Source organism: Comamonas sp. JNW (assembly GCF_003105075.1).
GTDB classification, from domain to species: domain Bacteria; phylum Pseudomonadota; class Gammaproteobacteria; order Burkholderiales; family Burkholderiaceae_C; genus Comamonas; species Comamonas squillarum.
This window is the reverse complement of sequence record NZ_QETI01000017.1, coordinates 1-95,420: the sequence shown is the minus strand read 5'-3', so window position 1 is coordinate 95,420 and position 95,420 is coordinate 1. Positions and strand designations below refer to the sequence as shown.

General features: G+C 65.8%; 81 protein-coding genes, 2 pseudogenes and 1 riboswitch. Of the genes and pseudogenes, 37 read left to right on the top strand and 46 right to left on the bottom strand.

The window, feature by feature from the left end; all coding sequences use genetic code 11:
* The 10 genes and pseudogenes from DCO45_RS23280 to DCO45_RS20165 form a co-directional block, all read right to left on the bottom strand.
* A pseudogene (locus tag DCO45_RS23280) lies at positions 1-253 on the bottom strand (peptidylprolyl isomerase); the annotation flags it as partial.
* Complete coding sequence (gene narI, locus DCO45_RS20205) at positions 250-972, bottom strand: respiratory nitrate reductase subunit gamma (protein ID WP_116927489.1); 723 nt, start codon at positions 970-972, stop codon at positions 250-252. The gene narI and the pseudogene DCO45_RS23280, both read right to left, overlap by 4 nt.
* A 17-nt stretch (positions 973-989) precedes the next feature.
* Positions 990-1,676 carry a nitrate reductase molybdenum cofactor assembly chaperone gene (gene narJ / locus DCO45_RS20200; RefSeq protein WP_182344187.1) on the bottom strand — a complete coding sequence of 229 codons (687 nt, stop codon included), beginning with the start codon at positions 1,674-1,676 and terminating at the stop codon, positions 990-992.
* A gap of 11 nt (positions 1,677-1,687) precedes the next feature.
* The gene (gene narH / locus DCO45_RS20195) at positions 1,688-3,211 is read right to left on the bottom strand and encodes a nitrate reductase subunit beta (RefSeq protein WP_116927488.1); all 1,524 of its coding nucleotides are present in this window, start codon (positions 3,209-3,211) and stop codon (positions 1,688-1,690) included.
* A complete protein-coding gene (locus DCO45_RS20190) occupies positions 3,208-3,567 on the bottom strand; it encodes a cupin domain-containing protein (protein WP_165841242.1) in 360 nt (119 codons plus the stop codon). The genes narH and DCO45_RS20190 overlap by 4 nt, the downstream gene beginning before the upstream one ends.
* A 25-nt stretch (positions 3,568-3,592) precedes the next feature.
* On the bottom strand, positions 3,593-7,399 hold the full coding sequence (locus DCO45_RS20185) for a nitrate reductase subunit alpha (protein ID WP_116927486.1): 3,807 nt from the start codon (positions 7,397-7,399) through the stop codon (positions 3,593-3,595).
* Positions 7,400-7,438: 39 nt separating this feature from the next.
* On the bottom strand, positions 7,439-8,875 hold the full coding sequence (locus tag DCO45_RS20180; RefSeq protein WP_116927485.1) for an MFS transporter: 1,437 nt from the start codon (positions 8,873-8,875) through the stop codon (positions 7,439-7,441).
* A gap of 34 nt (positions 8,876-8,909) precedes the next feature.
* Positions 8,910-10,178 (bottom strand): nitrate/nitrite transporter, encoded by a 1,269-nt coding sequence (locus DCO45_RS20175; protein ID WP_116927484.1) that lies wholly within the window; start codon positions 10,176-10,178, stop codon positions 8,910-8,912.
* 206 nt (positions 10,179-10,384) lie between these two features.
* Complete coding sequence (locus DCO45_RS20170) at positions 10,385-11,584, bottom strand: threonine ammonia-lyase (protein ID WP_116927483.1); 1,200 nt, start codon at positions 11,582-11,584, stop codon at positions 10,385-10,387.
* 78 nt (positions 11,585-11,662) lie between these two features.
* Positions 11,663-12,328 carry a TenA family protein gene (locus DCO45_RS20165; protein WP_116927501.1) on the bottom strand — a complete coding sequence of 222 codons (666 nt, stop codon included), beginning with the start codon at positions 12,326-12,328 and terminating at the stop codon, positions 11,663-11,665.
* Between the two features lie 132 nt (positions 12,329-12,460).
* Between DCO45_RS20165 and DCO45_RS20160 the strand changes: the two genes are divergently transcribed.
* From DCO45_RS20160 to DCO45_RS20145, 4 genes are all read left to right on the top strand, one after another.
* Positions 12,461-12,826, top strand: a complete 366-nt coding sequence (locus DCO45_RS20160; RefSeq protein WP_116927482.1) for a RidA family protein — start codon at positions 12,461-12,463, stop codon at positions 12,824-12,826.
* A 234-nt stretch (positions 12,827-13,060) separates the two neighbouring features.
* Positions 13,061-14,368 (top strand): C4-dicarboxylate transporter DctA, encoded by a 1,308-nt coding sequence (locus tag DCO45_RS20155; protein WP_116927481.1) that lies wholly within the window; start codon positions 13,061-13,063, stop codon positions 14,366-14,368.
* A 4-nt stretch (positions 14,369-14,372) separates the two neighbouring features.
* Entirely contained in the window at positions 14,373-15,059 is a 687-nt protein-coding gene (locus DCO45_RS20150; protein ID WP_021025306.1) for a GntR family transcriptional regulator, read from the top strand.
* Positions 15,059-15,685: a pseudouridine synthase gene (locus DCO45_RS20145; RefSeq protein ID WP_116927480.1), complete on the top strand. Its 627-nt coding sequence runs from the start codon at positions 15,059-15,061 to the stop codon at positions 15,683-15,685. Before DCO45_RS20150 ends, DCO45_RS20145 begins: the two co-directional genes overlap by 1 nt.
* Before the next feature lie 19 nt (positions 15,686-15,704).
* On the opposite strand, the gene DCO45_RS20140 is transcribed toward DCO45_RS20145, so the two are convergent.
* Positions 15,705-16,871, bottom strand: coding sequence for a hypothetical protein (locus tag DCO45_RS20140; RefSeq protein ID WP_116927479.1), 1,167 nt, complete (start codon positions 16,869-16,871; stop codon positions 15,705-15,707).
* 249 nt (positions 16,872-17,120) lie between these two features.
* Here DCO45_RS20140 and DCO45_RS20135 point away from each other — a divergent pair, with 249 nt between their 5' ends.
* The 3 genes from DCO45_RS20135 to DCO45_RS20125 all read left to right on the top strand — a co-directional run bounded on the left by DCO45_RS20135 (position 17,121) and on the right by DCO45_RS20125 (position 18,645).
* Positions 17,121-17,720, top strand: a complete 600-nt coding sequence (locus DCO45_RS20135) for an ankyrin repeat domain-containing protein (RefSeq protein ID WP_232539483.1) — start codon at positions 17,121-17,123, stop codon at positions 17,718-17,720.
* Between the two features lie 263 nt (positions 17,721-17,983).
* Positions 17,984-18,193 (top strand): hypothetical protein, encoded by a 210-nt coding sequence (locus tag DCO45_RS23275; protein WP_116927500.1) that lies wholly within the window; start codon positions 17,984-17,986, stop codon positions 18,191-18,193.
* 113 nt (positions 18,194-18,306) lie between these two features.
* Complete coding sequence (locus DCO45_RS20125; RefSeq protein WP_116927477.1) at positions 18,307-18,645, top strand: RNA-binding protein; 339 nt, start codon at positions 18,307-18,309, stop codon at positions 18,643-18,645.
* 93 nt (positions 18,646-18,738) lie between these two features.
* On the opposite strand, the gene DCO45_RS20120 is transcribed toward DCO45_RS20125, so the two are convergent.
* Entirely contained in the window at positions 18,739-19,674 is a 936-nt protein-coding gene (locus DCO45_RS20120; RefSeq protein WP_116927476.1) for a LysR family transcriptional regulator, read from the bottom strand.
* 123 nt (positions 19,675-19,797) lie between these two features.
* On the opposite strand from DCO45_RS20120, the gene DCO45_RS20115 reads away from it, so the two are divergent.
* From DCO45_RS20115 to DCO45_RS20105, 3 genes are all read left to right on the top strand, one after another.
* Complete coding sequence (locus DCO45_RS20115; protein WP_116927475.1) at positions 19,798-20,577, top strand: SDR family oxidoreductase; 780 nt, start codon at positions 19,798-19,800, stop codon at positions 20,575-20,577.
* Between the two features lie 43 nt (positions 20,578-20,620).
* Positions 20,621-20,890, top strand: a complete 270-nt coding sequence (locus DCO45_RS20110) for a hypothetical protein (protein WP_116927474.1) — start codon at positions 20,621-20,623, stop codon at positions 20,888-20,890.
* A 272-nt stretch (positions 20,891-21,162) separates the two neighbouring features.
* Positions 21,163-22,524: a glycerophosphodiester phosphodiesterase family protein gene (locus DCO45_RS20105; RefSeq protein ID WP_116927473.1), complete on the top strand. Its 1,362-nt coding sequence runs from the start codon at positions 21,163-21,165 to the stop codon at positions 22,522-22,524.
* A gap of 48 nt (positions 22,525-22,572) precedes the next feature.
* Here the strand turns inward: DCO45_RS20105 and DCO45_RS20100 are convergent, their stop codons facing one another.
* The 3 genes from DCO45_RS20100 to DCO45_RS20090 all read right to left on the bottom strand — a co-directional run bounded on the left by DCO45_RS20100 (position 22,573) and on the right by DCO45_RS20090 (position 24,922).
* On the bottom strand, positions 22,573-23,286 hold the full coding sequence (locus tag DCO45_RS20100) for an amino acid ABC transporter permease (protein WP_116927472.1): 714 nt from the start codon (positions 23,284-23,286) through the stop codon (positions 22,573-22,575).
* Positions 23,283-24,050 carry an amino acid ABC transporter permease gene (locus DCO45_RS20095; protein WP_116927499.1) on the bottom strand — a complete coding sequence of 256 codons (768 nt, stop codon included), beginning with the start codon at positions 24,048-24,050 and terminating at the stop codon, positions 23,283-23,285. The genes DCO45_RS20100 and DCO45_RS20095 overlap by 4 nt, the downstream gene beginning before the upstream one ends.
* A 68-nt stretch (positions 24,051-24,118) precedes the next feature.
* On the bottom strand, positions 24,119-24,922 hold the full coding sequence (locus DCO45_RS20090; protein WP_232539627.1) for an ABC transporter substrate-binding protein: 804 nt from the start codon (positions 24,920-24,922) through the stop codon (positions 24,119-24,121).
* A 271-nt stretch (positions 24,923-25,193) separates the two neighbouring features.
* On the opposite strand from DCO45_RS20090, the gene DCO45_RS20085 reads away from it, so the two are divergent.
* Positions 25,194-25,799, top strand: a complete 606-nt coding sequence (locus DCO45_RS20085; RefSeq protein ID WP_133248225.1) for a hypothetical protein — start codon at positions 25,194-25,196, stop codon at positions 25,797-25,799.
* 46 nt (positions 25,800-25,845) lie between these two features.
* On the opposite strand, the gene DCO45_RS20080 is transcribed toward DCO45_RS20085, so the two are convergent.
* The 3 genes from DCO45_RS20080 to metH all read right to left on the bottom strand — a co-directional run bounded on the left by DCO45_RS20080 (position 25,846) and on the right by metH (position 30,322).
* Positions 25,846-27,156: a type II toxin-antitoxin system HipA family toxin gene (locus DCO45_RS20080; protein ID WP_116927498.1), complete on the bottom strand. Its 1,311-nt coding sequence runs from the start codon at positions 27,154-27,156 to the stop codon at positions 25,846-25,848.
* A gap of 42 nt (positions 27,157-27,198) precedes the next feature.
* Positions 27,199-27,468 (bottom strand): helix-turn-helix transcriptional regulator, encoded by a 270-nt coding sequence (locus DCO45_RS20075; protein ID WP_116927469.1) that lies wholly within the window; start codon positions 27,466-27,468, stop codon positions 27,199-27,201.
* A 100-nt stretch (positions 27,469-27,568) separates the two neighbouring features.
* Positions 27,569-30,322 (bottom strand): methionine synthase, encoded by a 2,754-nt coding sequence (metH, locus tag DCO45_RS20070; RefSeq protein WP_116927468.1) that lies wholly within the window; start codon positions 30,320-30,322, stop codon positions 27,569-27,571.
* Between the two features lie 35 nt (positions 30,323-30,357).
* Positions 30,358-30,470: riboswitch (S-adenosyl-L-homocysteine riboswitch) on the bottom strand.
* Positions 30,471-30,695: 225 nt separating this feature from the next.
* Between metH and gltS the strand changes: the two genes are divergently transcribed.
* Positions 30,696-31,934 (top strand): sodium/glutamate symporter, encoded by a 1,239-nt coding sequence (gltS, locus tag DCO45_RS20065; RefSeq protein ID WP_116927467.1) that lies wholly within the window; start codon positions 30,696-30,698, stop codon positions 31,932-31,934.
* 64 nt (positions 31,935-31,998) lie between these two features.
* Here the strand turns inward: gltS and DCO45_RS20060 are convergent, their stop codons facing one another.
* Positions 31,999-32,454, bottom strand: coding sequence for a PACE efflux transporter (locus DCO45_RS20060; RefSeq protein ID WP_021025337.1), 456 nt, complete (start codon positions 32,452-32,454; stop codon positions 31,999-32,001).
* Positions 32,455-32,522: 68 nt separating this feature from the next.
* Between DCO45_RS20060 and DCO45_RS20055 the strand changes: the two genes are divergently transcribed.
* Positions 32,523-33,461 carry a LysR family transcriptional regulator gene (locus tag DCO45_RS20055; RefSeq protein WP_116927466.1) on the top strand — a complete coding sequence of 313 codons (939 nt, stop codon included), beginning with the start codon at positions 32,523-32,525 and terminating at the stop codon, positions 33,459-33,461.
* Here the strand turns inward: DCO45_RS20055 and DCO45_RS20050 are convergent.
* The 6 genes from DCO45_RS20050 to DCO45_RS20025 all read right to left on the bottom strand — a co-directional run bounded on the left by DCO45_RS20050 (position 33,458) and on the right by DCO45_RS20025 (position 46,736).
* On the bottom strand, positions 33,458-36,826 hold the full coding sequence (locus DCO45_RS20050) for a mechanosensitive ion channel domain-containing protein (RefSeq protein ID WP_116927497.1): 3,369 nt from the start codon (positions 36,824-36,826) through the stop codon (positions 33,458-33,460). The two genes, DCO45_RS20055 and DCO45_RS20050, sit on opposite strands and share 4 nt — an antisense overlap.
* A 135-nt stretch (positions 36,827-36,961) precedes the next feature.
* The gene (locus tag DCO45_RS20045) at positions 36,962-42,463 is read right to left on the bottom strand and encodes a DNA repair ATPase (protein ID WP_116927465.1); all 5,502 of its coding nucleotides are present in this window, start codon (positions 42,461-42,463) and stop codon (positions 36,962-36,964) included.
* Between the two features lie 129 nt (positions 42,464-42,592).
* Positions 42,593-44,683: a flotillin family protein gene (locus DCO45_RS20040; RefSeq protein ID WP_116927464.1), complete on the bottom strand. Its 2,091-nt coding sequence runs from the start codon at positions 44,681-44,683 to the stop codon at positions 42,593-42,595.
* Positions 44,684-44,761: 78 nt separating this feature from the next.
* On the bottom strand, positions 44,762-45,445 hold the full coding sequence (locus DCO45_RS20035; protein WP_116927463.1) for a ubiquinone biosynthesis protein UbiH: 684 nt from the start codon (positions 45,443-45,445) through the stop codon (positions 44,762-44,764).
* A 93-nt stretch (positions 45,446-45,538) separates the two neighbouring features.
* Entirely contained in the window at positions 45,539-46,243 is a 705-nt protein-coding gene (locus DCO45_RS20030) for a PspA/IM30 family protein (protein WP_116927462.1), read from the bottom strand.
* Positions 46,244-46,283: 40 nt separating this feature from the next.
* Positions 46,284-46,736, bottom strand: coding sequence for a YjfI family protein (locus tag DCO45_RS20025; RefSeq protein ID WP_232539485.1), 453 nt, complete (start codon positions 46,734-46,736; stop codon positions 46,284-46,286).
* Positions 46,737-47,085: 349 nt separating this feature from the next.
* On the opposite strand from DCO45_RS20025, the gene DCO45_RS20020 reads away from it, so the two are divergent.
* The 10 genes from DCO45_RS20020 to catC all read left to right on the top strand — a co-directional run bounded on the left by DCO45_RS20020 (position 47,086) and on the right by catC (position 57,067).
* Positions 47,086-47,853: an enoyl-CoA hydratase gene (locus DCO45_RS20020; protein WP_116927460.1), complete on the top strand. Its 768-nt coding sequence runs from the start codon at positions 47,086-47,088 to the stop codon at positions 47,851-47,853.
* Positions 47,854-47,974: 121 nt separating this feature from the next.
* On the top strand, positions 47,975-48,346 hold the full coding sequence (locus DCO45_RS22810) for a hypothetical protein (RefSeq protein ID WP_133248224.1): 372 nt from the start codon (positions 47,975-47,977) through the stop codon (positions 48,344-48,346).
* A 40-nt stretch (positions 48,347-48,386) separates the two neighbouring features.
* The gene (locus DCO45_RS20015; protein WP_116927459.1) at positions 48,387-49,835 is read left to right on the top strand and encodes a glycosyltransferase family 2 protein; all 1,449 of its coding nucleotides are present in this window, start codon (positions 48,387-48,389) and stop codon (positions 49,833-49,835) included.
* Positions 49,832-50,785, top strand: a complete 954-nt coding sequence (locus tag DCO45_RS20010) for a polymer-forming cytoskeletal protein (RefSeq protein ID WP_116927458.1) — start codon at positions 49,832-49,834, stop codon at positions 50,783-50,785. The genes DCO45_RS20015 and DCO45_RS20010 overlap by 4 nt, the downstream gene beginning before the upstream one ends.
* Entirely contained in the window at positions 50,782-51,801 is a 1,020-nt protein-coding gene (locus DCO45_RS20005) for a hypothetical protein (RefSeq protein WP_116927457.1), read from the top strand. Before DCO45_RS20010 ends, DCO45_RS20005 begins: the two co-directional genes overlap by 4 nt.
* Before the next feature lie 10 nt (positions 51,802-51,811).
* Complete coding sequence (locus DCO45_RS20000) at positions 51,812-53,701, top strand: hypothetical protein (protein WP_116927456.1); 1,890 nt, start codon at positions 51,812-51,814, stop codon at positions 53,699-53,701.
* A complete protein-coding gene (gene wecB / locus DCO45_RS19995) occupies positions 53,698-54,882 on the top strand; it encodes a UDP-N-acetylglucosamine 2-epimerase (non-hydrolyzing) (protein ID WP_116927455.1) in 1,185 nt (394 codons plus the stop codon). The genes DCO45_RS20000 and wecB overlap by 4 nt, the downstream gene beginning before the upstream one ends.
* A 20-nt stretch (positions 54,883-54,902) precedes the next feature.
* The gene (locus DCO45_RS19990; RefSeq protein WP_116927454.1) at positions 54,903-55,775 is read left to right on the top strand and encodes a YaiO family outer membrane beta-barrel protein; all 873 of its coding nucleotides are present in this window, start codon (positions 54,903-54,905) and stop codon (positions 55,773-55,775) included.
* A 9-nt stretch (positions 55,776-55,784) separates the two neighbouring features.
* Positions 55,785-56,549, top strand: a complete 765-nt coding sequence (locus DCO45_RS19985; protein ID WP_116927453.1) for a hypothetical protein — start codon at positions 55,785-55,787, stop codon at positions 56,547-56,549.
* A gap of 233 nt (positions 56,550-56,782) precedes the next feature.
* Positions 56,783-57,067, top strand: a complete 285-nt coding sequence (gene catC / locus DCO45_RS19980) for a muconolactone Delta-isomerase (RefSeq protein WP_116927452.1) — start codon at positions 56,783-56,785, stop codon at positions 57,065-57,067.
* Between the two features lie 97 nt (positions 57,068-57,164).
* Here catC and DCO45_RS19975 read toward each other — a convergent pair whose 3' ends face one another.
* A complete protein-coding gene (locus DCO45_RS19975; protein ID WP_116927451.1) occupies positions 57,165-57,947 on the bottom strand; it encodes a fumarylacetoacetate hydrolase family protein in 783 nt (260 codons plus the stop codon).
* Between the two features lie 208 nt (positions 57,948-58,155).
* Here DCO45_RS19975 and DCO45_RS19970 point away from each other — a divergent pair, with 208 nt between their 5' ends.
* The 4 genes from DCO45_RS19970 (at position 58,156) to DCO45_RS19955 (ending at position 63,255) form a co-directional block, all read left to right on the top strand.
* Positions 58,156-59,463: a Glu/Leu/Phe/Val dehydrogenase gene (locus DCO45_RS19970; protein ID WP_116927450.1), complete on the top strand. Its 1,308-nt coding sequence runs from the start codon at positions 58,156-58,158 to the stop codon at positions 59,461-59,463.
* 188 nt (positions 59,464-59,651) lie between these two features.
* Entirely contained in the window at positions 59,652-60,605 is a 954-nt protein-coding gene (locus tag DCO45_RS19965) for a tripartite tricarboxylate transporter substrate binding protein (protein WP_116927449.1), read from the top strand.
* Positions 60,606-60,628: 23 nt separating this feature from the next.
* A complete protein-coding gene (locus DCO45_RS19960; RefSeq protein WP_116927496.1) occupies positions 60,629-62,206 on the top strand; it encodes a class I adenylate-forming enzyme family protein in 1,578 nt (525 codons plus the stop codon).
* Positions 62,207-62,328: 122 nt separating this feature from the next.
* The gene (locus DCO45_RS19955) at positions 62,329-63,255 is read left to right on the top strand and encodes a tripartite tricarboxylate transporter substrate binding protein (RefSeq protein WP_116927495.1); all 927 of its coding nucleotides are present in this window, start codon (positions 62,329-62,331) and stop codon (positions 63,253-63,255) included.
* Between the two features lie 67 nt (positions 63,256-63,322).
* Here the strand turns inward: DCO45_RS19955 and DCO45_RS19950 are convergent, their stop codons facing one another.
* From DCO45_RS19950 to DCO45_RS19920, 7 genes are all read right to left on the bottom strand, one after another.
* Entirely contained in the window at positions 63,323-64,192 is an 870-nt protein-coding gene (locus tag DCO45_RS19950; RefSeq protein ID WP_021024706.1) for a hypothetical protein, read from the bottom strand.
* Between the two features lie 131 nt (positions 64,193-64,323).
* Positions 64,324-65,205: a CoA ester lyase gene (locus tag DCO45_RS19945; protein WP_116927494.1), complete on the bottom strand. Its 882-nt coding sequence runs from the start codon at positions 65,203-65,205 to the stop codon at positions 64,324-64,326.
* Positions 65,206-65,426: 221 nt separating this feature from the next.
* The gene (locus DCO45_RS19940) at positions 65,427-66,380 is read right to left on the bottom strand and encodes a tripartite tricarboxylate transporter substrate-binding protein (RefSeq protein WP_232539630.1); all 954 of its coding nucleotides are present in this window, start codon (positions 66,378-66,380) and stop codon (positions 65,427-65,429) included.
* A gap of 148 nt (positions 66,381-66,528) precedes the next feature.
* A complete protein-coding gene (locus DCO45_RS19935) occupies positions 66,529-67,908 on the bottom strand; it encodes an MmgE/PrpD family protein (RefSeq protein ID WP_116927447.1) in 1,380 nt (459 codons plus the stop codon).
* A 25-nt stretch (positions 67,909-67,933) separates the two neighbouring features.
* Entirely contained in the window at positions 67,934-69,115 is a 1,182-nt protein-coding gene (locus DCO45_RS19930) for a CaiB/BaiF CoA-transferase family protein (protein ID WP_116927446.1), read from the bottom strand.
* 40 nt (positions 69,116-69,155) lie between these two features.
* Positions 69,156-70,322, bottom strand: a complete 1,167-nt coding sequence (locus tag DCO45_RS19925) for an acyl-CoA dehydrogenase family protein (protein WP_116927445.1) — start codon at positions 70,320-70,322, stop codon at positions 69,156-69,158.
* 87 nt (positions 70,323-70,409) lie between these two features.
* On the bottom strand, positions 70,410-71,306 hold the full coding sequence (locus DCO45_RS19920; RefSeq protein WP_116927444.1) for a MaoC family dehydratase N-terminal domain-containing protein: 897 nt from the start codon (positions 71,304-71,306) through the stop codon (positions 70,410-70,412).
* A 223-nt stretch (positions 71,307-71,529) separates the two neighbouring features.
* On the opposite strand from DCO45_RS19920, the gene DCO45_RS19915 reads away from it, so the two are divergent.
* The 6 genes from DCO45_RS19915 to DCO45_RS19890 all read left to right on the top strand — a co-directional run bounded on the left by DCO45_RS19915 (position 71,530) and on the right by DCO45_RS19890 (position 78,669).
* Positions 71,530-72,435: an SDR family NAD(P)-dependent oxidoreductase gene (locus DCO45_RS19915; protein ID WP_116927493.1), complete on the top strand. Its 906-nt coding sequence runs from the start codon at positions 71,530-71,532 to the stop codon at positions 72,433-72,435.
* 293 nt (positions 72,436-72,728) lie between these two features.
* The gene (locus tag DCO45_RS19910) at positions 72,729-73,622 is read left to right on the top strand and encodes a MaoC/PaaZ C-terminal domain-containing protein (protein ID WP_116927443.1); all 894 of its coding nucleotides are present in this window, start codon (positions 72,729-72,731) and stop codon (positions 73,620-73,622) included.
* 2 nt (positions 73,623-73,624) lie between these two features.
* A complete protein-coding gene (locus DCO45_RS19905; RefSeq protein ID WP_232539631.1) occupies positions 73,625-74,887 on the top strand; it encodes an acetyl-CoA hydrolase/transferase C-terminal domain-containing protein in 1,263 nt (420 codons plus the stop codon).
* A gap of 23 nt (positions 74,888-74,910) precedes the next feature.
* The gene (locus DCO45_RS19900) at positions 74,911-76,107 is read left to right on the top strand and encodes an acetyl-CoA C-acetyltransferase (RefSeq protein ID WP_116927442.1); all 1,197 of its coding nucleotides are present in this window, start codon (positions 74,911-74,913) and stop codon (positions 76,105-76,107) included.
* A gap of 44 nt (positions 76,108-76,151) precedes the next feature.
* Positions 76,152-77,141 carry a tripartite tricarboxylate transporter substrate binding protein gene (locus DCO45_RS19895; protein WP_116927441.1) on the top strand — a complete coding sequence of 330 codons (990 nt, stop codon included), beginning with the start codon at positions 76,152-76,154 and terminating at the stop codon, positions 77,139-77,141.
* A 10-nt stretch (positions 77,142-77,151) separates the two neighbouring features.
* A complete protein-coding gene (locus DCO45_RS19890; RefSeq protein ID WP_116927440.1) occupies positions 77,152-78,669 on the top strand; it encodes a class I adenylate-forming enzyme family protein in 1,518 nt (505 codons plus the stop codon).
* Here DCO45_RS19890 and rraA read toward each other — a convergent pair.
* The 7 genes from rraA to DCO45_RS19855 form a co-directional block, all read right to left on the bottom strand.
* Complete coding sequence (gene rraA, locus DCO45_RS19885; protein WP_243419431.1) at positions 78,660-79,169, bottom strand: ribonuclease E activity regulator RraA; 510 nt, start codon at positions 79,167-79,169, stop codon at positions 78,660-78,662. The genes DCO45_RS19890 and rraA overlap by 10 nt on opposite strands.
* 5 nt (positions 79,170-79,174) lie before the next feature.
* Entirely contained in the window at positions 79,175-80,173 is a 999-nt protein-coding gene (locus DCO45_RS19880) for a tripartite tricarboxylate transporter substrate binding protein (RefSeq protein ID WP_116927439.1), read from the bottom strand.
* 25 nt (positions 80,174-80,198) lie between these two features.
* Complete coding sequence (locus tag DCO45_RS19875) at positions 80,199-82,199, bottom strand: aconitase family protein (RefSeq protein WP_116927438.1); 2,001 nt, start codon at positions 82,197-82,199, stop codon at positions 80,199-80,201.
* A 79-nt stretch (positions 82,200-82,278) separates the two neighbouring features.
* Positions 82,279-83,205, bottom strand: a complete 927-nt coding sequence (locus tag DCO45_RS19870) for a LysR substrate-binding domain-containing protein (protein ID WP_116927437.1) — start codon at positions 83,203-83,205, stop codon at positions 82,279-82,281.
* Positions 83,206-83,305: 100 nt separating this feature from the next.
* Positions 83,306-84,127: a TlpA disulfide reductase family protein gene (locus tag DCO45_RS19865; protein WP_116927436.1), complete on the bottom strand. Its 822-nt coding sequence runs from the start codon at positions 84,125-84,127 to the stop codon at positions 83,306-83,308.
* Positions 84,128-84,261: 134 nt separating this feature from the next.
* Entirely contained in the window at positions 84,262-85,701 is a 1,440-nt protein-coding gene (locus tag DCO45_RS19860) for an NAD-dependent succinate-semialdehyde dehydrogenase (RefSeq protein WP_116927490.1), read from the bottom strand.
* An 83-nt stretch (positions 85,702-85,784) separates the two neighbouring features.
* Positions 85,785-86,993: an ABC transporter substrate-binding protein gene (locus tag DCO45_RS19855; protein WP_116927435.1), complete on the bottom strand. Its 1,209-nt coding sequence runs from the start codon at positions 86,991-86,993 to the stop codon at positions 85,785-85,787.
* A 255-nt stretch (positions 86,994-87,248) separates the two neighbouring features.
* Here DCO45_RS19855 and DCO45_RS19850 point away from each other — a divergent pair, with 255 nt between their 5' ends.
* The 4 genes from DCO45_RS19850 to DCO45_RS19835 are packed head-to-tail and all read left to right on the top strand — an operon-like array spanning position 87,249 to position 90,470.
* Entirely contained in the window at positions 87,249-87,614 is a 366-nt protein-coding gene (locus DCO45_RS19850; RefSeq protein WP_116927434.1) for a Zn-ribbon domain-containing OB-fold protein, read from the top strand.
* 14 nt (positions 87,615-87,628) lie between these two features.
* A complete protein-coding gene (locus tag DCO45_RS19845) occupies positions 87,629-88,822 on the top strand; it encodes a thiolase (RefSeq protein WP_116927433.1) in 1,194 nt (397 codons plus the stop codon).
* Between the two features lie 32 nt (positions 88,823-88,854).
* Positions 88,855-90,015 (top strand): acyl-CoA dehydrogenase family protein, encoded by a 1,161-nt coding sequence (locus DCO45_RS19840; RefSeq protein WP_116927432.1) that lies wholly within the window; start codon positions 88,855-88,857, stop codon positions 90,013-90,015.
* Positions 90,012-90,470, top strand: a complete 459-nt coding sequence (locus DCO45_RS19835; protein ID WP_021027471.1) for a PaaI family thioesterase — start codon at positions 90,012-90,014, stop codon at positions 90,468-90,470. The genes DCO45_RS19840 and DCO45_RS19835 overlap by 4 nt, the downstream gene beginning before the upstream one ends.
* A 381-nt stretch (positions 90,471-90,851) precedes the next feature.
* On the opposite strand, the gene minE is transcribed toward DCO45_RS19835, so the two are convergent.
* The 6 genes and pseudogenes from minE to DCO45_RS19805 all read right to left on the bottom strand — a co-directional run.
* On the bottom strand, positions 90,852-91,109 hold the full coding sequence (gene minE, locus DCO45_RS19830; RefSeq protein WP_021027472.1) for a cell division topological specificity factor MinE: 258 nt from the start codon (positions 91,107-91,109) through the stop codon (positions 90,852-90,854).
* A 5-nt stretch (positions 91,110-91,114) separates the two neighbouring features.
* Positions 91,115-91,927 (bottom strand): septum site-determining protein MinD, encoded by an 813-nt coding sequence (gene minD, locus DCO45_RS19825; protein WP_116927431.1) that lies wholly within the window; start codon positions 91,925-91,927, stop codon positions 91,115-91,117.
* Between the two features lie 67 nt (positions 91,928-91,994).
* Positions 91,995-92,726 carry a septum site-determining protein MinC gene (minC, locus tag DCO45_RS19820; RefSeq protein ID WP_116927430.1) on the bottom strand — a complete coding sequence of 244 codons (732 nt, stop codon included), beginning with the start codon at positions 92,724-92,726 and terminating at the stop codon, positions 91,995-91,997.
* A gap of 190 nt (positions 92,727-92,916) precedes the next feature.
* The gene (locus DCO45_RS23065; protein ID WP_165841241.1) at positions 92,917-94,398 is read right to left on the bottom strand and encodes a hypothetical protein; all 1,482 of its coding nucleotides are present in this window, start codon (positions 94,396-94,398) and stop codon (positions 92,917-92,919) included.
* Positions 94,399-94,490: 92 nt separating this feature from the next.
* Positions 94,491-95,129 (bottom strand): hypothetical protein, encoded by a 639-nt coding sequence (locus DCO45_RS19810; protein ID WP_133248223.1) that lies wholly within the window; start codon positions 95,127-95,129, stop codon positions 94,491-94,493.
* A 23-nt stretch (positions 95,130-95,152) separates the two neighbouring features.
* A pseudogene (locus tag DCO45_RS19805) lies at positions 95,153-95,420 on the bottom strand (hypothetical protein); the annotation flags it as partial.

The window sequence follows — 95,420 nt, the reverse complement described above, 5'->3', positions numbered from 1 at the left end:
CAGCGAGCAGGCCCTGGGCCTGGGCGGCCTGGCGCAGCAGCTCGGTGCAGGCGCGCTGGCGCAGCTCCAGCGGGTCCAGCAGCTCATCGGCATCGCACAGCGCAATGCCGTTGACCTGGGCAGCGGCCAGCGCATCGCGCGGGGCGCCCAGCGGCGCCTCGATGCGGGGCAGGCTGAGGGCGGCGGGGCTGTCCTGGCAGCTGCAGGCTGCGCTGCCACAGCCACCCGTGGAGGTGTGCAGATCGGCGTTCATGGGCGGCCTCCTGGCTGCTTGTTGGACAGGTTCAGACGGCGCGCACGCACCAGCTGGTAGGGGCGTGCCAGGTAGGCCACGGAGGCGAAGCCGCTCCAGACATGCACCAGGCGGCTGAAGGGGAAGAGCAGGAAGATTGTCATGCCCAGCACCATGTGCACCTTGAACGGCCAGTCCAGCGCCACCAGGCCTGCCGCATCGGGGCGGAAGGTGACGATACGCTGGGCCCAGTCGGCCAGCACCAGCATCGCGTGGGCATCGGCCCGGTGCGAGAACGAGGCGGGCAAGGTGGCCAGGCCCAGCACCAGCTGCACCCACAGGATGATGAGGATGGCCAGATCGGTGCGGTGGCTGGTGCGGCGGATGCGCGGATCGGCAATGCGGCGGTGCAGCAGCAGGCTCAGGCCAATAAAGCAGACCAGGCCGGCGGTGCCGCCGGAGATGATGGCCAGCATCTGCTTTTGCGGCGCGGTGATCAGCCACTCATACATGAAGTGCGGCGTGAGCAAGCCCACCGTGTGGCCGAACAGCAGAAACAGAATGCCGATATGGAACAGGTTGCTGCCCCAGCGCAGCTGGCCGGCGCGCAGCATCTGCGAGGAGTCGCTCTTCCAGGTGTACTGGTCGCGGTCAAAGCGCGCCAGGCTCCCCATCAGAAAGACGGCCAGGCAGATGTAGGGATAGACGTTAAACAGGAAGTTGTGCAATGCAATGGGCATGGCGGTCTCCTCGGGGTTCAGCGGGCCGCGCCAGCGGGTGGCTGGCGCCGCGTGATGTGGATGGGTTGGGCGCTGCCCGGTGCGGCCTGGCCCTGGCTGTTGCAGCCGCCAAAGGCGGCGGGCTCTTCCCAGCTTGCGTCCAGCGGCTCGTCGGCGGGCAGCGGCGCAGCAGGGGTGTCGGCCACCAGCGGCTGGCCGGCCAGATCGAGCACGGCGGACAGCACGGCGGCGTAGTCGCTGTGGCGGCGGCCGAGTGCCGCAGCGATGGACTGCAGGATGTGCGCAAACTCACCGATGAAGGCGCGCGCCTCCAGGGTCGGCTGGGTGGAGGCGAACTCCAGCAGCACCGTCAGGTGGTCGGGCAGCTCGGTGGGGTCGAGCAGCAGGCCGGCCTGCTCATAGGTCTGGACCAGGTCGACCATCGCCGGGCCCCGGTCGCGCGAGTCGCCATGCACATGCTCGAACAGGTGCAGCGCAGTGCCACGGCCCCGGTCAAACAGGTCCACATAGATGGCCTCGGCATCCATGCCTTCGGCCAGCAGGCGGTCCATCAATGCGTCCAGCTCGCTGCGGCGCACATGGCCCAGCGCGTTTTCGGCGTTGAGCGCCGTGTGGATGTCGACCAGGTGGCCGCGCATCGCGGCGTCGGGGTAGCGCAGCAGGTGGGCCAGTGCGCGCAAGGTAAAGCTGATGCTGTCTTTCATGTCGTCTCTCCTCACAGGCTCGCCTGGATCGGGATGGTGCGTTTTTTCTCGCTGCCGAACAGGCTGGTGTCGGTCACGCCTTCGCTGCAACCGTTGCCAAACGAGAAGCCGCAGCCGCCGCGCACATTGAAGGCGTTCTCGGCATATTCGCGGTGCGTGGTGGGGATCACAAAGCGGTCTTCGTAATTGGCAATGGCCATGGTCCGGTACATCTCCTCGGCCTGGGCCACCGTCAGCTCGGCCTGCTGCAGTGCGGCCTCGTTGGGCAGGCCATCGACATGCTTGCCGCGCTGGTAGGCGCGCATGGCCAGCATGCGCTCCAGCGCGCGCACCACCGGCACCGTATCGCCTGCGGTGAGCAGGTTGGCCAGGTACTTGACGGGGATGCGCAGCTGGTTCACATCGGGCAGCTCGCCATTGGCGCTCACATGGCCGGCCTGGGCGGCGGCGGTGATGGGAGACAGCGGCGGCACGTACCAAACCATCGGCAAGGTGCGGTACTCGGGGTGCAACGGCAGGGCCACCTGCCAGTCCACCGCCATCTTGTAGACGGGGCTGCTCCTGGCCGCGATCAGCCAGGCCTCGGGGATGCCATCGGCCCGCGCCTGGGCGATCACTGCCGGGTCGTTGGGGTCGAGGAAGATATCGAGCTGGGCCTGGTACAGGTCCTTGTCCTGGGTGACGCTGGCCGCTGCTTCGATGCGGTCTGCGTCATACAGCAGCACGCCCAGGTAGCGGATGCGGCCCACGCAGGTTTCGGAGCAGACCGTGGGCTGGCCCGCCTCGATGCGTGGGTAGCAGAAGATGCACTTCTCGGCCTTGCCGCTTTTCCAGTTGTAGTAGATCTTCTTGTAGGGGCAGCCCGAGACGCACATGCGCCAGCCCCGGCATTTGTCCTGGTCGATCAGCACAATGCCGTCTTCCTCGCGCTTGTAGATCGAGCCGCTGGGGCAGCTGGCCACGCAGGCGGGGTTGAGGCAGTGCTCGCACAGGCGCGGCAGGTACATCATGAAGGTGTTCTCGAACTGGCCGTAGATGTCCTTTTGCACCTCGTCAAAGTTCACATCCTTGCTGCGCTTGCTGAACTCGCCGCCCAGGATCTCTTCCCAGTTCGGGCCCCAGACGATCTTGTCCATGCGCTGGCCGGTGATCAGGCTGCGCGGCCGGGCCGTGGGCGCTGCCTTCATCTCCTTGGCAGTTTGCAGGTGCTCGTAGTCGAAGGTAAAGGGCTCGTAGTAGTCGTCGATCTCGGGCAGGTTGGGGTTGGCGAAAATCTTCATCAACAGCTGCCATTTGCCGCCCTGGCGCGGCGCGATGGAGCCATCGGCCTTGCGGACCCAGCCGCCATTCCAGCGGTCCTGGTTTTCCCATTCCTTGGGGTAGCCGATGCCGGGTTTGGTCTCGACGTTGTTGAACCAGGCGTACTCGACGCCGGGGCGGTTGGTCCAGACGTTCTTGCAGGTGACGCTGCAGGTATGGCAGCCGATGCATTTGTCCAGGTTCAGGACCATGCCGATTTGTGCGCGAACCTTCATGTTGGGTTCTCCGTGGGGGTTGGTGTGGGGGTCGGTGCGAAAAGCATGACCAGGGCCGATGCGGCCTCCTGGGCATGCACAGCGTGGGGCTCGCCCGCGGCGATGTGGCAAAAGTCACCCGGCGCCATGGCCAGCTGGCGGCCCATGGTCTCGAAGACGAAGCGCCCTTCGATGCACTGGATCACCATGCGCTCTGGCACCTGGTGGCTGTGCAGCGACTGGCCGGCCTGCAGCACCAGGCGGAAGATCTGCAGACCGGGATCGCGCACCAGGGTGTACGAGCGCGCCTCGCCCAGCGCGGCCGCCAGGGGCCGCGCCGAGAAGACGGCGCCAGCAGGGGTGTGGGTCAGTGCCATGGCGGGGACTCCTTCTGCGTGGCGCTCAGGGGTTCTCGCCCTGGGCCTGGTAGGCGGCGGCCAGGTGGTCATCGCGCGGCGTGTCCAGCCAGTCCACCTTGGCCATCTTGCGCACCACGACGAACTCGTCGCGGTTGGTGCCGATGGTGCCGTAGTAGTTGAAGCCGTAGCTGTACTGCGCGTAGCCACCGATCATGTGCGTGGGTTTGAGCACAATCCGCGTGACAGAGTTGTGGATACCGCCGCGCACGCCAGTGATCTCGCTGCCGGGCGTGTTGATGATCTTCTCCTGCGCGTGGTACATCATCACCATGCCGGGTTTGACCCGCTGGCTGACGACCGCCCGCACGGCCACTGCGCCGTTGAGGTTGAACATCTCCATCCAGTCGTTGTCCTCGATGCCGGCGCGCTGGGCGTCCTCCTCGCTGATCCAGGCCACCGGCCCGCCCCGGTTGAGCGTGAGCATCAACAGGTTGTCGGTATAGGTGCTGTGGATGCCCCATTTCTGGTGCGGCGTGATGAAGTTCAGCTGGATCTCGGGGTGGCCATTGGGCTGGATGCCCTGCATGCCGGCCGTGGCCTTCATGTCCACCGGCGGACGGTAGCTGGAGAAGCCCTCGCCAAAGGCCACCATCCAGGGGTGGTCCTGGTAGAACTGCTGGCGGCCGGTGAGGGTGCGCCATGGGATCAGCTCATGCACATTGGTGTAGCCGGCGTTGTAGCTCACGGTCTCGCTCTCGATGCCGCTCCAGGTGGGCGAGCTGATGATCTTGCGCGGCTGCGCCTGGATATCGCGGTAGCGGATCTTCTCGTCCTCGCGGTAGATCGCCAGGTGCTTGTGCGCGCGGCCGGTCACCTTCTCCAGCGCCTCCCAGGCCTTCACCGCCACATGGCCATTGGTCTCGGGGGCCAGCTGCAAAATCGTCTCACAGGCATCGATATCGCTCACGATGCGCGGGCGCCCCTCGGTCACGCCCGGCTCGGTGGTCAGGCCATTCAACTGGCCCAGCTGCTCAACCTCGGTGCCGGTCTGCCAGCCAATGCCCTTGCCGCCATTGCCCAGCTGGTCCATCAGCGGGCCCAGTGCGGTAAAGCGCTTGTAGGTGTTGGGGTAGTCACGCTCCACCACGGTCACCTGCGGCGCGGTCTTGCCGGGGATCAGCGCGCATTCGCCCTTTTTCCACTCGGCCACGCCATAGGGCTGGGCCAGCTCGGCGGGGGTGTCGTGCATCAGCGGGGTCAGCACGGTGTCGCGCTCCACGCCCAGGTGGCCCACGCAGACCTCGCTGAAGGACTGGGCAAAGCCCTTGTAGATCTCCCAGTCCGAGCGCGATTCCCAGACCGGATCGACCGCGGCCGACAACGGGTGGATGAAGGGGTGCATGTCGCTGGTGTTGAGGTCGTTCTTCTCGTACCAGCTGGCCGTGGGCAGCACGATGTCCGAGTACAGACAGGTGGTGCTCATGCGGAAGTCCAGGGTGACCAGCAGATCGAGCTTGCCCTGGGGCGCATCGGCATGCCAGGTCACCTCTTCGGGCTTGGCGTCATCGGGGCCCAGGTCCTTGCCCTGCACGCCGTTGTCGGTGCCCAGCAGGTGCTTGCAGAAGTACTCATGGCCCTTGCCGCTGGAGCCCAGCAGGTTGCTGCGCCAGACAAACAGGTTGCGCGGCCAGTTCTCGGGCGCATCGGGGTCTTCGCAGCTCATCGCCAGGCTGCCGCTTTGCAGGCCTTGGGCCACATAGTCGCGCGGCGCCAGGTTGGCGGCATCGGCGGCGGCCGCTATCGACAAGGGGTTGGTCTTGAGCTGCGGCGCGCTGGGCAGCCAACCCATGCGCTCGGCGCGCACGTTGTAATCGATCATGCTGCCGCCGTACTGGCTGCGGTCGGCCAGGGGGCTGACGATCTCTTCAAGGCCGAGCTTCTCGTAGCGCCACTGGTCGGTATGGGCGTAGAAGAAGCTGGTCGAGTTCTGCTGGCGCGGTGGGCGTGCCCAATCGAGCGCAAAGGCGAGCGCCGTCCAGCCGGTCTGCGGGCGCAGCTTTTCCTGGCCCACATAATGCGACCAGCCGCCGCCGCTTTGGCCCACGCAGCCGCAGAGCATCAGCAGGTTGATGACGCCCCGGTAGTTCATGTCGCAGTGGTACCAGTGGTTCATCGCCGCGCCGATGATGACCATGGACTTGCCCTGGGTCTTGTCGGCATTGGCGGCAAACTCGCGCGCCACCAGGGTGATCTGCTCGCGCGGCACGCCAGTGATGCTCTCGGCCCAGGCGGGCGTGTAGGCGGCATCGTCGTCGTAGCTGGCAGCGCCGCTGCCCAGGCCCCGGTTGATGCCGTATTGCGCGGCCTGCAGGTCGAACACGGTGGCCACCAGGGCCTCGTGGTATTCGCCCTCGCTGCCCAGGCGCAGGCGCACGGCCGGCACCTTGGCGCGGCTCACATCGCCTTGCTGTTCGTTGGCGGTGAAGTGCGGCGTGGCAATGCCGCCAAAGTAAGGAAAGCCGACATCGACAATCTCATGGGCCTGGCTGCCATCTTCCAGCACCGAGAGCTTGAGGCGGACCTCGTCGCCATGGCGCGCTTCCTTGGACTCCAGGTTCCACTTGCCCGCGTCGCCCCGGCCCTCGGCGCCCCAGCGAAAGCCGATCGAGCCATGGGGCAACACGGCGCGGCCCTGGCTGTCAAAGGCCATGGTCTTCCACTCGGGGTTGTTGTCCTGGCCGAGCTTGCCGTTGAAATCGCTGGCGCGCAGGTAGCGGCCAGGCACCTGCACTACGCTGCCATCGGCCAGGGTCTTGCTCTCGAGCAGCACCAGCATCGGCAGGTCGGTGTAGCGGCGCGCGTAGCCGTCAAAGTAGTCGCTGCGCTTGTCGAAGTAGAACTCCTTGAACGCCACATGGCCCATGGCCATCGCGAGCGCCGCATCGGTGCCCTGCTTGGGGTGCAGCCAGACGTCGGAGAGCTTGGCCACCTCGCTGTAGTCGGGGGTGACGGCCACGGTCTTGGCGCCCTTGTAGCGCACCTCGGTGAAGAAGTGGGCATCGGGCGTGCGCGTCTGCGGCACGTTCGAGCCCCAGGCAATGATGTAGCTGCTGTTGTACCAGTCGGCCGATTCGGGCACATCGGTCTGCTCGCCCCAGACCTGGGGGCTGGCCGGCGGCAGGTCACAGTACCAGTCGTAAAAGCTCATGCAGACGCCACCGATCAGGCTCAGGTAGCGGCTGCCGGCCGCGTAGCTGACCATGCTCATCGCCGGGATCGGCGAGAAGCCAATGATGCGGTCCGGCCCGTGTTGCTTGATGGTGTAGACGTTCGCAGCGGCCACCAGCTGGTTGACCTCGTCCCAGGTCGAGCGCACAAAGCCGCCCAGGCCACGCACCTGCTGGTAGTCGCGGCGCGCGGCATCGTCCTGTGCAATCAGGGCCCAGGCATCGACCGGCGTTTTGGCCACCTGGAGCGCCGCGCGCCAGCGCTCGAGCAAGCGGCCCCGCACCATCGGGTACTTGACCCGGTTGGCGCTGTACAGGTACCAGCTGTAGCTGGCACCCCGGGCGCAGCCACGCGGCTCATGGTTGGGCATGTCCCAGCGCGTGCGCGGGTAGTCGGTCTGCTGGGTTTCCCAGGTGACGATGCCGCCTTTGACATAGATCTTCCAGGAGCAGGAGCCCGTGCAGTTGACGCCATGCGTGCTGCGCACGATCTTGTCATGCGCCCAGCGGGCGCGGTAGGCGTCTTCCCAGGTGCGGTCTTCGCCGGTGGTGCGGCCGTGGCCGCCGGCAAAGCTCTCCTTGGGCAGGCGAAAGTGGGTGAGTCGGTCGAGGAAATGGCTCATAACGGTTCTCTTTCTCGTGGGGTCCAGGCTCTGGGGCCTTTAGCAGGGCATCGCGGCGTTGCGGCGGGCATAGCACCACCAGGTCACCACGGCGCACAGCAGATAGAAGGCAGAAAAGACCCACAGCGCGGCCTCGGGCCCGCCGGTGGATGCGATCGAGCTGCCATAGCTCTTGGGAATGAAAAAGCCGCCATACGCACCCAGTGCGCCGGCAAAGCCGACGGCGGCGGCGCCCAGCACATTGCCTTCCTTGAGGGCGGCGGCCTGCGAGGCCGCATCCTTGCCTGCGCCTTGCGTGGCCAGCTGGTTGAAGATCACGGGGATCATGCGGAAGGTGGAGCCATTGCCGATGCCGGTGGTGACAAACAGCACCAGGAACATCAGAAAAAAGCCGGTGAAGCTGCCCGCTTGCGGCCCCCAGGCCAGCGCATAGCTGCCCGTGCCCTTGGGCAGAAACCACAGCACGCCCAGCACGGCCAGCGCCATCACCAGAAAGTTCCAGAACGTGACCACGCCGCCACCGACCTTGTCGGCCAGCCAGCCACCAAAGGGCCGCACCAGCGCGCCCACCAGCGGGCCCAGCCAGGCGTAGGCCAGCGGATTGACGGCGGGGAACAGGCCCTTGATCAGCAGCGGAAAGCCGGCGGCAAAGCCGATGAAGGAGCCAAAGGTGCCCAGGTAGAGCAGGCACATGATCCAGTTGTGGGGCTGCACAAAGATGGCGGCCTGCGCGGCCACTGAGGCCTTGGCATCGGCCACATCGTTCATCCCGAACCAGGCAACGACCGAGGTCAGCGCAATCCAGGGCACCCAGATGAAGGCAGCGTTCTGCATCCAGACCTCGACCTGCACCCCGCCCTGGGTGATGGTCTGCGGCTCACCGCCAAAGATGCCCAGCAGACCGACGGTGACGACGATGGGGCTCAGGAACTGCACCACCGACACGCCCAGGTTGCCCAGGCCGGCATTGACACCCAGCGCCGAGCCCTTGCGGTCCTTGGGGAAGAAGTAGCTGATGTTGGCCATGCTGGAGCTGAAATTGCCCCCGCCCAGGCCGCACAGCAGCGCCAGGATCAGCATCGTCGGGTAGGGCGTGGCCGGGTCCTGCACGGCCATGCCGATGCCGATCGCCGGGATCAGCAGGCTGGCAGTCGAGATCGCCGTCCAGCGCCGGCCGCCCACCAAAGGCACCATGAAGGAGTAGAAGATGCGCAAGGTGGCGCCCGACAGCGCAGGCGCGGCCGCCAGCCAGAACAGCTGGTTGGTGGAGTACTGAAAGCCCAGGCCCGGCAGGCTGACGGCGACCACGCTCCAGACCTGCCAGACGGCAAAGGCCAGGAACAGCGCCGGCACGGAGATCCACAAATTGAGCTTGGCGATGGCCTCGCCCTCCTTTTCCCAGAAGGCCTTGTCCTCCGGGGTCCAGATCGTCAAGGTGCTGCCGCGGCGCGGCGCAGAGGGGGTGTTGCTTGTCATGGAGAGTCTTTCCAGCAGAAATCGATGGCGGCTGTCACGCCTTGCGGCCCGCAGCGGGGCCCATCACATCGGTGCGGCGCACCTCGGTCCAGTACATCCAGATCAGCGAGACCCAGACCACGCCATAGAGCAGCATGAAAGCGCTGGAGCGCAGGCCCGTCAGATCGAGCAGCAGACCGAACAGGATCGGCAGCACAAAGCCGCCCAGGCCGCCGGCCAGGCCCACGATGCCGCTGATGGCACCGATGTTGTCGGGGTAGTCGTTGCCGATGTACTTGAAGACGCTGGCCTTGCCGAACGCAAAGGCCACGCCCAGCACACCCATCAGCGCGGTGAAGCTGTAGACGTTCAGGCCCAGGTGGAAGGTCCGGGGGCCGTTGACCGTGGCAACGGTGAAATCGGTCTGCGGGTAGCTCAGCAGGAACAGGCAGATCCAGCTCACCCACATCACCCACCAGGTGACCTTGTGGGCGCCGTATTTGTCGGACAGCACACCGCCAATGGCGCGCAGCACGCCGCCGGGCAGCGAAAAGCAGGCCGCGAGCAAGGCGGCGACGCGGATGTCCAGGCCGTACTCGCCCACGTAGTACTGCACCATCCACAGCGCCAGCGCCACATAGCCACCAAAGACGATGCTGTAGTACTGGCAGTACTTGAGCACGCGCGGGTCCTTCAAGGCCTGCAGCTGGTCGACAAAGCGGACGTTGCTGGCCACCAGGTGGCGCGGGTCATGCGCGCTGAACAGCCAGAACAGCACCACGGTGCCCGCCAGAATGGCCGCGTAGACCTGGGGCACCAGCGCCCAGCCGCCCGCCACCAACAGCGCCGGCGCAAGAAACTTGTTGACGGCCGAGCCGGAGTTGCCCGCGCCATAGACGCCCATGGCCATGCCCTGGCGGCTCTTGGGAAACCAGCGCGCCACATAGGGCGTGCCCACCGAGAAAGAGCCACCGGCGAGGCCGACAAACAGGCCGATGACGAGGAACTGCCAGTACTGCGTGGCGTAGGCCATGAGCCAGACGGCCGGCACGGTGACGGCCATCAGCACGGTCATCACGGTGCGGCCGCCAAAGCGGTCCGTCCAGATGCCCAGCGGCACCCGCACCAGCGAGCCCGAGAGCACCGGCATGGCGGTGAGCAGGCCAAACTCGGTCGCGTTCAGGCCCAGTTGCTGCTTGAGCGGGATGCCGATGACGCCGAACATCATCCACACCATGAAGCAGACCGTGAAGGCCAGCGTGCTGACGGCGAGCACGCTCCAGGCCTGGCGCGAGACAGCGGGAGGGGCAGTGGCGGAATCCATGGTGGGGGCAGATGTTGTTGGTCTGCCTCTACTGTGCTGCGCCAGCGCGCAGCGCACCATCCACCGGTTAGCGCATCAGGCCGCGCCGCAAGAACGATGGCCTGCGCCCTGCCATCGTTCTGAAGAACTATGGCGCCGCTTTTCTCGGCAGCGCCTGATGTGCATCAAACCGGCCATGCAGCCTGGCCGGCATGATGCCCGGTTGCTCAGGCCAGATCGACCTGCATGCCCACGGCGCGCAGCTTGTCCACCACCTCATCGATATGCGCCTTGCTGCGGGTCTGCAGCACGATGTCGATCTCGGTGTTTTGCGCGGCCAGCTTGGTGAAGGCGCGCTGGTGGTGCACCTCTTCGATGTTGGCGCCCGCCTCGGCCACGATGGCCGTGATGCGTGCGAGCATGCCGGGCACATCGCGCGAGCTGATGCGCAGGCGCGCGAGCCGGCCCGAGCGCACCATGCCGCGCTGGATGATGGAGGCCAGCAGCAGCGGGTCGATATTGCCGCCCGACAGCACCAGGCCCACCTTCTGGCCGGCAAAGCGCTCGGGGTAGCGCAGCAGCGCCGCCAGCCCCACCGATCCCGCGCCCTCGACCAGGGTCTTTTCAATCTCCAGCAGCATCAGCACCGCCTGCTCGATATCGCTCTCCTCGACCAGCACCAGGTCGTCCACCGTGCGGGCGACGATCTCGCGCGTGATCAGGCCGGCCGTCGCCACCGCAATGCCTTCGGCCATCGTCGAGACGCCGACGGGCAGGTCCTGGTGCTGCACCGCATTGACCATGCTGGGAAAGCGCGAGGTCTGCACACCCACCACCTGGATGCCGGGCTTGACCGCCTTGGCGGCGGTGGCCATGCCGGCAATCAGGCCCCCGCCGCCGACGGCGACCAGCAGGGTGTCCAGGTCGGGCTGGTCTTCGAGCATCTCCAGCGCCAAGGTGCCCTGGCCGGCTGCAATGTCGGCATCGTCAAAGGGGTGCACAAACACCAGCTTCTGGTCCTCGGCCATCGCATAGGCATGGGCGCGGGCCTCTTCCAGCGTGTCGCCATGCAGCACCACCTCGGCACCAAAACTGCGCGTGCGCTCGACCTTGACGCCCGGCGTGAAGCGCGGCATCACGATCACCGCCCGCACACCCAGCTGCTGCGCATGGTAGGCCACGCCCTGGGCATGGTTGCCCGCGCTCATCGCAATCACGCCCCGTGCGCGCTGCTCGGCGTTGAGCTGCATCAGCTTGTTGCAGGCACCGCGCTCCTTGAAGGCCGCCGTGAACTGCAGGTTCTCGAACTTGAGGTAGACCTTGGCGCCCACGATCTGGGACAGGGTGTGGGAGTACAGGCACGGCGTGCGCTCGACCTTGCCTTGGATGCGCTGGGCGGCGTCGCGGATGTCTTGAATGCTGAGCATGGGATGACTCGCTGGAGGGTGGGCCGCCCGGCCAGGGGGCGGCAGTGGTGATGGGTGCCGTATCCGTGTTGCCGGGCGTCAGTCGGCGCTGGGCGGCTGGTAGACATGGTCAAAAAACGCCTGCTCCAGCGCCACCGCGCGGCTGAAATAATCGGCCGCCTCGGCACGCACGTCGGGCTCGATGCTCTCGCCCATGCGGTCGAGCTCGGCGCGCAGCCAGCCGACAAAATCGCGGAAGAAGTCATTGGCGTGCAGGCTGATCCATTCGGCATGTTCAAAGCGCGGCGGCAGGCGCTGGCCGGGCTGGTCAAAGCCGTCCAGGTACAGGCCTTCGGCCACGCAGAGCACGGCCAGGCAGTTGGCGTATTTCTGGCTGCGCGCAGCCTGCCCCATCAGCGCCTGGAACTGCACGGTAGGCAGCGTCAGCGGCGGCGTATCGCGCTCCTGCTGGGACACGTCCAGCGCGTCAAAACTGCGCTGAAAGTAGGTGTTCTCGTCGCTGGTGATCATCGCCGCAAACTGCGCCAGGCGCACGCGCGGCGCAAAGCTATCGGCGCTGGCGATGGCCGCGCCCAAGAGCGCCACGAACTGGTTGATGAACTGGTAGTCCTGCACCAGGTAGCGGCGCAGCACCGCATCATCAAGGCTACCGGCCCGCATCTCGTCAATGAAGCGGTGCTGGATGCAGGCATCCCAGACGGGCTGGTTCAGCGCTTGAAGCGATTCGGAAAAACGGTCGGTCATGGTGGGCGGCAGGGGCTGCAACGGCAAAGAGGGCCATTGTGCCGCAACAGCCTTGTGCCTGCGTACCACCCTTGTGATGCGCTATGATTTTTGCACATCCCCACCCTCTCCCTCTGTTACCGAAAGACGAGCATGACCTCTGCCATCGACCGCCGCCATGTCGGCGCCCGCCTGTCCGAAATCGCCATCCACAACGGCACCGTCTACCTGGCCGGCCAGATCCCCGAGAACAACCCCGGTGCCGATATCGTCACCCAGACCCAGGAAGTGCTGGGCCATATCGACCGCCTGCTGGGCGAGGCCGGATCGAGCAAGGCCAGCATCCTGCAGTGCCAGATCTACCTGACCGACATCAGCGAGATTGGCCAGATGAACAGCGTCTGGGACGCCTGGGTGACCCCCGGCCACACGCCGCCCCGCGCCACCGTGCAGGCCACGCTGGGCAACCCGGCCTACAAGATCGAAGTGGTGGTGGTCGCCGCCGTCGACAAGGCCTGATCGGGGCGCGCTGGCCCTGCCCAAGAACCTGTTCTAAGGCTGCGCTGAACGCAGCATTCCTTGCATACAAAGCCTGTCTTGCAACTTGCATGGCAGGCTTTTTGCTTGTGTCTCCCAGGCTGCACAAGTCGGTGAACGCTCACGGGTAATCCCTGTTCACTGATCGGTATGTGCATGGGTACATTTTGCATACAAGAAATTTACAACTTGTATACAAACCGAAAAGGAATGCGTATGCGTCGTTTTGTCAGATCGCTATTCGGGCAGGTGGTGGTGGCTCTTATCGTTGGGGTCCTCATCGGCCTGCTGGCGCCGGAGTGGGCCGTCAAGCTCAAACCTTTGGGCGATGGTTTCATCAAGCTCATCAAGATGATCATCCCGGTGCTGGTGTTCTGCGTGGTGGTGCATGGCATCGCGGGCGCAGGCGACCTCAAGCGCGTGGGCCGGGTTGGCGTCAAGGCGCTGATCTACTTCGAGGTGCTCACCACCATTGCACTGGTGTTGGGCCTGGTGCTGGCCTTTGTGTTCCAACCTGGTGCAGGCATGAACGTGGACCCGAGCAAGCTCGATGCCTCGGCCATGAGCGCCTACGCCAGCAATGCCGACAAGCTGACCAGCGGCGGCACGGTCGATTTCCTGATGAAGCTGATCCCCACCACCGTGGTGCAGGCCTTTGCCACCGGCGACGTGCTGCAGGTGCTGCTGTTTGCCGTGCTGTTTGGCTGCGGGTTGACCATGCTGGGCGAGCGCGGCGCGCCGGTGAGCCTGCTGATCGACACCATGTCGCATGTGCTGTTCAAGGTGATGGGCATCATCATCAAGCTCGCGCCCCTGGGTGTGCTGGGCGCGATCGCCTTTACCGTCGGCCAGTACGGCGTGGGCTCGCTCAAGCAGCTGGGCATGCTGGTACTGCTGTTCTATGTGGCCGTCGCCTTCTTTGTGTTTGTGGTGCTGGGCTTTGCGATGCGCGTCTCGGGTTTCAGCCTCATCAAGCTGCTGCGCTACCTGCGTGAAGAGCTGATGGTCGTGTTTGCCACCACCTCGTCGGACAGCGTGCTGCCCCAGATCATGGCCAAGCTGCGCCACCTGGGCATCCGCGACTCCACCGTCGGCCTGGTGATCCCCACCGGCTACTCCTTCAACCTCGATGCATTCTCGATCTACATCACCTTGGCGGCGGTCTTCATTGCCCAGGCCACCAATACGCCGATCTCGATGACCGATCTGCTGACCATCCTGGCCATTGCGCTGGTGACCTCCAAGGGCGCACACGGCGTGCCCGGCTCGGCGATTGTGGTGCTGGCCGCCACCTTGCATGCGATCCCCGCCATCCCGGCCATCGGCCTGGTGCTGGTGCTGTCGGTGGACTGGTTCATGGGCATTGCCCGCGCGCTGGGCAACCTGATCGGCAACTGCGTGGCCACCGTGGCGATTGCCTCCTGGGAAGGCGATATCGACCGCGAGCGGGCCCATAAGGTGCTCAATGGCGAGAAACTACCGCAAGACACGGCACAATCGGAGCTGTCTACACCCCACGCCTGAGCCCATGACTGCTGTCAGCCCCACCACCATTGCAGAACGCGTCGTCGAAGCCATCCTCGCGCAGAAGCTCTCGCCCGGGGAGCGCCTGGGAGAGCAGGCGCTGGCGGACAACTTCTCGGTCAGCCGCACCTTGGTGCGTGAGGCGCTGATGCAGCTGCAGGCGCGCGGCTTTGTGCAGGTGCAGCCGCGCCGGGGCTGGTACGTGGTGCAGCCCAGTGCCGAAGAGGCACGCGACGCCTTCGCCGCCCGGCGCATCATCGAGGCGGGCATCCTGGAGACCGCAGGCCGCCCGATGCAGCAGGTGATCCGCCAGCTGCGCCTGCATATCGACGAGGAGCAGCGCGCGATCCAGGGCGCCGACGCGGCCACGCGCGCCTTTCTGCTGGCCGATTTCCATGTCTGCCTGGCCGAGAACATGGGCCACCGCCTGCTGGCCGATACCCTGCGCGACCTGACCGCCCGCACCACGCTGGCAGCAACGCTCTACCAGTCCGACCACAGCGCCGAGCAGTCCTGCGCGGACCATGCCAGCATTGTCGAGGCGCTGGAGCGGGGCGACGCCGAGCAGGCCCGCGCACTGATGCTGGCCCATATCGGCAACGTCGAAGAAGCGTTGGAGACCACCCCTCCGCCCCCGGAGACTGCGCCTGGCGAGCGCCTGCGTGCCACCCTGAGCCCCGTGCAGCGCTGATGCCCGAACCACGTATACGGCCACGCAAGAGCGGTGGGCCGGGCCGACTCCTCAAGCCTGCCAGGCCCGCAAGCCCGGCCGGCCCGCCCCGGCTGCTGGGCTTTCACAAGCCCTATGGCGTTGTCAGCCAGTTCACGCCCGAGGGGCGCTGGCAAGGCCTGAAAGACTTTATCGACGTGCCCGGCGTCTATGTCGCTGGCCGGCTCGATGGCGACAGCGAAGGCCTGCTGCTGCTGACCAACGACGGCCAGTTGCAGGCCCGCATTGCCGACCCGCGCCACAAGATGGCCAAGACCTACTGGGTGCAGGTCGAAGGCATTCCCGATGCCGCCGCCTTGCAGCAGCTGCGCGATGGCGTGGACCTGAAAGACGGCAAGACCCTGCCGGCCCAGGTGCGCATGCTCGACCCGCAGCCTGCGATGTGGCCGCGCCACCCGCCCATCCGCGTGCGTCAGAGCGTGCCCGATTGCTGGATCGAGCTCATCATCCGCGAAGGCCGCAACCGCCAGGTGCGGCGCATGACCGCTGCCGCCGGCCACCCCACCTTGCGCCTGGTGCGCATGGCCATTGGCCCCTACTCGCTCGCTGGCCTGGAGCCCGGGCAGTGGACGGATCTGGCGCTGTAAAAAGTCGCCGCGCCAGGCATCATTGCGCCAGCAGCGGCAATGCATCCAAAGCCTCTTGCCCCGAGGGAAGGGCCACCGCCTGCCAGCCACCACGCCGGGGCCAAGGCCGGTAGTGCGCCAGCGGCAACACCTCCACCTGCTCGATCTGCCCTTGCAGCTGCGCGCCCAGCGCCTGCAAGGCCTGGCTGCGCTGCTGCGCGCAGGCCTGCACCTGCGCCCACTGCGCGCGCCGCTCGGCCGCGCTGAGGGCCGCCATCGCATGGGGCGCTGGCAGGCATTGCGCCGCAGCCAGCCAGCGCAACGCGCTGAGGTCGCCCGCGCCCAGTTGCTGCAGCTGCTGGGCATAGCGCTGCAGCCCCTCCGGCTCCAGGCGGCCCGCCAATTGGATGTCGAGCACATCGCCTTGCAGCCGGTAGCGCGCTGGCAGGGCGGCGGTCCAGTGGCTGCTGCCGTGGCGGCTACGCATGCTGGCAGCAATACGGCGGCTGCCCTGCACCAGCAGTGGTTGCACCAGCTCCAGCAGGGCCACATCGCGCAGGCGGGCTTGTTCCGGGTTGCGGGCAGGCGCCAGCTGAATGCGGATGGGCTGGCTGTCATAGCCGCGCCATTGCAGGCCCCAGGCCTGCAGCCCGGCCCGGTCGGGCGCCATCAGGCCCATGGCCAGCGCCGCTGGCACAAAGGCGATCGCCGCCCAGATCCACCATTCGGCCGACATGCGGCGGGCATTCCAGGCCTGGCCCTGCCGAAGCAGCGACCAGCCGGTGCTCAGCTGCCCCAGCAGCCAGACCGCTACCAGCACCACGATGGCGCCGGCCAGGCCCGTGCCCATCTGCAGCATCTCGGCCGGGTGCAGGCTGTCGGGCAGCAGGAACAGGACCATCCAGCCGCAAGCCGTCGCCAGCAAGGCCGCCAGCATCGCGTAAAACGGCAGCCACACGGGCGTGCGCAGCCGCCCATCCTCCATCAGCAAGCCTGGATCGCGCAGCGCGCGCCGCCCTTCCAGCATCCAGCCGATGCGGCCCGCTTGCGACAGCAGCACAAACACCAGCCCGCCTGCGGCCACTGCTATCAGCAGCGGCAACCACAGCCACAGCAGCAGCACGCCCAGCGCCGCCATCAGCACCCCGCCCAGCACCAGCAGCGCCGCATGGCCGCGCTGCTGCTTTCCCTCGTTGCTCCCGCCCATTCTTCTCTGCACTCCCTTGTCTCTCATCTCCACCGGCATCCGGCATTCCTGTGCAAGAATGCCCTTTCGCACCCACTAAGCCTGCAAGACCAGCTATGGTTTTGGGAGTATATGAACTGGAGGGGATGGACGCGGCTGCCATACCCCCGCTATAAGAACCTGTTCAAAGGAAACCCCATGCGCCCCTTGCTCAGCCTCTGCCTTGGCCTCGCCTTTCAACTGACGCAACCCCCTGCCCACGCACAGAACATGACCACACTCGCCCTGCACCAGGCAGCGGCTGCCAACAACGGCAGCCGCATCCAGCAACTGCTGCAAAACGGTGGCGCCAGCGCCCTTGATGCACGCGATGCCCAGGGCCGCACGCCGCTGCTCGTAGCCACCCAGAGCAACCAGGTGGCAGCGGCCAGGGCCTTGATCGAGGCCGGCGCCGATGTGAATGCCAAGGACCACATCGAAGACAGCCCCTACCTGTACGCCGGCGCACGCGGCCACCAGGAGATCCTGCAGATGACGCTGGCCCATGGCGCCGACCTGCGCAGCACCAACCGCTATGGCGGCACCGCGCTGATCCCGGCAGCCGAGCGCGGCCATGTCGAGACCGTGCGCACCCTCATCAACGCCGGCGTCGATGTGAACCATGTCAACCGCCTGGGCTGGACGGCGCTGATGGAGGCCATCGTGCTGAGCGATGGCGGCCCGCGCCACCAGCAGATCCTGCAGCTCTTGATCGATGCCAAGGCCGATGTCAACCTGGCCGACAAGGAGGGCGTGACACCGCTGGCCCATGCCCGGCAACGCGGCTATAGCGCGATGGTGGAGATGCTGACAGCGGCCGGTGCGCGCTGAGGCGCAACGTTGTTTTATGCAATACGTTAATAAAAATTAGACTTTTTATAACTATTGCTTTATAGTGAACACCGTCTGAGAGGTATTTGCCGCTGTGCAAGCCTCTTTTTCCCGCTGGTGGGTGGCAGGGCTACTTCCAGCGTTCTTGGCGACATTCGCCTGGTTGGTCTGCAGAGCAGCAGTCAACCGCGTACCTACACGCTCACACAGGCTGCCCAAGCCCGTGATCCTGATTGATACCCATTTCTAAGACTTTTATTTCCATCGGGAAGTACCTCGTTTCCCCGTCGACCCACCAAGCGCCCAATGGCCGCTTTGGCGCATCCTTCTCCTTCCAGCGATCACCGGGCAATGGCAGCTATTGCCGGGTATTCCGCTTCGACAAGACATTCGCCTCTGCAGAAGCGGCGCGCATCTTTGCAGTGACCCAAGGCTGGCTGCAGTCATCCATGCCCAAGCCTCCGGTCTGCTGACCGCGGGGTGGCAACACCACCCCTCCCATTCCTTGGCGACATGGCCTGGTCTGTCCAGTCCGCCGCCACTCCATGCGCACCCATGGTGCAACTTCTTTCAGAAAGGCTCTGACATGAGCAGCAAAATTTATGTGGGCAACCTGCCCTATTCCGTGACCGATTCCAGTCTCCAGGACAACTTCTCCGAATTCGGTTCGGTGACCTCCGCCAAAGTCATGATGGACCGCGATACCGGTCGCTCCAAGGGATTCGGCTTTGTCGAAATGGCCTCGGCCGATGTGGCCCAGGCAGCAATCGACGCGCTCAATGGCAGGTCGGTCGACGGACGCCAGATCGTCGTCAACCTGGCCCGCCCCCGTGAAGAATCCAGAGGCGCGGGTGGCTACAGCAACTCGGGCGGTCGCTCCGACGTGGGCTACGGCCAAGGCGGCTACGGCGGTGGCCGTTACTGAGCGCATCGCATCTTGAAGACCCGGCTGTCGTAGCCGGTTCGATCAGGCCTTACAAAGCGCCTCTCGGTACCGCTGGTACAGAGAGGCGCTTTGTCATGGAGCGGACACGGGGCCGTCCGGGCCGGGCGCAATCGCTCCGGCCTGCGCCAGCAGCTGCGCGATCCAGTCGATGAACACCCGCACCCGGCGCGACAGCTGCGCCCGGTGCAGGTAGAGCACATGCACCGGCAGCGCAGGCGGCGGGTAGCTGTGCAGCACCTGCACCAGCTCGCCCGACTGCAGATGGGCCTGCACGTCATAGCGCGGTATCTGGATCAGGCCCAGGCCCGCCAGCGCGCAGGCGATATAGCTCTCCACATGGTTGGCACCCACAGCCCCGGGCAGCACCATGCTGTGCTCGGCGCCGCCCTCCACCCATTCCCAGGCGGCAGGGCGCCCACTGGTGGGCGAGTTGTAGTGCACGCTCTGGTGGCCTGCCAGGTCAGCCGGTGTCTGCGGCGTGCCCTGCCGGGCCAGGTAGGTGGGGCTGGCGCAGTTGATCAGTTCCATGCTGCCCAGCGCCTTGGCCACCAGCGAGCTGTGGGCCAGCGGTCCCACGCGCAAGGCGCAGTCGATGTGCTCCTGCACCAGGTCCACCGCCCGGTCGCTGGAGCCCAGATCCACCTCCAGCCCCGGGTGCTGCGCCAGCAGCGCTGGCAATGCGGGGGCGACGATCAGCCGCGCCACGCGGCTGGGCACATCGATGCGCAGGCGCCCGGCCACGGCATGCGATTGCGGGCGAAAGCGCTGCTCGAGGTCCTGCATCTCATCAACCAGGCTGCTGGCGCTATCAACCAGCGCCTGGCCATCCAACGTCAGCGCTACCTTGCGTGTGGTGCGGTGGAGCAGGCGCGTGCCCAGCCGGGCTTCCAACTGCTGCACCGCCAGCGACACGGTGGGCCGGGGCAGCGCCAGCTGGTCGGCGGCCTGGGAAAAGCTGCCGGTCGCGGCCACACGCAAAAAGATGCGCAGCAGGTCAATGCGGTCCATAGCCCGGATCCTGCACATTCATTGTTAATAAATTCTGGATAAACATGGAATAAATTCTATATTTATCTTTGTTTCGTGACCAATTACGCTGAACAGCTCTGACCTATCCCCAAGGAGCTTTTCATGTCCAAACCCCAACACAGCCTGCAGGGCAAGACCGTTTTGATCGCCGGCGGTGCCAAAAACCTGGGCGGCCTGCTGGCCACCGACTTTGTCCAGCATGGCGCCAAGGCCGTGGCCATCCACTACAACAGCGCAGCGAGCAAGGCCGATGCCGAGCAGACGCTGGCAGCGCTGCAAAAGCTGGGCGCCAAGGCGGTGATGCTGCAAGGCGACCTGACCACGGCCGCCGCCGTGGAGAAGCTGTTTGCCGACACCGTGGCCGCGCTGGGCCGCCCCGACATTGCGATCAACACCGTCGGCAAGGTGCTGAAAAAGCCGATGGCCGAGATCAGCGAAGCGGAGTTTGACGAGATGGATGCGGTCAACAACAAGGCCGCCTTCTTCTTCTTGAAGGAGGCAGGCAAGCAGGTGAATGATGGCGGCAAGATCTGCACGCTGGTCACCTCGCTGCTGGGCGCCTTCACGCCGTTTTACGCGTCCTACGCGGGCACCAAGGCGCCGGTGGAGCACTACACCCGCGCAGCGGCCAAGGAGCTGGGCGCGCGCGGCATCTCGGTCACCGCCGTGGGCCCCGGCCCGATGGACACGCCCTTCTTCTACGGCCAGGAAAGCGCTGACGCGCAGGCCTACCACAAGAGCGCAGCGGCGCTGTCGCCGTTCAGCCAGACGGGCCTGACCGACATCGAAGACGTGGTGCCCTTTGTGCGCCACCTGGTGAGCGATGGCTGGTGGATCACCGGCCAGACGATTCTGATCAACGGCGGCTATACGACAAAATAAAGCCTGGAGGGCGCCGCCCTCCCACCACCACAAGGAGTTGCCCATGCATATGATTTTGGTCATGCTGACCGGCTTGCTGCTGCTGGCCGTCTTTGCCCTGCTGGGCAAGCTCTGGGGCGCCGATGCGGCCAGCATCGCGCTGGTGGCCAAGTACTTCATCCCCGCCTGGCTGGGGGTCGCGCTGGTCAATATGTGGGTCGGCGTCCACAAGGCCGGCTATACCGTCGCGCAGGAGCTGCCCATCTTGCTCGTCAACTTCGCCGTGCCCGCCGCGCTGGCGCTGGGCCTGGTCTGGTGGCTGGGCCGCGCCTGATCGGCGATTGGACAGAACACCACAGTTGCCGCGCTGCAGCATCGAAAACACTGGGCCCGCTGCCTGCCTTGCACTACGCTGGTGCGTGGAATTGGATGCCTGCAGCGGTTGATGGGGGTGTTCTCTACAGGCGGCAGCAAAGACCGACAAGTGCCTGCACACCTCGCCTGTTGTGAGCCGCAGACGCGCGCTTTACATTGTCACCGTGCCGTCATACCGACCCCGCAGCATCCTTCCACTTGCTGATTCACCAACCCTGGGGACAACGGACGATGACAACACACCAACCCACCTTTCGCCTGGCTGCGCTGGGCTCTGCCCTGTGCGGCGCACTGCTGCTGACCGCTTGTGGCGGCGGCGATGATGATCCCAGCTTCAAGACCCTGGACGGCAAACAGCCCCAGGTGATCGCGCACCGTGGCTACTCCGGCATGTACCCCGAGCAGACGCGCATGGCCTACGAAAAGGCAGCAGACGCCGGCGCCGACATGCTGGAGCTGGACATGCACATGACGCGTGACTGCCAGCTGGTGGCACGCCACAACGCCTGGCTGAGCGACAGCACCAACATCGCCGATGTAGCCAAGACCAATTCCGCCGTGGCAGCCCGCAAGCGCACCACGCCCGGCGTGCTGGTGAATGTGAAATACCCCGCCATCCCGGCCAACGGCCCCAGCCAGTACCTGACGGACCTGGTCGAGCCGGGCAACCAGAAGTCGGTGCTCAAGGCGCTGATCGTCGACGGCGAAGACCACAGCAATGACTGGTCGATCAGCGACTTCACGATGCAGGAGCTGCGCGACTGGATTGCCGGCACCACCTTGGACAACCGCGCCGACCGCCCCACCGAGTGGAACGGCAAGCTGCCGCTGATCAGCGCCCAGGATGTGATCGACATCGCAGCGGCCAAGGGCAAGGCGCTGGGCCGCACCATCCCCGTGTATGCCGAAACCAAGAACCCCTACTGGAACAACCAGCAGGCGATCGCCAATGGTTGCGGCAGCGGCAGCCACCCGTTTGAAGATGCGGTGATGGCGCTGCTCGAGAAGAACAAGCTCAACAGCAAGGACTCGGCCATCTACATCCAGAGCTTTGACCCTGAGAGCCTCAAGTACCTGCGCAAGGCCGGCATGAAGGCCAAGGGCGTGCAGCTGATCGATGGCAATGACTTCGACCTCAAGGATGGCTCGATGGTCTACATCACCACCGATGAATGGACCTTCATCAGCGGCCGCCCCTACAGCTGGACCCTCGCCGGCGATGCCCGAACCTTTGCCGTGATGCAGACCCCTGCCGGCCTGGCCGAGATCAAGACCTATGCCGATGGCATCGGCCCCTGGAAGCCACAGGTCCTCGCCCATTCTGTCGTGCCGTACAAGGAAGGCGCGGGCTTGAAGGATGTCAACACCCTCAAGGATACGGGCCTGATCGCCAACGCCCACAAGGCCGGCCTGATCGTGCACAGCTTCACCTTCCGCAATGAGGCGGGCCGCCTGGCCGGCATCTACAAGGGTGACCCGGTGCAAGAGTTCCTGGCCTACTACCGCCTGGGCATCGACGGCGTGTTCACCGACTTCACCCCCACCGGCGTGAAGGCACGCGATGCCTACATCGCCGAGCTGAAGAACCAGTAATCGCGGCACTGCAGCATTCACCCAAAAAGGACGCCTGGCGTCCTTTTTTCATGCCCGCATCAGCGGGCCAACTCCGCGTACCAGATGCGGCTGGCTGCGCCGCGCCACGGCCCAGGCCAGCAGGTTGAGCGCCGAGCACATCAGCCAGTAGATGGCGCCCACCAGCAGGAACACCTCGGCCGGGTGCACCATCAGCCGCGCATTGACCTGGGTGGACAGAAAGGACAGCTCGCCCACGCCGACGATATAGGCCAGCGAGCTGTCCTTGATCAGGGTCACCCACTGGTTCACAAACGAGGGCAGCATCACCGCCAGCGCCTGGGGCAGGATGAGGCTGCGCAGCACCTGCCAGCGCGTCAGGCCCAGCGCGGCGCCGGCATCCCACTGGCCCGGCGCAACCGCCTGCAGGCCGGCGGCCACGCCATGGGCCAGGTAGGCGCCGCTGACCAGCGACAGCGCACAGACCACCGAGACGCTGCCCGGCACATCCACGTTGAACAGCACCGGCAGCAAAAAATAAATCCAGAAGATCAGCAGCAGCACCGGAATGGCGCGCAAAAAGCCCAGCACCACCCGCAGGTACTGCAAGGCCCGGCCCCGCCCCATCACCAGCGCAATGCCCAGCGCCAGCCCCAGCAATGCAGACAGCACGCCGGAGACGGCGCTCAGGATCAGGCTCAGCAGCGCACCGCCCGGCGGCCCTTCGGGAAAGGTGCCCAGCAGCAGGTAGCGCCAGTCATCGCCCAGTGCAGCAAAGTTCATGCGCGCCGCACCTCCACCCGGCCCCAACGGCGGCGCTGGGCCAGGTGCTGGCTGAGCAGCTCCAGCCCGATGATCAGCACGATGTAGAGCAAGGTGCTGATGCCGTAGACCTGGAAGGACTGGAAGGTCTCGGCCTCCACCTGGCGCGCCCGGTACGAGAGCTCGGCCAGGCCAATGGCCATGCCCAGCGAGGTGTTCTTGACGATGTTCATGTACTGGCCCATCAGCGGCGAGATGACCCGCGCCAGCGCCTGGGGCAGCACGATATGGCGCAGCAGCTGCCAGCCGCCCATGCCCAGCGAGCGCGCCGCCTGGCTCTGGCTGGCCGGCACGCTGTTGATGCCCGCGCGCACCTCTTCGCCCACATAGGCCGTGGCATAGAACACCATGCCGATGCATGCCGAGAGGAACTCCAGCGACGGCCAGCCCAGGCTGAGCGGGCCCAGCGCCAGGCTGTGTGCCTGGTTGAGCCAGGCCATCCACGCGGGCGGCAGCAGGCTGGGCACGCCAAAGTACCAAAAGAACAGCTGCACCAGGAGCGGCGTATTGCGAAACACCGACAGGTAGCCCAGCGCCAGCCAGCGCAGCGGCGCCCAGGCCGCACTGCGCGCGACCGCAAAGGCTATGCCCAGCACCGTGGACGCTGCCATCACCAGCAGCGACGCCAGCACCGTGGTGCACCAGCCATCGAGCAGCCAGCGCCAGTACTTGGCCGCCAGCAGATGCGGCCACAGCGGCTCCAGCCAGGAGATCAAAAATTGCATAAACACCAACCCCAAAAGGCACAGCCCCGCGCCTTCTCAGACGCGGGGGTTGTGCGGTACCTATGCTGTTATGGCTTGTCGCCGATCTTGAAATTGCGCACCAGCGGTGTCGCGCTCTGCGGCCCGAACCAGGTGTCGTAGATCTTGCCGGCCTGGCCGCTGGCCTCCAGTTCCTTGAGGGCGGTGTTGACAAAGTCGGTCAGCGCAGCCTCCCCCTTGGGAATGCCCACGCCGATGTAGTCGCTCGATATCGTGAACGCCGGCACCTCCCACTTGTCGCGCTCCTTTTTATCCTTGATCGTGGCCAGCAGGCCGACCAGCTTGGGGCCGTCTTGCGAGATGGCCTGCACATTGCCATTGCGCAGCGCAGTGAACGCAAACGGCGTGTCGTCATAGGCCACCAAGGTGGCTTGCGGGTGCTTCTCGCGCAGCACGATCTCATTGGTCGTGCCCTTGTCCACACCGATGCGCAGCTGGTTCAGTTGCGCGGGCGAGGTCAACGTACCCTTGGCCGCGATGAACTGTGTGCCCGAGGCAAAGTAGGGAACGCTGAAGCCCACCTGCTTGGCACGCTCCTCGGTGATCGTGAAATTGGCCAGCACCAGGTCCACCTTGTTCGACAGCAGCAGCGGCACGCGGTTGGCCGGGTTGGTCGGCACCAGCTGCAGCTTCACGCCCAGTCGCTGCGCAAAGGCCTGCGCATAGTCCACATCCAGACCCACGATCTTGCGCGTCTTGGGATCGACAAAACCAAACGGTGGATTGGCATCAAAGGCTGCCACGCGCAGCACCCCCGCCTGCTTGATATCCTGCAGGCGATCGGCCCACACCGCCCCCGATGCCAGCGCTGCCACCGCAGCGGTGGCCACCATCGCCCATGCCTTGTTTTTCATAGCTATGCTTTCTGAGATCCCCACGCCAGGGCACCATGCCCGGGCCAGCGAAAACTTGATTGAGGGCCCAGTGTAGGAATACAGACCGTCGTTGGACAACGACGATTTCATTCAATCGATATGTAGATTTCGCATGTACGACTCGACGACAAAGCACATCGCCCAAAACGCTCAAAAGGCTTTATAAGCAAGGGTGCGCGGCACACCCGATGTCTGCACCTGCCGCCCCATCCCCCAAGAACCACCCACCATGGACCGCAAAACCACCACCAGCGAATTGCGTGCGCAGTTCTTCCCGCAACTTGTGGCCGCCGGCTTTGTCCGCCAGGGCGATATCGCCCGGCGTGTGCTGGACGGTGGCGTGGTGCATGTCGTTGAGGTCCAGCACCGCCCGCGCAGCGCGGTGTTCCAGGTCAACCTGGGCGCCCATCTGCTGGCGCTGGGCGATGTGGCCGGTGGCGCCATGCCCGCGCCGCCGGCGATGCGCGACCATGACTGCACCTGGCGCGGCTCGGTCATCGCCGGCTTTCGCAACGCCGCAGATGCCGAGTTTGCCTATGGCACCAGCGCACAGGAGGCGGCCGAATCAGTGGCCTTTGTAGTGTCGGAATGGCAGCGGCAGTCCCAGGCCTTTTTTGCCCCTTTCAGCGCCTACCCCGCGTCGTTCCTGGCCGCCGCCCGGCTGGCGGCGCAGGACAAGGATATGCACCCCGCCCACCTGCTCACCTGGGCCCGGGTCGCCGTCGTGTTGGGTGAGGCGTTACTGGCGCAATCGATCGCCCAAGCAGCGCTGCCGCGGGTGACGGAGCGCGCTACGGCGCTGCGGGCAAATCTGGAGGGGATCTTGGCGGGTTGAGCTGTGAAGCCTTGGGGCGAGCGCTGTCCTGGATCAACACCGCAGCTCAGTCATGCACCCTGCCCAGGCGGTTCGCGGCGTCTTGCAGGCCTTGGAATATGGCCGTTGACACGCTCTGCGGAAAGTCAGGGGGTAGTTGCTTTTCGGCGCGGGCAATCACGTCCGGTGTCATCTCCACCACTTGGTCGATGATTGCTCGCACATCCAAGCCTTGGGGCGAGCGGATGCCATAGCGCTCGCCCACAGCCTCCCAGTGGCAGCGCATGATCTTGTTCATGTTCCAGTGCGCATTTTTGGAACGCACGGCTATGGCCATGCGCGCCTTGTGGGGCGACAACTTGCCAGGCCCGGCTCCCCAAATGGGGTAGGCCGAGAGCACGTCATACAGCGGCGTCATCTCGAACACGCCCTGGGGCCGCAAAAAGATGCTGAAGTTCTTGGCATGGCCGTCAGTGGCACACAGCATCCAAAACAACAGCTGTGCCATAAAGAACTGGAACCGGTCTGTCCCCGGACTTTTGGATCTCGCCAGCAAGTCCATGATGGTATCGACGCCGGGCCCGCCATCACTCTCGTATTTGAGAATGGGCGAGACACCACTGGCCTGGCACATGTCCTCCTGCGGGATCCGTACCAGGACCTTCTCCTTCCATACGCTCCGGTCAAAGCGTTCAACGGCCAACACCTTCTGGTCTTCAAAGCGCAGCACGTCGCAGGGCGCAATCGGAATCCCAAAGGCGGCCACCAGCTTCGAACACAGCCATTCGTTCTCTACCGAGTGGCGCATGTCGATCTGCATATTGCCAATCAGACCCAGCGGCAATTTCAGGATGTGTGAAGTCGGTGTTGCACCCAGGGGTCTGCACCATTGGCCGGCCCAGTAAAGCAGCGCGGTTTTCTCCTGCGCCCCGGCAATCGAGATCCGGAAATCGTCGTCATCCAGACCGCCATCGCCAGACTGCGTCGGGTTCACCACGGCGCGAACCAGGCGCGCCACGTCCGCCTCGCTCAGCACCTCGTACTGCATTTCCGGTTCTTCGGGGGGCGCCTCACCAGCGGGCAGGATCTGCAAGGCGCCAACGCAGTCTCTGCCAATTTCCCGCAACAGCGCATTGGGGTCTGTAGCGCCTACTTTGTAGCGGCGCGCGATGCGCTCCAAAATCTGCTCGTTGTCCGGCAGCAGGTTCTGGAAATAAAAGCGCACCGCCTCGCCTTTGTGCGGACCATTTCCCGGTGTGAAGGGCAGTGACAAGGACAAGGGCCGGCGCAGAGCCACATCACGCACCCAGGCGTCGTCGTACTGCAAAACATCGCTACCCGCCTCTACGCGCCATGTCCCGACACGGTGGCCGTTCATCCACAGGCCCAGGGCTTTGTTATGGCCAACGCTGCGCATGGCTTACCAGCTATCCAGTGTCTGCAGTTCACGGCCGGTGTCCGGAGACGTGGCCGGGCGGGCGCGCAATACCAGATCCACGCCCAGGATGCCCATCAGCTTCATCAAGCGTTCAGCGCTGACCGACTCGGCATTGCGCTCCATGGCCGAGACCGTCTGCTGGGTGACCCCCAGACGCGTGGCCACATCCGCCTGGGTCAGCTTGGCCGTCTTGCGAAAGGCTTTGAGCAGCGTCGGCAGCTGTGCCGTCGTGCGTACGGTGAATTCGTCCATGGCGCGCTCCTCTGCAAGCAGCAGAAAAACACACTATACGCTGTATTTGTAATTTACAAAATATAGGCTGTATTTCCGTTTTACAACCTAAGGATTGTATTTACGCCAGATTCGGCGCCAGCGCGCGGCGCAGGACCTCGATGTCCATGCCCCGGCGCTGGGCCATATCGGCCAGCTGGTCCTCGCCGATTTCGCCGACATTGAAGTAGACGGCTTCGGGGTAGCCCAGGTAGAAGCCACTGACGCTGGAGGCGGGGAACATGGCCAGGCTCTCGGTGAGGTGCATGCCGATATCGGCGGCATCCAGCGCCTTGAACAGGTCGATCTTGGCGGTGTGGTCCGGGCAGGCGGGGTAGCCGGGGGCGGGGCGCACGCCCTGGTATTTTTCCTTGATGAGTTCCTCGTTGCTCAGCTGCTCATCGGCGGCATAGCCCCACAGGTCTTGGCGCACGCGCAGGTGCAGGCATTCGGCAAAGGCTTCGGCCAGGCGGTCGGCCAGGGCCTTGAACATGATGCCGCTGTAGTCGTCCAGTGCGGCTTCAAATTCCTTGTCCTTTTTCTCGGCGCCAATGCCAGCCGTGACGGCAAACAGGCCGGCGTAGTCGCCGATGCCCGATTCCTTGGGGGCCACAAAGTCGGCCAGGCAGCGGCTGGGGCGCATCACGTTGTCCACCGCCTGCTTCTCGGTTTGCTGGCGCATGCCGTACCAGGTCAGCAGCTCGGTGCTGCGCGACTCGTCGGTGTAGAACACGATGTCGTCGCCCACGCGGTTGGCGGGGAACAGGCCCATCACGCCATTGGCCTGCAGCCAGCGGCCTTCGATGATCTTCTTGAGCATGGCCTGGGCATCAGCCAGCACCTTGCGCGCCTCCACACCGACCACCTCATCGTCGAGGATGGCGGGGTACGGGCCGGCCAGGTCCCAGGTCTGGAAGAATGGACCCCAGTCGATGTACTGGGCGATCTCGGCCAGGTCAAAGTTCTTGAACACGCGGCGGCCCAGCACGCGGGGCGTGACGGGCGGGTGCGCGGCAAAATCCACCGGGGTGGCATTGGCGCGGGCCTGGGCCAGGGTCCACAGCGGCGTTTTCTTCTTGTTGGCGTGCTGGGTGCGCACCTTGTCGTAGTCGGCCTCCACCTCTTGCAGGTAGCGGTCCTTGTTCTCACCCAGCAGGCTCTGGGCCACGCTCACGCTGCGCGAAGCATCAGGCACGTAAAGCACCGGGCCTTCGTACTTGGGCGCAATCTTCACCGCCGTGTGCACGCGCGAGCAGGTGGCGCCGCCAATCAGCAGCGGAATTTTCTTGATGCGGAAATAGTCGTCCTTGTGCATCTCGCCGGCCACATACTGCATCTCTTCGAGGCTGGGCGTGATCAGGCCCGACAGGCCAATGATGTCCGCGCCCTCGGCCTTGGCACGGGCCAGGATCTCGTGGCAGGGCACCATCACGCCCATATTGATGACCTCGAAGTTATTGCACTGCAGCACCACGGTGACGATGTTCTTGCCGATGTCATGCACATCGCCCTTGACGGTGGCGATGACGATCTTGCCCTTGCTCGACACGTCCACGCCCGCCGCTTCCTGCTGGCGCTTTTCCTCTTCGATATAGGGCACCAGGTGGGCCACGGCCTGCTTCATCACGCGGGCCGACTTGACCACCTGGGGCAGGAACATCTTGCCGGCGCCAAACAGGTCGCCGACGATGTTCATGCCGTCCATCAGCGGCCCTTCGATCACATGCAGCGGGCGCCCGCCGCCTTGCATGACGATGGTCTGGTAAGCCTCTTCGGTATCTTCGGTGATGAAGTCGGTGATGCCATGCACCAGTGCATGCGACAGGCGCTCGTTGACGGTCTTGGGGCTGTCTGGCGTGCCGCGCCATTCGAGCTTCTTGCTGTCGTCCTTGGCGCCGCTCTTGGCGCTGTCGGCCACTTCGACCAGGCGCTCGCCGGCGTCGGGGCGGCGGTTGAGCACCACGTCTTCGACGCGCTCGCGCAGCACCGGCTCGAGGTCGTCATAGACGCCGACCATGCCGGCGTTGACGATGCCCATGTCCATGCCCGCCTGGATTGCGTGGTACAGGAACACCGTGTGGATCGCCTCGCGCACCGGGTCGTTGCCGCGGAACGAGAACGACACGTTCGATACGCCGCCGCTCACCTTGGCGCCGGGCAGGTTCTGCTTGATCCAGCGCGTCGCCTCGATGAAGTCCACGCCGTAGTTGTTGTGCTCTTCGATGCCGGTGGCCACGGCAAAGATGTTGGGGTCGAAGATGATGTCCTCGGGCGGGAAACCGACCTCGTCAACCAGGATGCGGTAGGCGCGCTCGCAGATCTCGATCTTGCGCTCGTAGGTATCGGCCTGGCCTTTTTCGTCAAAGGCCATGACCACGGCGGCGGCGCCATAGCGCTTGACCAGGCGCGCATGCGCTTTGAACTCGTCCACGCCCTCTTTCATCGAGATGGAGTTGACGATGCCCTTGCCCTGGATGCAGCGCAGCCCCGCCTCGATCACCTCCCATTTGGAGCTGTCGACCATGATGGGCACGCGGGCGATATCGGGCTCGGAGGCGATCAGGTTCAGAAAACGCACCATCGCGGCCTTGCTGTCGAGCATGGCCTCGTCCATGTTCACATCGATCACCTGGGCGCCGTTTTCCACCTGCTGGCGCGCAACGGCCAGCGCCTCTTCGTACTGCTCGTTCAGGATCAGGCGCGCAAAGGCCTTGGAGCCCGTCACGTTGGTGCGTTCACCGACGTTGACAAACAGGCTGTCCTCGCCAACAAACACGGGCTCCAGGCCCGACAGGCGCATGGGAGGAACGGAAACGGGGGCAGCAGACGCGGACATGGGGCTCACCTGTGAAAACCAGAAAACAGAGACAGAACAGGTGAGCGCCGTTGATGCGGGCCATGCGCGGCATGCCCGTCGACCTGCCCCAAGCCTGACAGGCCTGCGATGGGGGTACCACCGGCCTGCTGCAGCGCTCCTTGGAACAAGGCCCTGCATTTTAAGCCAGGCCGGGCGCCAAAGCACAGGCAGAGGGGCTTGTCCATAGCCACAAACACCATTCACCATTGTTGGTTATAGACCTATTCAATCAGACGATGCTTCGGCATTCACCCATATTGCAGCGCTTTGCCGGCAAACAACGCCAACCCATAGGCAACACCGGCTTTCTGTTTTCAAACAGGTCCAGGCCTGCTTTTTGAGGAGAATTCCCTTGCATCTGAGTTTCAGTGCTTACTACACCCTGATCTTTGCCGTCCTCGTGCTCTTGCTGGGCAAGTGGCTGACGCGGCACATCCGCTTCCTGCGCGACTTCAACATCCCCGAGCCCGTCTCCGGCGGCCTGGTGGTGGCCGCCCTTATCTTTGCGCTGCACCAGGCCACCGGCCTGACCCTGGCCTTTGCCACTGGCATGCAGACCAGCTTCATGCTGGTGTTCTTCTCGTCGATCGGGCTGAGCGCCAACTTTGCCAAGCTGCGCGAAGGCGGCATGGGCCTGGTGGTGTTTCTGGGCGTCATCGTCGCCTTTATCTTTGTGCAAAACGGTGTCGGCGTGGGCTTGGCCACCTTGCTGGGGCTGGATCCGCTCATTGGCCTGGTCGCGGGCTCGATCACCTTGCTGGGCGGCCACGGCACCGCTGGCGCCTGGGGCTCGGTGCTGGAGAACCAATACGGCCTGAGCGGCGCCACCGCGCTGGGCATTGCCTGCGCGACCTTTGGCCTGGTCATCGGCGGCCTGCTGGGCGGCCCTCTGGCCAAGCGCCTGATCACGCGCCACCAGCTGGCCCAGCCACGCACGCTGGCTGAAAAGGAAGTGAGTGAGCACACCCCAGGCAACGACAGCAGCCAGGTCGCCAATTTCGAGACGCCCAATACCGCCCCGCGCCTGATCACCGCCGAGGCCGCCATCGAGACCCTGGCGCTGTTTGCCGGCTGCCTGGCCTTTGCCGAGTTCATGACCAGCGCCACCCAGGGCACGATGCTGCAGCTGCCCACCTTTGTCTGGGCGCTGGGCGGCGGCGTGGTGATCCGCAATGTGCTCGACTACGGCTTTGGCTTCAAGGTGTTTGACCGTGCCATCGATGTTTTTGGCAACGCCGGCCTGTCGATCTACCTGGCCATTGCGCTGCTGTCACTCAAGCTCTGGGAGCTGGCCGAGCTGGCCGGGCCGCTGATGCTCATCCTGGCGGTGCAGACCGTGGCGCTGGCGCTGTTTGCCGTCTTCATCACCTTCCGCACGATGGGTCGCAACTACGACGCCGCCGTGCTGGCCGCCGGCCACTGCGGCTTTGGCATGGGCGCCACGCCCACGGCTGTGGCCAATATGCAGGCCATCACCAGCCAGTACGGGCCCTCGCACAAGGCCTTCCTGATCGTGCCGCTGGTAGGTGCGTTCTTTATCGACATCATCAATGCCTTTGTGCTGCAGCTGATGATTGCCTGGTTGCGCTAAAGCACAGCCATTAACAGCAACGGGGCGCCAGTGGTAACACGGCGCCCCGTTGTGCTTTCCGACCCTACTGTGCCGATTGCGGCAGGCCAAACAGGCGGTCAAACGACCAGTTGAAGACAAAGGTGTAGACCAGGAAGAACAGCAGCAGGCCGATGTCCATCACCAGCGCATCCCAGAGGCTGACCTCGAACCACCAGGCAAACAGCGGCACGAGCATGAAGACGAGACCGCCTTCCATGCCCAGCGCATGCGCAATGCGGCGGCCCAGGCCGCGCCCACGGGTGGGCTGGGTGGCTTCCCAGCGCTCGAACAGGTGGTTCCAGACCACGTTCCACAGAATGGCGATGGCCGACGAGGCGGCGGCTACGACACCGGAGTGCGCAGCGCCCTGGCCCGACAGAGCCGACAGGCCTGCCGTGGCGGCCACGATGGCGATGGCCTCGTACAGGGCCACATAGACCACGCGCCGCATCGGCCCCTGCAGCGACCAAGGGCTGTTGTGTATTTTTTGAACTGACATGGGGCGCTATCTTATGTGTCATGAACTGATAACATAAGTCAGAATCTTTCAGAAAAATTGATACATCAATGCGCAGTGCCTTCGCCCCCTTTGACTCCGACACGATCCAGACCCTGTTGGCCGTGCTCGACCATGGCAGCTTCTCGGCCGCAGCCCGGGCGCTGGGCAAGGTGCCCTCGGCCGTCAGCATGCAGATCGCCCAGCTCGAGGCCGAGCTGCAGATGCCGCTGTTTGCCCGCGAAGGGCGCGAGCCCCGACCGCTGCCCGCCGCATTGGCGCTGGAGCCGCAGGCGCGCCTGCTGGCCGCGCAGCTGCAGCAGCTCAACGCCCATGCGCTGGCGCTGGAGCAAGGGCTGGAATCGCGGCTGAGCCTGGTGATGGCGCCGGAGCTGCTCTCAGCCCCCTGGGCTGCGCCACTGGCCGCGCTGGCGCAGGAGTACCCGCAGCTGGCCGTCGAGGTGCTCACGGCCCCCCAGGCCGATGCGCTGACCATGCTGCACAGCGGCCGCGCGCAGCTGGCACTGGTCTTTGAGCGGCCGAGCCTGGACGGCCGCGAAGGTTTTCAGGAAGTGGCGACCGAGACCTTGCTGGCCGTCATCGCCCCCAGCCACCCGCTGATGCAGGCGCTGGTCCAGGCGCCTGCGCCCGGCGAGGCCGCCCGGCCCCAGCTGCGCGAGCACCACCTGACCAATACGCGCCAGATCATCGTTGCCAGCCGCGACTGGTCGCTGGACCATGAGCGCCTGGTCTACGCCCGCGATGTCTGGCGCACCGACAACCATGTGGCTGCCTTGCAGATGGTCAGCGCCGGCATTGGCTGGGGCTGGCTGCCCCAGCCGCTGGTGGCACCGCTGCTGCAGTCGGGCGCTCTGGTGGCGATGGAGTTTGCCAACCTCAGCAATGGCGCCCAGCTCTATGTGGATGTGGTCTGGTCCAAGGAGCACCCGATGGGCCTGGCCGCCAAGCGCTTTGTGGCGCTGGTGCAGGCAGCCTCCCAAACACCTTAAGCGCCCGGGGCTTCTTGCGGCGCAGCGGGGGCGGGCGGCAGGTCGCGCACATGGATGTCCATCTGCGGGAAGGCCACCGCAATGCCGGCTGCCTTCAGCCGCGCGTTGATGCTGCGGTTGAGGTCGTTGCGCACCGGCAGGCGGTCATCCACCGCACCCACATAGACGCGCAGCTCGAACTTCTGGCCCTGGCCTTCGAGCGCCATGAACCAGCAGTTGGCCTCGGGCTCGCGCAGCACCTTGGGGTGCTCGGCCGCAATGGCCAGCAGCATGCGCTGCACCTCGCCCGGGTCGCTGCCGTGCGCAACCGAGACATCGATGATCAGGCGCGTCACATCGTCGCTCAAGGTCCAGTTGGTCACCTGGCCGGTGATGAAGGTCTTGTTCGGGATGACGATTTCCTGGTTGTCGAAATCCAGCACCGTGGTGGCGCGCGTGCGGATGCGGGTGACGGTGCCGGTGTGCTGGTTGATGGTGATCACATCGCCGACCCGGAAGGGCCGCTCGACCAGCAGAATCAGGCCCGAGACAAAGTTGGCAAAAATCTCCTGCAGGCCAAAACCCAGACCCACGGTCAGCGCGGCGGCCATCCACTGCAGCTGGCTCCAGCGCAGGCCCAGCAAGGACAGCGCGCTGACCGTGCCGGCAATCGTGATGCCGTAGCGCGCCAGGGTCGCCATCGTGTAGCGGTCCGAGCTGCTGACCCGGCGCGTGCCGGAGAACACCACCTCGACCAGGCCGGGCAGGTTGCGCGTCAGGCTGAAGGTCATCAGCAAGATCAGCGCACCCACCAGCAGGTCCATCAGGCTCACCGGCGCGGGGCGCGCAATGCCACTGGCCTCGGTATTGGTGGTGTACCACAGCACCACGCCCTCAAAGCGCAGCAGCGCTGGCAGCACCGGCGACCAGGCGTACACCAGGCTCAGCGCCACCAGCACCCGCTGCAGCAGGCCCAGCAGGCGGTGTGCCTGCGTGCTGACGGTGACCAGCGCCATCTGGCTTTGCTCATCGGCGGCATTGTTGTTGGCCGGGGCGGGGCTGCCAGTGGCGGCATCGGCAGCCGCTGCCGCATTGGCCGCCTGGCGCTGCAGCGCAGCGGCGCGCAGGCGGTTGAGCGCCAGGCGGCGCTCGCCCAGCAGCAGCCAGCGCCGCAGCAGGCTGACCAGCACCTCGGCCGCCGCCAGGAACACAAAGCTGCTCAGCAACGCCTGGATCACCTCGGTGGCGGTGTAGACATAGCCCAGCCCGATGCCCACCAGGGTCACGGCCAGCACCAGCAGCACGGCCACGCTCACCACCTGGCTCCAGCGCAGGCCCGGGCGCTGCTTGCGCAGGCTTTGACGCAGGTAGCGCAAGGCCATCCAGCCCAGGCCCAGGGTCAGCACCAGCAGGCACATGCGGCCCCAGGTGCTGATCGCCGAATCATCGTGGCTGAAGAAGGCCAGGCCGCCCAGCAGATCGATGGGCACGATCAGCCAGGTGGCGCGCAGCACCATCTGGCGCAGCACCTGCACGCGCTCGCGCGGCCAGCCAAAATGCGCCACCGCCAGCCCGCAGGGGCGGAACAGCACGTTGAGCAGGGTCACGACAAAGACAAAGGCACTCAGCTGCTCGAGCGCCTGGCCCAGCGGCTCGAGCGCCACCGGCGCTGCCGTCGATTGCAGCAAGGTGCCCAGGGCGGCCGTGGCAAAGCTCCAGGGCAGCGCATACAGCAGGCTCCAGCCCAGCGCCATCAAGGTCAGGCCAAAGTGGTCCTGCGAGAAATTGTCCACCTGCGTGGCAATCGCCTGCAGCTTTTGCAAGGCATAGCGGCGCAGGCCCAGCAGCAGCAGCACGCCGGCAAAGATACCGGCATAGATCCAGAGGTTGCGCAGCATGCTCGCGCCCAGCGCCCGCGCGGTGTTCCAGGGCGAGGCGCTCGCGCCCTGCTCCAGGGGCGCACCGTCCGAGCTGCGCAGCACCGAGCGCCATTCGTCCAGCCAGGCGCCGCCCATCGCCAGATGGCTGGGGAACCACAGCAGCTCCTTGTCCATCACCTGGCGCAGCGCGTTGCCGCTGTTCAAGGTCGATTGCAGCGCCGCATCGGTCTGCTCCAGCACCGCAATGCGCCGCAGCAGCAAGGGCTGGAGCTGGTCAATCAGCGCGGCCTGCTTGGTCCACAAGGCTGTGCTCTGGGCACTGCCGCGCGTAGTCATGCCCGAGTTGCCGCCACCCGTGGCCGTGCCGTTGAGGCTGAAGCGCCGCTCGCTGGCATTGAACAGCGCCAGCCGCAGCTCGGCCAGCTGCCGCAACGTGGCCTTGCGGCGCGACTGGATGGTGTTGACGGTGGGCAGCGCCACGCGCTGCTTCCACAGCCACTGGCCCACCGAGGCGCTGCCGCCCAGGCGCAGGCGCGCCTGCGTGTCGCGCAAGGCCGAGGCCAGCTGGCTTTGGCGGTATTCGTCGCTCGCCAGGTCCTGGCGCTCTTTGACCAGGCGGTCGTTGTGCGCCAGGATCTGGGCGGCCAGCGCGCTGTTTTGCTGCGCCAGCTCGCGCACGGCGGCCGAGGCCTCGGCCGTGTCGTTCTCGGCCGCCTGCGTTTGCTGCACCTGCTGCTCGAGCTGCTGGCGGGCGCGGTCGGCAATGCGCTGGTTGAGCCAAGCCACGCGCGGCGTGCGCTCGAGCAGCTCGCGGCGCTGGGTCTGCAGTTGCACATCGAGCAGGCGCTGGCGGGTCTCGATCGTCGATTGCTCTTCCTGGCGCAGTGCCAGCTCCTGCGTGGCGCGGCGGTGCTCGGCGCTGCGGCGCTGCTGGCGCGCCTGGGTCAGCGCCTTCGACTCTCCCGGCTCGGCCGTCACCGGCGTCGCGGTCTCCTGCACGCGCTGCTGCAGGCTGGCCAGGTCGCTGCGGCCATTGCCGGGCTGGGCCACCAGGTTGGCCTGTTCGGCCGCCGATTTCTCGATGCCGGCCTTGAGCGCGGCAATCGCCTCGCGCTCGTCGGTCAGTAGCTTTTCCAGCACTTCCTGGCTGGCATTGGCGGGTACACGCTCTTCCCAGCGCGTCTGTATCTGGCCCAGCTCCTGGTCACTCAGCGGTGCGGGGGGCGCGCCCGCGGGGGTCTGCACGCGGCTGCGCAGGCGCTCGAGCGACTGGGTCAGCGCATCGGCCTCCTGCTCGGCCGTGGTGGTGGCCTCGCGCTGCGCCTGGATGGCGCGCTCTTCATCGCTGCTGCTCGATGAACTGCCCCCCAGGCCCGCCAGCGAGGTCAGCGACTGTGCCGTCGCTGCCGAGGGCAGCAGGCATGCGCACAGCAGCAGCCACAGGGCCGGCAACCACCAGCGTGGCAGACCCTGGCGGGCAGAGAAAGAGAGGGGGGAGGCTCGCATCGGCACAGTGTATCGGTATGCGCCCTCCCCGGAGGCTAGGACAAGGGCGCTGCTTGCACCTGATAACAATGCTTTCAACGTCCCTGGCGGTGGCCGCGGCGGTAGTGGCTGCAGTTGCCAGGGACGCTGGGATGCTCAGCGCGGTGGCCGGCTATCCTGCATGCGGTCAAAGGCTTTGTCGATATCGTCGGCCTGCAAGGTGGCCTGCAGCGGCTGGCGGCCGGCGCGCTGCTGGTCGATCTGCTCTTGCATGCGGGTGGCGACCTGCATCAGCACGCGGTGCAGCCCCAGCTGCTGGCGCCGGCTCTGGTCCAGGTGCTCGACCACCGGCTGCAGCGACTGCAGCACCAGCTGGCCCAGCTGCTGCACGGCCAGGTCCAGCGGCGGTGCATCAGCGTGGCGCGCGGGCTGCGGCGCCGGCGCGCTGTCCAGCACCGCCTGGCGAATGCCGTCGAGCGACTGGCCCACGGCCGTTTGCGCCTGGCCCCACTGCGCCAGCATGCGCTGCAGGCCCTCTTGCGCGGCGCTGTCACCCTGGTGGCGGTCCTGCTGTGCCTGGGCCATCGCACGCGTAGCGGCGACCAGGTCGACCAGCTGGGTCGTCACGCGGGTGGCCGCATCGGCATTGGCGCCACCTGCGGCCTGCTGGCGCTGGAACTGGGCCTTGATCTCGGCCCAGCGCGCCTGGGCCTGCGCATCGGCGCTGCCGCGCAGCTCGGCGAGCTTGAGCAGGTTCTCCTCGGCGCCGCCGGTCAGCATCTGCGCCTCGCCCTGGTAATGGTCGCTCAGCATCTGCGCCATCTCGGCATCGTTCATCACCGGGGTGATCTTCTCGGCGAGCTTGTTCATGTTGCGGTAGCTGCCCTGCAGCTTGAAAGGCGGCTCCGTGCGGTAGCTGTCGTCCTGCGCGGCGCTGTGGATGTACTGCTGGTTGACCTTAAACACCAGCTCGCGCACCTGCAGCATGCGCTGGAGCACCGCCTCCATCTCGCGCAGCTCGGCGGCCGCATAGTCGTGCGACAGCGCATTGGCCGACACCTCCTTGCCCTGCACCCGGTCGAGCAGCAGGTACAGATCCTGCAGGCTGCGCGTGGCCATCGGCGCGAGCACCGCGTTCGAGGTCATGCTGTTTTCGATATAGCTGAGCTTGAAGACCTCATCCATGCCGCCCAGCACATCGCCCAGGTTGTAGATGTCGGCGCGGTTGGCCAGCATGTCGGGGATCTTGAAGACCTCGCCCGACTCGGTATAGGGGTTGCCGGACATGACCACGCAAAAGCGCTTGCCGCGCATGTCATGGGTCTTGGTCTGGCCCCTCCACACCCCTTCGATGCGGCGCGTGCCATCGGACAGCGAGATGAACTTCTGCAAGAACTCCGGATGCGTGTGCTGGATATCGTCGATATACAGCATCACGTTGTTGGCCATCTCCAGCGCGAGGTTGAGCTTTTCGAGCTCCTTGGCCGCCGTCGCATCGGGCGCCTGGGCCGGGTCGAGCGAGCGCACCGAGTGGCCCAGCGCCGGGCCGTTGATCTTCATGAAGATGAGACCCAGGCGGTTGGCCACGTACTCCATCAAGGTGGTCTTGCCGTAGCCGGGCGGCGAGATCATCATCAGCAGGCCCATCTGGTCGGTGCGCTTGTTCTCGCCCACGACGCCGATCTGCTTGGCCAGGTTGTCGCCAATCACCGGCAGGTAGATCTCGTTGATGAGCCGGTTGCGCACAAAGGACGACAGCGGCCGGGCCTTGAACTCCTCGAGCCGGAAGCGCGCGCGGTACTCGCCCAGCAGCTGCTGGCGCAGCGCCTGGTAGCGCTCCCACTGCGGCAGATAGCGGCGGTAGTGGCGCGCCGCACGCGTGGTCAGCTCGTCGAGCTGGATGGACATGCGGCCGGCATCCACCCGGCCATGCTGGCCCAGCAGGCCCAGCACCTCGCAGCGCAGATCCACATTGCTGACCTGGTGCGGCAGCTCGCCCTGGCAGACCAGCCAGGCGGCCGCTTCGCTGCAGTAAGGCAGCCAGGCGGCACGCTCGGCCTCGGGGGCGGCCTGGGCCACTGTCTGCAGCCAGTGCAGCGCGCTGCGCCAGCGCTGGGCCAGCGGTGCGGCGCCGCGCTCGCGGCTGGCCTGGCCGGCCTCGCCGCCCGCCCAGTAGCGCTGCAGATCGGCCCAGTGCAGGCCTTCCTTGGGGCCGGCCTTGAGCGCCTGCTGCAGCGCGGCCACCACCGCCTGGCTGGCGCCCGAGAAATGGAAGCGCAGCGCCTTGTGCGCCAGCTCGGCCTGCAGGTAATCGGCGGCGGCGCGCAGCAGGTTGTCAGTCTCGCTGTCCCACTCTCCCGCATCGGGCGCTGCCGCTGCCAGCAAGGGGCTGGCCGGGTCGGCGCGCAGCAGCGCATCGAGCAGGCCCTGGTCCTGCGCAAAGGCGCGCAGCTGGGCCATGATGTCGGTCTGCAGCGCCAGGCGCTCGGCCTCGCTACCCAGCAGCTGCTGCATGGCCTGGGCCTGCTGCGCGCGCTCGGGCCAGCGTGCAATGCTGCTGGCCAGCTGGGGCTGCTGGATATGGGCCTGCTGGCTCCAGAACAAGAGCGCCAGGCTGCGTGCCTGCGGCGCATGGCGCAGCACCCCGGCGCCATCGGCCAGCGGCACCAGCGCCTGCAATATGACGGCCGCATCATGGTCGTGGATGCCGCGCTCATAGCCGTCGCGGTAGCGCGGCGCAGAAAACTCGCGGATCGCCTGGGTCAGCGCCTCGCCATCGGGCAGGAGCTGGCGCAGGCGGTCCTGGCTCCAGCCTTCGCGCCCGGCACGCACGGCCTGCACCACCTCCAGCGCCAGGTACTCGCCCCGGTACATCTCGGCCGATTCGGCCGGCGACGAGGCATCCCAGTAGGCCTGCAGGCCGGCCAGCTCTGCATTGTCCACCGGCTCGAAGTACTCGGTGCCCACCAGGTGCAGGTAGAGCTGGCCGTCGCGCGGCAGCAAGGTCAGGTCCAGGTCCTGGTTGCCCACCGAGAAACGGTGGCGGCCCAGGCGGATCAGCTTGCCATCGCCCTCGTACAGGTCGGTTCGGTCCTGCAGCGCGCGGAAGGCCTGGTCGCGCAGCGACTTGATGCGGCTGTCGATGTCATCGGCCTTGACGGGGTCCTGCAACTCGCCGCGCAGGCGCCCGGCCAATTCCTTGAGCTTGGCAATGAGCGGGTCGCCGGCAAAGAACGCGTGCAGTGCCTCTGGGCTGGCGATCTTTTCGGTGCGCTTGGGCAGGCCTTGCACAATGCGCAGCGCGGCATCGAGCACGCCCTGGGCGCGGCGCTGGCGCTCGTCCTGCAAGGACTGCTTGCGCGCCTCGAAAGTCTCCAGCACCTCTTCGCGCTTGGCGATGATGTCCGAGAGAAACTGCGCATGCTCGCCAAACTGGCTCTCGATGTCTTCGAGCTGCACCAGGAGGCGCGCGAGCTGCTCATCGCATTTCTCGGGCGTCTGGGCCAGGTTCAGGCCGCTGACGATGCTTTGCGAGAACAGCGCCAGCTGCGCGGCAAACTGGGCCAGGTTCTCGGCGCTGCCCAGGCCGGATTTGCGCTGCTCGGCGCGCGCGCGCACCTGGTTCAAGCGGGCGTAGATGGACGAGATGCGGTCCACCACCGCCGTGCGCTGGGTGGCGTCGTCAATCTTGAGGCTGCCCATCAGCTCGGACAGCAGATCGAGCGCGGCCGACATCTGGGCCATCTGCGCCAGCGGCTCGGCCAGCTGCACCACCGTGGTCGCTGCCTGGGCCTGCTGGTCCAGCGCCTGCAGCTGCTCCACATAGGGCTGCATGGCCGCGTCGGTGGCGATAAAGCCGGCCGTGCGCTGCGAGACTTCAGCCTGGGCCTCCTCGGCCGTCTGCACCATGGCCTCGATCGCTGCGGCATCCACATAGCGCAGCTCGCGCGTGGCCAGCAGCTGGCCGCGCAATGCGGCCAGATCGGTCAGCGCCCCCACATAGGCATCGATGCTGTCGCCGTCGGACAGGCGAATCTGCTTGAGCAGCTGCGCATGGCGGCTGCTGACCTCGCCCATGGCCTTGGCCGAGGCCTGGCGGATGCTCTCGACCTTTTCGTACTCGTCGAGCACCGCGTCGCCGGTGGCGACAATGCCCAAAAGGTTCTCATGCAGCGCCTGCATGCCCGGGCTGCTGAGCCAGTGGTAGCGCTCAAAGAGGCGCCGCGCCGTGTCGATCAGCCGCTCATAGCGCGGCAGCGAGACCTCGGTGGCGGCAATCTCCTTGCGCACGCTGTACAGGTCGGAGATGCCGCTGACCAGCTCGGCATTGCCGATGCGGCCCAGCACGCTGTCCTTTTGCGGCTGGCGCGCGGCATAGTCGTCCGACGCAAAGGGCGTGCGCCACAGCTGCATCGGGTGCACGCGCGAGGCCTCATTGCTCTCGGCAGCAAAGATGACAATGCGGCCATCGTCCATGCGCGCATAGCCGTGGCCGATCAGGGGCGGCTGCAGCGCCCGCTCGATCAGGTTGTACTTGAACAGCGCCATGCGCCCGCTCTCGGGCTCGTAGAACACATAGAGCACATCCTCGCCATTGGGCGAGCGGATGCTGCGGCGGTAGCGCATGCCCTGCATGTTCTGCTCGAAGGCGCGGTGTTCGCCGTTTTGCAGATAGTAGCCACCGGGGAAGATGATGCCGTGGTCCTGGGGCAGCTGGATGCAGGCCGCGCCAATCGCATCCATGCGCAGCACCTGGCGCGACAAGGTGTTGTAGACCAGGTAACGCCACTGGTCCTCACGGTAGGGCAGGATCTTGAGCAACACCAGGCTGCCGACGGCCGCGTATTCAAACACCGCGTCATCGAGCGACTGGTTCTTCTCCTGCACCGGCTCGCGGTAGATGCCCAGGCCGTCATTGGTGTTGTTCTCGACCTTGATCGTCAGGTCGCCGTCAAGCGTCTCGACAAACACCTTGTCCAAGATATTGATGTGCGGGTGGCGGCCCTGCACCAGGTGCTCGCGGCCGGCGCGCTGCCACTCAAAATCATGGGGGGCAGGCAGCTCGATGTCGCGCTCGCCCCGGTTGTCGATGTAACGGATCTGCTGGCCATCGGGCGAGACCGACCAGCGGAACACCCGCACATCGCCCAGGCGCTCGCCGATCTGGAAGCTGGCCAGCAGCTTGCCATCCCGCACCGCCAGCTGCATCAGCTTGGTGTGCTTGTAGTAGGCGTAGAGCTCCTGGAAATCCTGCACAAAGCTCTGGATGCCCAGGAAGCTGTCCTTGAGCTCGACCGGCGTGACTTCGTAGCCCTGCTCGCCCTCGTGCAGGCGGTAGAGCGCAAACACATCCTCGATGCGCGTCTCCTGCTTGAGGCCCATGAACACGTTGTAGCCAAACAGCAAAAAGCCGCCGACCTGGGCGATGTCGCGGCCCAGGCAGTTGTTTTCGGTGCGCACCCGCATGCGGGCGATGACCTCCATCTGGCTGCGGCCAAACTCCTCCAGCCGCGCTTCGTTGAGTTCGCGCGCCAGCGTCTCCAGCGCCTGGCCCTGGGCATCGAGCCGCTTGGCCAGCACTTCATAGGAGCCGCCGCTGGCGACGGCGTCGTCAACGGCAGAGCGGTCCGGTGGGTGGTTGGTGGGGATAGTGGACATGGCTAGAGCGGCAGAGAATGCGGTGGGGCAAGGCCGGCCAGCACGGGTGCTGGGGCCTGCGATGGGAGTGGCCCGCCCAGCGGCGCACAGGGCGCCGCCGGGCCAGGCGGGCTAGGCCAAGGCCTGGACTCAGGATTCGGCCGCCGATGGCGGCAGGCTCTTCTTGTCCTGGCCGCCGCCCAGCAGGTTGCTCAGTGCATCCGTGGGCAGGCCCTTGCCGCCGATGAACTTTTGCAGCAGCTCCTGCACGATGGGGCTCTTGGCCGAGACACCCTCGACCGCCTTGCCCACCGACAGCGCCTTGGCAAAGTTGTTGAAGAAGTCGCCACCGCCGCCGACGATGTCGATATTGGCCTTGGACAGCGCGGCCGACAGCACCTCGGCCTGCTCCTGCGCCACGGTCTTGTTCGCCTCGATCGCAGCCAGCGCCTGCTCGAAGTTCTTCTCCAGCTGCATGCGGAACTCTTCGTGCGAGCGGGCCTGGTCGGACAGCGACGCGAGCGCCGTGAACTTTTCGGTCAGACCCTTGGCCTCGGCAAACAGCTTGTCGCGCAGCACATCGGCTTCGGACTGGCCGACATCGCGGGTCACCACTGCCTTGGTGTTGCCCACCTGGGCTTCACCACGGGCCTGTGCCATCAGACGCTCTTCGAGCACCTTGGCATCGGCCAGGCCCAGCTTTTCGTTGGCATCGGCCTGCGCCTCGATCACGCGCACTTCGGCCAGGCCCTTTTCCTCTTCGCCGCGCGCCTGGGCGATCAGCTTTTCGGCAATGATCTTGGCCTGCACCATGCCCTCGCGCTCAATGGCCGCTGCCGTCACTTCGCGCACCTTGGCGTCCGCCAGGCCCGGCGCTGCGCGCTCGACCTCGATGGCCTCGGCCATCTTCTTCTTGGCTTCGGCGGTCTTGCCGGCCGCTTCCAGCTCGGCCTGGGCCAAGGTGGTCACCTCGACGGCCTTGTGGCGCGATGCCGACTCGTCGGCCTCGGCCTTCTTGACCTGGCGCACCATGTCTTCTTCGGCCTGGGCCTGGGCGGTCAGCACGGTGACCTGCTTCATGCGCTCGGCCTCGGACACCACGCGCACTTCCTTGATGCGCTCCTCTTCCTGGGCCACGCCCTTTTCCACCACCACGCGCTCGCGGATCACATTGGCGATATTGGCCTTCTCGACCTCGATGGCCTTTTCCTTCTCGATGCGCTGCAGCTCCACCTCGCGCTGGCGCGAGACCACTTCCAGGTCCTTGGCGCGGGTGACCTTTTCAATCTCGATCACCACCGCGCGCTCGCGGTTCTGCTGGGCCACCGCCACTTCGCGCTGGCGGTTTTCCTCGCGGATGTCGAGCTGCTCCTGCGTCTGGATACGGGCCTGCTCGGCCTTGAGGCGCTCTTCTTCCTGCACCTTCTGGGTCTCGGCCTGCTCGCGCGCCTGGATGGTGGCGATCTCGCGCTTCTGGCGCGCCTCGGCATCAGCCTGCTGGCGCTCGAGCGCCAGCATCGCTTCCTTGGTCTCGACATTCTTCTTGGTCACGGCCAGCTCGGCATTGCGCTCGAGCTCGTTGGTGACGATGTTCTGGTTGGCCGTCAGCTCGGTGATCTTGCGAATCCCTTCGGCGTCCAGGATGTTGTTCGGGTCCAGCGAGGCCTTGGAGGTCTGCTCCAGGTAGTCGATGGCCACGTCTTCGAGCACATAGCCGTTCAGGTCATTGCCGATCACATGGATGATCTGGTCGCGGAAATCTTGGCGGTTCTCGAACAGTTTGACAAAGTCGATCTGCTTGCCCACGGTCTTCAAGGCCTCGGAGAACTTGGCATTGAACAGCTCATTGACGGCACCCTTCTCCGATGCACGCTCCACACCGATGGCCTTGGCCACCTTGAGCACGTCGGCGGCGGTCTCGTTGACGCGCAGGTAGAAGGCCACGGTGATGTCGGCACGCATGTTGTCGCGGCAGATCAGGCCTTCCTTGCCACGGCGGTCAATCTCCAAGGTGATCAGCGAGATGCGCATGAACTCCTTCTTGTGGATTACCGGCAGCACCATGCCGCCGGTGAACTTCACCTTGGGCTGCGAGGTCGTGTCATTGATGATCAAGGCCGTGCCCTGGGGCACCTTGATGTAGAAGGCCTTGACCAGCGCAAACAGGCCCAGGATGACGATGAAGACCGTGCCGATCACCACCCCCGCGACTATGTACCACTCCAGATTTCCCCAATTCATGCGTAGCTCCCTATCAGTATCAATTTCTAAAAAAATGCGATGCGGGCCCGCCGCGCCGGCGCTGGCGAGCCGCTCCTATCAAACAGGTGGGTGCAAACCCGGTATCTCGCTGCCGTCGAACTCGGCCTTGCTGACCACGCGCCAGGCGTTGTGCGCAGGCAGGTGCTCGATCAGCACGATCTCGGTGCCGCGCGGCAGATCGCGCTCGGGCGAGCGCATCTGCACATTGAGCCCGCCGCCGCCGTCATCGACGCTGCCGTAACCTTGCGTGGCGTTGACAACGCCGCTGCGCACCAGGCCTGTGCGGCCCAGCAGCACCTGCGGGGTTTCGGGCGGCGCAATGCGCGCCACCAGGCCGCGCAGCGGCCGCAGCACCACCACGGTGGCGGCAAAGCCCAGCACCAACGCGGCCAGCGCCAGCGCGCTGCCGATGATGAGGTTGACCAGGGTCCAGCCCTCGGGCATCGGCACCAGATGGCACAGCACATAGGAGGCCAGCCAGGACAGCAGCAGCAACACCGTCAGGATGACGGTGGCCGGAATGCCGCCCAGGCCCACCTTGAGCAGCAGGCCGGCGAGCGCGCTGACCGAATGCTCCACGCCATGGGCATGGTCGCTGCCATCGAACAGCAGCCATTGGTCCAGTGAATCGGTCTCCACCAGGCCCACCAGCGCGATCAGCCAGTACAGCAGCATGCACAGCAGCAATGCGCCGAAGATGAAGGTCGGAAAGCCCAGCGCATAGTGCAGAAAGGTCGACATGGCAGTCCCTCTTCTCGGTGTGCGGTAGCGGGCGTGGCGCCGGCTCCTCACTTGTTGTGTGTCTGGTCGGGCCCGCCAGGGGCCCGGGCGCGATCAGCCCTGCTTGGTGCTGGCGCGCTGCGCCTTGAGGCGCTCGAGCACCGACTGCGCATTACCGGCAGCGGCGGTGATGCCCGCGGCACGCAGCTTGGCATCGAGCGCGTCTTCGCTACTGCTGTTTGCCAGCTCGGCCGCGCTTTCCATGCGGGCGCCGCGCTCGGCCTGCTTTTGCTTGATGCGTTCGAGCGAATCGAGCGCCGTCTGCACGCGCGACTGCGAGCCGGTGTAGCGGCCCGCTACCGTGGCCTGGGCGCGCTGCACGCTCTCGGTGGCCTTGACGGTGTCGGCCTGCTGCTTGAGCCGCTTGATATTGGACTGCGCAGTCTGGATCGCGCCGCGCAGCTGCTCCACGCTCTGGGTGAAGGCGCCCAGCTGGGCCTCTTCCTCGTCACGCTGGGTTTCGAGCAGGACCACCTTGCCGGCGACTTCAAGCGCCAGCGCCTCGTCCTGGGTTTCCAGCGCCTTCATCGCATAGCCTTCGTACTCGGCAATCTTGGCTTGCGTGGTCTGCAGCTTGCCAGCGGACAGCTTTTGCTTGGCCATGATCTCGGCCAGCGCTTCCTTGGAGCTATTCAGGTCGTTGTCGGCATCGCGGATTTCCTGGTCCAGGATGCGCAGCGCCTGGCTGTCGGTGACGGCTTCACCCGCCTCGTGCGCGGCGCCGCGCAGCGCAGTCACCAGCTTGTTCCATACGGTCATGATGCTCTCCTTGTACTGTGGGGTCGGGGACGGGCTGCGCTCAGACCTGCGCCAGGGTCAGATAGGGGGCCAGCGCCTCGGTGGCCTGGATCACGCTGTCGGCCAGGATCAGGATCTCGGCCAGGATGTCGTCCGTGCTGCTGTTGGCGCGCATCGCGGCAAACATCACATAGCCTTCGCCACCCCGGGTCAGGGGCTCCAGCGCCATCGTCGTGAACGGGAACAGCTTTTGCAGGCGCAGGATTTGCGCATTGAGACCGGCGCTATCGCGCACCTGGTTGGCGGGCCACAAAAAGGCCTCGACCACCAATTGCTCACCCGACAGGGCCACATGCACGGGCAGGTCGCCAAAATCGGACAGGGTGACCAGCACGCTGGTCTCGGCCCCCTCCAGTAGCTCTATCTGCAACTTGCCCTCGCGGGCCAGCGCCGATGCGCCCAGCTCGTCGGCCAGCGCCTGAATGCTGCGGTAGTGGTGCTTGCTGCTTTCCATGCTCCCCTCCTGTCGGTGGATGGTCAATGAACCCGGTTGTGCCTGCGGCTGGCGCATCTGCTTTTCGAGCAAATGCAGGGCCGCGCTGTACTCTGGAAGTACCCAGACCTCTTTTTTCACCAAACCCTGCTCCCGCAGCCGTTGGCGGTGCAGTCGCTGGTAGTGGGCAGATGTTTTTGGATCCATGGGATGACGATAACAGCCATTACATGTGATGTGTACATGTAATAGTTTCAATATGTAAATTCTCCTTTGAAATCATAGCACTGCAGGGCTATTTCACGGGCTGTCACCGTGTTTTGTCTCTGTGGGGACCGGCCCCATCCTGTGACATCTTCACAATGGCCGCATGCTTTTGATCGACCTGCACCACGCCCACGCTGCCTTGCAAGACAACGGCGTTGCCACCTTGACGATTCGCCATGCCGGCAGCCTCAATATCCTGTCGTCGCCGGTGCTCGAAGCGCTGGCCCAGGCATTCGATACGCTGGCGCAGGACACGCGCATCCGCGTGCTGGTGCTGCGCGGCAGCGGTGACAAGGCCTTTGTCGCGGGCGCTGATATCAAAGAAATGCGGGCGCTGACGCCGGACAATGCCGCTGCCTTCATCACCCGGCTGCGCCGCGTCTGCGAAGGCGCGCGCCAGTTCCCCACGCCGGTGATTGCCCGCCTGCCGGGCTGGACGCTGGGCGGCGGGCTGGAGCTGGCCTGCGCCTGCGATATCCGCATTGCCAGCAACCGGGTGCAGTGCGGCATGCCCGAGGTCCAGGTCGGCATCCCCTCGGTGATCCATGCCGCCATGCTGCCCCGGCTGATTGGCGGGGCGCGCACGCAGTGGCTGCTGCTGACCGGCGACAACATTGACGCCGCACAGGCGTTGCAATGGGGCCTGCTCGACCAGGTGGTGCCGCCCCAGCGGCTCGACGACGAGGTAGAGCGCCTGGCCAACCAGCTGGCCGGCTACGGCCCGCAGGCACTGCGCCAGCAAAAACGCATGCTGCGCGCTTGGGAGCGGCAATCTGTCGACCAGGCCATCGAAGACAGCGTGCAGGAATTTGCCAACGCCTTCAAGACCGGTGAGCCCCAGGCCTATATGGCCCGCTTTGGCCAGCACTGATACAGGGGCAAGCCTGCCTGCGCTTGAGCGGGCAGGCCTATCTGCGCTTTGCTAGCAGGCGGCATCACCTGCTGATGCCGGGGCTCCGCAACCGGGGCCCGTTTCTCTCCCTACCGCCCCCTTGATCGCCCATGCCGTCTGCGCAGGGGTGATGTCCCATCGCGCCCGGATGGCACACGCCCAGCGCTGGCCCCCTGTTGCAGGGCGCAGTGTGGTTGCCAAGCCCCAGCCATCCCTTGTCATTTTTCTATGGGATTGGCAACACACCCCCAAGAAAAAGCATCATCCAGAAACAGGAAATTTTGATGCGCCGCAGCAATATTTACATTTGATCGTTAAAAATCGCTTCCAAATCAAGCATCAATTTGTAACCTCACCAACGACGTTTGCAGGCAGATCGTTGATAGTATTTCCCTTTGTGGTTAATAAATACTTACTTTTTACCAGGATACTTGTTGAAACACTATTCATGCATTTGTGGCGATTGATATAATCGAATCACAAGTCGTGAGAATTTTTTTCTATCAATCACCATGCCCAAGCGCTCCGCCCCCTCCTTTCAGGCCCCTGCCCTCTGCGCAGCGCTCCTGGGCCTTTTGCCTGTATGGGCCCATGCCCAGCCACTGCGGCCTTACCAAGCCAGCTGGGCCACCTGGGGCCTGGGTCTGTGCCTGGCCGCGCTGATGGTGGTGGTGGCGCTGGAGGCGCTCTACACCTTCCGCCACTACGCCTTCACGCTCAACCGCCTGTTCGCACGCCAGCGCCCGCTGTATGCCGGCATCGAGCAGGCGCACTGGCCGCACATCACCGTCTTTATTGCAGCGCACAACGAAGAGGCCGTGATCTCGGGCTGCATCGAGGCGCTCCTGGATGTGGACTACCCGCGCGATCGCCTGACGATCATGCCGGTCAATGACCGCTCGACCGATGGCACGCGCCAGATCATCGACAGCTATGCCGACCGCCACCCTGGCCGCCTGCAGCTGTTCCACCGCCAGGAAGGCCCTCCAGGCAAGGCCGCGGCGCTCGCCGATGCCACCGCCATCGTCCAGGCCCGGGGCGAGTCCGAGCTGATCGTGGTGTTCGATGCCGACTACCTGCCGGGCAAGAAGATCATCAAGCAGCTGGTCGCCCCCTTCCTCGACCCCGAGGTGGGCGCCGTCATGGGCCGCGTGGTGCCCCAGAACGCCGGCGTGAACCTGCTCACCCGCCTGCTCGATCTGGAGCGCTCCGGTGGCTACCAGGTCGACCAGCAGGCCCGTTTCAACATGGGTGCGGTGGCGCAGTACGGCGGCACCGTGGGCGGCATTCGCCTGAGCGCGCTGCAGGATGTGGGCGGCTGGACCCCCGAGGTGCTGGCCGAAGACACCGACCTGACCTACCGCCTGCTGCTCAAGGGCTGGCAAACCGCCTACCTGGGCTACGCCGAATGCTATGAGGAAGTGCCTGAGAGCTGGGCCGTGCGTTTTCGCCAGATCAGCCGCTGGGCCAAGGGCCACAACCAGGTGATGACCAAGCTGGGCACCGAGATGCTGACCCGCAAGGGCCTGCGCTGGATGGAGCGTGTCGACGGCGTGGCGCTCCTGGGCGTGTTCCTGATGTCGCCCATCTTGCTGGTGGGCTGGCTGCTGGCCCTGGTGCTGACGGTCACCGGCTACGGCATCGGTGCCAATGTGAACATTGCCTTGCTGATGCTGCTGATCGCCACCGGTTTTGCCTGCGTGGGCAACTTCGCCGCCTTCTTCGAAGTGGCCGCTGCCGTGCACCTTGACGGCCACCAGCGCCGCCTGCGCCTCTTGCCGCTGCTGCTGACGGGCTTTGTCGTCAGCATGGTGGCCGTCTCCAAGGCCACGATCGACGGGCTGCTGCTCGACAAGCTGTTCAAGCGCCAGTTCAAATGGGACAAGACCGTGCGCTACCGCCAGGCGCCCGCCGCTGCCCCGGTCGTCTCGCCCGCAGCCCTGCCTGAAGCACGTGTATGAACGCCCCCGTCCATCCCCTGCTGTTTGGCAGCATGTGGCTGACCGTGACCGCCCTGGTCTTCCTCTTGCCGCTGCTGCCGGCGCTGCGCGAGCTGTATTCGCGCAGCGATGCCGATGCACTGGCCATCGATCCGCTGGACAACGGCCGCACGGACTACACCGCCCAGCGCATGGCCGAGCAACTCGATCTGCTCGAAGCCATGCCGCGCGTGGCCCAGTGGCAGCACGATGACCAGGGGCGCCTGATGGTGCCCCGTGGCCAATCGCGCCTGATGGCCCGGACCGAGGTGCCGGTCGTGATCGGCTTCAGGTCCCAGCTGCGCACCCTTGTCTCCAGCGACATCGTCGAGCTGCAGGCCAACAGCGTGGTGCAACGCGTGCTGCATGCCAAGAGCATCCACTGCCTGGGCCCGGCCCAGCTGGCCCGCCTGACCAGCGCCGAGCGCCATATCGTGCTCTCGCCCGGTGCGCGCTTTCTGCGCCTCTCGGCCGCCTGCATCTTTACCTGGCCCCTCAAGCGCTCACTGCAGTTCCCGCTGCCCGAGCTGGGCACCGGCATGCCGCTGACGACGCTGCAGCGGCGCCATGAAGGCGACCTGCGCATTCCCGCCGGCACCATTGTGCGCGGTGGCCTGGTGGTCACCGGCAACCTGCTGATGGAAGAGATGTCCGTGGTCGTGGGCCATATCAAGGTGCATGGCAATGCCGTGCTGGCCCAGAGCGCCTGTGTGCAGGGCGCGGTGTTCGTGCAGGGCGACCTGCAGACCAAGGGCAACAACTATGTCGAAGGGCCGCTGTGCGCCGGCAAGCGCCTGCAGCTGGGCCCCGACAGCCAGGTGGGCGACAAGGAGTGCCCCAGCAGTGTCTCGGCCTGGACCATTGCCTTACACGCCAGTGTCCGCGTCTATGGCAGTATGGCTGCTGTACGTTCCGGACAGGTGGTGCTATGAAAACACGCAATCTCTGGATCGCCTCGGCAGCCATGGCCTGGCAGCTGGCAGGCGCAGCGCAGCCGGACGAGCCCCCGGCGCTGGCCGCCTTTGCCACCGGCGATGGCGCCTACTACACCACCTTGGGCGGCCAGGTCGTAGACCCTTACTTCGTCAACAAGGGCTTCACGATCGCGCTGCAGGCGGGTGTGCCGCTACGCGCCGAGCTGCAGCAGTGGCTGGCCTGGCTGCTGCCGCGCCAGCGCCAGGATGGCGGCTTTGACCGCTTTTGCCCCACCGCAGACACTGCCTGGCGCAGCTGCATGGGCGCCGATGCCGACGACTCCATGGCCGCCACCACGATCGAGATGCTGCACTTGGCGCGGCAGAAGCAATGGCTCACTCCTGGTCAGCAGGCCGCTGCCCAGCAGGCCATTGCGCGCAGCCAACAGCTGCTCGCGCGCCTGCGCAACCCCAGCAACCAGCTCTACAAAGCCTTGCTGGACACCGAGCTGTACTACCTGATGGACAACATCGAGGTCTACGAAGCGCTGCGCGCGGCCGAAGGGGCGCAGGCGGGCCCCGCCTCCAAGCAGCTGGCAGCGGCCATCAACCGGCGTTTTCGCAGTGGCAGCGACTGGAAACCGGCCTTGCCCGAATACGACCGTCCGCGCTTTTATCCCCATACCCTGGCCAGCGCCTACCTGTGGCAGACCGGGGTGATTTCCCGCGCCGAATCGGACCGCGCCACCGCCCAGTGGCTGGCCCAGCATGGCAGCGCCTGGCTCTCGCGCAGCGAAGACCACTATGCATGGGGCCTGGTTGCATGGAAAATGCGTCAGACCGCACCGATCCAGGCCGCCTGCTGGCGTGCATCGCTACGGCCCTTCCAGCCTGCGGTAGGCTGGACCGTGTTGGATGCGATGATCGACCACGCGCTGGCGCACACGGGTATCAGCACCCAGTGCCCTTTTGCAATGGCCACGGCGCCCGCGCCGGTGCCCGCGCCCACAACCACCCCGGCTGCCAACCCTTGAGGCTGACACCATGAACAAGCTCTTGCGCTGGAAAAAATGGCTGGCCGCCACCGCAGTGGTGCTGTGCCTGCTGGCCGTCATTGGCTGGCACCAGTCACGCAGCCTGCAGGCCAGCCAGCACTACGCCACCATCAGCTTGCTGATCCCCGATGGCATGCCCGCCCATGCGCCCCAGGTGCAGATCTGGAGCGAGGCAGCGCGCGAGCGCGGCCTGCTGCTCAAGCCGCTGGCGATCAGCGAATGGATGCGTGGCATCCACTATGGCGCCCCCGCTGCGCAGCAGGCGGTGATCCTGCCCGATACCTTCCACCGCAATATCTCTGATGCGGCAGTGCAGACCTTGATCGACGTGGTGCAGGCTGGCGGCCAGGCCATGGTGGTGCAGGACGGCGGCATGCTCGACGAGCGCGGCTACTACAGCAAGGGCACATCGCGCCTGTCGCAGATGCTCGGCGTGCGCTATGGCGACTACGACACCTACAAGGACCAGCTGTCCGACTATGAAGAGATCCGGGGCGCGCCCACCACGATGGAGCTGCTGGGCATCCCGCCCGGGCGCTACCTCGATGCCAAGGCCGCTGCCAAGCTCACTGCGATCGACCCCGAGGAGCTGGCGGTCGATCAACCTGGCTTTCCCAGCTTCATTGCCGGCTACACCAAGGATTCGCAGCGCTTTACCGTGCTCAAGACCGACCGCCCCCAGGGCGCACGCATCCTGCTGCAATCGAGCAATGGCGATGTGGTGGCCAGCGTCAACCACTGGGGCAAAGGGCAGGCGATGTTCATCAACCTGCCGCTGACCTATTTGCTGCAGCGCACCGACGGCATTTTCCTGCACGGTTTTCTGGCCTACTTTGCCCAGCAGCTGGTGCAGCAGCCGCAACTGCTGGCATCACCGGACGGCATTGGCGCGCTGGTGCTGAACTGGCACAACGACGACGGCCGGGCCATCGGCTTTTTGCACGAGCTGCAGGAAGCGGGCATTTTTGACCACGGCCACCAGTCCTTGCACTTCACCGCCGGCCCCGATGTGAACCAGCCAGGCGACGGGCTGGGCATGGACCTGGACTACAACGAAGACGCCCAAAAGATGATCCAGATGCTGCTCAGCCAGGGCCACAGCATCGGCAACCACGGCGGCTGGATCCACAACTATTTCGGCAACAACGCCTCCGACGACAACGCCGACGATTTCATGCCGTTTCTCGACCTGAACAATGCCTCGGTCACCAAGGCCAACCATGGCCTGCAGCCCAAGGAATACTCGGCCCCCAACGGCAATACGCCGCTGTGGACCTATGACTGGATGGCCGAGCACGGCGTGCAGTCCTTTTACACGGTGGCCAACGTCGGCATGCCGCCCACACGGCTGTGGTTGGGCACGCGCCAGGTCCAGCAGTCCTGGGCCTTCCCCGTGCTGACCTACGGCCAGGTTGCGTCGGCCGAAGAGGCCTCGTTCCAGAAGATACCGGTTGCCGAGTTCGGCCAGTGGCTGCAGCAGGTGGCGGGCTTTATCGAACATACCCGCAGCATCCGCCTGAGCTACTTTCACCCGATTGGCGCGGTGGAGTACCTGCCAGCGGTCAAGGCCTACATCGACAGCGTACAGGCCTGTGCGGACCGCAAGCAGTGCCAGTTCATCTCGATGGGCGAGGCGGCCGACTTCCTCAGTCGGCGCAACCAGGTGCAGTGGTCCATCGCGGCCGAGGGCGACAACGACCTGCTCAGCGCCAGCCACCCGCAGTCCCTGGCCGCGATGGCCTGGACTGTGCCCAAGACAAAATATGCGGCCGTGCGTGTGCGCGCTGGCCAGGCCCAGGTGCAAGCCACCGATAGTGCCTGGCTGGTGCGCGTGCAGGACGGTCAAGAACTCAGCCTTGAAATGCGTCGCCAAAAATGAGCTCCTCCACCCCTTCCTCCTCCTTGTCCGTCGCGGCCATCATGGGCACCCGGCCCGAGATCATCAAAATGGCCCCGGTGGTGCTGGCGCTGCGCCAGCGCGGTATCACCACCCATGTGCTGCACACCGGCCAGCACGAAGAGATGGCCTGGCCGCTCTATGAATTTTTCGGCATCGCGCCCCAGGAGGTGATCCGCCTCAAGCGCGAGGTCGCCACCTTGCCGGCGCTGTCGAGCGAGCTGATGTCGGCCATCGGCAGCACCCTGGCCAGCCTCCAACCGGCCGTAGCGCTGGTGCATGGCGACACCAGCAGCGCGGCCATGGGCGCGCTCGCGGCCGCCTTCCTGCAGATCCCCGTCGGCCATGTCGAGGCCGGTCTGCGCTCGGGCCGCATCTCCGAGCCTTTCCCCGAAGAGATCAACCGCAGCCTGATCGGCCGCGTGAGCCAATGGCACTTTGCCCCCACCGGCCAGGCCCGCGAGAACCTGGAGAAGGAAAACGTGCCCGGCGAGATCGCGGTGGTCGGCAACACCGTCGTCGACGCCGTGCTGCTGGCCGCGCGCCATGTGCGCACGCAGCGCGCTGCCGGCCAGCCGGTGGCCAACCCCGACTACCAGTGGTTCGTCGACAGCGGCCTGCGCCAGCTGGTGCTGGTAACGGCACACCGGCGCGAGAACTGGGGCGCGCCCATGGTGGAGATCGCCCAATCGGTGGCGCGCCTGCTCGAGCAGCACCCTGAGGCCGCCGTGGTCTGGCCGGTGCACCTGAACCCGCTGGTGCAGCAGGTGGTGCGCGGCGTGCATGGCGCCAGCTCCGCAGACGTGCAGCGCCGCTGGCGCCTCACGGCCCCGCTGGATTACGCGCCCATGGTGGAGATCATGGACGCCGCCCAGCTGCTGCTGACCGACTCAGGCGGTATCCAGGAAGAAGGCCTGTCACTGAACAAGCCCCTGCTGGTGATGCGCGATGTGACCGAGCGTCCCGAAGTCATCGCCTGCGGCGCCGGCCTGCTGGTGGGCACCGAGGCCGAGCGCATCCTCTCGGCCGCCAGCCATGTGCTGGCCACCGGCCAACTGCCCGGCCTGCCGCCCGCCTCTGTGGACAACCCCTTTGGCGATGGCAGCAGCGGCTTGCAGATCGCCGCCGCAATTGCCCGCCATCTGCAGCCCTCCTCCCTCTGAACAACCTCTACAAGAACCCCATGAACACCTTCTTCCTCCGCAGCTCCATGGCGCTGAGCGCCGCCGCCTTGCTGGCCCCTGCCATGGCCCAGACCACCGGTGCCAGCGCCGCAGCGCCCATCACCGAGCCCGCCGCCGCGCCTGCAGCACCGGCCGCAGACTTCGAGCCGGGCCAGCGCGGCCGGGTTGATATCGGCGCGGGCTTCTCCAGCCTGACCGGCGGCAACAGCAACTGGAATGACGAGTACGTGCGCGGCTATGTCGGCCTCAAGCCCGGCACCGTCCTGAACTGGGACCTGGCCAGCCAGCGCCACTTCGACCAGCGCGGCACCGTGGGCGCGCTGTCGCTGACACACACCTTGTCGCCCTGGTGGTACATGTCGGTGGGTGCCAGCTCCGGCTCGGCCGACTTCCAGAACAAGTACCGCGGTGACATCGCCATCTACCGCAAGTGGACCGAGAGCCAGCAGTGGGTGACGGGCCTGTCGCTGATGAAATCGGCCAGCCGCGACGGCATCCACCGCGACACCGGCATCACCGCCTCGGTCGCCTACTACTCGACCAACGACTGGGTCGGCGAAGGCGGTGTGGTCTACAACAAGTCCAACCCCGGCTCGGTCGAAGGCTACCGGGGCTTTGCCGCGCTGACCATGGGCCGCGAAAAGCAGCACTACTTCACCGCCCGCATCGACCATGGCAAGGAAGGCTACCTGCCCACCGGCGCCATCGCCAACGGCGTGGGCAACCAGGTCGGCTTCCAATCGACCGAGCTGAGCCTGCAATGGCGCCAGTGGCTGGGCAAGGACTGGGGCTACCTGGTGGGCGGCCAGTTCTACCGCAACCCCTACTACAACCGCAAGGGCCTGAGCGCTGCGGTGTTCTTCGACTTCTAAGGCCAGGCCATGTCGTTGCGCATGACCCGCCAGCACCGGGGCCTCAGAAGCTACATCTGGACCTGGCAGCACAGCGCCCAGCTGCTGGTGCTGCTGCTGGCCTTCTGGCTGGTGCTGTGGTGGGCTGCGCCGCTGTTGATGCACCGCTGGGCCGATGTGCTGGGCTGGGCCTGGCCGCACCTGGGCCTGGGCAGCAGCGAGGGGGTCGAGGTGCAGACCACATCGCTGCTGGGCGTGCCCATCGAGGTGGTGCGTACGCATTTCTATGTGCCGCCCCCCAGCCTCTGGCAATGGTGGGGTGGCGCGCTGCTGTCGCTGGGGCTGATGGCGCTGTCCTTTGTGCTCTCGCGCGAGCGCCTGCCGCTGATCTACGGGCTGCGCATCGTCGCGCTGTTGGGCATCGTGGGTCTGCTGTCCTACGAGTTCCTGCCCACGCTGGCCGTCAGCGACGTCAACCGCCTGCTGGCCGACAACATCCTGGACATGGGCCTGGCCATGCTCTGGCTGCTGCCGGCCGTGCATGCGCTGGTGCTCTACATCTTCCCGATCCCGGTGCTGCACAAGGTCGCCGCCACGATGACCGGCATGCTGATGCTGGTCGTCAGCATTCCGCTGCAGGCCGCCTCGCTCGCCTGGCTGGCCCAGCAGTTCAGCCTGCTGGTCACCTTGCCCTTGTACATGCTGTTCAGCTTTTTGCCCCAGATTGCGGCGCAGCTGGGCATCTACGGTCTGTTCATGAGCTTTGCGCCAGCGCCTGAGCGAGGGGGCGCCTAGCTGGGGGCGCCCACTTCGCTGCACCTCGCCGGCCACCCCTTGCCGGCCGCACCCTCCTCCAGGATCCAAAAAGTTTCCCAAGCAACGATTAGCCGACGAGACCCTGTTGGCTTGCCACTGGGCGGACAATGCGCCGTGGCCCTGTCCGCAGGGCCCAGACCAACCGATCGACCCATGGCGCCCGGTGGCCAGCCACGGGGCAGGCCCGCTGGGGCGCCGCCAAGGAGAAAACAATGCTGTATCTGGTTCGCATGGATGTGAACATTCCCCATGACCTGCCCCAAGCGCAGGCCCAAGAGATCAAGGCCCGCGAGAAGGCCTATTCGCAAGATCTGCAGCGCGATGGCCGCTGGAAGCACATCTGGCGCGTGGCGGGCGAGTATGCGAACTACAGCGTGTTCGATGTGGAATCGAACGACGAGCTCCACGGCCTGCTGCAGGCGCTGCCGCTGTTCCCCTACATGAAGATCTCGGTCACGCCGCTGGCCCAGCACCCCTCGGCCATCGCCCAGAACTGAGTCGGCGCGCCGGCAGGGGCCGGCCACCCGCTTGTACGACGCACACCCTCGCGAGCAGCGACGGTGTGCGTTGTGCTTTCCGGCTTGGATGCGCGGACTACAGCTGCACGCGCAGCTCGCCGATGCCGTCAAACTGCACCCGCACTGCATCGCCAGGCGCCGCCTGCAGCAAGCCGCACCAGCTGCCCGTGGTCACCACCGTGCCGGCGCGCAGGCTGCCAAAGTGCGCCGTCGCATGGCGCAGCCACTGCGGCAGCAGCCAGGCCGGGTCCTGCAGGCCATAGCTGCGCTCAAAGGCCTGGGCGGGCTGCGCGCCGATCTGTACCGTGCAGCGCTGCGTGCTGCCATCCACCGGGCTGTAGGGCTGCCAGGCGCCCAGCACCAGCGCGCCGTGGCAGAGCAGGTCCGCCGCCTTCAAGGCCGCAGGCGCCTGCAGCTGCTGCTGCCAGCGTGAATCGACGATCTCGATGCTCAGCGCCATCGCATCGATCAGCTGGGCGGCGCTGGCCTCATCGAGCGCAGCGGCCTGGTCCGCATCGACCGATTGGCCCAGGCGCAGCGCAATCTCCGCCTCAACCCCGCGCAGGAAAAACGGGGTGGCACGCAGATCGGCGCCGCCACCGTGCACCCCTTGGGGCGGCAGAGGCGCATGGCCCAGCGGCTGGCTGCGGCTGGGTCCACCCGATTTCCAGTACTGGGGCGCTTGGGCGGCGTCCCCCCAGCGCTGGGCCCGCTCGCGGTGCACGGCGATGATGTCGGCAGGCGCCAGGCTCGCCGGCCAGGCGGCCGCGTCGATGGCGGCGCCGGCCCCGGTGGCGGTCTGCAGCGCCTGGGCCAGGGCAGCGGGTTGAAAGGTCGAAGCGGTGTCGGCAGAGGGCATGGCGATGGCGTCCGAAAGTGTAAAAAGTCCAATCGGCATAGCGTAACGGACAGCGCCGCCCGCCCCTGTCACCGCAGCAAACACGCTACATGTAAGCAGAACCGGTGCAAGGTTATGCAAAAAAAGCATTCCATCCCAATCATCCGGCCTTGGACAAAGGTATAGAGCGGATTTAAGCTGTACAGACCTTTTCAACCGCATGGATCGTATGCCGTCCAACAGCACTCCCGCCGCAGCGCCACAACACGCTCTGCCTTCCTACCTCGACCCCAAGCACCTGGGCCCCTGGGGCAACTACCTGCAGCAGGTCGACCGCGTCACGCCTTACCTGGGCTCGCTGGCCCGCTGGGTCGAGACGCTCAAGCGCCCCAAGCGCGCGCTGATCGTGGATGTGCCCATCGAGATGGACAACGGCACGATCGCCCACTTTGAAGGCTACCGGGTGCAGCACAACCTGAGCCGCGGCCCGGGCAAGGGCGGCGTGCGCTTCCACCAGGATGTGACCCTGTCCGAAGTGATGGCCCTGTCGGCCTGGATGTCGATCAAGAATGCCGCCGTGAACGTGCCCTACGGCGGCGCCAAGGGCGGTGTCCGCGTCGACCCCAAGACCCTGTCCAAGGGTGAGCTCGAACGCCTGACCCGCCGCTACACCAGCGAAATCGGCCTGTTCATCGGCCCGTCCAAGGACATCCCGGCACCGGACGTGAACACCAACGGCCAGATCATGGCCTGGATGATGGACACCTACTCGATGAACACCGGCGCCACCGCTACCGGCGTGGTCACCGGCAAGCCCATCGATCTGGGCGGCTCGCTCGGCCGTGTCGAGGCCACCGGCCGCGGCGTGTTCACCGTGGGCGTCGAGGCCGCCAAGCTGTCGGGCCTGGCCCTGCAAGGCGCCAAAGTGGCGGTGCAAGGTTTTGGTAATGTGGGCGGTACGGCAGGCAAGCTGTTTGCCGAAGCGGGCGCCATCGTCGTGGCCGTGCAGGACCACACCGGCACCATCTTCAACGCCAAGGGCCTGGATGTGCCCGCCGTGCTCGAGCACGTGGCCAACACCGGCGGTGTGGGCGGCTTCAAGGGCGCCGACAAGATGGCCAACGAGGACTTCTGGTCCGTCGACTGCGACATCCTGATCCCCGCTGCGCTGGAAGGCCAGATCAACGCCAAGAACGCCGCCAAGATCAAGGCCAAGATGGTGATCGAGGGCGCCAACGGCCCCACCACCACCGAAGCCGATGACATCCTGAACGACAAGGGTGTGCTGGTGCTGCCCGATGTGATCGCCAACGCGGGCGGCGTGACGGTGAGCTACTTCGAATGGGTGCAGGATTTCTCCAGCTTCTTCTGGAGCGAAGACGAGATCAACGCCCGTCTGGTGCGCATCATGCAAGAAGCCTTTGCCGCTGTGTGGCAAGTGGCGCAAGAGAACAAGGTCTCCCTGCGTACCGCCACCTTCATCATCGCCTGCCGCCGCATTCTGCACGCACGCGAGGCACGTGGTCTGTACCCATAAAGCCAGAACGACTCCACGCATTGCTAGCGGCCTTCGGGCCGCTTTTTTTGCGCCCTGCTTCCGCGCACGCAAAGCATGGCTTTCGCAAGTGCGAAGGCCCAATGCGCGCTGGTGCAGGCAAACCCCATCACGCCGCTGGGTGGAACTCCCTATCGTGAGCCCTTAACGATAAATACGGAGACAACGCCATGCGCTTTGCGCGCCGCCGCGCCCTCGCGGCCCTGCTGCTTTCCCCCCTGCTGGCCTTTGCGGCCGACTGGCCGTCCCGCCCCATCACCATCGTCGTGCCCGCAGCAGCTGGCGGCACCACCGATATCGCAGCGCGCCTGCTGGCCCAGAAGATGGGCTCCTCGCTCAAGACCAGCGTCATCGTCGAGAACAAGGCCGGCGGCGGCGGCAGCATCGGCACCGCCTATGTGGCGCGCGCCAAGCCCGACGGCTACACCTTGCTGATGGGCAACATCGGCCCGGTGGCCATCAATTTCAGCCTCTACAAAAAGCTGGCCTATGGCCCCAACGACCTGCGCGGCATCACCAATGTGATCTCGGTGCCCAACATCCTGGTGGTGCATGCCAACTCCCCCATCCAGAACGTGCAGCAGCTCGTGGCACTGGGCAAGCAAAAGCCGCTGACGGCCGCGACCTCGGGCGTGGGCCAGTCGCCGCACATGTCCACCGAGCTGTTCCGCCAGCAAAGCGGGCTCGATGTCACCCTGGTACCCCACAGCGGCGCAGCGCCTGCGGTTACTGCGCTGCTGGGCCAGCAGATCGATTTCATGATCGACAACCTGCCCAGCTCGATGCCGCATATCCAGTCGGGCAAGTTCCGGGCGTTGGCCATCACCAGCCGCGAGCGCTCGGCCCAGCTGCCCGATGTGCCGACGATGCGCGAGGCCGGTGTGCCGATGGATGTGACCGCCTGGTTTGACCTGCTCGCCCCGGCGGGCACGCCGGATGCCATCGTCAACCGCCTGCAGCAGGCAGCGCATGAGGCACTGCAAAGCGCCGACATCCGCCGCACCTTGGCCGAGCTGGGTGGTGTGCCCGACGGCGAGACGGCGGCCGAGCACGACGCCTTTATCGCGCAGGAGCGCAAGCGCTGGGCCGAGATCGTGCGCGCCGCCAACCTGTCTCTGGACTGATTTCCTTCGTTTGCATGTTTGCTATGTCTGACACTTCCTCCTTCCAACTCGCCCAGCCCTTTGGCTCCATCCCCGCCCTGGTGCTGGCCCAGGCCCAGGAGCGCCCCGAGCACACCGCGCTGGTGCTGGGCGCCACGCGCCTGAACTACGCCCAGCTGGCCCAGGGCATGCGCCAGGTGGCCTGCGCGCTGCAGCAGCAAGGCCTGCAGGCCGGTGATGTAGTGGCCATCTGCGCCAGCACCTCGGTGCCTTATGTGCTGGCCTACCTGGGCGCGCTGCAGGCCGGGGTGGTGGTGGCACCGCTGGCGCCATCGGCCACGGCCGAGCACCTGAGCGCCATGCTGGACAACGCCGAGGCCAAGCTGCTGCTGCGCGATGCCGAGGTCGCCGCCCAGTGGCCGCTGGCCAGCACGGCCGAGCGCCCCTGCATCGCGCTGGACGATACCGCACAGGCCGGCACGCGCTGGAGCGACTGGCTCGCCCAGGTGCCCGCCGGCCAGGCGCCCCAAGCGGTGCAGCCCACGCCGCAGTGGCCCTTCAACCTGATCTACTCGTCGGGCACCACCGGCGTGCCCAAGGGCATTGTGCAAAGCTGGGGCATGCGCTGGTCGCATGTCAAGCGCGCAGTCACCAACGGCTACGGGCCCGATGCGGTATCGCTGTGCGCGACGCCGCTGTACTCCAACACCACCTTGGTGGCGGTCCTGCCCACGTTGGCGCTGGGCGGCACTTTGGTGATGATGCGCAAGTTCGACGCGGCCCAGTACCTGCAGCTGGCCCAGGACGAGCGCGCCACCCACACCATGCTGGTGCCCGTGCAGTACCAGCGCCTGCTCGACTGCCCGGCGTTTGACCAGACCGATCTGCACTTGCTGCAGCACAAGTTCTGCACCAGCGCTCCGTTCAAGACCGCGCTCAAGGCCGAGGTGCTGCGCCGCTGGCCCGGGCGCCTGATCGAGTACTACGGCATGACCGAAGGGGGCGTGCGCTGCGAGCTGCACTGCCACCAGTTCCCCGACAAGCTGCACACCGTCGGCCGTGCCGGGCCGGACGCCGATCTGCGCTTTATCGACGAGGACGGCCAGGAGCTGCCCCAAGGCGCGCAGGGCGAAATCGTCGGCCGCTCGGCCGGCATGATGACCGGCTACCACCGCCAGCCCGACAAGACCCGCGAGGCCGAGTGGATCAGCCCCAGCGGCGAGCGCTTTATCCGCAGCGGCGATGTGGGCCAGATGGATGCCGATGGCTTCATCGTGCTGGGCGACCGCAAGAAGGACATGATCATCACCGGCGGCTTCAACGTCTACCCCAGCGATATCGAGGCCGTCATGCTGCAGCACCCCGAGGTGCGCGAGTGCGCGGTGATCGGCGTGCCCTCGGACGCCTGGGGTGAGAGCCCCGTCGCCTATGTGGTGCCCCAGCCCGGCAGCAGCCCCCAGCCGGCCGAGCTGCAGCAGTGGCTCAACAGCCGCGTCGGCAAGACCCAGCGTGTGGCCGACCTGGTCATCCACAGCCAGCTGCCGCGCAGCGAGATCGGCAAGGTGCTCAAGCGCGAGCTGCGCACGCTGTACGCGAGCCAGGTCAGCCAGTCTGCCGCTTGATTGCTAGCCAACACCCGTCCAACAACAAGACCAGGAGACACGACTTGACCCATCGCCACACCACTTCCCTCCGGCGCAGGCAGCTGGCCGGCCTGCTCTCAGGCTTGGCGGTCGCCAGCGGCATGCTGCTGGCCGGCATGGCCCATGCAGCGCCCTGGCCCACCAAGCCGATCCAGCTGGTCATCCCCTACCCCCCTGGGGGCAGTGCCGATCTGCTGGGCCGGCCGCTGGCCTTGCAGCTGCAGCAGCAGCTGGGCCAGCCGGTGGTGCTGGAGTACAAACCCGGGGCCGGTGGCACCCTGGCCTCGCAGTATGTGGCGCGTGCCAAGCCCGACGGCTACACCGTGCTGATGGTGCTGGCCGCGCATGCGATCAATGACAGCCTCTACCCCAAGCTGCCCTATGACACCCGCAAGGACTTTGCACCGGTCTCGCTGGTGGCCAACCTGCCGATGATCGTCGTGGGCAGCAGCAAGCTGCAGGCCAGGAACATTGGCGAGCTGGTCAAGGCCGCGCAGGCCGCCCCGGAAAAGCTCACCTATGGCTCGGCCGGCAATGGCAACACCGGCCACCTGGCTGGGGCGCTGTTTGCCAGCACCGCCGGCGTCAAGATGACCCATGTGCCCTACAAGGGCAGTGCCGGCGTCGTCAATGCGATGCTGGCCAGCGATATCGACCTGACCTTTGACAGCATCTCCACCTCGATCCCGCATGTGCGCAGCGGCAAGCTCCATGCGCTGGCCGTCACCAGCGCCAAGCGCTCGGCGCTGGCACCCGAGATCCCCACCGTGCAGGAGCAGGGCTTTCCCGGCTTTGACATCAATGGCTGGTACGCGGTGATCGCCCCGGCGGGCACCCCGGCCGACATCACCGGCAAGCTCAGCCGCGAGATTGCGACCGCGCTGCAAAACCCCGCGCTGCAGTCGCAGCTGGCCGCCAGCGGCTATGAGCCCGTCGGCTCCACGCCCGAAGCGCTGGGCGCCCATATCGACCGCGAGATGGAGCGCTGGGCTGCTGTCGTCAAAGCCACTGGCGCCCGCATCGAATAAAAGGCTCAGGCCCCAACAACAATGCCCTGGCAAGCCAGGGCATTTTTCATGGGGAAGTTAACGCAGATCAGCGGCTTTGGCGCGCGCTGGCCTGGGCTTCCAGTGCGGCGCGCAGCGCATCGTCATTGCTGCCCTGCTCGCTGCCGGCATCCGGCGTCACCTTGCGCAACAGGCCGGTGATGCGGCCCGAGTTCTGCATCAGGCGGTTGGCATACAGCGCGCCCTCGCCCGAGCCACGGGTATTGTTCCAGTTGCCCTCCGCCTGGTTGACGCTGAAGTTAAACCAGAAGCTCCGTACCGTTTCGCTCGAGGTGCCGCTGCGCATCTTCACGCACTGGGTCTTGCCGGTATCGACACCCCGGATGATCTGCTCGCAGGCAAACAAGCCGTCGTAGGAGACGGTCATGCCACTGCTGAAGGAAGAGCCGCCGGTGATGCGGGTCAGCTGCATGGTCTCGGTTTCGATATTGCCATTGCTGTCGCCATAGACCAGGCTCCACAGGCCCAGCAAGGAGGCGGGCGAGTTGTCATAGCCAAACTGGTAGCGCTTGATTTCCTTCTCGCCTTCGCCCGGCAGGGTGATGTAGCCCAAGGTGCCGCTGACAAAGCGGATGCGCACATTGCCAGGGCTGCCGCGCTCGACGCCGCTGCGGTCGCCACTGCCCAGGAAACGGCCGCCTTCGTAGCGGCCCAAGGTGGTCGTCAGCTCGCTGTTCTCGTTCAGGCGGCCGGTGGCCATGTAGAAGGTGGGCTGGCCGCTGCTTTCATAGGCATAGACCTGCATGACCAGCACGTCGTTTTGCACATCGACGGCAAAACCACGGCCGGGCCGGCCGTTGACTTCGTCGGAGATGATCCAGGTGCCGCCCTGGGGCACGTAGGCATGGGCCATTCCGGTAAGGGCCACGGCGGCCCAGGCAATCGCGTGTTTGAACATGTCGCTCTCCTATATCGGTGCGCCAATGTAGCGGCGCGGTAGTGGAGCGAGTATATCGACGAGATTGCGGAGGTCTGTGTCAGAAAGTGTCCTGCCCTGCACCCCGTGCAGGCCGCTTTTTGAGAACCTGTTCAGGACGCGCTTTGCAGGCGCCGCTGGGCCTGCTGGTGGCGCTGCAAGGTCTTGTGGGCGAGTGCAATCACGGGGGCATCGACCATGCGGCCATCGACGACGCAGACCCCGCCTTGCGCTGCCTCGGCGGCAGCCAGCACCTGCTGGGCGCGCTGCAGCTGCGCATCCGTCGGCGCAAAGGCCGCATTGATGGGCGCCACCTGCATCGGGTGGATGCTGAGCTTGCCACCAAAACCGCCGCGCAGCGCACGCGCCGCATCGGCCTGCACCACGGCGGCATCCTGGGTGTTGACCGTCACGCCATCGATGGGCGCGGGCAGCTGTGCGCGGCGCGCAGCCAGCACCACGGCCAGGCGCACCGGCACCAGCTCAGTCTCGTCCTCGGCGCAGGCCATGCCGGCATCGACCTGAAAATCCAGATGGCCAAAGGCCAGCCGCAAAACGCGCGGCGCGCGCGCAATCGCATCGATCGCATGCAGGCCCGCCACCGATTCGATGATGGGCACCAGCAGCCCTTGCGTACCCAGCGCCGGCAGCAGCAGCGCCATGGCATCGGCGGCCTCTGCCTTGGGCAGCACCACCCCGGCGGCGCCCTGCGCCACCAGCTGGGCCAGCGCCTGCAGGTCGCCATCAAACCAGGGCGTGCCATGGGCATTGATGCGCACCAGCACTCGGGCGCGCTCTGCCACTCGCAGCTGGCCAAAGGCGCCCAGCAAGGCGGCGCGGGCTCCTTCCTTGTCCTGCGGCGCCACCGCATCTTCCAGGTCCACGATCACCGCATCAGCCCCACTGGCCAGGGCCTTGGCGATGCGCTCGGGGCGGCTGGCCGGTACAAACAGCCAGGAGGTGGCGGTGGCGAGCGGATGCGCGTTGAGAGTCATGTCCATCAGTCTTCCGTTTATCAAAAAAGGGGCCCATGGCCCCTGCTCCTGCGCGGGTGAACGCCAGGCTTAGAGCCGCTAACACGACCCAGCAAACCGAAGGTTTGCGGTTGAGACTAGGCGTCCCCGACTAGGCGCCGAGCCGCAGGCAGTACAGTAGTACGACAAGGCTTGGCGCGGCCGGCCAGGCAACGACGTATCAAGGGTTGCGTTGGCGGCTCTTATTCGGCGGTCACGCCGGCTGCCTTGATCACCGTGTTCCAGCGTTTCACTTCGGATTCCAGCAAGGTCTTCAAGCTCTGCGGCGTGGCGCGGTCCGGCGTGACCAGCTCGCTGCTCAGGTCGGCAATGCGCTGCACCACGACGGGGTCCTTCAAGGCCACATTCAAAGCGGTGTTGATCTTGGTGATCACCTCGGCCGGCGTACCCTTGGGGGCATACATGCCGTGCCAGACCTTGACATCAAAGCCCTTCAAGCCCTGCTCATCGAGCGTGGGGATCTGCGGCATGGCAGTGAGGCGCTGGGGCGTGGTCACGCCAAACACCTTGACCCGGTTGCCGTCCTTGATGACCGGCGCGGTCTGCGTGGTCTGGTCGCACAGCAGATCAACCTGGCCGCCCATCAGATCATTCATCGCCGGGCCCGCGCCCTTATACGGCACGGTGGTGAGCTTGACGCCCGCCTGGTACGCAAACAGCATGCCGCACAGCTGCGAGACGGCGCCAATGCCGGCATTGGCCAGCGACACCTTCTCCTGGTTGGCCTTCACATAGGCCATCAGCTCCTGGAAGTTGTTGGCCGGAAAGTCCTTGCGCGACAGCAGCGTCATCGGCACATCGAGCACCTGGCCGATGTACTCGAAATCCTTCAGCGGGTCGTAGGGCAGCTTCTTGTACAGCGATGGCGCCGTGGCCATGCCCATGTGGTGGATCAGGATGGTGTAGCCATCGTTCTTGGCGCGGGCCACGCGCGCTGGCGCAATCGTGCCGCCTGCGCCCACGGTGTTCTCCACCACCACGGTCTGGCCCAGCGACTTGCCCATCGGAATGGCCAGCATGCGGGCCACCACATCGGTGGGGCCACCGGCCGAGTAGGGCACCACCAGCACCACGGGTTTGGTCGGCCAGTCCTCCGCCTGGGCGTTGAGGTGCAGGCCCAGGCCGGCTGCGGCCATCACGGCGGCAGCGGCCACCGGGGTCAACATGCGAAAGCGCATTCTTGTCTCCTTGTCTGGGGACAGGTACATTGCCCGTCCCGGTAGGGGAAGGGGCCTGAACGGGCCCCCGCTGCGCAGCCACCAAGCTCCGGCGCTGCTGCTTTCTTTATACGGCGACCAACAGCTTTTCGACCCTGGTCCAATCCCGTACTTGCCACAGTTTCTGCACCGATTGCTGCATCTGCGCGGCGGGCACGGCGCGGCTGAATTCACCCAGGCGCAGCGCCTTGTCGGTCAGCTCCTCGCGGCTCAGGGTGTTGCCCGGGTCGCCCTTGGGCTCGTCGACCCGGCCTTCCAGCACGCGGCCATCGGTGGTGGTCACGGTCACCTTGCCAATCCAGCGCTGCGGGTAGGCGCCGTCCACCTCGGGGTCCAGCACCATGCGCACCTTGTCGCGCAGCGCCATCGTGTCTTCGGCGCGGAATTCGTTGTCGAATTCGTTGAGGCCGGCAAAGCCAAAGCGCGCAGCCAGCGCCAGCACCGTGCCCATCGAGAACTTGCTCTGGTGCACCGTGCTGGGGTCCACCACGGGGCCCAGCACATCGATCGCGGCCTGGTGCACATGGGTCACCACCTCGGCAATGTCCGAGACCTTGAGCTGGTGCGCGCGTACCACCTGCAGCAGCGCATCGGCGGCCGGGTGGGTGTGGCGGCAGGAGGCATGCCATTTGAAGGAGGTCTCGGGCGTCGCCCAGCGCGTGCCCAGGCCATCGATGAGGCGGGCCGGGTCGCTGTCGCTGGACATGCCAGCGGCCATGCCCTGCGCGCCGCAGAAGATATCGGCCGCGCCGGTAAAGCCATCCTTGGCCAGGTAGGCGGCCATCAGGCCGGCACCGGCGGCATGGGCGGTGTGCAGCTGCTTGCTGTCGGCAGCGGTGCGCAAGAACTCCCACAGGCCTGCAGACTGCGTGCCGGCCGAGCCAAAGGCATGCAGCATTTGCTGCGCATTGAGGCCCAGCAGATGGCCGACGGCCGCAGCTGCTGCCAAGGTGCCGGCCGTGCCGGTGGTGTGGAAGATCTTGTAGTGCGAGCGGCCCAGAAACTCACCCACGCGGATGCCTACTTCATAGCCGGCGATACAGGCAGTCAGCAGCTCCTTGCCGGACTTGCCCAGCGCCTGCGCCACGGCCACGGCCGGGGGGAAGACGACCGCTGCCGGGTGGAACACCGAGCCGTTGTGCACATCGTCCTGCTCGGCCACATGCGAGGCGGCGGCATTGGCCATGGCCGCCAGGTAGGGGCTGCTGCTGCGGCCCTCAGGGCCGATCACCTCGGCCGGGCCCTGTGCCGGGCCCTGGCCCAGTGCAAAGCGGGTGATGCTGGCGACGGGGCGGGCATTGTGGCCGGCGACCACCGAGCCAAACCAGTCGACCCAGAGGTCTTCGGTTTTCTGCAGCACCGATTCAGGAATGTCGCTGTACTGCAGCTCGGCGGCAAAGCGGGCCAGTTGGGCGGCGGGCGTGGGTTGTGTGGTTGCTGTGGTCATGTTCTTGTCTCTCCAACAGATAGCATCAAAGGCCGGAGGCCTTGCGCACCGCTGCCAGCGCATCGGCCGGCAGCTGCAGCGCATCGAGAATGGTGGCCGTGTGCTCGCCCACTGCAGGCACCGCATCCATGCGGTAGTCGTACTGGTTGTTGCGGCCGGGCGGCAGCAGCGCAGGCACCGTGCCTACGGGCGTGTCCACCTGCGCAAAGCGCTGGCGCGCCAGCAGCTGCGGGTGTGCCCACAGACCAGCCATGTCATTGACATGGGCATTGGCAATGCCGGCCTCGTCAAGCCGCTGCACCACGTCGCTCGCCTGGAGCGCGCCAAAGATGCGCACAATCTCGGCCTGCAGATCGGCGCGGTTGGCATTGCGCTTGGCATTGCTGTCAAAGCGCGCGTCGGTCGCCAGCGCCGGTGCCAGCAGCACCTGGTCGCAGAAGATCTTCCACTCGCGCTCGTTTTGCAGGCCCAGCATCACCGTGCCGCCATCGCCGGCCACAAAGGGGCCATAGGGGTAGATGCTGGCATGCGATGCGCCGGTGCGCGGTGGTGGCGCTGCGCCTTCGAACGCGTAGTACATCGGGTAGCCCATCCACTCGCCCAGCGCTTCGAGCATGGACACATCGATATGGCTGCCCTCGCCCGTCTTGCCGCGCAGCAGCAGGGCCGAGAGGATGTTCGTGTAGGCATACATGCCCGCCGCAATATCGGCCACCGAGATGCCCGATTTGCTCGGCGTCTCGGGCGTGCCGGTCACCGACAGAAAGCCCGCCTCGCTCTGGATCAGCAGGTCATAGGCCTTCTTGTCGCGGTAGGGGCCGTTGTCGCCATAGCCGCTGATGTCGCAGACGATGAGGCGCGGAAAGGCTGCATGCAGGGCCTCGTACGACAAACCCATGCGCGCCGCAGCGCCCGGCGCCAGGTTCTGCAGCAGCACATCGGCCGAGCCCAGCAGCTGCTTGAGCGCCTCCAGCGATGCCGCATCCTTGAGGTCCAGCGCCAGGCTTTCCTTGTTGCGGTTGAGCCAGGTGAAATGCGAGGACTGGCCGCGCACCCGGCTGTCATAGCCGCGCGCAAAATCGCCGCTGCCCGGCCGCTCCACCTTGATGACGCGCGCGCCCAGATCGGCCAGCTGGCGCGCGCAAAAAGGCGCAGCCACCGCGTGCTCCAGCGATACGACGGTGATCCCGTCCAATGGTCTGGTCATGAAGACTCCGGTTGTCTGTTTTTATCGCTGCGCAGCGCCATCAGAACGAGCGCGGCAGGCCCAGGATGTGCTCGGCCACGTAGGAATAGATCAGGTTGGTCGAGATGGGCGCGACCTGATACAGACGCGTCTCGCGGAACTTGCGCTCCACGTCGTATTCGCAGGCAAAGCCAAAGCCGCCGTGGAACTGCAGGCAGGCATTGGCCGCCTCCCAGCTCGCCTTGGCCGCCAGGTACTTGGCCATATTCGCCTGGGCGCCCATGGGCTCGTGCTTGTCAAACAGCTCGCAGGCCTTCCAGCGCATCAGGTTGGCCGCTTCCACCTCGATGAAGGCATCGGCAATCGGAAACTGCACGCCCTGATTCTGGCCAATCGGGCGGCCAAACACTTCGCGGTCGCGCACATAGTTGGTCACGCGGTCAAGGAACCAGTAGCCGTCGCCAATGCACTCGGCAGCGATCAGGGTGCGCTCGGCGTTGAGGCCGTCCAGGATGTACTTGAAGCCCTTGCCCTCTTCGCCGATCAGGTTCTCCTCGGGGATCTCCAGGTTCTCGAAGAACAGCTCATTGGTCTCGTGGTTGACCATGTTCAGGATGGGGCGCACGGTCAGGCCCTTTTTCTCGGCCTCGCGCAGATCGACCATGAAGATCGACATGCCTTCGCTCTTTTTCTTCACTTCGGCCAGAGGCGTCGTGCGCGCCAGCAAGATCATGAAATCGCTGTGCTGGATGCGGCTGATCCACACCTTCTGGCCGTTGATGACGTACTTGTCGCCTTTCTTCACGGCCGTGGTCTTGATCTTGGTGGTGTCGGTGCCGGTGGTGGGCTCGGTCACGCCCATCGATTGCAGGCGCCACTCGCCGCTGGCGATCTTGGGCAGGTACTTTTCCTTCTGCGCGGCCGAGCCATGGCGCAGCAAGGTGCCCATGTTGTACATCTGGCCGTGGCAGGCGCCGGAGTTGCCGCCGCAGCGGTTGATCTCTTCCATGATGACCGAGGCCTCGGTCAGGCCCAGGCCGGAGCCGCCGTATTCCTGCGGAATCAGCGCGGCCAGCCAGCCGGCCTTGGTCAGCGCCTCGACAAAGGTCTCGGGGTAGGCACGGGCCTCGTCGACCTTGCGGAAATACTCATCGGGGAACTCGGCGCAGAGCGCACGGATGGCATCGCGGATTTCGGGGAAGTTGTTGGAGCCGGTATGTTCGATCATGGTTCTGGGTCGGGCGTTGGGGGTGGCGGCGCTGACAGCGTCTGCGCCACCCGCCGGTGTTGGGAAAAGCGTTGTTGGTGGCGGCGCTCAGCGGATCTTGGCGGTGGCCTGCATCGTGAGCCAGCCCTCATGGTCATGCGCCCAGAGCTTGATGGTCTTGCCATCGTCCTGGGGCTCGCCCAGCACGGTGAAAGGATGCAGATCAAAGGTGGGGCGGATGGCCTTGAACGAGAAGTCGGTCAGCACCGCATCCGGCGCATTGCGGCGCAGCAGATCGACCAGCAAGGTCGCGATCAACGGGCCATGCACGATGAGGCCGGGGTAGCCCTCTTCCTGCGTGACATAGCTGCGGTCGTAGTGGATGCGGTGGCCGTTGAAGGTGAGCGCCGAATAGCGGAACAGCATCACCGGGTCGGCCGTGATCTCGCGCTTCCAGGCGGCTTGCGTCTGGGCGGACGTGGGCTGGGGCACCGGGTCGCTGGGCTGGGCGGCGGCGCGGTAGACGATGTCATGCTCCTCGGTCAGCGCCAGGCCCCGGGCATTGCGGTAGCTGTGCTGCACCAGCACAAACAGCAGCTCGCCCGAGCGGCCCACCTTGTGGTCCACCGAGGCGATGCGCGAGACGCGCTCGACGCGCTCGCCAATGCGCAGCGGGTTGTCCGCCTGCCACTGCAGGCGACCGCCCGCCCACATGCGCCGGGGCAGCGGCACCGGGGGCAGAAAGCCGCCACGCGCCGGGTGGCCGTCCGGCCCCAGCAGGCTTTGCCGCGCCATCGGCAAAAAGTTCATCCAGTGCCACAGCGGCGGCAGGCTGTCGCCATCCTGGGCCGGGGCATCATCGCGGTCCAGGGTGGCCGACAGGCCCGCCGCGGCCGTGCGGGCCACCAGGTCCTGCATGGTCTCGGTCTTGTGGATCCAGCTTTGCAAATGGGCGACCTGCTCGGCAGAGAGCGAGGCGGCGGAAGGTTCAGGGGTTCGCGACATGGTGGCACTGTCGCAGGCTGCGCCCGCCAGCGCAATCGCAGAGATTGGAACCTCTCCTTTTACAGCGGTGAAGACAGCGGGTTAACGCGCATTTGTGAGCCAGTCGTTTCAGTTTGCCAAAGACCTGCCTACGCATTTGCGAATTGGCAATGCGCTTAATGGACGGCATGCTGGTGGCATTCATCGACACACACAGATCCAAGGAAAAGCAGACATGTCCACCATGCTCGAAGGCAAAGTCGTTATCGTCACCGGTTCTGGCGGCGGCATCGGCCGTGATATGGCCCTGGCCATGGCCCAGCAAGGCGCCAAGGTTGTCGTCAACGACATCGGCACCTCCACCACCGGCGAAGGCCATGACGACGGCCCCGCGCAACAGGTCGTCAACGAGATCAAGGCCGCAGGAGGCCAGGCCGTCGCCAATACCGACAGCGTCTCGGACGCCAATGCCGCGGCCAAGATCGTGCAATGCGCGCTCGACAGCTTTGGCAAGCTCGACGGCATCGTCAACAACGCCGGCATCCTGCGTGACCGGTTCTTCCACAAGATGAGCGTCGACGAGTGGGATGCCGTCATCAAGGTCCACCTCTACGGCAGCTACTACGTGGCGCGCGCTGCGGCCAACCACTTCAAGGAGCAGGAGAGCGGCGCGATGGTGCACATGACCAGCACCTCCGGCCTGATCGGCAACTTTGGCCAGGCCAACTACTCGGCCGCCAAGCTGGGCATCGTCGCGCTGTCCAAGAGCATTGCGCTGGACATGGCCAAGTTCCATGTGCGCAGCAACTGCATCTCGCCCTTTGCCTGGAGCCGCATGATCGGCTCCATCCCCACCGACACGCCCGAGCAGCAGGCCCGCGTGGACAAGCTCAAGCAGATGACCCCCAACAAGATCGCCCCGCTGGCCGTCTACCTGCTGAGCGACCAGGCCAAGGATGTGAACGCCCAGGTGTTTGCCGTGCGCAATAACGAGATCTTCCTGATGAGCCAACCGCGCCCGCTGCGCTCGGTGCACCAGGGCGAGGGCTGGACGCCCGAGGACATCGCCTCGCATGCGATGCCGGCGCTCAAATCCTCGTTTGTGCCGATGGAGCGGTCGGGGGAAGTATTCAGTTGGGATCCTGTCTAAGCTACCCCCTGTGCGGCGTTGCCGCTTCCCCCTAAAGGGGGACGGCACCCTCCGGGCGGGGCGGCCCTTCGTCGGTGCCTGGTAGATCGGCCTCGCCAGTTTTTGGCATGGCGCTCAGTAGGGACGACTGAGTTGTTCACACAGGCTCGATAGGTGTGCTCTGCCAGTTTCACAGATGCCCCCCAGTGGCGTTGCAGGACCTCCAGAACAGCCTCCTGTGCGCATCCAGAGCCGATAACGAAGTGCCGTTTCCCTTCCGCCTTCGCACCACAACAACCCCAGAGACAACGACCATGACCATCAATTACCAGCAACTCAAGGACCGGCCGTTTGCGCCGGTGCACCAGGATTATTCGCAGCGCGACACGATGCTGTATGCGCTGAGTCTGGGGGTGGGCAATGATCCGCTCGATGCCCGCAATCTGCCGCTGGTCTACGAGGGCATGGCGCAGCCGCTGCAGGCGCTGCCGACGATGAGCTCGGTACTGGGCTATCCGGGCTTTTGGGCCAAGGAGGCGGATACGGGGATTGACTGGGTCAAGCTGGTGCATGGCGAGCAGCGCACCACCATCCACCAGCCGCTGCCGGTGGGGGCCAAGGTGGTGGGCAAGACTCGGGTCACGCGCGTGATCGACAAGGGCGCGGGCAAGGGCGCGATTGTGGTGAGCGAGCGCAGCCTGGAAGGCGAAGATGGCACACTCTACGCCACCTTGGAGCAGGTCACGTTCTGCCGGGGTGATGGTGGTTACAGCGAAGCGCTGGGCGGCCAGCCCAGCGATACCTCGCTGCCGGCACTGGCGCCCACGCCCGATACGGCGCCGCGCTGGACCTACACCCACACGATCCGCCCCGAGGCCGCCCTGCTCTACCGCCTGATGGGCGACTACAACCCCCTGCATGCCGATCCCAAAGTGGCGCAGGCCGCTGGCTTTGACAAGCCCATCCTGCACGGCTTGGCTACCTACGGCATGGTCTGCCATGCGCTGGTGATGACCGCCTGCAACGGCGATGCCAGCCTGCTGCGCAGCATGCATGCGCGCTTTTCGTCGCCGGTGTTTCCGGGCGAGACCTTGCGCACCGAGGTCTGGCAGGAAGGGGACGCGCTGCAGTTCCGCGCGCTGGTGGTCGAGCGCGGCATTGTCGTGCTCAGCCACGGCAATGCCAGCATCGCTGCCGCGCAGCCATGAGCATGGCCCAAGGCCGGCAGATGGCGCTGGCAGACCTGGACCTGGCGCAGTTCATCCGCGCTGGTGACAGCATCGTCTGGGGCCAGTCGGCCGCCGAGCCGCTGTCGCTGATCCAGGCCTATGTGGCCCAGCGCCAGCGCTTTGCGCGTACCAGCGTCTTTCTGGGCATTGGCGGCGCAACCACCTTGCAGCCTGACCATGCCGATGCCATCGACATGCGCGGCTATGCGGCCGGTGGCTCGCACCGCACGCTCGGCATGGCCGGTGTGCTCGATCCGATTCCCTGCCACTATTCACAGATTCCGCAGCTGATCGCCAGCCGCCGCATCGCCGTCGATGTGGTGTTCGTCCAGGTATCACCACCCAATGCCGATGGCGACTGCAGCCTGGGCCTGGCCCATGACTACCTGGTCACTGCCATGCGCCATGCGCGCTGCGTGATTGCCGAGGTCAACGCCGATGTACCCTGGGTGGCGGGCGCCAGCCTGCGCCTGGCCGATGTGGATGCCTGGGTGCAGAGCGACCAGGGCGTCGTCGATGTGCCCGCTGGCAAGATTGGCCCCGCCGAAGAGGCGATTGCGCAGCTGATCGCCAGCCGCGTGGAAGACGGCGCCACCTTGCAGCTGGGCATTGGCAACCTGCCCGATGCGGTGCTGCAGGCACTGCAGGGCCACCGCGATCTGGGCGTGCACAGCGGCACCATTGGCGACCGTGTGGCCGACCTGGTGGAAGCCGGCGTCATCACCAATGCGCGCAAGGGCATCGATGTGGGCACCAGCGTCACCGGCCTGCTGATGGGCAGTGCCCGCACGCGGCGCTGGGCGCATAACAACCGCGCGCTGCGCATTGCCGGCACCGACTACACCCACAACGCCCGGGTGCTAGGCCAGACCCAGCGGCTCACCGCCATCAACTCGGCGATCGAGGTGGACCTAACGGGCCAGATCAATGCCGAGGTGGTGGCCGGCCAGTACCTGGGCGCGGTCGGCGGTGCGATGGATTTTTTGCGGGCCGCTGCCGCCTGCGATGGCGGCCTGCCGATCGTCGCGCTGCCGTCTACCGCGCGCGGCCAGTCGCGCATCGTCGCGCAGCTGTCCGGCCCGGTTTCCACACCGCGCGCCGATGCCGGTTTGATCGTCACCGAGCATGGCGTGGCCGACCTGCGCGGCCTGAGCCTGGCCCAGCGCGTGCGCGCGATGCTGGCGATTGCCGCGCCTGAACACCGAGACCTTCTGGCGGCCCAAGCGCGCCAACAACTGAACTGATTCAATTTTCTGGAGACATAACCATGCGTAAAGCCGCTATCGTCACCCCTTTGCGAACCCCGGTAGGCACCTACGGGGGCAGCCTGCGCCCCGTCTCGGTCGAGGACCTGGCCGCCACCACCGTGCGTGCCGTGGTCGAGCGCAGTGGCATCGACCCCAGCCGCATCGACGATGTGGTGTTTGCCCAGTCTTACGCCAGCAGCGAAACGCCTTGCGTGGGCCGATGGGCCGCGCTGCAGGCCGGCCTGCCGGTGGAAGTGCCCGGCATGCAGCTCGACCGCCGCTGCGGCGGCGGCCTGCAAGCGGTGGTCACCGCCTGCATGATGGTGCAAAGCGGCGCCGCCGATGTCGTGATCGCCGGTGGTGTGGAGAGCATGAGCAATATCGAGTACTACACCACCGATATGCGCTGGGGCAAGCGCGCCGGCAGCGTCACCATGTATGACCGCCTGGACCGGGGCCGCGAGCGCTCGCAACCGGTGGAGCGTTTTGGCGTCATCTCCGGCATGATCGAGACCGCCGAGAACCTGGCGCGCGACTATGGCATCAGCCGCGAAGAGGCCGACGCCTTTGCGCTGCGCAGCCACCAGCGTGCTGCTGCCGCCTGGCAGGCCGGCCGCTTTGATGCCGAGGTGGTACCCGTCAGCGTGCCGCAACGCAAGGGCGAGCCCATGCTGTTCAGCCGCGACGAGGGCTTTCGCGCCGATGCCACGATGGACTCGCTGGGCAAGCTGCGCGCGCTGATGAAGGGCGGCACCGTCAGCGCCGGCAATGCCAGCCAGCAAAACGATGCCTCGGCCGCCTGCCTCATCGTTGCCGAAGACAAGCTCCAGGAGCTGGGCCTGACGCCGATGGCCAGCCTGGTGGGCTGGGCCGCTGCCGGCTGCGAGCCCTCGCGCATGGGCATTGGCCCGGTGCCTGCCGTCAAGAAGCTGCTGGGCAAGCTGGGCCTGTCGATGAACGACATGGACCTGGTCGAGATCAACGAGGCCTTTGCCTGCCAGGTGCTGGCCGTGCTGCAGGGCCTGGAGTGGAACGATGCCGAGCGCCTGAATGTGAACGGCTCGGGCATCTCGCTGGGCCACCCGATTGGCGCCACGGGCGTGCGCATTCTGGCCACCTTGCTGCATGAGCTCGAACGCCGCAAGGGGCGCTACGGCCTGGAGACCATGTGCATCGGCGGCGGCCAGGGCATTGCCGCCGTGTTCGAGCGCTACTGACGCGCGGCAGCTGCCACCTACGACAAAAAACCAGGAGACAAGACATGACCTTCATCCACCGCCGCGGCCTGCTGGCCGCCACGGCAGCCGCCGCCCTCAGCCTCTGCGCTGCTGCCCATGCCCAAGGGGGCCTGGGATCGGGCGCACCGGTGCGCCTCATCGTCGGCTACTCGGCCGGCGGCCCCGTGGACCAGGGCGCACGCCTGCTGTCCATCGCGCTGTCCAAGGAGCTGGGCAGCACCGTCGTGGTCGACAACAAGACCGGCGCCAATGCCACCCTGGCGGGTAATGAGACCTCGCGCGCCAACCCCGATGGCCTGACCCTGTGGTTTGCCGCCAGCCCCACGATCACCATCAGCCCCAACGTGATGCGCAAGATGCAGTTCGACCCGGTCAAGGACCTGACCCCGATCGCGCCGGTGCTGAGCTACTACAACGTGCTGGTAGCCAACAACAACGAGCCCTTCAAGACCACGCAGGCGCTGGTCGACTATGCCAAGGCCCACCCTGGCAAGCTCAGCTATGCATCGGCGGGCGTTGGCGGCTCCAACCACCTGGGCACCCTGCTGTTTGCCAAGCGCAGCGGCATCGAGCTGAACCATGTGCCCTACCGCGGCAACGCGCCAGCGATGACCGATGTGATGGGCGGCCAGATCAACATGATGATGGACATCATCAGCACCGCCGGCACCTACATCCACGGCAAGAAGGTGACGCCCATTGCCGTCACCTCGCCCCAGCGCAACCCGGCGCTGCCCGATGTGCCGACCTTTGCCGAAAGCGGCATCGAAGGCCTCAAGGGCTTTGATGTCGGCGGCTGGTATGCCGTCTACGGCCCCAAGGGCATGGCGCCCGAGCTGCAGATGCGCCTGAACAAGGCGATCAATGCCGCGCTGGCCCAGCCTGAGCTCAAGGCCAAGTACAAGGAGCTGGGCTACGACGAATGGACGGGCAGCCCCCAGACCCTGGTCGAGCGCGCCGCCAAGGAACGCCAGATGTGGTCCACCGTGACCCAGGGCATTGTGGTGGACTGAAGAGGAACATATGGAATTTCGCATTCACCAGTTTCTGGACCGCTGGCTGCAGGAGGCCCCTGACCGGCCCTTCATCTACCTGCCGGACCGCACGTTGAGCTATGCCGACCTGGGCCGCCTGGTCGATGCGCTGGAGGCGGAGCTGCGCGTGCTGCAGGTGCGCAGCGGCGACCGCGTGCTGGTGGTCGCCGAGAACTGCCCCGAGCATGCCGCCTTGCTGCTGGCCTGCAGCCGCGTGGGCGCCTGGGCCTGCGGCGTCAATGCCCGCATGGCGCCTGGCGAGGTGCGCGGCTTTGCCGACAAGGCCGATGCGCGGGTGGTCTACTTCACCGACCGCGTCTCCAAGGCCGCTGCCGCGCACGCCGAGCGCTATGGCGTCAGCCCCTCCTGCGTGCCGGGCCTGGCCCACACGGCGGTGCGTGCCGATGCGCGCGCCGAGCCCGAGCCGGACGGCAATCCAGTCGCTGCCATCATCTTCACCTCCGGCACCACCGGCACCCCCAAGGGCGTGCTGATGAGCCAGCGCGGTGTGGCGCACTTTGCCCGCGTCTCGGCCCAGTCGCGCCGGCTCGGTCCCGATGACAAGGTCTATGCCTTTGTGCCGATGACCCATATCTTCGGCCTGGGCACGGTGCTGCTGGCCTCGCTGTCGGCCGGCGCCGCGCTGGAGATGCGCAGCCAGTTCGAGCCCGCCGATCTGCTCGACGCGCTCGCCCACCATGGCATCACGCAGCTGCAAGGCCCGCCCACCTTGTTTGCGCGCCTCTTGCAGTACTGCGAGCAGCAGGGCATCCGCCAACCGGCGGCGCCGCATCTGCGCTACCTCTACACTGGCGCCGGCCCGCTCGATCTGGCGCTGAAAACCAAGGTCGAGGCGCTGTTTGGCCAGACCCTGCACCATGGCTATGCGATGAGCGAATACGCCGGCTCGCTGCACCTGACGCACATCGACGAAGCCCGCAGCGACACCAGCGCTGGCTACTGCATCGATGGCGCGGAACTGCAGATCGTCGATCCGCACAGCGGCCGTCCGCTGCCGACCGGCGAGCGCGGCGAGATCTGGGTGCGGGGCACGGGCCTGATGCCCGGCTACTTCCGTGACCCCGAGGCCACGGCAGCCGCTTTGCGCGACGGCGGCTGGTACGCCACCGGCGACCTGGGCGAGCTGCATGCCGATGGCGCGCTCTTCGTCGTGGGCCGCCTCAAGGAGATGATCATCCGCTCGGGCTTCAACGTCTACCCCAGCGAGGTGGAGCATGCGCTGGGCAGCTTTCCCGGCATCCAGCGCGCCGCCGTCGTGGGCCAGAAGGAGGCCGATGGCAACGAGGCCGTGATCGCCTTTGTCGTGCAGGATGCCCGCCATCCGCCCGACCTGGATGCCTTGCAAGCGCATTTGCGCGAGCACCTGGCGCCCTACAAGCGGCCGGCGCGCATCATCGCCATTGATGAGCTGCCGGTAAATGCCAATGGCAAGGTGATGAAGCGCGAGCTGCAGGCCCGGCTGGAGGCCGAGCAGGCTCAGGCCTGAGGGGCCACCACCACGCCATCGGGGTCCATCACCAGGTAGTCCCCCGGCTGCAGTTGGGCGCCGCCCAGCTGCAGCGCCAGCCCCAGCGCTCCGCCGCCGTTGCCGGTCCCCCGCAGCGGCGTGCGGCCCAGCGCAAACACCGCCAGATCCATGCCGGCCAACATATCCGTATCGCGCACCGCGCCATAGACCAGCAGGCCCGCCCAGCCGTTGTCCAGCGCGATGCGCGCCATGCGGTCGCCCAGCACGGCGACCCGCAGCGAGGCCCCGGCATCCACCACCAGCAGGCGCCCGCCACCAGCAGTTTCCAGGGTCTGGCGCAGCAGGCCGGCATCTTCGTGGCAGCGCAAGGTCTGGATACGGCCGCTGGCCGATGCGCGCCCGCCATAGGACTGCCAGGCCGCCTGGCACAGCTGCGCGGCGCTGCCCAGCTGGTCGCTGAGGTCCGAACTGCGGGTGGGCAGCGACAGCGGCACGTCGGCTGCGGGGGCTGTTGCCATCGCCATCAGTCGATCCTCGCGCCCGAGAGCTTGACCAGCTTCTGGTGCTTGGCCAGCTCCTCCTGGAAAAAGGCCGGTGCCTGCGCCGGTCCCTTGTCCAACACCATCAGGCCCTGGCCAGCGATGGCGGTCTGCGCTTCGGGCGAGGCCAGTGCGGTCTTCATGGCCGCAGCGTACTGGTCGACGATGGGCTTGGGCAGGCCAGCGGGGCCCACCAGCGCGATCCAGGCATCAAAGCTGTAGCCGGGCACGCCCGCTTCGGCCAAGGTGGGCACATCAGGCAGCGCGGCCGAGCGCTGCGTGGTGGACAGCCCAATGGCACGCAAGCTGCCGGCCTTGATCTGCGGCAGCGCCTGCGACACCGACACAAAGGCCAGCTGCACCTGGCCGCCCATCAGGTCGGTGATCAGCGGCCCGGTGCCCCGGTAGGGCACATGCTTGATGTCGATGCCGGTCTCGGCAATCAACAGCTCGCTCGCCAGGTGCAAGGTGCTGCCATTGCCGGCCGAGCCGTAGTTGAGCGTGCCGGGGTGCGCCTTGGCATAGGCGCGCAGCTGGGCCAGGTCCGTCACCGGCAGCTTGGCGTTCGCCACCAGCACCAGCGGCACGGTGGCCAGCACCGCAATTGGCGTGATGTCGCGCAGGCTGTCGTAGGGAATGGTCTGGTAGATGCCGGGGTTGATCACATGGTTGGACGAGATCATGCCCAGGGTCAGCCCATCCTTGTGCGCCCGCACCACCTGGGCGGTGCCCGGGATGCCGCCAGCCCCGGCAATGTTCTCGACCACCACCGGGTGCCCGGTGATGCGGCCCAGGCCCGGCGCCAGCGCGCGGGCCACGGCATCGACCGTCGATCCTGCGGCCAGCGGCACGACCATGCGGATGGGCTTGTCCGATGCGGCGGACTGCGCGCTGGCCTGGCCCGTGGGGAGCCACAGCCCAGCGGCCAGCAGCGGCAGCAGGGCGAGCAAGCGGCGCTTGCTGGGTGGGTTTGCTTTTTTCATCGTTGTCTCCTGGTCTCTTTTTTTCTCAGTGGGAAAAGCGGCGTCTCAACTCCTCAAACGACATGAGCTCACCGGCGATGGCGCTGGCCGCCACGGTGGCGGGGCTGGCCAGCCAGACGCTGCCGGGGCCGCCACGGCCTGGAAAATTGCGGTTGATCGCGCTGACCGTCACCTGGTCAGCGCGCTCCGAGCCGCCTGGGCCGCAGTTGCCGCAGGCCCCGCAGGAGGGCTGGAGCATGCGTGCGCCCACGCGCTCAAAAGCATCGAGGTAGCCGGCAGCGGCGCAGTGGTCGCGCACGGCGGTGGTGCCAAACTGCAGGAACAGCTGCACGCCGGGCGCCACCTTCAGGCCGCGCTCGGCGGCCCAGTGCAGCACCCGGTGGTAGTGCACAAAATCCTCGCGCTTTCCGGCGGTGCAGGAGCCGCCGTAGGCAATGTCGATGCGCAGCGGCGCAGTGATCGATGCGAGCGGCCGGCCATTGCCCGGGTCGCCCGGGCTGGCCACCATCGCGGGCACCGCAGCGCAGTCGATGTGGATGGTCTGCGCATAGTCGGCGCCCGGGTCGCTGTGCATCCAGTCCTCCAGCACCACCTCGATGCCGCGCCGCTCGCGCAGAAAGCGCACGGTCTCGGCATCGGGCGCGACGATGCCGGTAAAGCCCCCCAGCTCGGCCGTCATATTGGTCAAGGTGGCGCGCTCGTCGGTACCCATCTGGGCGATGGCCGTGCCGCAAAACTCAAACACCTTGCCGACGCCACCACCGGCGCGGATAAAGGGCTGGGCCAGCAGGTGCAGCACCACATCCTTGGCGGCCACACCAGGCGCCAGCGCGCCATCGAGCACAATGCGCAGGCTTTGCGGCAGGGTCAGGCGCACCGCACCGGTGACAAAGGCATTGGCCATGTCGGTGGTGCCCACGCCAAAGGCCACGCAGCCCAACGCGCCGCTGTGGGTGGTGTGCGAATCGGTGCCCACCACCAGCTGGCCGGGCAGCGCATGGCGCTCGGTCATCATCGCGTGCGAGATGCCCGCCACATTGCTGCCGTCATCGCGCAAGGCCTCGTCTTCCGTCAGGGTGCGGTAGCTGTGCAGGCCATAGTCGGCGGCAAAGCTGCGCTGGGCCTGCACCATGCGCTGCACGTTGGGCACCAGGCCGCCGCGCACATGGGCGGGGCTCTCCTGCACATAGGAGGTGTGGTCCTCAAACACCAGGATCGAGGCCGGGTCGATGAGCGCCAACGGGCGGCCCAGGCTGGCATGCAGCATGTGCGCGGCCATGCCTGTGTAGTACTCGTGGATAAAGCGCCAATCGGCCCGCACAAAGGCGCCGTCGCCCGCAACCGGCTGGGCCGGGGTGACGGCCGTGGCCAGCGCATGCCGGGCGACGATTTTCTCGAACAGGGTGCGCGGCTGGGGGGGCGGTGCTGCTGCGGACTGCGCTGCGCTGGCTACATGGGCAACATTCGCCAGATGCTTGCGGCCAAAGGCCAGCAGGCCACCTTGCATAAGGATGGCTGCGGCCAGCGCATCGCGCCCGGCCAGCAGCTCCTGCCAGGCAATCGCCTCGCCCGCAGCAATGCGCGGGACCAGGCTCATATCGGTCGAAGTGATCAGGCCGATGTTGTCGGCGTTCTGGCGGTAGATGCGCTCAAAGCTCTCGGCAATCACCAGCCGCACACCGGCCAGCTTTTCGGCCATGGGGCTGTGCTCGCGCGACGAGCCCTTGCCATAGCGCTTGCCAGCGACGACGACCTCGATGCCGCTGCCCCGCACCGCACCAGCTGCAATCGGGAACACACCAGCGGCCTGGAAGCCGCTGTAGGGGTAGTGGCCCAGCGCATCGTCAAAGTGCGTCAGGATCGCGATCGGCGTGATCTCGTCGGTGGAGACATCGTCGCGCAGCGGCTGCGCAGCCGCCAGGGACAGCTGCTCGCCGGCCAGCACCTGCTGCACGCAGGCGGGGTTCTGGCTCAGGTACAGGATGCGCGGAGAAAAATGGAGTTCTGTGGGGCTGGTGCTTGGCATGCCCCATCATCGCGATGGCGCCACGCGGCAGGAAGCGCTAAGACAGCACAGGGGATAGCGCAAAAATCGATAACCGGGATTACCCGGGGAGCGGCTCGGTGCCGCCTTGCAGCACCTGCAGCAGGGCCTGGGTGGTGCGCAGCTGCGGCTGGCGCCGCAACGCATACAGGTGCAGCTCGCGCTGCGCCCAGGGCTCAGCCAGCGGCCGCAGCACAAAGCCGGCCGAGCCGCCATAGGCCGCGACCGCGCTCTGCGGCACAACGGCCATGCCCAGCCCCGCTTCGACCATGCGGCAGACCGCATCAAAGCTGCTGAGCGAGACCTCGGGGTTGAAGCGCTGCTGCAGCGCCTCGGCGCGCTCGTGCAGCATGCGGTCGAGCGCGCCGCCCTGGTGCACACCGATCAAGGGATGGGCCAGCACCTGCGCAAAATCAACCGCGCCGTGCGCAGCCAGCGCATGGCCCGGCGGAATCACCACCTGCAGCGGATCGCTGGCAAAGTACCAGGCATCCAGTCCCGAGGCCGGTGGCACGGCCACACCAACACCGACATCGGCGCGGTCATCGAGGCAGGCACGCAGCACCTCGCGGGTATCGGCCTCGTGCAAGGAGATGCGCACATGCGGATAGCGCGCGCGGAACTGCGACAGCTTCTCGGGCAGAAAGCCCACCACCGCCGACATATTGGCGTAGAGCCGCACGGTGCCGCGCACCTCGTCGCCCTGCTCCTGCACCTCGCGCACCAGGCCTTGCAGCTCCTCATCAATCTGCATGCCCCGCTCGCACACCCGGCGACCGGCTTCGGTCAGCACCACGCCGCGCGGCGAGCGCACCAGCAAGGCCGTGCCAAAGGCATGCTCCAGGTCCGACAGGCGGCGGCTGAGCGCCGATGACGCAATGTGCTCGGTCTCCGCAGCCCGTGCGATCGAGCCCGAGCGCGCCACGGCGATAAACAGCCGCAGGCTATAGGTGTCCAGGCGTCTGACAGGCGGGCGGTGGGAAGTCATGGTGGGGCGTGGGGTGGTCAGTCGCCCAGGATAGCGCGCCGGGGGCGCGGGGCGCGGCGATACCCGAGCGCGCCCCAGCGGGTTGTTGCCAGCGACCGGGCTAGCCGCCAGCAGCCGGCACGATCTGCTGCATGAAATCGTTCAGGCTGGCGGCAGACAACTCGCCCACGCGCTGGCCCTGCAACTGGCCGTTCGCGTCATAGAACAAGGTGGTGGGCAGCGCGCGGCTGCCGGCCACCTCGCCCATGCTGTTGCGCGGATCGAGCAGCACCTGGCCATCGGGCAGGCCAAAGCCGCGCGCGGCCTTGAGCACCACCTCAGGCGCCTCTTGCTGGTTCACCCAGAGAAACTGCGCCTGCGGGTAGCGCTTTTGCGCCTCCAGCAGCGCGGGCATCTCGCGCACGCAGGGGGTGCACCAGCTGGCCCAGAGGTTGATGACCACGGGCTTGCCTTTGAACTGGTCGAGCGCATGGCTTTGGGCATCGAGCGCCACCAGCGACAGCGGCGGCAAGGCCTTGGCGCTGGAGGAGAAGTTGGAAACCAGGGCATTGCCGCCCAGCCACAGCACGCCAAACAGCGCTGCCGCGCCCGCCAGCGGCTGGAACACGGCCTTTTTGCGCAGCCACAGCCACCACATATAGACAACCGCCACCGCCAGCGCCGCCCAGGGCTCCCAGCCCCCATCGCGCACATTCAGCATTGACAGCGGCTGCGCCAGGTACTCGTCGGCATAGCGGGCGACAAAGCCCAGGCGCGCCGCCACCAGCGCCAACAGCGGCAGCAGCCAGGCATGCGGCGTTGTGGACAGGCCGCGCTTGCGCGCCCAGCGCGCCAGCAGCACATCGGCCGCAAGCCATGCCAGCATCAAAATGACCAAACCCCAGGGCAGTGAGAACGGCCCGATCTGCAAACTTGCGCTCATCGTTGTATTTCTGAAAGACAAAAAACGCTGGAGTGGGTACACACCAGCGGCGATTGTGCAGTCTGAATACCTGGCGCGCCTTTTGGTTCCATTCCTGGGCCCGGCAGCAGGGCCCGGGAAGGGGAAAAACTGCTTTACTGGTCTTCGCTGACCAGCTTGATATTGCAGTAAGCCTGCAGGCCTTCAATGCCGCATTCCGAGCCCCAGCCGCTTTCCTTGACGCCGCCAAACGGTGCCTCGGCCATCGAGATGTTCAAGGTGTTGATGCCCAGCATGCCGGTCTGCACGCCGTTGGAGAGCTGCTGGCGCACGGCGCTGTCCTGCGTGAAGGCATAGGCGGCCAGGCCGTACTGCAGGCGGTTGGCGCGCTGGAGCGCTTCGTCCATGTCGGCGATGGGATTGATCAGCGCGACCGGGCCAAAGGGCTCCTCGTTCATCAGGCCGGCGTCTTCGGGCAGGTTGCTGATGACAGTGGGCTCCCAGAAGAAGCCCTTGCCGGGCATGCGCTTGCCGCCGGTGTGCAGCGTAGCGCCCTTCTCCTGGGCATCGGCGATCAGGCGGGTGAGGGCCTCGATGCGGCGCGGATTGGCCAGCGGGCCCATCTGGCTGCTCTCGTCCAGGCCGTTGCCGACCTTGAGCTTTTTGGTGCGCTCGACAAAGGCGCTCACAAAGCTGTCGAACACATCGCGGTGTACATAAAAGCGCGTGGGCGAGATGCAGACCTGGCCGGCATTGCGGAACTTGCCGGCGACCAGGGCATCGGCGGCCTTGTTGATGTCGGCATCCTTCCAGACGATGACCGGTGCATGGCCGCCCAGCTCCAAGGTGGCGCGCTTCATGCTCTTGGCGGCATGCGAGGCCAGCATCTTGCCCACGGCGGTGGAGCCGGTGAACGAGAACTTGGCCACCTCGGGCTGGTCGAGCAGGTAGCCCGAGACCTCGGCGGGCACACCAAACACCATGTTCAGCACACCGGCGGGCAGGCCGGCGTCATGCAGCACGCGCACCAGCTCCTGGGCGGTGGCGGGTGTTTCCTCGGCGGGCTTGAGCACCAGGGTGCAACCAGCGGCCAAAGCGCCGGCAATCTTGCGTGCGGGGGTGATGGCCGGGAAGTTCCAGGGCGCAAAGGCGGCGCAGACGCCGACGGGCTCATGGTGCACCGCGATGCGCTGGGTCGGGGTCTTGCCGGGCACCAGGCGGCCATAGTTGCGGCGGCCCTCTTCGGCATACCAGTCATAGGTGTCGGCAGCGGCCAGCACTTCCAGTTTGGCTTCGCGCACCGGCTTGCCCTGCTCCAGGGTCATGCAGCGGGCAATGTGGTCGGCACGCTCGCGGATCAGGCTGGCGGCCTTGCGCAAGATGTCCGAGCGGGCCAGCGGCGAGGTGCGCTTCCAGCCTTCAAAGGCTGCGTTGGCGGCCTGCAGGGCGGCCTGCAGATCGGCGGCGCTGGCGTGAGGCAGCTGGCCCAGCGTGGATTCGTCGAGCGGGTTGATGACCGGCTCGCTCTTGCGGCCGTCGGCGGACAGCCATTGGCCGTTGATAAATAGTTGCAACTGTGGATAAGCTTGGGACATGCTGGGCTCCTGCAAGGGGGTTTGGAATGCATAACGCGGTCTTTCAGCGCTGAAGACCGCGTTGCCTGTGGATAAGTCTGTGGTTACTTTTTCACGAAACCACACTTGCCATCGGCCATGGGCCGGAAGGCCTGGTCACCCGCAATGGTGGCCAGCACCTTGTAGTAGTCCCAAGGGCCTTTGGATTCCTCAGGCGACTTGACCTGCACCAGGTAGAGGTCGTGCACCATGCGGCCGTCCTCGCGCACATGGCCGTTCTGGCTGAAGAAATCCTCGATCTTGTTGGACTTGAGGTACTTGGTCACCGCGGGGCCATCGTCGGTCTTGGTGGCCGCCACGGCCTTGAGGTACTGGGTCACGGCCGAGTAGGTACCGGCATGCACCATCGAGGGCATGGTCTTCTTGCCCATGCGCTCAAAAAAGCGCTGCGAGAAGGCGCGCGTCTCGGGCGTGCGGTCCCAGTAGAAGGCGGTCGCAAAGGTCAGGCCCTGCGCGGTCTTGAGGCCCAGCGAATGCACGTCCTGGATGAACATGAACTGCGGCGCCACCGTCTGCTTTTGCATCAGGCCAAACTGCTTGGCCGACTTGATCGCATTGATCGTGTCATTGCCCGCGCTCACCAGGGTGACCACCGAGGCCTTGGACTCCTGCGCCTGCAGCACAAAGGACGAGAAATCGCTGGCATTGAGCGGGAAGTTGGTGCGGCCCACGATCTTGCCGCCGCCCTTGCTGACGATATTGGTCACCGTCTCGGCGCCGGCCTTGCCGAAGGCATAGTCCACCGCCATGATGTACCAGTCCTTCTTGCCTTTTTCCAGCATCGCATGGGCCACGCCGCTGGCCATCGCATAGGTGTCATAAGTGTAGTGGATGGCAGTGGGGATGCAGGCTTCGCTGGTCAGCGTGTCTGAGGCGCCGCCCGAGGTCAGCACCAGCTTGTTGCGCTCCTTAGCCAGGTTGTAGACCGCCATCGCGACGGCCGAGTTGTTCAGGTCCACCACCACGTCCACGCCATCGGTGTCAAACCAGGTGCGCGCACGGCTGGCACCGACATCGGCCTTGCCCTGGTGGTCGGCAAACACCACCTCGATCTTCTTGCCCCCCACACTGCCGCCAAAGTCTTCCACCGCCATGCGCGCGGCTTCGAGCGAGCCCCGCCCTGCGGTGTCGGCATAGGGGCCGGACATATCGCTGAGCACGGCAATCTTGACGACGTCGTCAGAGATGCCCTGCGCTTGCGCGCCCGTCGTGCAGCATGCGGCCATGGCCAAAGCCAGCGCGGTCATTTTCATGGTCTTGTCTCCGGTTTTATAGAAAGCGTTTGACAGACGATGCTAGAGATTTCCAGCGCGCCGGTTTCTGCATTTGCCAAGCGCCGCCTTAGGCTGCGCCAAAGCCTAGAAAACCCTGATGGTCTTCTAGAGCAAACTGCTGTCACCCAGGTTCGTCAAGCGCGGCCAAACCCCCTCTTCGGCAACCAATAATTGCGTGCAGCAGGCAATGGGGCCATGCTTGAGCATCCGCTATCTCCTCAGAAAGATTCCGCAATGACACCCTCGATGTCAAGCCAGTACCAGGCTGCATTGGATACGGGCAGCTTCCAGATTCAGCGCTGCAAGGCCTGCGCCCAGGCCATCTTCTACCCCCGTGAGCTGTGCCCGCATTGCGGCAGCGATGCGCTGGCCTGGGAGCAACCCAGCGGCCAGGGCACGGTCTACTCGACCACAGTGATCCGCCGCAAGGCCGAGGCTGGTGGCGACTACAACGTCGCGCTGGTGGACCTGGCAGAAGGCCCGCGCATGATGAGCCGCGTCGAAGGCATGGCACCGGCCGATGTGAAGATCGGCATGGCGGTGAAGGCCGAAGTCATCGAGCACAACGGCAAGGGCCTGGTGGTGTTCAAAGCCGCATAACGAGGGATAAAAACATGGCACAAGTACATACCAGCAGCGGCCTGCGCGCGCTGCGCGGCAAGGCCGCCATCACCGGCGTGGCCACCTATGGCTGCGGCGAAGCCCCGGGCTCGGACGACATGCTGCTGCTCGCCCGCGCCGCCCATGCGGCCGTGGCCGATGCGGGCCTGACGATGCAGGACATCGACGGCCTGGCCACCTGCAGCGTCAACGCCACCATGTGGCCCATGCCGGTGATCGAGCACCTGGGCATCAACCCAAACTACGTCAATGGCACCATGCTGGGCGGCTCCAGCTTTATCGCCCACCTGCTGCCCTCGATCATGGCCTTGGAGGCCGGCCAGTGCAAGCATGTGCTGGTCTGCTACGGCAGCGCCCAGCGCTCGGCCGCCTTTGGCCGCAAAGAATCGACCGCTGCGCGCAAGTTCATGGACCCGCAGCCCTTTGAGCACCCGTTTGAGCCCACGATGCCGGTCGCAGCCTATGCGATGGCTGCGGCCCGCCACATGCACCAGTACGGCACCACACGCGAGCAGCTTGCGGCCGTCGCCGTCTCGGCGCGCCAATGGGCGCAGAAGAACCCCGAGGCCTTCATGCGCGATTCGCTCTCCATCGAGCAGGTGCTGGGCGCGCGCATGGTGGCCGATCCCTTCACCGTGCGCGACTGCTGCCTGGTGACCGATGGCGGCGGCGCCTTTGTGCTCAGCCGCGCAGAAGACGCCCAGCGCGGCCCCAACGCCCCCATCTATGTGCTGGGCAATGCCACGGCCTGCTGGAACCGCCAGATCTCGTCGATGCCCGACCTCACCGTCACCGCTGCGAGCCAGTCCGGCGCGCAGGCCTTTGCGATGGCAGGCCTGACAGCGCAGGACATGGATGTGGTCGAGCTCTACGACGCCTTCACCATCAACACCCTGCTTTTCCTGGAAGACCTGGGCTTTGTCAAAAAGGGCGAGGCCGGTGCCTTTGTTGCCAGCGGAGCGATTGCGCCGGGCGGCAGCCTGCCGGTCAACACCAATGGCGGAGGCCTGTCCTGCGTGCACCCGGGCATGTACGGCATCTTTGCGCTGATCGAGGCGGTGCGCCAGCTGCGCGGCAACTGCGGCGAACGCCAGGTGGCGGGCGCCCAGCTGGCACTGGCCCATGGCAATGGCGGCACCTTGTCCAGCCAGGCCACGGCGATCCTGGGCACGGCGGCAACGCTCTGACCTGCGCTACAGAACACAACAGAGAACCATCCATGATTCGAGACCCAGAAACCCTGGAGGCGCTGCTCGACAGCGTGCGCCGCTTTGTGCGCGAGCGCCTGGTGCCCGCCGAAAACGAAGTCGCCGAGACCGACGAGATCCCCGAAGCCATCGTGCAGGAGATGCGCGAGCTGGGCCTGTTTGGCCTGACGATTCCCGAGCAGTTCGGCGGTCTGGAGCTGACGATGGAGGAGGAAGTGCATGTGCTGCTGGAGCTGTGCCAGACCTCGCCCGCCTTCCGCTCGGTGATCGGCACCACGGTGGGCATCGGCTCGCAAGGCATTCTGATGGATGGCACCGATGCCCAGAAGGCCGAGTGGCTGCCACGCCTGGCCACCGGCGAGGTGATCGCCTCGTTCGCGCTGACCGAGCCCGAAGCCGGCTCGGACGCCGCCTCCCTGCGCACCACCGCCGTCAAGCAGGGCGACCACTACCTCGTCAACGGCACCAAGCGCTTTATCACCAATGCGCCCCATGCCGGCATGTTCACCCTGATGGCGCGCACCAACCCGGCCGACAAGGGCGCGGGGGGCGTCTCATCCTTCATCGTCGATGCCCAGAGCCCGGGCATCAGCTTTGGCAAGTACGACAAGAAGATGGGCCAGCGCGGCGCCCACACCTGCGATGTGATCTTTGACAACGTCAAGGTGCCCGCCGCCAACCTGATCGGCCTGCAAGAGGGCCGCGGCTTCAAGACCGCGATGAAGGTGCTGGAAAAAGGCCGCATCCACATCGCCGCCGTGGCCGTGGGCTGCGCCAAGCGCATCCTGCGCGACGCGCTGCAGTACTCGCTCGAGCGCAAGCAGTTTGGCCAGGCGATCTGCGACTTTCAGCTGGTGCAGGCCATGCTGGCCGACAGCCAGGCCGAGCTGTATGCCGCCGAGTGCATGACCATTGACGCCGCGCGCCGCCGCGACGCGGGCCAGAACGTCTCGACCGAGGCATCGAGCGCCAAGATGTTTGCCACCGAGATGTGCGGCCGCGTGGCTGACCGCGCGGTGCAGATCCTGGGCGGCTCGGGCTATATGGCCGAGTACGGCATCGAGCGCTTCTACCGCGATGTGCGCCTGTTCCGCCTCTACGAAGGCACGACCCAGATCCAGCAGATCATCATTGCGCGCAACATGGTGCGCGACGCCAAGGCCGCCGCATGAGCACCACCCCACCCCGCCAGCAGCTGAGCATCGAGGACCTCAACACCCGCGTGCCCTTTCTGCGCCTCATCGGCGCGCGCCAGGACCCGAACTTTGAAGACGGCATTGTGCGCGTGCACCTGCCCGACCTGCGCGAGGAGCTGTGCAACCAGCTGCCCGCCGCGCATGGCGGCATCCTGATGACCCTGCTGGACGTGGCCATGTCCCGCGCTGCCGTGCTCGCGCCCGGCGCGCCGTCGAGCACCGCCGTCACCGTCGAGATGTCCTCGCGCTTCATCTACCCGGGCCGTGGCCCGCTGGTTGCCGAAGGCTGGGTCATCAACCAGGGCCGCTCGCTGTGCACCTGCCAGGCCAACATCTACGACGCCAACCGCCGCATCCTGGCCACCGCCCAGGGCACCTTCAAGTACTGGAAAGCCCACGCCTACGACAACACGGCCGAGCCCAGTGCATAACTGAGGGGAAAAGCACGGCCATGTGCATAGTTTTGTGGATAAGCCGCTGACTTATCCACGACCCACCAGAAGTCCACCGACTTACCCCCAACGAAAACGCGACCCGAAGGTCGCGTTTGTTTTTGAAGAACGGAAAACAGGATGGTGATTCCGGTATTCAACAGCTAGGAGCAGCGCGCACAGCGCCCAAGCCACCCACCCCAATGGCGAGATGGGCCCGCAGGCTAGGCGTGGCGCCGCAGACAATACTTTGGTATGGCAAGGCGCCACAACAACGCATGCGGGCCCATATCGCCACCCAAAAACGAAAACTGCCAAAGTCCCATCCAGAACAAGAATCCGCCAGAGCACACATGCACCCAGGACAGGATCCCCACCGACTTACTTGTCTGGAAGCTCGATTTTTACTTCAAGAACTTCAAGGTTGTCTTGTCGTTCCAGGTTGACGCGGACGTCATCCGGATTGATGGAGACGTACTTGGCGATCACCGCCATCAGCTCTTTTTGCAGCGCAGGCAGATAGTCCGGCTGGTTGTTGCTACGCCCAGTGCGCTCACGCGCCAAAATAATCTGCAGCCGCTCCTTGGCGACCGACGCGGTCTTTTTCTTTTCACCCAAGAACAGGGACAGCAAGGACATTGAACTTACCTCCCAAAAATGCGTTTGAAGAAACCAGGCTTTTGCGCATCGGTAAAGCGCATCGGCTTGTCTTCACCCAAAAAGCGTGCCACCACATCCTTGTAGGCTTCGGACACATCGGTCTGGTTCAGGTTGATCGCAGGCGTGCCCTGGTTGGACGCCTGCAGCACCGACTCCGACTCGGGAATCACACCAATCAGCGGAATGCGCAGAATGTCCTGGATATCCTCCAGCGACAGCATCTGGCCGTCCTGCACCCGGTTGGGGTTGTAGCGGGTGATCAGCAAATGCTCCTTGATCGGATCGCCGCCATCGACGGCGCGCTTGGTCTTGGAGCTGAGCATGCCCAGAATGCGGTCCGAGTCACGCACGGAAGAGACCTCGGGGTTGGTGACCACCAGCGCCTCGTCGGCAAAGTGCATGGCCATCAGCGCCCCGCTCTCGATACCGGCGGGCGAGTCGCAGACGATGAAATCAAAGTCCATCGCGGCCAGGTCCTTGAGGATCTTCTCGACCCCCTCCTGCGTCAGCGCATCCTTGTCGCGCGTTTGCGAGGCGGCCAGGATGTAGAGGTTCTCGAGCTGCTTGTCCTTGATCAGCGCCTGGTTGAGGTTGGCCTCGCCCTGGATCACATTGATCAGGTCATAGACCACACGGCGCTCGCAGCCCATGATCAGGTCCAGATTGCGCAGGCCGACATCGAAGTCGATCACCGCAGTCTTGTGCCCGCTCAGCGCCAGTCCGGCCGCAAAGCTTGCACTGGTGGTAGTTTTTCCAACTCCGCCCTTGCCGGAAGTTACAACGACGATTTTTGCCATCTTTCGATCCGATCCCTTTACGTCCTCAAATGTCCAAAGCCCGGTGCGGGCCGTCCCCGTGCGCCTGTCACAGCGGTTCGATCAACAGTTTCTCACCTTCAAGCCGCACCACGGCTGCCTTGCCCGACAGCTCGGCGGGCCAATCCGACTCGACCGTGCGGTAGATGCCCGCGATGGACACCAGCTGCGGCTCAAAACAGGTGCAATAAATACGTGCACTCTTATCCCCCCGGGCGCCGGCCACGGCCCGGCCCCGCAAGGGCCCGTAGACATGGACGTTGCCATCGGCAATCACCTCGGCGCCGTAGCTGACGATGGCGTTGACGATCACATCGCTGCCCGCCGCATAGACCTGCTGACCCGAGCGCATCGGTTTGTCGACCCGCATGGTCGCCTTGGCCGGCAGCTGCACTTCCTTGATGACCTCGACTTCGACCTCGCGCACTTCGGGCTCAGCCGCCTTGCGCGCAGGTGGCGCCTCGGGCGCGGCGATCAGCCCCGCCGCATAGGCGCGGGCCATCTGCGCCTCGCTGCCGCCGCGCACCGCCACCGGTGTGGTGCGGTACTGGCGCAGCAAGGCCACCAGGGCAGCAAAGTCGATGTCCTCATCGGCCTCGCGCAGCTGCGCCAGATCGACCAGCACCGGGTCGTGGTCGAAGAAGGCGGAGTCGCTGCCAAAACGCTCGGCAAACTCCTGCGCCAACTGCTCCAGGTCGGCCGAACGCAGTGCGAACGCAACCACCGGCAACTGGGCGCTTTTCATATCGAAACCGCTGCGCTGGGTCGTTTCACCTGACATGGTTATAAGCCGATCTAGTTACTGGACATGAATCGGCAAAGTGTAACCTGCCTGACGTGAATCGCCGCAGCCGGTCTGCCGTTTTGCCCGGATTGACAACACTCTTTTACCAATGAAGCCGCGCTTACGGGCGGATACAGAGTGCCATGAAAAAGGGCGCTTGCGCGCCCTCAAAGAATGCCACAACCCGTCAAGGCTTGAGCTGGAAGCCGCAGTGGCCGCAGAACACATCGTCGGCCGCCACCACTTCAAAGCAGCTGCGGCAGCGCAGCAAGGGCTCGGAGGCCGCCTGTGCCGCTGGGGCTGCCGCAGGCGGCAAGGCCGAAGCTGCCGCGCCGCCAGCCACCGCTGCGCCACCCAGACCCGCTGCGGTAGCTGGCGCTACGGGCGGCTGCACGGGGGCTGGCGCCACCACGGGTGCCGGGGCCACAGGGGCTTGCGACACGGGGGCAGGTGGTACCGGAGCCACGGGCGCCGAAGGCGGCACAGGCGCAGGGGCGGGTACCGGCGCGGACGCTACGGGAGCAGCCGGTGCGACAGGTGCGACCGGCGCAGGAGCCGGGGCAAAGATATCGTGGTGCGGTGCCACCGGTGCGGCTGGCGTCACTGGCGCCACAGGCGCTGCCGGGCCTCGTGCCGCAGCACCCTGGTGGCCATGGCCATCCATATGCGCGGCGTGGCGCACCTTGTCGGCCGCTTCACGGGCCATGCCCTGGGCCTGGCGGGCCTTTTCGCGCGCCAGGTCAATGCCGGCCTGCAGACTCTCTTCGGTGCCCTGCTCATCGAGGCCATCGGTGACCATCAGGTAGATGATGTTCACGCCCATGATCATTACCTGCATGGTCAGCGCCATCAGCACCGCAAACAGGATCACGGTCGACAGCGTACCGGCCAGCATATGGCCGCTGCTGGCCATCGCGCCAAAGGCGGCGGAGTTGCCCATGCCGCCCATCGAGGCCATCATGCTCGGGCCAATCACGCCGCTGGCAATGGCCGTCATGTAGGCAAAGCCGGGGATGAAGCCGGTAAACACCACCAAGGTGATCACGGTGATGACGATATAGAGCGCCAGCAGCATCAGCACCAGTGGCACCAGGCGCGTGCGCACGACAGCCACCACCAGCGATACGGCGCGGCGCAGCGAGCGGCCGTCCCAGATCGCCGGCGCGAGCAGTGGCGCGGCGACCCAGTACAGCGCGATGAAGAACACCGAGGCGGCGATCACCATCACCGGGTGGGCAAAGAACAGCAGGATCGGTCCGATGAACGGGATCTTGCAGACGAAATACACAATGGCCGCCACCAGGCACAGGCCCAGCACCACGGCCAGCACCAGCAGACCAAACAGGATAAATCGCGGCACACACAGCAGGCCCGCGCGGATGGCGGCCGCCACGCTGCGCTGCTCCACATCCTTGGCCTTGTCCTGCAGCAGGATGCCGACGGCCGACATGCCGGCCGAGAACACCACCGAGGCGATGACCAGGAACAGCAGCGCCAGCAGCATGCTGCCCGCACGGGTCGCCAGCATCTGGCCGCCCACCATCACCAGCCCTCCGGCCAGCCAGGTCAGGAACGACAAGCCGAGCACGCGCCACTGGGTCAGCCCCTCGGCCGCTCGCATCAGTTGGCCAAAGTCAATGGACTTCAACATCGATTGGGGAGAAGACATCTGCGATTCCTTCGTCGTTTTTACCGTATAGCTGCTCCGCCATGGCCTGCGCAGGCGCTTTCATGGCGGAGATGGGGGGATGGGCCGCCTGCTCAGTCGATGCGGCTGGGCCAGGGTTTGGCCTGGATCACGAAATGCTCGACACCGGCGGGCACATTCTTGTCGGCCGATTTCTTGACCTCGACCGGGTTGCCGGCCTCGGTGGGCGCGGTGCCGGAATTGGTGTTGACCTTCTTGGCGCGCAGATCACGTGGCGAGACGGTGACAAAAATCGTGGCGCCGCCGCGGTTGTCGGCCATCATCGTGGCAATGTCCTTGATGGCGACCATCGCATCCTTGTGCTCCTGGCGCGACTTGGCGGCCCAGGGCAGATCGAGCGAGACCGAATCGAGCACCGGCATGGCGCGCGTGGCGGGCGACTGGCTGGTGCTGAAGACCTGCTCGGTGGTCATGGTCTTGCTGCCTTCCTTGATGCGCTGCTTGGCAGGCAAGGCGGACATGGCCTCGACGGCACGCAGGCGCAGGGCCTCGGCCTCGTCGATCTCGCCCTTCATCTTCTGCTCCCAGGTCACCAGGGCAGGTGGCACGGCAGGCTCACGGCAGCCGGGGGGCGATGCGACACCACATTCGACCTGCACCGGTACGGCCGGCGCGGGAGCCGGTGCGGGTTCTGGCGGCGGGGCAGCACAGCCGGCCAGCGCGAGCACCGACACCAGGGCGGACATTTTCATCAATAGTTTCACAAGGCTCTCCTTCAATTGAGCAAATCATCCAAAGTCTGTTTGCGCACCGGCTTGCGCACCGCCGGGCGGGCCGGTGCAGGTGCCGGGGCGGGCGCTTCCTCCACCGCCACCGCTGCGGCCGCAGCATCCTCGGCGGGCGCTGGCGCCAGCAGCGTTTCATTGGGGGCGAGGGCGGCATCGGTAGCGACCATCGCAGGCGCTGCGGCCTCTACCGGCACCGCCACATCAGCGGCCACGGGCTGGGCGGGCGCTGCCGGTGCGGAGACACTGGGCGCAGCC

Coding starts and splice junctions, on each gene's coding strand:
- narI (WP_116927489.1), bottom strand. CDS start 972: ATGCCCATTGCATTGCACAACTTCCTGTTTAACGTCTATCCCTACATC.
- narJ (WP_182344187.1), bottom strand. CDS start 1,676: ATGAAAGACAGCATCAGCTTTACCTTGCGCGCACTGGCCCACCTGCTG.
- narH (WP_116927488.1), bottom strand. CDS start 3,211: ATGAAGGTTCGCGCACAAATCGGCATGGTCCTGAACCTGGACAAATGC.
- DCO45_RS20190 (WP_165841242.1), bottom strand. CDS start 3,567: ATGGCACTGACCCACACCCCTGCTGGCGCCGTCTTCTCGGCGCGGCCC.
- DCO45_RS20185 (WP_116927486.1), bottom strand. CDS start 7,399: ATGAGCCATTTCCTCGACCGACTCACCCACTTTCGCCTGCCCAAGGAG.
- DCO45_RS20180 (WP_116927485.1), bottom strand. CDS start 8,875: ATGACAAGCAACACCCCCTCTGCGCCGCGCCGCGGCAGCACCTTGACG.
- DCO45_RS20175 (WP_116927484.1), bottom strand. CDS start 10,178: ATGGATTCCGCCACTGCCCCTCCCGCTGTCTCGCGCCAGGCCTGGAGC.
- DCO45_RS20170 (WP_116927483.1), bottom strand. CDS start 11,584: ATGCTCAGCATTCAAGACATCCGCGACGCCGCCCAGCGCATCCAAGGC.
- DCO45_RS20165 (WP_116927501.1), bottom strand. CDS start 12,328: ATGACCGACCGTTTTTCCGAATCGCTTCAAGCGCTGAACCAGCCCGTC.
- DCO45_RS20160 (WP_116927482.1), top strand. CDS start 12,461: ATGACCTCTGCCATCGACCGCCGCCATGTCGGCGCCCGCCTGTCCGAA.
- DCO45_RS20155 (WP_116927481.1), top strand. CDS start 13,061: ATGCGTCGTTTTGTCAGATCGCTATTCGGGCAGGTGGTGGTGGCTCTT.
- DCO45_RS20150 (WP_021025306.1), top strand. CDS start 14,373: ATGACTGCTGTCAGCCCCACCACCATTGCAGAACGCGTCGTCGAAGCC.
- DCO45_RS20145 (WP_116927480.1), top strand. CDS start 15,059: ATGCCCGAACCACGTATACGGCCACGCAAGAGCGGTGGGCCGGGCCGA.
- DCO45_RS20140 (WP_116927479.1), bottom strand. CDS start 16,871: ATGGGCGGGAGCAACGAGGGAAAGCAGCAGCGCGGCCATGCGGCGCTG.
- DCO45_RS20135 (WP_232539483.1), top strand. CDS start 17,121: ATGACCACACTCGCCCTGCACCAGGCAGCGGCTGCCAACAACGGCAGC.
- DCO45_RS20125 (WP_116927477.1), top strand. CDS start 18,307: ATGAGCAGCAAAATTTATGTGGGCAACCTGCCCTATTCCGTGACCGAT.
- DCO45_RS20120 (WP_116927476.1), bottom strand. CDS start 19,674: ATGGACCGCATTGACCTGCTGCGCATCTTTTTGCGTGTGGCCGCGACC.
- DCO45_RS20115 (WP_116927475.1), top strand. CDS start 19,798: ATGTCCAAACCCCAACACAGCCTGCAGGGCAAGACCGTTTTGATCGCC.
- DCO45_RS20110 (WP_116927474.1), top strand. CDS start 20,621: ATGCATATGATTTTGGTCATGCTGACCGGCTTGCTGCTGCTGGCCGTC.
- DCO45_RS20105 (WP_116927473.1), top strand. CDS start 21,163: ATGACAACACACCAACCCACCTTTCGCCTGGCTGCGCTGGGCTCTGCC.
- DCO45_RS20100 (WP_116927472.1), bottom strand. CDS start 23,286: ATGAACTTTGCTGCACTGGGCGATGACTGGCGCTACCTGCTGCTGGGC.
- DCO45_RS20095 (WP_116927499.1), bottom strand. CDS start 24,050: ATGCAATTTTTGATCTCCTGGCTGGAGCCGCTGTGGCCGCATCTGCTG.
- DCO45_RS20090 (WP_232539627.1), bottom strand. CDS start 24,922: ATGGTGGCCACCGCTGCGGTGGCAGCGCTGGCATCGGGGGCGGTGTGG.
- DCO45_RS20085 (WP_133248225.1), top strand. CDS start 25,194: ATGGACCGCAAAACCACCACCAGCGAATTGCGTGCGCAGTTCTTCCCG.
- DCO45_RS20080 (WP_116927498.1), bottom strand. CDS start 27,156: ATGAACGGCCACCGTGTCGGGACATGGCGCGTAGAGGCGGGTAGCGAT.
- DCO45_RS20075 (WP_116927469.1), bottom strand. CDS start 27,468: ATGGACGAATTCACCGTACGCACGACGGCACAGCTGCCGACGCTGCTC.
- metH (WP_116927468.1), bottom strand. CDS start 30,322: ATGTCCGCGTCTGCTGCCCCCGTTTCCGTTCCTCCCATGCGCCTGTCG.
- DCO45_RS20060 (WP_021025337.1), bottom strand. CDS start 32,454: ATGTCAGTTCAAAAAATACACAACAGCCCTTGGTCGCTGCAGGGGCCG.
- DCO45_RS20055 (WP_116927466.1), top strand. CDS start 32,523: ATGCGCAGTGCCTTCGCCCCCTTTGACTCCGACACGATCCAGACCCTG.
- DCO45_RS20050 (WP_116927497.1), bottom strand. CDS start 36,826: ATGCGAGCCTCCCCCCTCTCTTTCTCTGCCCGCCAGGGTCTGCCACGC.
- DCO45_RS20045 (WP_116927465.1), bottom strand. CDS start 42,463: ATGTCCACTATCCCCACCAACCACCCACCGGACCGCTCTGCCGTTGAC.
- DCO45_RS20040 (WP_116927464.1), bottom strand. CDS start 44,683: ATGAATTGGGGAAATCTGGAGTGGTACATAGTCGCGGGGGTGGTGATC.
- DCO45_RS20035 (WP_116927463.1), bottom strand. CDS start 45,445: ATGTCGACCTTTCTGCACTATGCGCTGGGCTTTCCGACCTTCATCTTC.
- DCO45_RS20030 (WP_116927462.1), bottom strand. CDS start 46,243: ATGACCGTATGGAACAAGCTGGTGACTGCGCTGCGCGGCGCCGCGCAC.
- DCO45_RS20025 (WP_232539485.1), bottom strand. CDS start 46,736: ATGGAAAGCAGCAAGCACCACTACCGCAGCATTCAGGCGCTGGCCGAC.
- DCO45_RS20020 (WP_116927460.1), top strand. CDS start 47,086: ATGCTTTTGATCGACCTGCACCACGCCCACGCTGCCTTGCAAGACAAC.
- DCO45_RS20015 (WP_116927459.1), top strand. CDS start 48,387: ATGCCCAAGCGCTCCGCCCCCTCCTTTCAGGCCCCTGCCCTCTGCGCA.
- DCO45_RS20010 (WP_116927458.1), top strand. CDS start 49,832: ATGAACGCCCCCGTCCATCCCCTGCTGTTTGGCAGCATGTGGCTGACC.
- DCO45_RS20005 (WP_116927457.1), top strand. CDS start 50,782: ATGAAAACACGCAATCTCTGGATCGCCTCGGCAGCCATGGCCTGGCAG.
- DCO45_RS20000 (WP_116927456.1), top strand. CDS start 51,812: ATGAACAAGCTCTTGCGCTGGAAAAAATGGCTGGCCGCCACCGCAGTG.
- wecB (WP_116927455.1), top strand. CDS start 53,698: ATGAGCTCCTCCACCCCTTCCTCCTCCTTGTCCGTCGCGGCCATCATG.
- DCO45_RS19990 (WP_116927454.1), top strand. CDS start 54,903: ATGAACACCTTCTTCCTCCGCAGCTCCATGGCGCTGAGCGCCGCCGCC.
- DCO45_RS19985 (WP_116927453.1), top strand. CDS start 55,785: ATGTCGTTGCGCATGACCCGCCAGCACCGGGGCCTCAGAAGCTACATC.
- catC (WP_116927452.1), top strand. CDS start 56,783: ATGCTGTATCTGGTTCGCATGGATGTGAACATTCCCCATGACCTGCCC.
- DCO45_RS19975 (WP_116927451.1), bottom strand. CDS start 57,947: ATGCCCTCTGCCGACACCGCTTCGACCTTTCAACCCGCTGCCCTGGCC.
- DCO45_RS19970 (WP_116927450.1), top strand. CDS start 58,156: ATGCCGTCCAACAGCACTCCCGCCGCAGCGCCACAACACGCTCTGCCT.
- DCO45_RS19965 (WP_116927449.1), top strand. CDS start 59,652: ATGCGCTTTGCGCGCCGCCGCGCCCTCGCGGCCCTGCTGCTTTCCCCC.
- DCO45_RS19960 (WP_116927496.1), top strand. CDS start 60,629: ATGTCTGACACTTCCTCCTTCCAACTCGCCCAGCCCTTTGGCTCCATC.
- DCO45_RS19955 (WP_116927495.1), top strand. CDS start 62,329: ATGCTGCTGGCCGGCATGGCCCATGCAGCGCCCTGGCCCACCAAGCCG.
- DCO45_RS19950 (WP_021024706.1), bottom strand. CDS start 64,192: ATGTTCAAACACGCGATTGCCTGGGCCGCCGTGGCCCTTACCGGAATG.
- DCO45_RS19945 (WP_116927494.1), bottom strand. CDS start 65,205: ATGACTCTCAACGCGCATCCGCTCGCCACCGCCACCTCCTGGCTGTTT.
- DCO45_RS19940 (WP_232539630.1), bottom strand. CDS start 66,380: ATGGCCGCAGCCGGCCTGGGCCTGCACCTCAACGCCCAGGCGGAGGAC.
- DCO45_RS19935 (WP_116927447.1), bottom strand. CDS start 67,908: ATGACCACAGCAACCACACAACCCACGCCCGCCGCCCAACTGGCCCGC.
- DCO45_RS19930 (WP_116927446.1), bottom strand. CDS start 69,115: ATGACCAGACCATTGGACGGGATCACCGTCGTATCGCTGGAGCACGCG.
- DCO45_RS19925 (WP_116927445.1), bottom strand. CDS start 70,322: ATGATCGAACATACCGGCTCCAACAACTTCCCCGAAATCCGCGATGCC.
- DCO45_RS19920 (WP_116927444.1), bottom strand. CDS start 71,306: ATGTCGCGAACCCCTGAACCTTCCGCCGCCTCGCTCTCTGCCGAGCAG.
- DCO45_RS19915 (WP_116927493.1), top strand. CDS start 71,530: ATGCTCGAAGGCAAAGTCGTTATCGTCACCGGTTCTGGCGGCGGCATC.
- DCO45_RS19910 (WP_116927443.1), top strand. CDS start 72,729: ATGACCATCAATTACCAGCAACTCAAGGACCGGCCGTTTGCGCCGGTG.
- DCO45_RS19905 (WP_232539631.1), top strand. CDS start 73,625: ATGGCCCAAGGCCGGCAGATGGCGCTGGCAGACCTGGACCTGGCGCAG.
- DCO45_RS19900 (WP_116927442.1), top strand. CDS start 74,911: ATGCGTAAAGCCGCTATCGTCACCCCTTTGCGAACCCCGGTAGGCACC.
- DCO45_RS19895 (WP_116927441.1), top strand. CDS start 76,152: ATGACCTTCATCCACCGCCGCGGCCTGCTGGCCGCCACGGCAGCCGCC.
- DCO45_RS19890 (WP_116927440.1), top strand. CDS start 77,152: ATGGAATTTCGCATTCACCAGTTTCTGGACCGCTGGCTGCAGGAGGCC.
- rraA (WP_243419431.1), bottom strand. CDS start 79,169: ATGGCAACAGCCCCCGCAGCCGACGTGCCGCTGTCGCTGCCCACCCGC.
- DCO45_RS19880 (WP_116927439.1), bottom strand. CDS start 80,173: ATGAAAAAAGCAAACCCACCCAGCAAGCGCCGCTTGCTCGCCCTGCTG.
- DCO45_RS19875 (WP_116927438.1), bottom strand. CDS start 82,199: ATGCCAAGCACCAGCCCCACAGAACTCCATTTTTCTCCGCGCATCCTG.
- DCO45_RS19870 (WP_116927437.1), bottom strand. CDS start 83,205: ATGACTTCCCACCGCCCGCCTGTCAGACGCCTGGACACCTATAGCCTG.
- DCO45_RS19865 (WP_116927436.1), bottom strand. CDS start 84,127: ATGAGCGCAAGTTTGCAGATCGGGCCGTTCTCACTGCCCTGGGGTTTG.
- DCO45_RS19860 (WP_116927490.1), bottom strand. CDS start 85,701: ATGTCCCAAGCTTATCCACAGTTGCAACTATTTATCAACGGCCAATGG.
- DCO45_RS19855 (WP_116927435.1), bottom strand. CDS start 86,993: ATGAAAATGACCGCGCTGGCTTTGGCCATGGCCGCATGCTGCACGACG.
- DCO45_RS19850 (WP_116927434.1), top strand. CDS start 87,249: ATGACACCCTCGATGTCAAGCCAGTACCAGGCTGCATTGGATACGGGC.
- DCO45_RS19845 (WP_116927433.1), top strand. CDS start 87,629: ATGGCACAAGTACATACCAGCAGCGGCCTGCGCGCGCTGCGCGGCAAG.
- DCO45_RS19840 (WP_116927432.1), top strand. CDS start 88,855: ATGATTCGAGACCCAGAAACCCTGGAGGCGCTGCTCGACAGCGTGCGC.
- DCO45_RS19835 (WP_021027471.1), top strand. CDS start 90,012: ATGAGCACCACCCCACCCCGCCAGCAGCTGAGCATCGAGGACCTCAAC.
- minE (WP_021027472.1), bottom strand. CDS start 91,109: ATGTCCTTGCTGTCCCTGTTCTTGGGTGAAAAGAAAAAGACCGCGTCG.
- minD (WP_116927431.1), bottom strand. CDS start 91,927: ATGGCAAAAATCGTCGTTGTAACTTCCGGCAAGGGCGGAGTTGGAAAA.
- minC (WP_116927430.1), bottom strand. CDS start 92,726: ATGTCAGGTGAAACGACCCAGCGCAGCGGTTTCGATATGAAAAGCGCC.
- DCO45_RS23065 (WP_165841241.1), bottom strand. CDS start 94,398: ATGTCTTCTCCCCAATCGATGTTGAAGTCCATTGACTTTGGCCAACTG.
- DCO45_RS19810 (WP_133248223.1), bottom strand. CDS start 95,129: ATGAAAATGTCCGCCCTGGTGTCGGTGCTCGCGCTGGCCGGCTGTGCT.